The organism is Bradyrhizobium sp. 187 (genome assembly GCF_023101005.1).
GTDB lineage: Bacteria > Pseudomonadota > Alphaproteobacteria > Rhizobiales > Xanthobacteraceae > Bradyrhizobium > Bradyrhizobium canariense_D.
The window spans coordinates 5,101,830-5,217,172 of record NZ_CP064693.1; the positions used below are offsets into that span (position 1 = coordinate 5,101,830).

General features: G+C 62.8%; 97 protein-coding genes and 4 pseudogenes (1 of these 101 only partly in view). 52 read left to right on the forward strand and 49 right to left on the reverse strand.

The window, feature by feature from the left end; genetic code table 11:
* Positions 1-76: 76 nt before the first annotated feature.
* The 6 genes and pseudogenes from IVB19_RS24700 to IVB19_RS24725 form a co-directional block, all read right to left on the reverse strand.
* Positions 77-493, reverse strand: a complete 417-nt coding sequence (locus IVB19_RS24700; protein ID WP_247819917.1) for an SRPBCC family protein — start codon at positions 491-493, stop codon at positions 77-79.
* Positions 494-647: 154 nt separating this feature from the next.
* A complete protein-coding gene (gene murJ, locus IVB19_RS24705; RefSeq protein ID WP_247819918.1) occupies positions 648-2,174 on the reverse strand; it encodes a murein biosynthesis integral membrane protein MurJ in 1,527 nt (508 codons plus the stop codon).
* Between the two features lie 43 nt (positions 2,175-2,217).
* A complete protein-coding gene (locus IVB19_RS24710; RefSeq protein ID WP_247821698.1) occupies positions 2,218-3,369 on the reverse strand; it encodes a DegT/DnrJ/EryC1/StrS family aminotransferase in 1,152 nt (383 codons plus the stop codon).
* A 39-nt stretch (positions 3,370-3,408) separates the two neighbouring features.
* Entirely contained in the window at positions 3,409-4,413 is a 1,005-nt protein-coding gene (locus IVB19_RS24715) for a Gfo/Idh/MocA family protein (protein WP_247819919.1), read from the reverse strand.
* 184 nt (positions 4,414-4,597) lie between these two features.
* Entirely contained in the window at positions 4,598-6,010 is a 1,413-nt protein-coding gene (locus IVB19_RS24720) for a mannose-1-phosphate guanylyltransferase/mannose-6-phosphate isomerase (protein WP_247819920.1), read from the reverse strand.
* A 7-nt stretch (positions 6,011-6,017) separates the two neighbouring features.
* A pseudogene (locus tag IVB19_RS24725) lies at positions 6,018-6,290 on the reverse strand (UDP-glucuronate 5-epimerase); the annotation flags it as partial.
* A 219-nt stretch (positions 6,291-6,509) separates the two neighbouring features.
* On the opposite strand from IVB19_RS24725, the gene IVB19_RS24730 reads away from it, so the two are divergent.
* Both IVB19_RS24730 and IVB19_RS24735 read left to right on the forward strand, forming a co-directional pair.
* The gene (locus IVB19_RS24730) at positions 6,510-7,469 is read left to right on the forward strand and encodes a lysylphosphatidylglycerol synthase transmembrane domain-containing protein (RefSeq protein ID WP_247819921.1); all 960 of its coding nucleotides are present in this window, start codon (positions 6,510-6,512) and stop codon (positions 7,467-7,469) included.
* Positions 7,466-8,485, forward strand: a complete 1,020-nt coding sequence (locus tag IVB19_RS24735) for an MraY family glycosyltransferase (protein WP_247819922.1) — start codon at positions 7,466-7,468, stop codon at positions 8,483-8,485. Before IVB19_RS24730 ends, IVB19_RS24735 begins: the two co-directional genes overlap by 4 nt.
* On the opposite strand, the gene IVB19_RS24740 is transcribed toward IVB19_RS24735, so the two are convergent.
* From IVB19_RS24740 to rfaD, 6 genes are all read right to left on the reverse strand, one after another.
* Positions 8,473-9,420 carry an NAD-dependent epimerase/dehydratase family protein gene (locus IVB19_RS24740; RefSeq protein WP_247819923.1) on the reverse strand — a complete coding sequence of 316 codons (948 nt, stop codon included), beginning with the start codon at positions 9,418-9,420 and terminating at the stop codon, positions 8,473-8,475. The two genes, IVB19_RS24735 and IVB19_RS24740, sit on opposite strands and share 13 nt — an antisense overlap.
* Positions 9,417-10,637 (reverse strand): glycosyltransferase family 4 protein, encoded by a 1,221-nt coding sequence (locus IVB19_RS24745; protein ID WP_247819924.1) that lies wholly within the window; start codon positions 10,635-10,637, stop codon positions 9,417-9,419. Before IVB19_RS24745 ends, IVB19_RS24740 begins: the two co-directional genes overlap by 4 nt.
* 2 nt (positions 10,638-10,639) lie before the next feature.
* Positions 10,640-12,553 carry an SDR family NAD(P)-dependent oxidoreductase gene (locus IVB19_RS24750; RefSeq protein ID WP_247541671.1) on the reverse strand — a complete coding sequence of 638 codons (1,914 nt, stop codon included), beginning with the start codon at positions 12,551-12,553 and terminating at the stop codon, positions 10,640-10,642.
* A 109-nt stretch (positions 12,554-12,662) separates the two neighbouring features.
* On the reverse strand, positions 12,663-13,949 hold the full coding sequence (locus IVB19_RS24755) for an O-antigen ligase family protein (RefSeq protein ID WP_247819925.1): 1,287 nt from the start codon (positions 13,947-13,949) through the stop codon (positions 12,663-12,665).
* Complete coding sequence (rfaE1, locus tag IVB19_RS24760; RefSeq protein ID WP_247819926.1) at positions 13,946-15,430, reverse strand: D-glycero-beta-D-manno-heptose-7-phosphate kinase; 1,485 nt, start codon at positions 15,428-15,430, stop codon at positions 13,946-13,948. The genes IVB19_RS24755 and rfaE1 overlap by 4 nt, the downstream gene beginning before the upstream one ends.
* Positions 15,431-15,441: 11 nt before the next feature.
* Positions 15,442-16,422 (reverse strand): ADP-glyceromanno-heptose 6-epimerase, encoded by a 981-nt coding sequence (rfaD, locus tag IVB19_RS24765; protein ID WP_247819927.1) that lies wholly within the window; start codon positions 16,420-16,422, stop codon positions 15,442-15,444.
* Between the two features lie 172 nt (positions 16,423-16,594).
* On the opposite strand from rfaD, the gene waaF reads away from it, so the two are divergent.
* The gene (gene waaF / locus IVB19_RS24770) at positions 16,595-17,665 is read left to right on the forward strand and encodes a lipopolysaccharide heptosyltransferase II (protein WP_247819928.1); all 1,071 of its coding nucleotides are present in this window, start codon (positions 16,595-16,597) and stop codon (positions 17,663-17,665) included.
* 177 nt (positions 17,666-17,842) lie between these two features.
* Here the strand turns inward: waaF and IVB19_RS24775 are convergent, their stop codons facing one another.
* Positions 17,843-18,880: a glycosyltransferase family 4 protein gene (locus tag IVB19_RS24775; RefSeq protein WP_247819929.1), complete on the reverse strand. Its 1,038-nt coding sequence runs from the start codon at positions 18,878-18,880 to the stop codon at positions 17,843-17,845.
* 125 nt (positions 18,881-19,005) lie between these two features.
* Between IVB19_RS24775 and galE the strand changes: the two genes are divergently transcribed.
* The 3 genes from galE (at position 19,006) to IVB19_RS24790 (ending at position 22,676) form a co-directional block, all read left to right on the forward strand.
* Positions 19,006-20,019, forward strand: coding sequence for a UDP-glucose 4-epimerase GalE (galE, locus tag IVB19_RS24780; RefSeq protein ID WP_007612473.1), 1,014 nt, complete (start codon positions 19,006-19,008; stop codon positions 20,017-20,019).
* 117 nt (positions 20,020-20,136) lie between these two features.
* Positions 20,137-21,939 (forward strand): ABC transporter ATP-binding protein, encoded by a 1,803-nt coding sequence (locus IVB19_RS24785; protein ID WP_085348708.1) that lies wholly within the window; start codon positions 20,137-20,139, stop codon positions 21,937-21,939.
* Positions 21,940-21,974: 35 nt separating this feature from the next.
* Positions 21,975-22,676: a fumarylacetoacetate hydrolase family protein gene (locus IVB19_RS24790; RefSeq protein ID WP_018457304.1), complete on the forward strand. Its 702-nt coding sequence runs from the start codon at positions 21,975-21,977 to the stop codon at positions 22,674-22,676.
* Positions 22,677-22,740: 64 nt separating this feature from the next.
* On the opposite strand, the gene IVB19_RS24795 is transcribed toward IVB19_RS24790, so the two are convergent.
* Positions 22,741-24,081 carry an MFS transporter gene (locus IVB19_RS24795; protein ID WP_247819930.1) on the reverse strand — a complete coding sequence of 447 codons (1,341 nt, stop codon included), beginning with the start codon at positions 24,079-24,081 and terminating at the stop codon, positions 22,741-22,743.
* Between the two features lie 140 nt (positions 24,082-24,221).
* Positions 24,222-24,680: a YybH family protein gene (locus tag IVB19_RS24800; RefSeq protein WP_247821699.1), complete on the reverse strand. Its 459-nt coding sequence runs from the start codon at positions 24,678-24,680 to the stop codon at positions 24,222-24,224.
* A gap of 131 nt (positions 24,681-24,811) precedes the next feature.
* Between IVB19_RS24800 and IVB19_RS24805 the strand changes: the two genes are divergently transcribed.
* The gene (locus tag IVB19_RS24805; RefSeq protein ID WP_247819931.1) at positions 24,812-25,354 is read left to right on the forward strand and encodes a periplasmic heavy metal sensor; all 543 of its coding nucleotides are present in this window, start codon (positions 24,812-24,814) and stop codon (positions 25,352-25,354) included.
* A 6-nt stretch (positions 25,355-25,360) separates the two neighbouring features.
* On the opposite strand, the pseudogene IVB19_RS24810 reads toward IVB19_RS24805, so the two are convergent.
* From IVB19_RS24810 to IVB19_RS24820, 3 genes and pseudogenes are all read right to left on the reverse strand, one after another.
* A pseudogene (locus tag IVB19_RS24810) lies at positions 25,361-26,288 on the reverse strand (aspartyl/asparaginyl beta-hydroxylase domain-containing protein).
* Positions 26,289-26,422: 134 nt separating this feature from the next.
* Positions 26,423-26,578: a hypothetical protein gene (locus IVB19_RS24815; protein ID WP_007612486.1), complete on the reverse strand. Its 156-nt coding sequence runs from the start codon at positions 26,576-26,578 to the stop codon at positions 26,423-26,425.
* Positions 26,579-26,724: 146 nt separating this feature from the next.
* Entirely contained in the window at positions 26,725-27,648 is a 924-nt protein-coding gene (locus tag IVB19_RS24820) for a LysR family transcriptional regulator (RefSeq protein WP_247819932.1), read from the reverse strand.
* A 214-nt stretch (positions 27,649-27,862) separates the two neighbouring features.
* Between IVB19_RS24820 and IVB19_RS24825 the strand changes: the two genes are divergently transcribed.
* Positions 27,863-28,573: an SDR family NAD(P)-dependent oxidoreductase gene (locus IVB19_RS24825; protein WP_247409773.1), complete on the forward strand. Its 711-nt coding sequence runs from the start codon at positions 27,863-27,865 to the stop codon at positions 28,571-28,573.
* A 136-nt stretch (positions 28,574-28,709) separates the two neighbouring features.
* Positions 28,710-29,837 (forward strand): YbfB/YjiJ family MFS transporter, encoded by a 1,128-nt coding sequence (locus tag IVB19_RS24830; protein ID WP_247819933.1) that lies wholly within the window; start codon positions 28,710-28,712, stop codon positions 29,835-29,837.
* A gap of 19 nt (positions 29,838-29,856) precedes the next feature.
* Here the strand turns inward: IVB19_RS24830 and IVB19_RS24835 are convergent, their stop codons facing one another.
* The 4 genes from IVB19_RS24835 to IVB19_RS24850 form a co-directional block, all read right to left on the reverse strand.
* On the reverse strand, positions 29,857-31,317 hold the full coding sequence (locus IVB19_RS24835) for a flavin-containing monooxygenase (protein WP_247819934.1): 1,461 nt from the start codon (positions 31,315-31,317) through the stop codon (positions 29,857-29,859).
* A gap of 160 nt (positions 31,318-31,477) precedes the next feature.
* Positions 31,478-32,899: an adenosylhomocysteinase gene (gene ahcY, locus IVB19_RS24840; protein WP_247819935.1), complete on the reverse strand. Its 1,422-nt coding sequence runs from the start codon at positions 32,897-32,899 to the stop codon at positions 31,478-31,480.
* A gap of 127 nt (positions 32,900-33,026) precedes the next feature.
* A complete protein-coding gene (gene metK, locus IVB19_RS24845; protein ID WP_247819936.1) occupies positions 33,027-34,223 on the reverse strand; it encodes a methionine adenosyltransferase in 1,197 nt (398 codons plus the stop codon).
* 60 nt (positions 34,224-34,283) lie between these two features.
* Positions 34,284-35,639: a hypothetical protein gene (locus IVB19_RS24850; RefSeq protein ID WP_247821700.1), complete on the reverse strand. Its 1,356-nt coding sequence runs from the start codon at positions 35,637-35,639 to the stop codon at positions 34,284-34,286.
* A 175-nt stretch (positions 35,640-35,814) separates the two neighbouring features.
* On the opposite strand from IVB19_RS24850, the pseudogene IVB19_RS24855 reads away from it, so the two are divergent.
* Positions 35,815-36,634 (forward strand): annotated as a pseudogene (locus tag IVB19_RS24855) (tetratricopeptide repeat protein); the annotation flags it as partial.
* A 4-nt stretch (positions 36,635-36,638) separates the two neighbouring features.
* On the opposite strand, the gene IVB19_RS24860 reads toward IVB19_RS24855, so the two are convergent.
* The 6 genes from IVB19_RS24860 to IVB19_RS24885 all read right to left on the reverse strand — a co-directional run bounded on the left by IVB19_RS24860 (position 36,639) and on the right by IVB19_RS24885 (position 42,498).
* Positions 36,639-37,757 (reverse strand): cobalamin-independent methionine synthase II family protein, encoded by a 1,119-nt coding sequence (locus IVB19_RS24860; protein ID WP_247819937.1) that lies wholly within the window; start codon positions 37,755-37,757, stop codon positions 36,639-36,641.
* Positions 37,758-37,776: 19 nt separating this feature from the next.
* Entirely contained in the window at positions 37,777-38,493 is a 717-nt protein-coding gene (locus tag IVB19_RS24865) for an ABC transporter ATP-binding protein (protein ID WP_247819938.1), read from the reverse strand.
* Positions 38,486-39,241: an ABC transporter ATP-binding protein gene (locus tag IVB19_RS24870; RefSeq protein WP_247819939.1), complete on the reverse strand. Its 756-nt coding sequence runs from the start codon at positions 39,239-39,241 to the stop codon at positions 38,486-38,488. The genes IVB19_RS24865 and IVB19_RS24870 overlap by 8 nt, the downstream gene beginning before the upstream one ends.
* Positions 39,238-40,263 carry a branched-chain amino acid ABC transporter permease gene (locus tag IVB19_RS24875; RefSeq protein ID WP_247819940.1) on the reverse strand — a complete coding sequence of 342 codons (1,026 nt, stop codon included), beginning with the start codon at positions 40,261-40,263 and terminating at the stop codon, positions 39,238-39,240. Before IVB19_RS24875 ends, IVB19_RS24870 begins: the two co-directional genes overlap by 4 nt.
* Positions 40,264-40,271: 8 nt before the next feature.
* Positions 40,272-41,141 (reverse strand): branched-chain amino acid ABC transporter permease, encoded by an 870-nt coding sequence (locus IVB19_RS24880; RefSeq protein ID WP_007601971.1) that lies wholly within the window; start codon positions 41,139-41,141, stop codon positions 40,272-40,274.
* Between the two features lie 166 nt (positions 41,142-41,307).
* Complete coding sequence (locus IVB19_RS24885) at positions 41,308-42,498, reverse strand: ABC transporter substrate-binding protein (RefSeq protein ID WP_247819941.1); 1,191 nt, start codon at positions 42,496-42,498, stop codon at positions 41,308-41,310.
* A gap of 523 nt (positions 42,499-43,021) precedes the next feature.
* Between IVB19_RS24885 and IVB19_RS24890 the strand changes: the two genes are divergently transcribed.
* Positions 43,022-43,306, forward strand: a complete 285-nt coding sequence (locus IVB19_RS24890) for a hypothetical protein (protein ID WP_247819942.1) — start codon at positions 43,022-43,024, stop codon at positions 43,304-43,306.
* A gap of 40 nt (positions 43,307-43,346) precedes the next feature.
* On the opposite strand, the gene purU is transcribed toward IVB19_RS24890, so the two are convergent.
* Entirely contained in the window at positions 43,347-44,210 is an 864-nt protein-coding gene (purU, locus tag IVB19_RS24895; RefSeq protein ID WP_247819943.1) for a formyltetrahydrofolate deformylase, read from the reverse strand.
* Positions 44,211-44,351: 141 nt separating this feature from the next.
* On the opposite strand from purU, the gene IVB19_RS24900 reads away from it, so the two are divergent.
* On the forward strand, positions 44,352-45,191 hold the full coding sequence (locus tag IVB19_RS24900; RefSeq protein WP_247819944.1) for a uroporphyrinogen-III synthase: 840 nt from the start codon (positions 44,352-44,354) through the stop codon (positions 45,189-45,191).
* A gap of 16 nt (positions 45,192-45,207) precedes the next feature.
* Here the strand turns inward: IVB19_RS24900 and IVB19_RS24905 are convergent.
* From IVB19_RS24905 to IVB19_RS24915, 3 genes and pseudogenes are all read right to left on the reverse strand, one after another.
* Positions 45,208-45,886, reverse strand: a pseudogene (locus IVB19_RS24905) (redoxin domain-containing protein).
* Between the two features lie 21 nt (positions 45,887-45,907).
* Positions 45,908-49,231 (reverse strand): adenylate/guanylate cyclase domain-containing protein, encoded by a 3,324-nt coding sequence (locus IVB19_RS24910; protein WP_247819945.1) that lies wholly within the window; start codon positions 49,229-49,231, stop codon positions 45,908-45,910.
* A 144-nt stretch (positions 49,232-49,375) separates the two neighbouring features.
* Positions 49,376-50,053 (reverse strand): Crp/Fnr family transcriptional regulator, encoded by a 678-nt coding sequence (locus IVB19_RS24915; RefSeq protein WP_026233339.1) that lies wholly within the window; start codon positions 50,051-50,053, stop codon positions 49,376-49,378.
* 330 nt (positions 50,054-50,383) lie between these two features.
* On the opposite strand from IVB19_RS24915, the gene IVB19_RS24920 reads away from it, so the two are divergent.
* The 6 genes from IVB19_RS24920 (at position 50,384) to IVB19_RS24945 (ending at position 57,672) form a co-directional block, all read left to right on the forward strand.
* The gene (locus tag IVB19_RS24920) at positions 50,384-51,205 is read left to right on the forward strand and encodes an ABC transporter ATP-binding protein (protein WP_007601963.1); all 822 of its coding nucleotides are present in this window, start codon (positions 50,384-50,386) and stop codon (positions 51,203-51,205) included.
* Positions 51,202-53,133 carry a long-chain fatty acid--CoA ligase gene (locus tag IVB19_RS24925; protein WP_247819946.1) on the forward strand — a complete coding sequence of 644 codons (1,932 nt, stop codon included), beginning with the start codon at positions 51,202-51,204 and terminating at the stop codon, positions 53,131-53,133. Before IVB19_RS24920 ends, IVB19_RS24925 begins: the two co-directional genes overlap by 4 nt.
* A 220-nt stretch (positions 53,134-53,353) precedes the next feature.
* Positions 53,354-54,247 (forward strand): branched-chain amino acid ABC transporter permease, encoded by an 894-nt coding sequence (locus tag IVB19_RS24930; RefSeq protein ID WP_018457279.1) that lies wholly within the window; start codon positions 53,354-53,356, stop codon positions 54,245-54,247.
* A gap of 3 nt (positions 54,248-54,250) precedes the next feature.
* A complete protein-coding gene (locus IVB19_RS24935; RefSeq protein ID WP_247819947.1) occupies positions 54,251-55,324 on the forward strand; it encodes a branched-chain amino acid ABC transporter permease in 1,074 nt (357 codons plus the stop codon).
* Between the two features lie 46 nt (positions 55,325-55,370).
* A complete protein-coding gene (locus IVB19_RS24940) occupies positions 55,371-56,654 on the forward strand; it encodes an ABC transporter substrate-binding protein (RefSeq protein WP_247367523.1) in 1,284 nt (427 codons plus the stop codon).
* 178 nt (positions 56,655-56,832) lie between these two features.
* Entirely contained in the window at positions 56,833-57,672 is an 840-nt protein-coding gene (locus IVB19_RS24945) for an ABC transporter ATP-binding protein (RefSeq protein ID WP_247367521.1), read from the forward strand.
* Here IVB19_RS24945 and IVB19_RS24950 read toward each other — a convergent pair.
* Positions 57,669-58,823 carry an AGE family epimerase/isomerase gene (locus IVB19_RS24950; protein ID WP_247819948.1) on the reverse strand — a complete coding sequence of 385 codons (1,155 nt, stop codon included), beginning with the start codon at positions 58,821-58,823 and terminating at the stop codon, positions 57,669-57,671. The genes IVB19_RS24945 and IVB19_RS24950 overlap by 4 nt on opposite strands.
* An 86-nt stretch (positions 58,824-58,909) precedes the next feature.
* Here IVB19_RS24950 and IVB19_RS24955 point away from each other — a divergent pair, with 86 nt between their 5' ends.
* Positions 58,910-60,133 carry a phenylacetate--CoA ligase family protein gene (locus tag IVB19_RS24955; protein WP_247819949.1) on the forward strand — a complete coding sequence of 408 codons (1,224 nt, stop codon included), beginning with the start codon at positions 58,910-58,912 and terminating at the stop codon, positions 60,131-60,133.
* 917 nt (positions 60,134-61,050) lie between these two features.
* Positions 61,051-61,299 carry a hypothetical protein gene (locus IVB19_RS24960; RefSeq protein ID WP_247819950.1) on the forward strand — a complete coding sequence of 83 codons (249 nt, stop codon included), beginning with the start codon at positions 61,051-61,053 and terminating at the stop codon, positions 61,297-61,299.
* Between the two features lie 486 nt (positions 61,300-61,785).
* On the opposite strand, the gene IVB19_RS24965 is transcribed toward IVB19_RS24960, so the two are convergent.
* Positions 61,786-61,923: a hypothetical protein gene (locus IVB19_RS24965; protein WP_247819951.1), complete on the reverse strand. Its 138-nt coding sequence runs from the start codon at positions 61,921-61,923 to the stop codon at positions 61,786-61,788.
* A 598-nt stretch (positions 61,924-62,521) separates the two neighbouring features.
* Between IVB19_RS24965 and IVB19_RS24970 the strand changes: the two genes are divergently transcribed.
* Entirely contained in the window at positions 62,522-63,931 is a 1,410-nt protein-coding gene (locus tag IVB19_RS24970) for an MBOAT family O-acyltransferase (protein ID WP_247819952.1), read from the forward strand.
* 7 nt (positions 63,932-63,938) lie between these two features.
* Complete coding sequence (locus tag IVB19_RS24975; protein WP_247819953.1) at positions 63,939-64,913, forward strand: hypothetical protein; 975 nt, start codon at positions 63,939-63,941, stop codon at positions 64,911-64,913.
* Between the two features lie 821 nt (positions 64,914-65,734).
* Here IVB19_RS24975 and IVB19_RS24980 read toward each other — a convergent pair.
* Entirely contained in the window at positions 65,735-66,145 is a 411-nt protein-coding gene (locus IVB19_RS24980; protein WP_247819954.1) for a carbamoyltransferase C-terminal domain-containing protein, read from the reverse strand.
* A gap of 81 nt (positions 66,146-66,226) precedes the next feature.
* Positions 66,227-66,496, reverse strand: a complete 270-nt coding sequence (locus tag IVB19_RS24985) for a hypothetical protein (RefSeq protein WP_247819955.1) — start codon at positions 66,494-66,496, stop codon at positions 66,227-66,229.
* Positions 66,497-66,689: 193 nt separating this feature from the next.
* Here IVB19_RS24985 and IVB19_RS24990 point away from each other — a divergent pair, with 193 nt between their 5' ends.
* From IVB19_RS24990 to IVB19_RS25030, 9 genes are all read left to right on the forward strand, one after another.
* Complete coding sequence (locus IVB19_RS24990; RefSeq protein WP_247819956.1) at positions 66,690-68,066, forward strand: GHMP family kinase ATP-binding protein; 1,377 nt, start codon at positions 66,690-66,692, stop codon at positions 68,064-68,066.
* A gap of 15 nt (positions 68,067-68,081) precedes the next feature.
* Positions 68,082-70,007 carry an N-acetylneuraminate synthase family protein gene (locus tag IVB19_RS24995; RefSeq protein ID WP_247819957.1) on the forward strand — a complete coding sequence of 642 codons (1,926 nt, stop codon included), beginning with the start codon at positions 68,082-68,084 and terminating at the stop codon, positions 70,005-70,007.
* Positions 70,007-70,696 (forward strand): acylneuraminate cytidylyltransferase family protein, encoded by a 690-nt coding sequence (locus IVB19_RS25000; RefSeq protein ID WP_247819958.1) that lies wholly within the window; start codon positions 70,007-70,009, stop codon positions 70,694-70,696. Before IVB19_RS24995 ends, IVB19_RS25000 begins: the two co-directional genes overlap by 1 nt.
* Positions 70,689-71,453 (forward strand): SDR family oxidoreductase, encoded by a 765-nt coding sequence (locus tag IVB19_RS25005; protein ID WP_247819959.1) that lies wholly within the window; start codon positions 70,689-70,691, stop codon positions 71,451-71,453. Before IVB19_RS25000 ends, IVB19_RS25005 begins: the two co-directional genes overlap by 8 nt.
* On the forward strand, positions 71,450-72,298 hold the full coding sequence (locus IVB19_RS25010; RefSeq protein ID WP_247819960.1) for a sugar phosphate isomerase/epimerase family protein: 849 nt from the start codon (positions 71,450-71,452) through the stop codon (positions 72,296-72,298). The genes IVB19_RS25005 and IVB19_RS25010 overlap by 4 nt, the downstream gene beginning before the upstream one ends.
* A complete protein-coding gene (locus tag IVB19_RS25015; RefSeq protein ID WP_247819961.1) occupies positions 72,295-73,056 on the forward strand; it encodes an SDR family NAD(P)-dependent oxidoreductase in 762 nt (253 codons plus the stop codon). Before IVB19_RS25010 ends, IVB19_RS25015 begins: the two co-directional genes overlap by 4 nt.
* A gap of 13 nt (positions 73,057-73,069) precedes the next feature.
* Positions 73,070-73,909, forward strand: a complete 840-nt coding sequence (locus IVB19_RS25020) for an SDR family oxidoreductase (RefSeq protein ID WP_247819962.1) — start codon at positions 73,070-73,072, stop codon at positions 73,907-73,909.
* 43 nt (positions 73,910-73,952) lie between these two features.
* Positions 73,953-75,626: a hypothetical protein gene (locus IVB19_RS25025; RefSeq protein WP_247819963.1), complete on the forward strand. Its 1,674-nt coding sequence runs from the start codon at positions 73,953-73,955 to the stop codon at positions 75,624-75,626.
* Positions 75,627-75,711: 85 nt separating this feature from the next.
* Positions 75,712-77,064, forward strand: a complete 1,353-nt coding sequence (locus IVB19_RS25030) for a hypothetical protein (RefSeq protein ID WP_247819964.1) — start codon at positions 75,712-75,714, stop codon at positions 77,062-77,064.
* On the opposite strand, the gene IVB19_RS25035 is transcribed toward IVB19_RS25030, so the two are convergent.
* Genes IVB19_RS25035 through rfbF form a run of 4 tightly spaced genes read right to left on the reverse strand, consistent with a single transcriptional unit; the run spans position 77,061 to position 81,101 of the window.
* On the reverse strand, positions 77,061-77,993 hold the full coding sequence (locus IVB19_RS25035; protein WP_247819965.1) for a Gfo/Idh/MocA family oxidoreductase: 933 nt from the start codon (positions 77,991-77,993) through the stop codon (positions 77,061-77,063). The genes IVB19_RS25030 and IVB19_RS25035 overlap by 4 nt on opposite strands.
* The gene (locus IVB19_RS25040; protein WP_247819966.1) at positions 77,986-79,227 is read right to left on the reverse strand and encodes a class I SAM-dependent methyltransferase; all 1,242 of its coding nucleotides are present in this window, start codon (positions 79,225-79,227) and stop codon (positions 77,986-77,988) included. Before IVB19_RS25040 ends, IVB19_RS25035 begins: the two co-directional genes overlap by 8 nt.
* Before the next feature lie 45 nt (positions 79,228-79,272).
* Positions 79,273-80,334: a CDP-glucose 4,6-dehydratase gene (gene rfbG, locus IVB19_RS25045; protein ID WP_247819967.1), complete on the reverse strand. Its 1,062-nt coding sequence runs from the start codon at positions 80,332-80,334 to the stop codon at positions 79,273-79,275.
* Complete coding sequence (gene rfbF, locus IVB19_RS25050; protein ID WP_247819968.1) at positions 80,331-81,101, reverse strand: glucose-1-phosphate cytidylyltransferase; 771 nt, start codon at positions 81,099-81,101, stop codon at positions 80,331-80,333. Before rfbF ends, rfbG begins: the two co-directional genes overlap by 4 nt.
* A gap of 238 nt (positions 81,102-81,339) precedes the next feature.
* Between rfbF and IVB19_RS25055 the strand changes: the two genes are divergently transcribed.
* The 10 genes from IVB19_RS25055 (at position 81,340) to neuB (ending at position 93,897) form a co-directional block, all read left to right on the forward strand.
* On the forward strand, positions 81,340-82,278 hold the full coding sequence (locus IVB19_RS25055) for a glycosyltransferase family 2 protein (RefSeq protein WP_247819969.1): 939 nt from the start codon (positions 81,340-81,342) through the stop codon (positions 82,276-82,278).
* 39 nt (positions 82,279-82,317) lie between these two features.
* A complete protein-coding gene (locus IVB19_RS25060; RefSeq protein ID WP_247819970.1) occupies positions 82,318-84,084 on the forward strand; it encodes a hypothetical protein in 1,767 nt (588 codons plus the stop codon).
* Positions 84,077-85,531 (forward strand): hypothetical protein, encoded by a 1,455-nt coding sequence (locus IVB19_RS25065; RefSeq protein ID WP_247819971.1) that lies wholly within the window; start codon positions 84,077-84,079, stop codon positions 85,529-85,531. Before IVB19_RS25060 ends, IVB19_RS25065 begins: the two co-directional genes overlap by 8 nt.
* Before the next feature lie 107 nt (positions 85,532-85,638).
* Complete coding sequence (locus IVB19_RS25070; protein ID WP_247819972.1) at positions 85,639-86,577, forward strand: GumC domain-containing protein; 939 nt, start codon at positions 85,639-85,641, stop codon at positions 86,575-86,577.
* Positions 86,564-88,024: a DUF6418 domain-containing protein gene (locus IVB19_RS25075; RefSeq protein ID WP_247819973.1), complete on the forward strand. Its 1,461-nt coding sequence runs from the start codon at positions 86,564-86,566 to the stop codon at positions 88,022-88,024. Before IVB19_RS25070 ends, IVB19_RS25075 begins: the two co-directional genes overlap by 14 nt.
* Positions 88,025-88,100: 76 nt before the next feature.
* Entirely contained in the window at positions 88,101-89,303 is a 1,203-nt protein-coding gene (locus IVB19_RS25080) for an HAD-IIIA family hydrolase (protein ID WP_247819974.1), read from the forward strand.
* A gap of 132 nt (positions 89,304-89,435) precedes the next feature.
* On the forward strand, positions 89,436-90,455 hold the full coding sequence (locus IVB19_RS25085) for an NAD-dependent 4,6-dehydratase LegB (protein ID WP_247819975.1): 1,020 nt from the start codon (positions 89,436-89,438) through the stop codon (positions 90,453-90,455).
* Positions 90,456-90,459: 4 nt separating this feature from the next.
* Positions 90,460-91,659 carry a LegC family aminotransferase gene (locus IVB19_RS25090; protein WP_247819976.1) on the forward strand — a complete coding sequence of 400 codons (1,200 nt, stop codon included), beginning with the start codon at positions 90,460-90,462 and terminating at the stop codon, positions 91,657-91,659.
* Complete coding sequence (gene neuC / locus IVB19_RS25095) at positions 91,652-92,830, forward strand: UDP-N-acetylglucosamine 2-epimerase (protein ID WP_247819977.1); 1,179 nt, start codon at positions 91,652-91,654, stop codon at positions 92,828-92,830. Before IVB19_RS25090 ends, neuC begins: the two co-directional genes overlap by 8 nt.
* A complete protein-coding gene (gene neuB / locus IVB19_RS25100; RefSeq protein ID WP_247819978.1) occupies positions 92,827-93,897 on the forward strand; it encodes an N-acetylneuraminate synthase in 1,071 nt (356 codons plus the stop codon). Before neuC ends, neuB begins: the two co-directional genes overlap by 4 nt.
* Here neuB and IVB19_RS25105 read toward each other — a convergent pair.
* Positions 93,894-94,505 carry an acetyltransferase gene (locus tag IVB19_RS25105; protein WP_247819979.1) on the reverse strand — a complete coding sequence of 204 codons (612 nt, stop codon included), beginning with the start codon at positions 94,503-94,505 and terminating at the stop codon, positions 93,894-93,896. The genes neuB and IVB19_RS25105 overlap by 4 nt on opposite strands.
* 197 nt (positions 94,506-94,702) lie before the next feature.
* Between IVB19_RS25105 and IVB19_RS25110 the strand changes: the two genes are divergently transcribed.
* From IVB19_RS25110 to IVB19_RS25160, 11 genes are all read left to right on the forward strand, one after another.
* The gene (locus IVB19_RS25110) at positions 94,703-95,752 is read left to right on the forward strand and encodes a nucleotidyltransferase family protein (protein ID WP_247819980.1); all 1,050 of its coding nucleotides are present in this window, start codon (positions 94,703-94,705) and stop codon (positions 95,750-95,752) included.
* Positions 95,749-96,657, forward strand: a complete 909-nt coding sequence (locus tag IVB19_RS25115; RefSeq protein ID WP_247819981.1) for a Gfo/Idh/MocA family protein — start codon at positions 95,749-95,751, stop codon at positions 96,655-96,657. The genes IVB19_RS25110 and IVB19_RS25115 overlap by 4 nt, the downstream gene beginning before the upstream one ends.
* Complete coding sequence (locus tag IVB19_RS25120; protein ID WP_247819982.1) at positions 96,654-97,355, forward strand: acylneuraminate cytidylyltransferase family protein; 702 nt, start codon at positions 96,654-96,656, stop codon at positions 97,353-97,355. Before IVB19_RS25115 ends, IVB19_RS25120 begins: the two co-directional genes overlap by 4 nt.
* A 13-nt stretch (positions 97,356-97,368) precedes the next feature.
* Positions 97,369-98,190: an SDR family oxidoreductase gene (locus IVB19_RS25125; protein ID WP_247819983.1), complete on the forward strand. Its 822-nt coding sequence runs from the start codon at positions 97,369-97,371 to the stop codon at positions 98,188-98,190.
* A 13-nt stretch (positions 98,191-98,203) separates the two neighbouring features.
* Positions 98,204-99,739: a lipopolysaccharide biosynthesis protein gene (locus tag IVB19_RS25130; protein WP_247819984.1), complete on the forward strand. Its 1,536-nt coding sequence runs from the start codon at positions 98,204-98,206 to the stop codon at positions 99,737-99,739.
* A 62-nt stretch (positions 99,740-99,801) separates the two neighbouring features.
* The gene (locus tag IVB19_RS25135; protein ID WP_247819985.1) at positions 99,802-100,728 is read left to right on the forward strand and encodes a phytanoyl-CoA dioxygenase family protein; all 927 of its coding nucleotides are present in this window, start codon (positions 99,802-99,804) and stop codon (positions 100,726-100,728) included.
* Positions 100,729-100,753: 25 nt separating this feature from the next.
* Positions 100,754-102,148, forward strand: coding sequence for a surface carbohydrate biosynthesis protein (locus tag IVB19_RS25140; protein ID WP_247819986.1), 1,395 nt, complete (start codon positions 100,754-100,756; stop codon positions 102,146-102,148).
* On the forward strand, positions 102,145-103,548 hold the full coding sequence (locus tag IVB19_RS25145) for a capsular polysaccharide export protein, LipB/KpsS family (protein WP_247819987.1): 1,404 nt from the start codon (positions 102,145-102,147) through the stop codon (positions 103,546-103,548). Before IVB19_RS25140 ends, IVB19_RS25145 begins: the two co-directional genes overlap by 4 nt.
* Positions 103,549-103,556: 8 nt before the next feature.
* Positions 103,557-104,309 (forward strand): glycosyltransferase family 2 protein, encoded by a 753-nt coding sequence (locus IVB19_RS25150; protein ID WP_276017442.1) that lies wholly within the window; start codon positions 103,557-103,559, stop codon positions 104,307-104,309.
* Between the two features lie 145 nt (positions 104,310-104,454).
* A complete protein-coding gene (locus IVB19_RS25155) occupies positions 104,455-105,417 on the forward strand; it encodes a UDP-glucuronic acid decarboxylase family protein (RefSeq protein WP_247819988.1) in 963 nt (320 codons plus the stop codon).
* Between the two features lie 42 nt (positions 105,418-105,459).
* The gene (locus tag IVB19_RS25160; RefSeq protein WP_247819989.1) at positions 105,460-106,788 is read left to right on the forward strand and encodes a hypothetical protein; all 1,329 of its coding nucleotides are present in this window, start codon (positions 105,460-105,462) and stop codon (positions 106,786-106,788) included.
* Positions 106,789-106,808: 20 nt separating this feature from the next.
* On the opposite strand, the gene IVB19_RS25165 is transcribed toward IVB19_RS25160, so the two are convergent.
* The 8 genes from IVB19_RS25165 to asnB form a co-directional block, all read right to left on the reverse strand.
* Positions 106,809-107,912, reverse strand: a complete 1,104-nt coding sequence (locus IVB19_RS25165; RefSeq protein ID WP_256474561.1) for a DegT/DnrJ/EryC1/StrS family aminotransferase — start codon at positions 107,910-107,912, stop codon at positions 106,809-106,811.
* Positions 107,913-107,920: 8 nt separating this feature from the next.
* Positions 107,921-108,382 (reverse strand): acyltransferase, encoded by a 462-nt coding sequence (locus IVB19_RS25170; protein WP_027566756.1) that lies wholly within the window; start codon positions 108,380-108,382, stop codon positions 107,921-107,923.
* Complete coding sequence (locus tag IVB19_RS25175; protein WP_247819991.1) at positions 108,379-109,440, reverse strand: Gfo/Idh/MocA family protein; 1,062 nt, start codon at positions 109,438-109,440, stop codon at positions 108,379-108,381. The genes IVB19_RS25170 and IVB19_RS25175 overlap by 4 nt, the downstream gene beginning before the upstream one ends.
* A 144-nt stretch (positions 109,441-109,584) precedes the next feature.
* Entirely contained in the window at positions 109,585-110,781 is a 1,197-nt protein-coding gene (locus IVB19_RS25180) for a glycosyltransferase family 4 protein (protein ID WP_247819992.1), read from the reverse strand.
* Positions 110,774-111,706, reverse strand: a complete 933-nt coding sequence (locus IVB19_RS25185) for an NAD-dependent epimerase/dehydratase family protein (RefSeq protein WP_247819993.1) — start codon at positions 111,704-111,706, stop codon at positions 110,774-110,776. Before IVB19_RS25185 ends, IVB19_RS25180 begins: the two co-directional genes overlap by 8 nt.
* 77 nt (positions 111,707-111,783) lie before the next feature.
* On the reverse strand, positions 111,784-112,404 hold the full coding sequence (locus IVB19_RS25190; RefSeq protein ID WP_027566752.1) for an acyltransferase: 621 nt from the start codon (positions 112,402-112,404) through the stop codon (positions 111,784-111,786).
* 111 nt (positions 112,405-112,515) lie between these two features.
* Positions 112,516-113,604 (reverse strand): glycosyltransferase family protein, encoded by a 1,089-nt coding sequence (locus IVB19_RS25195; protein WP_247819994.1) that lies wholly within the window; start codon positions 113,602-113,604, stop codon positions 112,516-112,518.
* A gap of 3 nt (positions 113,605-113,607) precedes the next feature.
* A protein-coding gene (gene asnB / locus IVB19_RS25200; protein WP_247819995.1) for an asparagine synthase (glutamine-hydrolyzing) crosses the window boundary here: on the reverse strand, positions 113,608-115,343 show its 3' portion. Its footprint extends 103 nt past the window's final position; 1,736 of the gene's 1,839 nt are visible here — the last part of the coding sequence; its start codon lies beyond the right edge, outside the window; its stop codon occupies positions 113,608-113,610.

Genomic DNA, 115,343 nt, shown 5'->3' on the forward strand with positions numbered 1-115,343 from the left:
GGTTCGCTGCATCCTGGAGGCGAGTCCCTACCTGAGGGTGCCGGGCGCCGAAGCCGACGACGCCCGTCAACGCCCTTCACGACTTCGTCTGCTTCGCTTCCACGTATCGTGCGAAATTGTCGAGGATTGCCTGCCAACCGCCTTGCTGCTGCTCGACCGAGTGCGTCGATTCGCCATCGAAGACAACCCGGACCAGAACGCCCTTCGGGTCGGGCACAAACTCGACTTCGGCTTTTCGCTCGCCGAACGCGTATTCGATCCGCTTGTGCTCGATGATTTTCGTGTAGGTACCGGCGAAGTCAAAGCCCATGCTGCCGTCCTTGGCCTCCATGCGCGAGGAGAAGACACCGCCTTCTCGCAGGTCGACGGTCGCCTTGGTCGTATGCCAGTCGTCGGACGCGGCGTTCCACTTCATGATGTCGGCCGGCGTCGTATAAGCGCGCCAGACCTGATCGATGGGGGCTGCTACGTTGGTTTCGACGGTGATCCTCATAAACAGTGCTCCTGGTTCGAATTTTGGCGGCTCAAGGTGACGGCATCACGTCAATTGTGCGGGGTCCATCCGCCGCACTTCGAGATGTGTCCATCCAAGGAAGATCGAGACTGGCCCGTGCCGACAAGGTCGAGCCGTCAAAAATATGAAAAAGTTAACCCCGCACCAGTGAGACCAGCCAGCGGCGCCCGAACAGCGCAAGGGTGGCGAGCGCATAGACGATCGTGCCTCCGACGGCCAGCAGAAGCAGCGTCAATTCGTCCCGGAAGTGCATCAAGCCCAACGAAGGACTGCTGAAGCGCGCGATGAGCCAGAAGGCGGCGGCCAGGATAATCCCGGTCAGCAGGAATTTGACGAGCGACAACAGCCAGGCGCGGTCCAGCACGAGAAAGCCTCGCCGCACCGCGAAGAACAGCACCAGCAGCAGGTTGGTCCACACGCCGACGGCAGTAGCCAGCGCAAGCCCGATCTGGGCCAGCGATCCCATCAAGGCAATTTTCAAGGCGACGTTGACCGCGATGCCGGTCAGCGACGCCCGCACCGGCGTCGCCGTGTCCTTGCGCGCGTAGAAGGTCGCGACCGCGCTGCGGATCAGTACGAAAGGAATGAGGCCGATGGCATAGGCCGCGAGCGTGGCGCCGGCAGCGGCGGCATCGGCTTTCGAGAACGCACCGCGGGCGAACAGCGCGCGCATGATCGCGTCGGGCACGGTGAGGAAGGCGGCGACGAACGGCACCGAGAACAGCAGCGTGAAATCGAAGGCGCGGCGCTGCGCCTTCATCGCGCCGTCATGATCGTTAGCCGTGATCCGCCGCGACATCTCCGGCAGCAGCACCGTGCCGATGGCAATGCCGATCACGCCGATCGGGAGCTGGTTGAGACGGTCGGCATAATACAGCGCCGACAGAGCGCCCGCCGGCAGGAAAGTCGCGATGATGGTGTCGGCAAACAGCGCGAGCTGCGTGCCCATCGAGCCCAGCGTCGCCGGCCCGAGTGCCCTAAAGAATGCGCGGACGTCTTCGTCGAGCTTGAGCGGCGCAAAGCGCGGCAGGCCGCCATGGCGGGCGAGATCGCCGGCGAGCAGGACATATTGCAGGAAGCCGGAGATGAGGACGCCCCAGGCGGCGGCGTGGCCCGCGCTGGGAAACCAGGCGGCAAGCGCCAGCGTCATCATCATCGAGATGTTGAGGAAGATCGACGCGGCCGCGGCGCTCGCGAAGCGCTGCATCACGTTGAGCATGCCGCCATAGAGCGTCACCAGCGTGATCAGCAGCAGATAGGGAAAGGTGATACGTGTGAGCTCGATCGCGAGCTTGCGTTGCTCGGCGTCCTCGGAGAAGCCGGGCGCCAGAATGCTCATGGCTTGCGGCATGAACAGCCAGGCGACGATCAGCAGCACCACCTGCGAGGCCAGCAGCAGCGTGAAGATGCGGTCGGCGAACAATCTTGCCGCCCCCTCCCCGCGCTCGCCATGGACGTGCGCATAGGCCGGCACCCAGGCGGCGTTGAAGGCCCCCTCGGCGAAGATCGCACGGAAATGGTTGGGCAGCCGCAGCGCCACGAAAAAGGCGTCGGCCACGGGGCCGGCGCCGAGAATCGCCGCAAGCATGATGTCGCGGGCAAATCCCGTCAGCCGCGAGAGCAGCGTGTAGCCACCAACCGTGAAGATACGTCCGAGCATCGTTCCCTTCTAAAGGAAGAGCTCGCGCAGCAAAACGGGGAAATCAGGCTGAAAGCGCGCCGCGCACGGCCGCGATGATTCGCTCCTGATCGGCTTCGGTCAAATAGGCATGCATCGGCAGGCTGATGACGTCCTGCGACAGGCTCTCGCAGCCCGGCAGGCCGCCCTCGGCGACCGGGTACTGCTTGTAGGCCGTCTGCTGATGCATCGACTTGCCGTAGTAGATCGCCGTCGGCACGCCCTGGGCCTTCAGCGCGGCGGCAAAGCCGTCGCGGTCGGTACCCTCAGGGAGGCGGATCGTGTACTGCGCCCAGACCGACGTATTGCCGCGCGCCACGCGCGGCACCGTGACCACATTGCTGAGACCGCGTGCGTAGCGCTCCACGACCTTGTTGCGGGCGGCGATCTCGTCGTCGAAGATCTTCAGCTTCTCGATCAGGATGGCGGCCTGCATGGTATCGAGCCGGCCGGTCAGGCCGAGGCGGACGTTGTCGTATTTGTCGACGCCCTGCCCGTGCACGCGGATGCTGCGCAGCGTCGCCGCGAGCTCGTCGTCATCGGTGAAGATCGCGCCGCCGTCGCCGAAGCAGCCGAGCGGCTTCGCGGGAAAGAAGCTGGTCGCGGTGGCGAGCCCAAAGGTGCCGAGCTTGCGGCCCTTGTAGCTCGCGCCAAAACCCTGCGCAGCGTCATCGAGCACGAACAGGCCTTCGGCCTTGGCGATCTCCGCGATAGCGTCGTGATCGGCCGGCTGGCCGAACAAATCGACCGGAATCACCGCGACCGGCTTGAGGCCGGCCTTGCGGGCGGTCGCGATGCCGCGCTTGAGCGATTCCGGGCTCATGTTGAAGGTCGCTTCGTCGACGTCGACATAAACCGGCGTCGCGCCGGTCCGGGCCACGGGCGAAGCCGTCGCGATGAAGGTGAAGGACGGACACAGCACGCCGTCGCCCGGCCCGACATTCTTCGCCATCATCACCATCAGGATCGCATCGGTGCCGCTGGCGCAACCGATGACATGCTTGGCGCCGCAATAGGCTGCAAGCTGCTTCTCGAGCTCGGCGACTTCAGGGCCGTTGACAAACTGACAATGATCGAGAACGCGCTTCACGGCGGCATCGAGCGAGTCGCCGAGCCGGCGGCGCTGCGAGGCGACGTCGATGAAGGGAATGGGTTCGGAACGCAGATGCTGGTTCATGGCGCCTTGCGGGTTTTGATCGGTCAACATGGAATGGGATCAGCCGGCGACGCGGCGCGGGCCCTTGAGGGCGGACGACTTGGCGGCGGGCCGCGACGGCGTTTCCAGGCACTGCGTCGCGATCTCGAGGCTGGCGACGCCTTCGTCGCCGGTGACCGCCGGCGTCTCGCCGTTGCGCACGGCCTTGAGGAACGCGATCAGTTCGGCGCGGAGCGGCTCGTCATGGCCGACCGGAAGATGCCGCATCGAATAGCTGCCGTCAGGCTTGAAGCCGAAACATTCGGTGACCTGGCGCGTCAGGAGATCGCCCATCACGTATTTGCCGCGGGTCGCGACCGTGACGCTGCGCGCCTTGAACGGGGTCAGCCAGTTGGTGTTGATGTGCGCGAGCACGCCGTTGGCGGTGCGGAACTGCAAGAGCGCGATGTCCTCGCGCTCGGCGACCGCACTCGACAATTGCGGCTGCACCTCGACGATGTCGGACTCGGTGAACCAGCGGATCAGATCGATGTCGTGCACGGCAAGATCGATGACGACGCCGACATTGGACATGCGCGGCGGAAATGGGCCGACGCGCGTGATCGCGATCGACAGAATATCCTCGCCCGCGATCGCCTGCTTGACGGCGGCAACGGCTGGATTGAAGCGCTCGACATGACCGACCATCAGCGTCACGCCGGCCTTTTGCGCAGCCGTGACGATCTCGCGGCCTTCCGCGACCGTGGACGCAATCGGCTTCTCGACCATCACGTGAATGTTCCTGGCGATGCAGGCGAGCGAGACCTCGTGATGCAGATGAGTGGGCGCCGCAATGGTGACGGCATCGACGCCTTCGGCCAGCAGCTGGTCGAGCGTCTCAAAGCTCGCGCAATTGGCAAGCTCCATCGCCCGCGTGCGATGTGCCGGCGAAGGATCGACGACGCCGACGAGGCTGACGCCGGGAAGACCCGCGAGCACGCGCGCGTGGTTGCTGCCCATCACGCCGGCGCCAATGACGCCGACGCGCAAGCCGGCCTTTGCCGGTGCAGATCCTGTGGAACTCATTTGAGCAAACCCCGATTCAACGCAAATCCCCGGGGCGCTTCTAGCACGGACGCCACATTTGTGGCGAATGCGGAGCTAGCGGTCCGGACACGATTTGATTCAAACAGTTACACGTTCCCCGGGCCTTAAGCCTCTGGAAGAGACCACTCTTTTGGCCCGGGTCGCGTGATTCGGAGTGTGGTGGTTACGACCTTTGATAGTCGTCTTCAATCCGGATGATGTCGTCTTCGCCGAGATAGCTTCCCGTCTGGACCTCGATCAGCTCCAGCATGATTTTACCGGGATTCTCCATCCGGTGTACCGCGCCCATCGGGATGTAGATCGACTCGTTCTCGTGCACGCTTTTGACGGTCTCGTTGACGGTGACGCGGGCGGTGCCGCGGACCACGATCCAGTGCTCGGCGCGATGATGGTGCTTCTGCAGCGACAGACGTCCGCCCGGCTTCACCACGATGCGCTTGACCTGGTGGCGCTCGCCATTGTCGACCGACTGATAGCTACCCCAGGGCCGATGCACCTTGAGGTGCTCCTCGGTGACCTTCGGCGCGACCGCCTTGAGTTTCGTGACCAGCCGCTTGAGCCCGTTGGCATCCTTCTGGCGCGAGACCAGCACTGCGTCCGCGGTCGCCACCACGATAAGATCGTCGACCCCTTCGAGCGCGACCAGCGCAGCATCGGTGGTGACGTTGCAGTTGCGGGAATCCTCGAACACCGCACTGCCATGCGAAGCATTGCCTTGGGCGTCCTTGTCCGACAATTCCCACACCGCGTGCCAGGAGCCGACGTCGGACCAGCCGCAGGACACCGGCACGACCGCGGCGCGCGCGGTCTTCTCCATCACCGCATAGTCGATCGAGATCGCCTTGGCCGCGCCGAACGCCTCGGGCTCCAGCGTCACGAAGCCGAGATCGCGACCGGCATTGGTCACGGCATTGGAGATGGTCTCCACGCTCGCCGCATCGACCTTGCGGTATTCGTCCAGCAGGACGCTGGCTGGAAACATGAAGTTGCCGCTGTTCCAGAGATAGCCGGAATTTAGGTAGTCGGCCGCCTTCACCGCATCCGGCTTTTCGACGAAGCGCGCGACCGCGTGCACCTCGCCGGAAATGACCTCGCCCGGGCTGATATAGCCGTATTCGGTCGCAGGCCGTTCCGGCTTGACGCCGAAGGTGACGATGCGCCCGGCGCTCGCGGCGGTGAGGCCCTGGCGGCACGCCGCGACGAAGGCGGCATTGTCCTGCACCACGTGGTCGGCGGCGAGCGCGAGCACGATCGCCTCACTGGCGCGGTTCTGCGCGAACACCGCGCCGGCGGCGATCGCAGGACCGGAATCGCGCCGCATCGGCTCGAGGATCACGTCGGCCTCGATGCCGATGTCGGCGAGCTGCTCCAGCACCATGAAGCGGTAGGAAGCATTGGTGATGACGATCGGGCGATCGAACAGCGAGGCCTCCGAGACGCGCAACAGCGTGTCCTGGAAGGTCGAGCGCGTGCCGAACAGCGGCAGGAACTGCTTCGGCCGCACCTCGCGCGAAGCAGGCCACAGCCGCGTTCCAGCACCGCCGCACATGATCAGGGGAATAATGCGTTTGTCCATCGTCATTTCAAACCTTGAGGTCGTTCCGATACCAGGTGACAAAATTACGAATTCCGTGCGCGATCGGCGTTGACGGTGCAAAGCCGGTATCGCGCATCAGATCCTCGACATCCGCGGACGTTTCCAAAAGGTCTCTCGGCAGCAATTCTTTGATCGCCGTCCGACCCAGCTCCGGCTCCAGAACTCCGACGACGTGCATCAGCTCTTCCGGGTGGTGGTTGCCGACATTGTAGACCTTAGACGGCGCATTTGCGGCAGCCGGACGATCTGCGGTGACCCTCATCCTGTTCCCAAGGACCGCTTCGCCCGATCCGTCGCTCGATCTTTCGCCCGCGGCGCCTCTTTAGCCTCCGCATCGACGGGGCCGCAATAGCCCCGCCGCCCTGCATGCGGGCTCCTGATCACCGCTATTGCAAGATCGGCGCCAAAACCATACCAAAGCGGCCGAATTCGGCGCCTTGCGTCGGGTTGCTTCAAAACCCTTGTTCATGCGGGCGAAATGCGCCGAATCCTGCTGTCGACGGCCAAGATCCTGATTTCCGGAGCGCTGCTATACCTGGCGCTGCGCAAGGTCGATCTGTCCGAACTGTTTTCGCGCTTCACCGTGACCAGCCTGTTCTGGATCGGCTTGGCGATCGCCGTCACGTTCCTGCAAATCTTCGTCGGCGTGTTGCGTTGGCGCGAGATCAGCGCCGCATGCGGCGCCCCGCTCGAGCTCGGCCGGGCCATGCGCTACAACGTGATCGGATCGTTCTTCAACCAGACCCTGCCCTCGGCGATCGGCGGCGATGCGGTCCGGCTGTGGCTCGTCGCGCGCGCCGGCGCCGGCTGGCGCGCTGCGACCTACTCGATCTTCGTCGACCGCGCGATCGGTTTGATCGCGCTCGCGATCATGATCGTCGCGAGCCTGCCCTGGAGCTACGGCCTCATCGCTGATCCGCACGGGCGCTCGGCGCTGCTGCTCGTCGACCTCGCGGCGCTCGCGGGTGGCCTCGGCTTCCTGGTCTTCGGCGCGCTGAAATGGCACTGGCTGAAAACCTGGTGGGCCACGCATCACATCCACGCCTGTGCCGTGATCGCCAACCGCGTGATCTTCAGCCGCTCGCGCGGACCGGCCGTCGTGATCCTGTCGCTCGCCGTGCATGTGCTGGCCGTCGTGGTCGCCTGGTGCGTCGTGCAGTCGATCGCCGCGCCGGTCGGATTCAGCGACGTCTTTATGCTGGTGCCACCGGTGATGCTGATCACGATGATGCCGATCTCGATCGCCGGCTGGGGCGTGCGGGAAGCCACCATGGGCCTCGCGTTCGGCTTCGCGGGCCTGGCCGCAAACGAGGGCGTCAACGTCTCGCTGCTGTTCGGCGCCGTGTACTTCATCGTCGGCGCGATCGGCGGTCTGGTCTGGATCCTCAGCGCTGAGAAAGCCGCGCAGGGATCGGCGCCGCTCGGAGTGCCGGAGTGAGCGCGGCCATCGATGCGCTCGGCGCCGTCCCCTCGCTGCTTGCCGTTGCGATTGCCGCGCTGGTGTCGGGCGTCATCACCTGGGCCAGCCGCCCCCTGCTCCAGCGTTACGCATTGGCGCGGCCCAACGCGCGGTCCTCTCATCGCATCCCGACCCCGCAGGGTGCGGGCATTGCCGTGATATCAGCGACGCTGCTGGTCGCATCAGCCTGGGCAGTCTGGGCGAACGTCGCGATTCCGCCGGCGCTGATCGCTGCGACGGTCTTGATCGCCGTGGTCGGATTTGCCGACGACATCAAGTCGCTGCCGGTGCTGGTACGGCTCGTGCTGCAGGCCGCAGCCGTCGGCGCCGTCGTGTTCACCACGCCCGAGACCGCGCGCATCGTGCCGGCGCTGCCGCTCGCCCTGGAGCGCGGACTGATCCTGCTGGCGGGCGTGTGGTTCGTGAACCTCGTCAACTTCATGGACGGGCTCGACCTGATGACGGTGGCGGAAGTGGTGCCGGTCACCGCGGCGCTGCTGCTGCTGGGACTGCTCGGCGATCTGTCGTGGCCGGCCGCGCTGATCGCCGCGGCGCTGTGCGGCGCCATGCTCGGCTTTGCGCCGTTCAACAAGCCGGTCGCAAAAGTCTTCCTGGGCGATGTTGGCAGCCTGCCGATCGGCCTTTTGCTCGGCTGGTGCCTGCTCGAGCTCGCTTGGCGCGGGCAGCCCGCCGCGGCGCTGTTGCTGCCGGCCTATTACCTCGTGGATTCCACCATCACGCTGTTCCGGCGCATCGCCAGGCGCGAGCAATTCTGGTCGGCGCATCGCTCGCATTTCTACCAGCGCGCCACCGACCGCGGCTTCACGGTCTCCCGCGTGATCGGCGAGGTGTTCGCGCTCAATCTCGTGCTCGCGGGGCTTGCCATCGCCACCGCTCGCGCGGGCTCGGTGACGATCACGTTGATCGCGCTGCTGGCGGGCGCTATCGCGATCGGCGTTGTGCTGCGGCGGTTCTCCCGTCCTCAGGCGTCCTGAGCCGCCAGCGCCAGCCGCAGCCCCTCGTCGAGAGACACCGGCGGCTGCCACCCGGTCGCAATCGCCTTGGACAGGTTGAGCTCGAGCGAACCGATCAGGCTGTCATGCGTATCCTGCCGGCCCATCACTCTCAGCAGCGTCCCGAGCAGGTCGGGCGGCATGCCGAACAGCCGCGAGTTCTTGCCGGCAGCCTTGGCCAGACGCGCGATGAACTCGGGCGTGGAGACCTGCTCCCTGTCGGCCACCAGGAAGATCTCGAAATTGCTCGCGGGGTCTGGCTGAGAGAGCCGGCGCAGGATGAACGACGACAGGTTCTGCACGGCAAGGAAGGCGCGGTGATTGCGGATCGTGGCAAAGGGCAGCGGCAGCCCGAGGCTCACTGCACGCGTCAGCAGCGCGAAATTGCCCTTGGCGCCCGCACCATAGACCAGCGGCGGCCTGATCACCGAGATCTTCATGGCGCTGTCGCGCGCCAACGTCTTCAAGCCCGCTTCGGCCGCGGCCTTGGACATGCCGTAGAGACCGCGCGGCGTCAGGACATCGTCCTCGCTGAACGGCGCGCGGCCGTCATTGGTGCGACCGTGCACGAGAACGGTGCTGATGAAGATGAACTGGCGCACCCCGGCCGTCGCCGCGCTACCCGCCAGGTGCAGCGTGCCGGCAATGTTGACGTTGCGATAGAGCTGGACCGCATGCTCCTCGTGCTTGTGATGCACCCGCGCGGCGAGATGAACGACGGCGTCGACGCCTTCAAGCGCGGCCTGCCAGTCGGTTTCGGGGCCGATCGTTTCGATCACGACCTCGTCGTCGATGCCTTCCGGCCTGCGCACCGCGCGGCGGACCGACCACCCCTCGCGCGCCAGCGCGGGCACGACATGACGGCCGACGAAACCGCTCGCACCCGTCACCAGCACGACTGGCTTGTGCTCGTTCATCGCTGTTCCACCAGTTCGGGGTTGCGCAACAATTCGTCGATCAGGGCGGCATAGGCGTTCATCGCGGTAACGCGATCGAACTTCGCCGCCGCCTTCACCGCGCGCTCCGCAATGGTGACACCGTCGGAGCAAGACGCCGCGCGGATCGCCTCGGCCAGCTGATCGGCATGGCCTGGCGTCACGACCCAGCCCAGCCCGTTCTCCACCACCGTCAACGCGGCCTCGGCCTCCGGTTCGGAGACCAGCACCACGGGACGGCCGACGGCCAGCAGATTGTAGAAACGGCTCGGCACCGACACCCCCGCAACGTCCTTCCGGTACGGAATGATCCACAGATTGGCCGCCGCCAGGAAGGCCTCGAGCTCGGCATCCTCGACCCGCCCCACGAAGGAGACATTGGGCAAGTTCGCTTCGGCCTGCAACTGCTTCAACCGCTCGAAGCCGATGCCCCAGCCGGAGAGCAGGAAATGGATGCCAGGCTCGGCCCTCAAAAGGCGCGCCGCCTCGAACACGATCTCCGGATCATGGGTGAAGCCGAGATTCCCCGACAGGCCGACAACGAAATCCGCCGAGAGCGCTTTGCGGAACGGATTATCCGCCGTCACCGGCCGGGGTGCGGCCACGAGCGTCGCCCAGTTCGGGATGAAGCGGATCTTGTTTGGTGTCATGCCGGAATAGCTCAGCAGCGGCCGTTTTGCATCGCGGCCGATGGTGATGACGGCATTGAGCGCGCGGAACATCAGACTGTTGGCGGCGCGCATCGTCATGGCCACGATTGAACCGGGCTTCAGCAGGCCCGCCATCACCAGCACGTCGGGGAAGAGGTCGTGCATGATCAGCGCCGAGCGCGCGCGCTTCAGCCTTGCCGCCGCCGCGACCGCGTAAGGCAGCATGAACGGCGCGGTGACGGTGAGCACGACGTCACCTCCCCTCAGCTCCCGTGTCAACGCCAGGAACGTGCGCGCCGCGAACAGCAGTTCGGAGGCGCCGCGCCGCACCAGCGCCGCCTTGCCCGCCATCCGGTTCTTGACGAAGACGACCCGCGGCTTGCCCGGGCCGGTCTGCGAGGCCGGCAACGCGCCCGGTGAGCCCGACAGCACCACGACCTCGTGATCCCCGGCGATGCGGCAGGCGATCTCGGCCATGATCGTCGCCGTCGTGCTCGGATCAGGCGGGTAATGCTGGCTCGCCACGACGATCTTGCCTCGAGGCTGCATGATCAGGCCGCGGTCGACCCGAATTCCGGAATCGCGTCCTTCAGGATGGTCCTGATGGTGGCCCGATCGTCGCGCGCGATCGCCTGCTCCAGCGCCGCAATCCATTTGCGCAGCGTCTGCATCGGCGGCTCGTTCGGCTGCGCGGCCATGATGCCGGCGACGCCGATCTCGCGGGTAGGCTCTTCGGAGGCGAACAGGATTTCGTGCAGGCGTTCGCCGGGCCGCATGCCCGTGAACACGATTTCGATGTCGTAGCCGGGTTGCAGGCCCGAGAGACGGATCATGCGCTCGGCGAGATCGACGATCTTCACCGGCTGGCCCATGTTGAGCACGTAGACGGACACGTCCGAGCGCTGCGTTCCGAGCGCATGCGTTGCCGCCGTGATGACGAGATCGCAGGCCTCGCGGATGGTCATGAAGTAGCGGACCATGTCGGGATGCGTGACCGTCACGGGACCGCCGGCATCGATCTGGGCCTTGAACTTCGGCACCACCGAGCCGTTCGACGCTAGCACGTTACCGAACCGGACCGAGATCAGCCGCATCGACCGCCTGGCGCCGCCGTGACCCGCCGCAAGATCATGATCGAGCGCCTGGCAATACATCTCGGCGAAGCGCTTGGTCAGGCCGAGCATCGACACCGGCTCGATCGCCTTGTCGGTCGAGATCATCACCATGGCTTCGGCGCCGGCGCTGTGCGCGGCATCGGCAACGTTGATCGAGCCGAAGATGTTGGTCTTGACGCCCTCGCTCCAGTCGCGCTCGAGGATCGGCACGTGCTTGAGCGCGGCGGCATGGAACACGATGTCCGGCTTGAACTCGGCCATCAGGCGCATGATGCGCTCCCGGTCGCGGATGTCGGCGATCCGCCCTTCGATCGAAGCAGCAGTGCCGAGCGCAGCGAGCGTTTCCGTGATCGCGTAGAGCGCCGGCTCGGAATTTTCCACGATCAGAAGGCGCGCGGCGCCGAACGCGACGACACGCTCGCAGATCTCGGAACCGATCGAGCCGCCTCCGCCGGTGACGATCACCGCCTTGCCCTCGATCAGGGCCTCGAGCCGCGCATAGTCGATCTTTTCGCTCGGCCGCAGCAGCAGGTCCTCGACGGCGACGGCCGTGAGCCGTGGCGTATCGCCGCTCTCGAGCGAGGGCATGCGGCTCACGATCACGCCGAGCTTGCGCGCCCGCATCAGGATCGATTCGGGATGGGCCTCCGGCTCGAATGCCGTCGGCGTCATCACGACGCGCGCGATCCCCTTGCCGCGCTTGGTGAAGTCGGCGATGACATCCTCGATGTCGTCGACGCCGCCCAGAACCGGGACGTTGCGGATGAACTGGCCGCGATCGGAACTCGACGGCGACAGCACGCCGACCGGCCAGATGCGCTTGATCGCCCCGCTCTCGATTCCGCGCAACAGCACCTCGGCATCCGCGGCGCGGCCGATCAGCAGCGTCGGCGCGGCATCTCCGGTGCGGGCGTGACGCCGAACCCGCGTATAGCGGAAATAGCGGTAGGCCATGCGCAACGCGCTGAGGAAGGAGATCTCGAGGAACCAGTAGAGGACGATGGTCACCTTGCCGAGGAAGAAGGCGCCACGGACGTTGGGGGCGACGAAGATGTAGTCGAGCGCCAGGAGCGCAACCGTCAGCACGGTGGCGACGCGAATGATGTTCAGCGCGTCGGGCAGCGAGATGAAGCGCCATTTCGTCGTGGTCAAGTTGAAGACGAAGAACACGACCACGCTGAAGGCGAGAAAATAGGGCAGGATCTGAATCAGCAGCGGCAGGCGGTCGAAGAAGCCGTCGCCGCCCTCGAAGCGCAGATAGAAGGCGGCGAACAGCGCCGCCGTGGTCGCCAGCAGGTCGTGGAGCGCGATCATGAAATTGCGCAAGGTGAGATGCGAAAGACGCGTCATCCGCTGACCGAAAATCCAGTTAGATGCAACCTGATCGCGCTGATAACCCATCTCGGCCGGACATGCCAGTCAAGGCTTGTCAGTCAAGGTTTGCCATCCGGCCGGCCGTTCAGGGACCGGCTTCCGCCGCTTTCGCCCCGGCCTGCTGGGCCCGGATCACCATGCCGCCGGCAACGCCGACACCGATGACGTACATCCAGCCCTCGTGGAAGTCGAACAGATGGGAGTTGAACAGTGAGGTGAAGACGTTCTGGACCACGACCAGGAGGCCGACCCAGTTTGCGAGCCCGTCGCCGCGAAACAACAGCAGATGCAGGATCCAGATGGCGTAGAGAGCGGCGACCCCGATCATGCCCCATTGCACGGCCACGTTCAGCGTCTGGTTATGCGGGTTGCCGATCACCTCGGCGGACGCCAGGTTCTGATCGCCGGGCGTCGCGGCCCGCTCGAACAATCCACGCGTCGAGCCGGTGCCGTGCCCCTTGACCGGCGCCTCCGCGAAGAAGCCGAGGGATTTTCGCCAGAATTCGAGCCGCAACCCGGCCGAGGTCGCCGCGCCTTTTTCGACATAGCGTGTGTAGTCGCTAGCAAAGCTTTCGGCGGTCTTGCGCAATTGCGGCGAGGCCTGCCAGGCGAGAACCGCGCCCGCGAGCAGGGCGGCGGAGATGATCCCGATGCTGCGCCATCTCAGATGAAGCAACGCAAACACACCGAACAGGATCGGAATGGTGAGGAGCGCGGTGCGCGACACCACCACGAACGCCATGTTGACGAAGAAGGCGAGCGCAAGCGCCGTAAGCAGCGCGGCGATCCAGTAGCGCTTCTGGCGCAGCAACTGCACGATCGGATAGGCGAGCGCGACCGCGCAGAGCGTGAACTCCTGGCTCTGGTCGATGTAGTTCTTGACGAAGATGCCGCGCTCGACGCGGTCGGATTTGAGCGCGAGGTCTGGGTAGAAGGCGACGAGCCAGGACATCACCGACAACAGCGCGCAGGACATTAGGAAGGCGACGAACACCCAATGTCCGCGCGGCGAGCGCGCAAAATGATAGAGCAGGACCGGCAGCACCAGCAGCTTGACGGTCGGATTGACCGCGTAGAAGCGCGCGCCCCAGGCGACATCCGACCACAGCGTTCCCACAAGCGCGAGCAGGAACAGCGCGATCGGCGCTGCTGAGATCGGGCGCTTCAGCGACTGCAGGAATGCCCCGACATCGAGGAACGGCACCATGCAGAGCAGCATCAGGACATTGAAGATCGCCGCAAGCGACGTCGACCATGGCAGCGAGGCCGCAGTCAGGATCGCAAACAGATCGACCGTCTCGGACCAGGCCGCCGGACTGCGCAGACGCCGCCACAGCACCTGGCCGGTTGTCTCCCCGGCGAGCGTCGTCACTTGCCCTCTCCCCGCGCGCGATGAACCAGCGCGGTCGTGCTGAAACCCTGGAGGATGTCGACCAGCACCACCGTCCCGCCCGCGGCCTCGACGACCTCATGGCCGACCACCTGCTCGCGGGTGTAATCGCCCCCTTTGATCAGCGCGCTCGGCTTGATGCGGGTGATCAGGTCGATCGGCGTATCCTCATCGAAAATAACGACGAGATCGACGGCTTCGAGCGCCGCCAGCACTTCCGCACGCGCTCGCTCGTCCTGAACGGGGCGGTCGGCGCCCTTCAGCCGCCGCACCGAGGCGTCGCTGTTGAGCCCCACGATCAGGCGGTCGCAGGCGGAGCGCGCCGCTGTCAGCACCTTGACGTGGCCGGGATGCAGGATGTCGAAGCAGCCATTGGTGAAGCCGACGCGCTGCCCTTGCTTCTTCCATTCCGCGAGCTGCGCCTCGAGCGCGCCGGGCTCGAGCACGATCTTCTCTTCGGCCGCGAGAGAGGCATGCGGCAATATCTTTCGCTTCAGCTCGGCCACACTCACGCTGGCGGTGCCCTGCTTGCCGACGGCAACGGCGGCCGCGGCACTCGCCATGCGCAGCGCCGTGTCCCAGTCCGCGCCCGTGGCGAGAGATACCGCGAGCGCCGCGGCGACGGTGTCGCCGGCGCCGGAGACGTCGCGCACTTTGACCGGAAACGCCGGAACGTGAACGGCGTCGCCGTTGCGCGGCACCAGCGTCATGCCGTGCTCGCCTTGGGTGACCAGGATCGAGTCGCAATCGGCGAGCCGCATCACGTCCTCGCTGGCATCGACGATGCTCTGCGGCGTGTCGGCCCGGCTTCGGGTCGCCTCCGAAAATTCCTTGCGATTGGGCGTGAGCAGCGTCGCGCCGCGATAGATCGCCCAGTTCAGGCTTTTGGGATCGACGATCACGGGCTTGCCGAGTTTTCGCGTGGCGTCGATGGTGTGGCGGATGACGCGGGCGGTCAGCACGCCCTTGGCGTAGTCGGACAGCAGCACGATGTCGGCGCGCGCGATCTGCGGCAGGATCGCTTCGATCAGCTTGGTCTCGATCGTATCGGAAGCAGGCTGTGCCTGCTCCCAATCCGCACGCAGCATGTGCGTGGAAAAATGCTCGGAGACGAAACGCACTTTTCGCGTGGTCGGACGCGAGGGATCGCACACCAGCACGCTTTCGATGGCGCCCTGCTCCGCAAGCGTCGAGGCGAGCTGCCTGCCCGCCTCGTCCTCGCCGACGAGGCCGACGAAGATGCAGCGCGCGCCGAGCGCGGCGACGTTGCGCGCCACATTGCCGGCGCCGCCGATATGGATCTCGCTGCGCTGGGCCGCGATGACAGGCGCCGGCGCCTCCGGCGATATCCGCGACACCTCGCCATAGACGAACTCGTCCAGCATGATGTCGCCGATGCACAGCACCGTGCAGCCTGAGATGGCTTGCGCGAGGGCATCGAAATCGAGAATGGGCGTCGGCATGGTGATGGACCTCAGCGGAAGCGGTCGGGCCGGTCGAGATAATCCCCGACATAGGCCTTCACCGCGTCCTCGAGCGTCGTGAAGCCGCCATTGTAGCCGGCACGGTGGAGGCGATCGACCTCGCTCTGGGTGAAGTACTGGTAGCTACCGCGGATCTGCTCGGGCATGTCGATGTATTCGATGTTGGGGCTGGCGCCGAGCGCAGCATAAGCCGCCAGCATCAGGTCCCTGAAGCTGCGTGCCTTGCCGGTGCCGACATTGAACAGCCCGGACACCGAGGGCGTTGCCAGCAGCCACATGATCACGCGCACGACGTCGTCGACATAGATGAAATCGCGGCGCTGATCGCCGTCCGCGATGCCCTCGCGATGCGACTTGAACAATTGCACGACGCGGCCCGCTTTGACGTCGTCGAAGCGGCGCGCCAGCACGCTCATCATCGAGCCCTTGTGGTATTCGTTGGGGCCGAACACGTTGAAGAATTTCAGTCCGGCCCATTGCGGCGGCAGCTTCTCGCCGTTCGCGGCGCGCTCGGCGACGGCGAGATCGAACAGGTGCTTGCTCCAGCCGTAGAGGTTCATCGGCCGCAATTTCTTCAGCGCAGATACAGAGCTGTCGTCGTCAAATCCTGCCTCGCCGTCGCCATAGGTCGCCGCCGAGGAGGCGTAGATCAACGGCACCGCATTCGCCGTGCACCAGTCCAAGAGCCGCATCGACAGGCGGAAGTTGGTCTCGAACACGAGGTCGCCGTCGGTCGCGGTGGTCGCGGAAATCGCCCCGAGATGGATCGCGGCATCGAGCTTGCGGCCCTGCATCCAGTCCGGCAGCTCAGCCGGCGGCACGATATCCAAAAGCTGCCGCTTGGCGAGGTTGCGCCATTTGCCCTCGTTGCCAAGGAAATCGCAGACAACCACGTCGCTGCGGCCGGCCTCGTTCAGCGCGGCGACGACATTCGATCCGATAAAACCGGCCCCGCCGGTCACCAGCAACATTCCAACTTCCCTGCCAGATTCCGCCTGCCCGAAGTTTTGCGGCCCGGTTCTGCCCTAGCGCATGATCCGCCAAAGTGTAAGCGGTTTTGGGATTGCACTCAGCCGGCTTTACCTGCCGGCCCGGAGCGGCTAACCGAACCGCCACATCAGCGCACCCCGGCCTTTTTAACGAATGAACCAAGATTCGCAATTTAGTGGGGAGGCAGATCGGGGCGACACGCGCCCGATCCTGATCGTCCCCTACATGTGGATCGGCGATTTCGTCCGGAATCACACCGTCGTGCGGGTCCTGAATGAGCGCTGGCCGAACCGGCCGGTCGATCTGCTCACGACCTCCCTATGCGCGCCCCTGGTCGATTACATGCCGGGCGTGCGCGAAGCGATCGTCTGGGACCTGCCGCGCGGCCGGCTCGCCGTGGGTCGCCAGCTCGGCCTGGCGAAGCTCCTGCGCGATCGAAACTACGGCACCGCCCTGGTGCTGCCCCGGACCTGGAAGGCCGCCATTGCGCCCGCTTTGGCCGGCATTCCGGAAAGGGTCGGCTTCGTCGGCGAGTTCCGATTCGGCCTGCTCAATCGCTGGCGCTGGGGCGAAAAGAAGCTGCCCCGCTTCATCGACAAGAACGCCGCGCTCGCCCAGCCGGATGGCGCCCCGCTGCCTCCGGAATGGCCGGTGCCGCAGTTGCGGGTTCAGGCCGAGGACATCGTCCGCTGGCGGCAGGCCAACGGCCTCAGCGCCGGCGCCGCGGTGGCCTTGGCTCCCGGCTCGGTCGGCGCTTCAAAACGCTGGACCTACTATCCCGAGGCCGCCCGCTTGCTCGCCGAGCGCGGCCTTGAGGTCTGGGTGGTCGGCGGCCCCGGGGAAAAGGGCGTGGCCCAGGAGATCGTCGCGGCGGGCGGCGCTCGGGTCCGGGACCTCACGGGCAATGATCTGCGCAACGGCGTGCTGGCCATGGCTGCGGCCGGCGTCGCGATCTCCAACGATTCCGGCCTGATGCACATCGCAGCCGCCCTGGGCACGCCGACCATGGGCATCTTCGGCCCGACCAGCCCCTATCTCTGGGCTCCCCTCAACGGCCTCGCCGCGACCGTGGTGCAGGACAAGAGCGTGCTCTCCTGCCAACCCTGCCAGAGCACGATCTGCAAGATGAACGACCACCGCTGCATGCGAGATATCGCGGCGAGCGAGGTGGTGGAGATTGCGCAGCGGGTGCTGGGTGAGGTGGAGACAAGGGCTTCGACCTGAGGGCCGTCGAAGCTACGCCGATGATGACATCATACCGGTGTTTTGCCCGACGAGTCAAATCGACTTCGTAAAATCCGCAGCGTCGGGATGCCCGGCCAAGCCATTGATTTCGTTGGCCCGGGCTACTGTGCAGGGGGTTGTTTTCGCGTTTTTTGTTTGCTGCCCTGAAGGCCATGCTCAAAGCAGCGGCCGATAGACGTCCCCGATCCGTGAGGCCTCCGCATCGAGGCTGAATTGCGCAAGCACCCGTGCCCGCCCGCGCTCGCCCATAGCCATCGCGGCGGCCACGTCACGCATCAGCGGTTCGACCGCTGCAGCCAGCGCGTCCGCATCACCGGTCGGGATCAGTACGCCGGTCACGCCATTCTCGACCACGAGTTCGGCCGCGCCGGCGCGCGCGGCGACCAGCGCGCTGCCGGTCGCCATCGCCTCGATCAAGGTCAGGCCAAAACCTTCGATGCGCGAGGTGAAGGCGTAGATCGTCAGCCGCTGATACCAGCGTTGCACATCTTCGATCGGCAGCTCGCCGGTGATGACGATGCGCGATTGCAGGCTGGCGGCCTCGATCCGCTTCCTCAGGTCGTTTGCAAAAACGGCTTGCTCGGGTGTGACCTGGCCGACGATGACAGCGGTGAAATCCGGATAGCGCGGCAGCAAGCGGCACATCGCATCGACGAACACGTCGGTGCCCTTCTGCGCGCGTACGCGGCCGAAGCAGCCGATCGCGTAGCGGCCAGGCAACGCGGTTTCCGCGAAGGCAGCAGTGCGGTCGAGCGGCGGCGCATAGATCTCGGTGTCGACGCCGTGTGGAATCACCGTCGCCTTCACCTTCAGGAACGAGGCCGAAAGATCTGATGTCGCGATGATCGCGTCCATGCGCCGGATCAGCCAGCGCGTGATCCAGCTATGATGGCGCTGTGCCGCCGAGGTGAAGACGAGCTTGAGCGGCCAACCGAGCGCGCGCAACAGCACACCCGCGATCATCTCGTTGTTGCGGCGCGCGTGCCAGATCAGCGGCGCCCTGCGGCGCCACAATCTCATGAGACCGGCACCGTTCAGGCGCGCGATCCCCTCCGGCGCGTCGGAGCCGAACCACGCGGCGCGAAACAGCTTTGCCAGCCGCGGCGCCACCATCCGGTTGGTCGCGGTGACCCCGGAATAGCGCCTGTGCAGATTTGGCACGATCACTTCGAGATCGCCTGGGGAATTCGCCACGCCACGCTCCGTTTCGAAAGTCCCTATACGCAACATTAAGCATAGTGACCAGTTCAGCCGCGCCGATACCCACTCTTCACCACATAAACGTTAGCTTGGAGCGTTGATCGAAGACGGGTGAGATCATGACTGTGCTTGTCACCGGCGGTGCCGGCTACATCGGAAGCCACACGGTTCTGGCGCTGGCGGAAGCCGGCGAGGACGTCGTCGTGATCGACGATCTCTCCACCGGTTTCTCGGCCTATCTGCCCGAAGGCGTGCCGCTGTTCATTGGAGACGCCGGCGACGAAAACCTGCTCGAAGGCGTGATAGCCCAGCACAACATCGAGAGCATCATCCATTTCGCGGGCTCGGTCGTCGTGCCGGATTCGATGCGTGATCCGCTCGGCTATTACCGCAACAATTTCACGACCGCGCGCAACCTGCTCAATGTCGCGGTCAAGCGCGGCATCGACCGCTTCATCTTCTCCTCGACCGCGGCGGTCTACGGCGATCCGGACCAGGTGCCGGTGCCCGAGCATGCGCCGACACGGCCGCTGTCGCCCTACGGTTCGTCGAAGCTGATGACCGAGATCATGCTGCACGACGTCGCCGCCGCCTACGGCATGCAGTACGTCACCCTGCGCTATTTCAACGTCGCCGGCGCCGATCCGCAGGCGCGCATTGGATTGGCCACCGTCGGCGCCACGCACCTGCTCAAGATCGCGGTGGAAGCCGCCACCGGCCAGCGCGCCAAGATCGACGTGTTCGGCACCGACTATCCGACCCAGGATGGCAGCTGCATCCGCGATTTCATCCATGTCACGGACCTGTCGCAGGCGCATCGCTCGGCGCTCGCTTATTTGCGCAACGGCGGCGCCTCGACGACACTCAATTGCGGCTATGGCCGCGGCTACTCGGTGCTGGAGACCATCGACGCGGTGCGCCGTGTCTCGGGCCGCAGCTTCGCCGTGCAATACGCCCCGCGCCGGCCCGGCGACATCATGACCATGGTCGCCGATACCAGTCGTATCCGCGGTCTGCTCGACTGGAAGCCGCAATACGACGACCTCGAGACCATCGCGGCGCACGCGCTAGCGTGGGAGGACAAGCTGTTCCGCGAGCGTCACGGCGAGCTCCGCCACGCCGCCTCGGCCTAGATTCCATTCCAGCGCAAGCCCTAATTGGGCTTGAAAAGCGCTGGCTTAGCGGGCACAGAGGCCGTTCGATCCCTGACGCGCGGGCAGGCTTATTCCTGTGCCGTCAATGGACTGCGGATGGCTCAGTTTCCAAAGAAAATCACCGACGATCCCTATGCGGCAGCGGTGCTGATTCGCCGCCTGGTCACGGAACAGGGGATCATCTACTGGCGGCGCTACCTCGTCGCCTTCGCGCTCATGGCGCTTGCCGCCGGATCGACCGCGGGCGCGACCTACGTGCTCGGCCAGGTCATCAACCAGGCCTATGTCGACAAGAACATCCCGGGCATCGCGATGTTCTCGGGCATCACCGTGATCCTGCTCTTCATCAAGGGCGTGGCGACCTACGGTCACATGGTGATCCTGACCAAGATCTCCAACGCCATCCTTGCCACCAACCAACGCCAGCTGTTCGCCAAGTTGATGCGCGAGAGCGTCGGATTCTTCTCCGAGCGGCATTCGTCGGAATTCCTGGCGCGGCTGACGGCCGGCGCCAAGTCCATCACCGACGTCCTCAACATGCTGGTCAATGCGGTCGGGCGCGACCTCATGATGCTGCTCGCCATGATCGGCGTGATGGTGTGGCAGGATCCGGTGATGTCGTTCATCGGCCTCGTCGCCGTGCCGCCGGCGATGCTGGTGCTGCGCAAGCTGGTCAAGCGCATCAAGGGCCTCGCCTACAACCAGTTCACCGGCACCGCCGACATCCTGGAGACGATGCAGGAATCGCTGCAGGGCATCCGCACGGTGAAAGCATTCACGCTCGAAGACACCATGCAGACCCGCATCGACGAGAACATCGCGATCGTCGAGCGCAACGCCAACAAGATGGCCCGCGTCGCCAACCGCTCCAATCCGCTGATGGAGATGCTCGGCGGCTTCGCGGTCGCCGGCTGTTTGCTTTACGGCGGCTATAGCGTAGTCGCCCTCAACGCCACGCCTGGCGCGTTCTTTTCCTTCATGACCGCGTTCCTGATGGCGACCGAGCCGGCCAAGCGGCTGGCGCGGCTCAACATCGACCTCAACAGCCAGCTCGTTGGCGCCCGCATGCTGCTGGAAGTCGTCGACAGCCCCGCGAGCGAGCATTCCGACGACGACAAGCCGGCGCTGAAACTGTCGACTGCGCGCATCGAGCTGCGCGACGTCAGCTTTTCCTATCGCAACGGTGAGACCGTCCTCAATCGCATGAGCTTTGTTGCCGAGCCCGGCAAGGTCACTGCGCTGGTCGGCCCCTCCGGCGGCGGCAAATCGACCGTGCTGGGGTTGCTGCTGCGCTTCTACGAGGTGACGCAAGGCGACATCGTGATCGACGGCCAGTCGATCGGCGCGGTCTCGCGAAAATCGCTGCGGGCCCAGACCGCCTATGTCGGTCAGGACGTCTACCTGTTCCGCGACACCATCCGCAGCAACATCGCGTTCGGCCGCGCGGGCGCGACCGAAGACCAGATCATCGACGCCGCGAAAGCGGCCTGCGCGCATGATTTCATCATGGGCTTCCCGCTCGGCTACGACACGCCCGTCGGCGAGCACGGCACGCAGCTGTCCGGCGGCCAGCGCCAGCGCATCGCGGTTGCGCGCGCGCTGATCAAGAACGCGCCGATCATCCTGCTTGACGAAGCCACCGCCGCGCTCGATTCCGAGTCCGAGCGGCAGGTGCAGGAGGCGATCGAGCATCTCTGCCAGAACCGCACCACCATCGTGATCGCGCACCGCCTGCACACCATCATGCACGCCGATGCGATCCTGGTGGTCGAGGGCGGCGAGATCGTCGAGCAGGGCCGGCATGACGAGCTGCTCCGCCGCGGCGGCCGCTACGCCTCGTTCTTCCGCCTGCAGCATCACGACGCCGGTGCTCTGGCGCCGATCAGCGCAACCGCATAGAGTTCCCTTCACCTCAAGAGCAGCGAGATCGCACCATGAACGCCGCCTCCTACGTCATCCCGCTTCCGACCCAGGCTTCGCTTCCCGTCGTCGGGGAAAGCGGCCGTTATCCCGTGCGCCGCATCTGGTGCGTCGGCCGCAACTATCTCGAGCACATCCGCGAGATGGGCAATGACGAGCGCGCCCCGCCGTTCTTCTTCGCCAAGCACGCCGACATGCTGGTGCCCGACGGCGCCACCATTCCCTATCCGCCGCTGACCAAGGATCTTCATCACGAGGTCGAGTTGATCGTCGCGATGAAGAGCGGCGGCCTCAACATTCCCGCCGAGAAAGCGCTCGACCATGTCTACGGCTATGCCGTCGGCATCGACCTGACCCGGCGCGACCTGCAGATCGCCTCGCGCAAGAAGGAGCGTCCGTGGGAGGTCGGCAAGTCGTTCGACTATTCGGCGCCTTGCTCCGCGGTGCAGCCGGCATCGAAGATCGGCCACCCCGCCAAGGGCAAGATCTGGCTCACGGTCAACGGCAAGGAAGCGCAGAAGGGCGACCTCACCGAGCTGATCTGGAACGTGCCCGAGATCATCTGGCAGCTCTCGCAGCAGGTGAAGCTCGCCGCCGGCGACATCATCATGACGGGCACGCCGGCCGGCGTGTCGCAGCTCCAGCCCGGCGACAAGCTCGAATGCGGCGTCGACGGCGTCGCCACGCTGAAGGTGAGCATCGGTCAGCCGGAATAAGGCTGAGCTCGAGATCACGGGACAGCAAAGCCCCGGGCATCGCGTCCGGGGCTTTTTTGCGGATTCAAGTTCGCCGCTCGTACGCCCCCGCCGCGTTGATGTCCTTTCCCGTGTAATCGGTCATCATCGCGGTCGCCACCAGCGTCACGACCGCGCAAATCGCGATGTAGATCGCGATCGCGGTCGCCGAGTGGAACGTGCCGTACAGCCAGGTAGCGATCAGCGGCGCGGGGCCGCCGGCGATCACGGATGCGAGCTGATAGCCTAGCGAGGAGCCGCTGTAGCGCAGGCGTCCGGTGAAGCTCTCGGCGATCAAGGCGGCTTGCGGTCCATACTGCATGTCGTGCGGAATCAGCGACAGGATGACTGCGAGGAAGATGATGGTCAGCGACCCCGTATTGAGCATGGCGAAATAGACGAAGCCGAAGATACCCGTCACGGCAGCGCCGAGCATATACATGTTCTTGCGGCCGATCTGATCGGAGATATGTCCGCACAGCGGGATCGACACGAACGACAGCACGGAGGCCGAGAGCACCGCGGTCAGCAGGAAGTCGCGCGATACGTGCAGGGTGCCGATGCCATAGGAGAACACGAAGGCCGTGAAGATGTAGAACGGCGCCTGCTCCGACATGCGCGCAAAGGCAGACAGTAGGATCTCCTTCGGGTATTCCAGGATCACCGTGAGCATCGGCGTGCGATCGACCCGGCGTTCGGCCACGAGCTTGGAGAACACCGGGGTTTCGAGAATGCCGAGCCTGATATAGAGGCCCACGCCGACCAGGATGATGCTGAGCGCGAAGGGAATACGCCAGCCCCATGCCAGGAACTGATCACCCGCCATCTGGCTGAACACCAGCACGGCAAGATTGGCGAGGAAAAGCCCGCAGGGCACACCGAACTGCGGCCATGATGCGATCAATCCACGGGATCGGTCGTTGCGCGCCCATTCCATCGACATCAGTACCGAGCCGCCCCACTCACCGCCGACGCCGACGCCCTGAATGAACCGCAGCACGGTCAGGATCACGGCCCCCCAAATACCGATGCTGGCATAGGTCGGCACCACGGCCACCGCAGCGGTCGCCAGTCCCATCAAGAGCAGCGTCGCGATCAGCGTGGATTTACGTCCGATGCGGTCGCCATAATGGCCAAAGATTGCCGCGCCGACGGGCCGCGCGGCGAATCCGACCGCGTAGATCGCAAACGCCTCCAGCGTGCCGACCCAGGGATCGGAGTGAGGAAAGAAGAGCTTTGCGAAAACTAGCCCCGTGACGGTGCTGTAAAGAAAGAAGTCATACCACTCGATCGCGGTCCCGATTGTGGAGGCGATCACGGCGCGGCGAAGCTGGCGCTGATGCTCGGGGGCGGTAAGTCGCGTGGCGTCGAGATCAAGGGTTGCCATGGGAGCGCATCCTCAGATAGGCCCCGCTTGCGTGGTTTCACCTGTTCTTGTTGCCGAAAAAAACGACGGTGGGTTCCAAGGGTTCCAACCGACCTGGAATGAGAGGGTAAAACTTTAGTCGACCGATAAGCCCGGCGGCACTACCAAGCCTTCACCGGCCGATCGGCGTGGCTTGCCTGTGGCACACCGCGATTGAGCGACATGTGGGAATGCACGCACAGCCAGCCATCGCCATATCTTGAAAACACCATCGTGGCCCGGCCGGGACGCGGAAACGCGCTGCCGTCGGGATGATAGCCGGTGCTCGTCCACGGCACGACCACGGTCGCTATCGTGCCATCGGACGATGCCAGGACCGAGGCCTGGTTGATGACGAAACGGAAGTCGGACGTCTTCGGCCACACGTTGTCCCATTGCGTGGTGACCCATTGGTCGAGGCCGGGAATGACGTCATTGTGCGTGCCAAAGGCCAGCACTTCCGGATGGAAAAGCGGCCGCGCCGAAGCATAGTCGACGTCGCGGACATAGCCCGCGAAGGTGTCCAGCCAGTGGCGAAAGAACTGCGTGATCTCGGTATTCGCGGTCGGCAAGGAGGCCATCGTCTGCTCCATGTTCGGCAACTCAATCGCGGCAATCTTTGTTGCCATGAGGCGAACCGTCCAGCAAGATATGTGGAGAGCACCGGTGGAGATCGATCGACCAGCCGGGCCGATTTCATGGAGCCAGACTCATGAGACGCCTTCTCCTGCTTGCAGCCACGCTTATCGTCTCGTGCAACGTTGCCAGCGCGCAGTCCGTTCAGCCCTATGCCGGTCTTGAGCATCGCCCCATCAAGGCGCTGTCGCCGCAGCAGATCGACGATCTGCGAGTCGGACGTGGCATGGGCCTGGCACTTGCCGCCGAGCTCAATGGATATCCCGGTCCGAGCCATGTTCTCGAGCTCGGTGATCGGCTTGATTTGACTGCGGATCAGCGCATCCGGGTTCAGCGCCTCTTCGATGCCATGAAGCAAGAGGCGGTCCCGCTAGGTAACAAGCTGGTCGAGCAGGAAACGGAGTTGGACCGCCTCTTCTCCGCCCGCGTCGTGACATCGGACTCACTCAAGGCAGCCCTCGTTGCCATTTCGGAAACCCAGGCACTGCTCCGCGAAAGCCACCTCAAATACCATCTATCGACAACCGCCCTGCTCGATCAGAGCCAAATGCAGCGATACGCGGAGCTGCGCGGTTACCAACGCCCTGATGGCTCCGAAGAACACAAGCACCGTCACTAAAGGCGATCACCGCAATGCCGACAGCACGATGAGACCGAGGATCAGCGCCGTCAGCGAATATTTGAGCGTGTAGTAGACGTTGCGATTCCATTCCTTGACCTTGCGGCTCGCAAGATGGATCTCGTAGAGCTTGCCGAACACCTTGTTGAGCAGGCCGACGCTCTCGCCGTCGACGTTCTGGGTTGCAGAGGCCTTGACGATGTGGTGGCTGACCCAACCGTTGATCGCGGTCATGAAGCCGTATTTCATCGGGCGCTCGACGTCGCAGAACAGAATGATGCGGTTGACGTCGGTGGCATTCTCCGCACTGTGGATGAAGGTCTCGTCGAACATAAAGGCCTCGCCGTCGCTCCAGACGCATTCGACGCCGTCGACCAGGATGCGGCACTTGTTCGAGTTCGGCGTGACAAGACCGAGGTGGTAGCGCAGCGAACCGGCGAAGGGATCGCGGTGGGCGCCGAGCTTGCCGCCCGGCGGCAGCATCGCAAACATCGCACCATGCACGCTCGGAATAGAGTTGAGCAGCTCCACCGTCTTCGGGCACAGCGTGCGCGCCGAAGGCAGGAAGTCATCGTACCATTTCAGGTAAAAGCGTTTCCAACCGCTCTTGAACAACGAATAGAAGCCCCAATCGTTGTTCTTCGCCGCTGCGCGAATGAAGCCTTCGTCGAACAGGCGAACGGCCTCGTCGCGAATGGTCTCCCAATTTTCGCTGAGGGCTTTCAGCTCCGGAAACTGCTCCACCGGGATCACCGGCTTGTTCGGCACCGCCGAGGCCGCATACATCAGCACATTGTAGGGCGCGAGATAGGTGGAGTGGTCGCCGAGTTGGCGCGCGAAGCGCAGCCGCTGCTTTCCGCGGAAATGAACGTAGATCGTCGATGCCGCCAGCATAGAGAATGACCAGTTGCGGCGCAAAAAGCTGTTTTAACATCTCCCCCGTTCCCCGGTGATTCAACCGGGGACGTGATCTATCCCGACGCGGCCCGAGCGGCAGGATATTCGCCGGTGGGTTGCAATCACGCTCCGGAGATCAGGGCTGGGAACTTGAGGCCGAACCGAGCCGAATCAGGCCCGTGACAGGGCCTGGAGGCCCTTGAAGGTCAGGCGCTTGGGGTCGGTGACGCCGGCGAGATACAGGCGGCGGATGAACGCGATGACGGCGTCGCGGTCGCAATCGGTCAACGCGACGACGGCGTCGACCGCGATTCTCTGGGCTTCCATTGGGCTCACCTCGGCCTTGCAAGTAACCCCGGCCGAGTCAGGCTAGGACTCCGCGGTTAATCCGACGTTAACCGTTCGGGCAGCATGGCCGATTCAGCCGAGCGGCCGTATACGCAAAACAACGCATTGCCCGTGCGTCGAGCGGCTCACCGTGCAGTGATGCCGTTCTTGAGCTGAGCGAACTGTTTCTTCAGCCGCGGCACCGCAAAGTCCGTGAAGGTCCGCACCTTCGGTACCGAGAGCCGGCCCTGCGGACAGATCAAATGCGCGGGCATCTCGGGATCCTCGTGGCCGGCCAGGACGATCTCGAGTTCGCCGCGCGCAACCTGCTCACCTACCTGGTACGAATACATTCGCGCCACACCGCGGCCGGCGACGGCCGAGGCCACCGCCGCATAGGTGCTGTTGACGACGAGCCGCGGCGTGAACTGCACCGTGCGGGCGGCCGACGACCCGGCCTGCGGTGCAAAGGTCCAGGAATTGGGAAGGTGCGCCATCGCGACGATCTGGTGCTTGGCGAGGTCGCCGGGCTCGGTAATGCGCGGATGCTGCTTCAGATAGCGCGGTGATGCTACCACGACGCGGCTGATCTCACCGACCCGCATCGCGACCATTGCCGAATCCGCGAGATGACCGATGCGAAGCGCGACGTCGACCCCCTCCTCGATCAGATTGACCGCGCGATCGAACAGCAGGAGTTTTGCCGAGACGGTCGGATAGGCGTCGAGAAACGCATCGAGGATCGGCCGCAGCACCATCTCACCCGACACCACAGGCGCAGTGATCGTGAGCAGGCCGCGGGGGGCCGTGCGCGGCCCGGCCGCGATGTCGTCGGCCTCCTCCAACTCGGTGAGCACGCGGCGACAGACCGCGACATAGCGCTCGCCCTCCTCGCTCAGCTTGATGGAGCGTGTGGTCCGGTGCAGCAGCTCGGCACCGACCCGCTGCTCCAGGAAAGCAATGGCGCGGCTGACCGCCGCCGGCGAACGGCCGAGCTTGCGGCCCGCGGCCGCGAGGCTGCCCTCGTCCACCGCAAGGACAAACACCTTCATCGCGTCCAGACGATCCATACGTTTCCCGCCAGCCCATCGAGGTCAGACTGGAAGCTAGGCGTTCGCTCCTGCCGCGACAACCACCGCCGGGAGCCCGCCCGGCATTCGTTCGCGCCGCGAAAGAGTGTCTGCCGGACAGCGCGTATTCGCAGCCGGCCCGCTGCGGCGTACCTCATAGGCTAAGCCAGCCGCTGCTGGCGCAGGTTCTGAAAGCCAACAACAGGAGCCCATCATGGGTATCGAACAGAAGGTTGCCATCATCACCGGTGCTTCGCAGGGTATTGGCGCCGCCCTGGTCCGGGGTTTTCGCGATCGCAACTATCGCGTCGTCGCGACGGCGCGCTCCATCAAGCCGTCGGGCGACGAAGACGTCCTCGCCATTGCCGGCGACATCGCCGACCGGAGCACCGCCGAACGCGTGGTCTCGCAAGCCGTCGCCCGCTTCGGCCGCGTCGACACGCTGGTCAACAACGCCGGTATCTTCGTCGCAAAGCCGTTCACGCAGTATACGGCGGAGGACTATGCAGCGGTGATGGGCACCAACGTCGCTGGTTTCTTCCACGTCACGCAGCTTGGCATCGCCGAGATGGAAAAGCAGGGGTCCGGCCACGTCGTCCAGATCACGACGACGCTGGTCGACCAGGCCAATTCGAACGTGCCCTCTGTGCTGGCCTCGCTGAGCAAGGGTGGGTTGAGCGCCGCGACGAAGTCACTGGCGATCGAATATGCCAAGCGTGGTATCCGCGTGAACGCGGTGTCGCCCGGCATCATCAAGTCGCCGATGCATCCCGTCGCGACGCACGCCCAGCTCGATGCGCTGCATCCCGTCGGCCATATGGGCGAGATGTCCGACATCGTCGATGCCGTGCTCTATCTCGAGGGCGCCTCCTTCGTCACCGGCGAAATCCTGCATGTCGACGGCGGCCAGAGCGCCGGCCACTGAACGCTAGCGCCTTCGCGCACGAGGACGACATGACAGACGCAGATGCCAAGCAGCAAGTCCACCCCCATCGCATCAGCGGTCGGGTTCGACATCACAGACTTCCTCACAGCAAACCTGGCGATATGCGGTAGCAGGATTGTCCGCATCGCTGGTCGGGCTTGGCCTCGCGCGCTTTTCCTACACGCCGCTGATCCCGGCCCTGATCGCCGCAAAATGGTTCGACCCGTCCGACGTCGTCTATCTCGGTGCAGCGAACCTGGCCGGCTATCTTGCCGGCGCGCTCGCGGCGCGGACCGTGGCCGCGCGCATCGGCGCCGTTCGCGCCTTGCGGGCGATGATGTTGCTCGCGACCCTCTCCTTTTTTGCCAGCTCGACCCCGGTGTCGTTCACCTGGTTCTTCGCCTGGCGCTTCCTGTCGGGGCTCACCGGCGGAATCATCATGGTACTGGCTGCCTCCGTCATTCTGCCGCATATCTCGGCGGCGAGGCGCGGCATCGTCGGCGGCGTGATCTTTGCGGGCGTCGGGCTCGGTGTCGCCGCATCCGGCACGCTGGTGCCGCTGTTGCTGCAGCAAGGCTTGCAACAGAGTTGGTATGGTCTTGGCGTGCTCGCGGGCACGCTCACGCTGGTAAGCTGGTGGAACTGGCCCGCTGAGGCCAAGGCCGATACCGTGTCATCGCAGCGGGCGAAGCACGCTTCGCCCGCTGCTCGCGGCTTGCTCGTCCAATACGGCCTCAACGCGGTGGCGCTGGTACCGCACATGGTCTTCATCGTCGATTTCGTCGCGCGCGGCCTCGGCCAGGGTATTGTTGCGGGATCGCACTACTGGGTGCTCTATGGCCTTGGCGCAATCGTCGGCCCGCTGGTCACCGGTCATCTCGGGGACCGCGCTGGGTTTGGACCGGCGCTGCGCGCCGCCTTCCTGATCGAAGCGGCCGCCGTGTTGCTCCCGACCGTCAGTACCGCGCCTCTCCCGCTAATCGTATCGAGCGTGGTGGTCGGCGGCTTCACACCTGGCATCGTACCGCTCGTGCTCGGACGCATCCATGAGCTGGTCCCACATTCTGCCGAGCAGCAGCGCACGACATGGAGCCATGCCACGACCAGCTTTGCGCTGTTCCAGGCGGCCGCGGCCTACGGCTTCTCCTGGATCTACGCACAGACCGGCGGCGATTATCTCGTCTTGTTCGCGCTGGGCGGCGGCGCCGTGGTGCTCGCACTCGCGATTGATCTTGCCCTGCCACTTGCCACGCGCAAGGCTTAGAACGCCGCGGTCGTCGCGATCAGGAATATTGCATCACGCCGTCGTCGATCCGGCCGAACCGCAAGGAGACGATGTCGAGCGCGTAGTTCTGGTAGAGCCGCCACGGCTGCTTCGAGCCTTGCTTCGGCATCTTTGCGACCGAGCGCTGCACATAACCCGAGGTGAAATCGAGCGACGGCTGCGCGGTAATCGTGGGATCGTCATTATGCGGCATGCACTGCCGGAAATTGTGCCGGTCCATGTAGTTGATGAGCCGACAGACATACTCGCAGGTGAGGTCGCATTTCAGCGTCCATGATGCGTTGGTGTAGCCGAAGGCGGAGGCCATGTTAGGCACGTCCGCATACATCATGCCTTTGTAGGTCAGCGTGTTGGCAAAATCGACGGCGCGGCCGTCGACGCTCACCTCCAACCCGCCGACGACCTGGAGCACCAGTCCCGTCGCGGTCACGACGATGTCCGCCGCAAGCTCGCTGCCGTCCTTCAGGCGGATGCCGTCGTGCGTAAACGTGTCGATCTCTTTGGTGACCACCGAAGCGCGCTGCTCACGGATCGCCTTGAACAGATCGCCATCCGGCACGAGGCAGAGCCGCTGGTCCCAGGGATTGTAGCGCGGCGTGAAATGGGTTGCGACGTCGTAGTCGGGACCGAGCGCCATCTGCACGCCCTTGAGAACCAGCTCCTTGACCTTCGCAGGGCGGCGCCGACTGAGCTGGAAGAAGAACATCCCCCACATCACGTTGCGCCAGCGGATCAGGTGATAGGCAAGGCGCGTCGACAGATTGCGCCGCAATTTGTTGGCGACGGGATCCTGCGCCGGGCGCGAGACCACATAGGTCGGCGAGCGCTGGAGCATGGTGACCTGCGCCGCCGACTTGGCGAGCTCCGGCACAAGCGTCACCGCGGTCGCGCCCGAGCCGATCACGACGACGCGCTTGCCGGCGCAGTCGATGTCGCCGGTCCATTTCTGCGGATGCACGATGCGGCCGGCGAAATCCGCCGCACCCTTGAACTCCGGCGTGTAGCCCGCCTCGTACTTGTAATAGCCCGAGCACATGAACAGGAAATCGCAGGTGAAGCGCACGGTTTCGGTCGCGCCCTCGCCGGTTTTGCGCTCGGCCTCGATGGTCCAGCGCGCGTCCGACGTCGACCACGCGGCACGCTTGACGTGATGGCGGAAGCGGATGTGCTTCTCGATGCCGTTCTCGGCTGCGGTTTCGCGAACGTAGCTGAGAATTTGCGTGCCGTCGGCGATCGCCTTCGGATCGGTCCACGGCTTGAAGGAATAGCCGAGCGTGAACATGTCACTGTCGGAGCGGACGCCGGGATAGCGAAACAGGTCCCAGGTGCCGCCGATGCAGTCGCGCCCCTCGAGGATGACGTAGCTCTTGCCCGGGCATTTGGTCTGAAGATGATAGCCCGCGCCGATGCCGGACAAGCCGGCACCGACGATCAGCACGTCGAAATGGTCTTGAGCCATTGTTTCCTCCGCCGCCAGGGATTGTCTGACCGGGATCAGAGCTCGTCAACTGGCAATCGGCGCCTGACACAACCGCGAAGAGACACGTGTATCGCGCTCAAGACAACTAAGCCCCGGATCGCTCCGGGGCTTTGCGTCGAAAATCGATACGATCAGCGGCTCAGTAGCGGTAGTGATCCGACTTGAACGGGCCTTCCTGCTTGACGCCGATGTAATCGGCCTGGTCCTTGCGCAGCTCGGTGAGCTTGACGCCGATCTTGGCGAGGTGCAGGCGCGCGACCTTTTCGTCGAGCGACTTCGGCAGCACGTAGACTTCCTTCTTGTACTTGCCGTCCTTGTTGTTGGCAAAAAGCTCGATCTGCGCCAGCGTCTGGTTGGTGAAGGAGGCCGACATCACGAAGGACGGATGGCCCATCGCATTGCCGAGGTTCACGAGGCGGCCTTCCGACAGCAGGATGATGCGGTGCTTATCGGGGAATTCGATCTCGTCGACCTGCGGCTTGACGTTAGTCCATTTTAGGTTGCGCAGACCCGCGATCTGGATCTCATTGTCGAAGTGACCGATGTTGCAGACGATGGCACGATCCTTCATCGCGCGCATGTGCTCGATCGTGATGATGTCCTTGTTGCCGGTCGCGGTGACGAAGATGTCGGCGCGGGGCGCGGCGTCTTCCATGGTTACGACTTCGTAGCCTTCCATCGCCGCCTGCAATGCGCAGATCGGATCAACTTCGGAGACCATGACGCGGCAGCCGGCCTGGCGCAGCGAGGCGGCCGAACCCTTGCCGACGTCGCCGAAGCCCGCGACCATCGCGACCTTGCCAGACATCATCACGTCGGTGCCGCGGCGGATGCCGTCAACCAGCGATTCACGGCAGCCATAGAGGTTGTCGAACTTCGACTTGGTGACGCTGTCGTTGACGTTAATGGCCGGCCATAGCAGCGTGCCGGTCTTCTGCATGTCATAGAGACGATGTACGCCCGTGGTGGTTTCCTCGGAAACGCCCTTGATGCTCTTGGCGATCTCGGCGAAGTAGCCCTTCGGCTTCTCCTTGAGCTGCTTCTTCAGAAGCGCGAAGAAAACTTCCTCTTCTTCCGAACCCGGCTTGTCCAGGAACTTGGTGTCGCCGTTCTCGGCCCGCAGACCGAGATGGACGTACATGGTGGCGTCGCCGCCGTCGTCGAGGATCATGTTCGGGTGACCGCCGCCGTGCCAGTCGAACAGCTTGGCGGTGTAGTCCCAGTATTCGGTCAGGCTCTCACCCTTGACGGCGAATACCGGAATGCCGGCGGCTGCGATCGCCGCCGCGGCGTGGTCCTGCGTCGAATAGATGTTGCAGGAGACCCAGCGGATGTCGGCGCCGAGCGCTGCCAGCGTCTCGATCAGCACGCCGGTCTGGATCGTCATGTGCAGCGAGCCGGCGATGCGCGCGCCCTTCAGCGGCTGCTTCGGGCCGTACTCTTCGCGCGTGGCCATCAGGCCGGGCATCTCGGTCTCGGCGAGCGAGAGCTCCTTGCGGCCGAAATCGGCGAGCGAAATGTCCTTGACGATGTAATCGGTGAAGCCGGGCTTCGCGTTCATTGCGGGCGTCCTGTTGTTGAATTGGTCATTCCGGGTCGCCCTGGAGGGGCGAGCCCGGAAGCTCGATACGATGGATCAGAATTCCGGGTTCGCCGCTGTGGCGGCGTCCCGGGAATGACGTCGGTGATCAGACCGCGCGCTTGAGCGCTTCGACGAGATCGGTCTTCTCCCAGGAGAAGCCGCCCTCGTTGTCGGGCGTACGGCCGAAATGGCCATAGGCGGAGGTGCGCGCGTAGATCGGGCGGTTGAGATCGAGATGGCTGCGGATGCCACGCGGGGTGAGATCCATCGCCTTGGCGGCGGCCTTCTCGAGCTCAGCCTCCGACACCTTACCGGTGCCGTGGGTGTCGATGTAGATCGACAGCGGACGCGCCACGCCGATGGCGTAGGCGAGTTGCAGCGTGCAGCGGTCGGCAAGTCCGGCCGCGACGATGTTCTTGGCGACGTAGCGCGCCGCATAGGCGGCCGAGCGGTCGACCTTGGTCGGATCTTTGCCGGAGAACGCGCCGCCGCCGTGCGGGGCCGCGCCACCATAGGTGTCGACGATGATCTTGCGGCCGGTCAGGCCGGTGTCGCCATCAGGACCGCCAATGTAGAACTTGCCGGTCGGGTTAATGTGCCAGATCGTCTTCGGCGTGATCCAGTCCTTCGGCAGCGCCTCGCGCACATAGGGCTCGACGATGTCGCGAATCTGCTTGGACGAGATGTCCTCGACCAGATGCTGGTGCGACACCACGATCTCTCGCACGGCGACGGGCTTGCCGTTCTCGTACTGCACGGTGACCTGGCTCTTCGAGTCCGGGCCCAACACCTTCTCGCGGCCGGAGTGGCGCGCTTCCGAGATAAGCCGCAGGATCTTGTGGGCGTAGAAGATCGGCGCCGGCATCAGATCGGGCGTCTCGTTGGTGGCGTAGCCGAACATGATGCCCTGGTCGCCCGCGCCCTCTTCCTTGACTTCGCCCGGCTGCAGCGCATCGACGCCCTGGGCGATGTCAGCGGACTGCGGATGCAGCAGGATCTCGATATCGGCCTTCTCCCAGTGGAAACCCTCCTGCTCGTAGCCGATGTCCTTGATCGCGGCGCGCACGACGCCTTCGATCTGCTCGTTGGTGACGGACGCGGGACCGCGGGTCTCACCAGCGATCACGACCTTGTTGGTGGTCGCGAGCGTTTCGCAGGCGGCGCGAATTTGCCAGGGATCGATGCCTGCTTTCGGTCCTTCACGGTAGAACAGATCGACGATCTCGTCGGAGATCCGGTCGCACACCTTGTCCGGATGGCCTTCGGACACGGACTCGCTGGTGAAGAGATAGGACGCGCGCATCAGTAACCCCTTGTTCCGCCGCTAGCTGGCGGGCGTTGCGATATTTAGCTTTGAATGATGTCAATCACGCCGGCGCGAGATGACGTAGGATTCGTCGAGAAACCAGAGCCCATTGTACTTTCGCAGCACGTCCCTGGCGGCCTCCAGAGTGCGGCCGTTTTGAGTCATTTCCGTCAACCGGTCGTCCTCAATCTGAGCCACATACACCGCCGCATTCCAGGCTGCAAAGGCCGTCGAGGTTCCGATAGTGCCCGTCACCTCGTTGGGCAGCGCTTCCATATCATACCTGAAGATCGAGCGGTTATCTGCGTATGCATTAAAATTTAAGTCGCGGCCCACCGAGCCGAGCTCGTACTTCACCGCGCGCAATAGCTCATGACGGCTCACCGAGAAAGGATTTTCTCCCGGCCAGATCGCCTGGATCATCTCCATGCCCGGATCCTGGCCGTGGGAGTGAATACCGATCAGGCGGCCGCCTGCCCGCAAGGCCCGCGCCAGGGGCGCAATGATCCGTTTTGCCCTGAAATTGACCGAGGACAGCGCGCGGTATGGCTGGGATGCGATAACGAGGTCGAAATTGGCCTCGGCCTGGCCCGGCCGCGGAATGGTCGAATCGAGCAGAAACCGCTGGTCGTCACGGTAGAGCACCAGCACGACAGGTCGCTCATAGAGCGGCATCCCTGTGCGCGGACTGACCGCCGCGCGCCAGTTTTGCTCCAAAAACGGCTTCAACTCCGTGATTTGCGTCTCGAACTCGCCCGAGGAAGCTCCCCGCAGCGGAACCTCATGCCAGACGGTCGCAGCGGCCGCCGCGGGCGATGCCGGCGTGAGCCAGGGCGCCTCCGCGTACAACATGTTGGTAAAAACGAACACCGAAGCCGGATGCTCGAAAATGCGATCCGGCACCTTGTCCAGCGTCAGGCGGAGGTCCTCGAGACTGAGCTCCTTGCCGGCGACATAGAAGGGCATGTGCGGAAAGCGCTGATGCATCGAGCGCAGCACGCGCGCCAGCACCGTGCCGTCGCCAACGCCGGCATCGAACACGCGCAGCGCCGGGGGCCGGGGATGGATGCTGGCAAGCTCCAGCGCCACGCGCTCGGCGACTACCCGCTTCTCACTGCAAGTGTGCACGAACAGCAGGTATTTCTGGCGGTTCTCGAAAAAGCGGAAATTGCCGCGCGGATCGCGCTTTTCGGGCGGCACCTGAAGCCCCCGTGGCGGCGGCACACCGCCGGCCATGGATGCCGCCATGTAGGCCTGGATCCGGTCCAGCGTGTCGATCGTGATGCGCTTGCCCTCGCGCAAGCGGTGCACGAGCTTCCCATCGTTCACCGCGCGCCGGCCGAACGTCGATTCCGCCATGTCCGCCTTGCGGCAGAACTCGGTGATTTGGCTCAGGATTTCGTCATTCTTCATGGAGTGGGACGCGGTGGGCAGAAGGATTGGGTAGCGCCTCCTAGCAAAATCTGCCCACTCAGGGAATAGGGATAGCGACACCCCGCGTTTGCTGTGTGCACAACAGCGAGGCCGTGAACCCCCTTCGCCTGCCGGGCAACAAACAGACGCCTCGCCTCTACGGGACCACCGCCAAATGCGTCGCCTGCTCGTCGCGCCCTGCCTGCTCGCTGCAACCCTGTGGTCGGCGCCCGCCTTTGCGCAGGCGCGCAGCCAGCTTGGGCCGCTCTGCACCACCGACACCACGCCGGCGACCAGATGATCGCCGCCTGCACCATGATCATTGCGCTGAAGGTGTTCAAAGGCGAGCAGCTCGCGACGGTCTACTTCTGGCGCGCGGTGGGCTGGAATAAGAAGGGCGATTACGCCAAGGTCATCACCGACGCCACGGAAGCGATCCGGCTCCAGCTGAGCCAGGCGGCCTATAATCTCAGGGGATCGGCCTATTACGACACAGGCTAGTACGAGATCGCGATCGCCGATTTCGACGACGCGCTGAAGCTAGGTCCGCCGAGCGGTACCATTTCCCACAATCGCGGCAATGCCTGGCGCGGCAAGGGCGACTACGTCAAAGCCATTGCCGATTACGATATGTCGATCAAGGCCGATCCCAAATCGGCCTCTCGTTCCAGAACCGCGGCATCTCCAAGGAGGCGCTCGGCGATCTCGACGGCGCGCTGGCCGACATCAACCAGGCGATCCGGCTCGACCCGACGCTGCCACAGCCGCTGAGCAACCGGACTGCGATCTGGCGTGTCAGAGGCGATTACGATCGCGCGATTGCCGACGGCAGCGAGGCGATCCGGCTCGCGAAGGAGAAGCCGCCCGTCAACATCATGACGCCGCCGAACAGCGTGCTGATCTCGGGCTACACCCATCGCGCGCTGGCCTATTAGGCGAAAGGCGATTACGCGCTCGCGAGGGACGACTACAAGGCGACGCTGGCGATCGCGGCTGGCGTCAATTGCCCCACACTTCCTTCGCGATCTCCACGGCGAGGCTGAGCTTGGCCCACTGCTCTTCTTCGGAGAGGACGTTGCCCTCCTCGGTCGAGGCAAAACCGCATTGCGGGGAAAGTGCGAGCTGCTCCAGCGGGGCGAACTTGGCGGCCTCTTCCAGACGGCGCTTGATGTCATCCCTGTTCTCGAGCTCACCGAACTTCGAGGTGATGACGCCGACCACGACGACCTTGTTGCCCTTCGGCAGGAAGCGCAGCGGCTCGAAGCCACCGGCGCGGTCGCTGTCGTATTCGAGGAAATAGCCGTCGTAATTGGTGCCGGCGAGCATGGTCTCGGCAACCGGCTCGTAGCCGCCTGACGAAATCCAGGTCGAACGGAAATTGCCGCGGCAGACATGCGTCGTCACCACCATGTCGGCAGGCTTCTCGGCCAGCGCGTAATTGATGACGCGCGCATAGATCTGCTGGAGACCCTCGGGATTGTCGCCCCGCTCGCGCGCCTTCTGCAATTCGTCCGGCGAGCAGAGATAGGCCCACACGGTGTCGTCGAACTGGAGATAGCGGCAGCCGGCGTCATAGAACGCCTTCACGGCCTTGCGGTAGGTCTTGCCGAGGTCTTCGTAGAAGGCGTCGAGATCGGGATAGACGTCCTTGGAGATCGCCTTGCGGCCGCCGCGGAAATGCAGCACCGCCGGCGACGGGATCGTCATCTTGGCGGTGACGTGGGCCTGGTCGGCGACCTTTTTCAGGAAGCGGAAGTGATCCAGCATCGGATGGTCGTCTGGAAAATCGAGCTTGCCGATCACCCGCACCGCGTCATGCCGCGTCTCGACGCCCGCGAATTGGATGCCGGTATCGGGATGGTACAGTTCGCAGCCGGTGAGCTTGGCCAGGAAGTCGAAATGCCACCAGGAGCGGCGGAATTCGCCGTCGGTTGCGAGCTTCAGGCCGATCGAGGCCTGCTTGTGCACGACCTTCTCGATCTCCATGTTCTCGATCTTGCGCAGATCGTCAGCCGAGATCTCGCCCTTCTCCAGCCTGGCACGGGCTTCCTTGATCTTGGCGGGACGCAGGAGGCTGCCGACCTCGTCGGCGCGGAAGGGGGCGTTGGTTCGTTGCATTCTAAACTCCCGCAATTTTTTAGTGGGCCGCCGCCCCTGCGACGCCGAGATGGCGCTCGAGGACCGACGGGTCGGCCTTCAGCGCGGCGCTCGGGGCGTCGTGGACGATCGTTCCGCGCTCCAATATCACAACGCGGTCGGCCAGCCCCAGAATCTTTTGGGCATTTTGCTCGACGATGATCGAGCAGATGCCGCCCGCCCGCGTGATGGTCCCGATCGCCTTCAAGAGCTCCTCGACGATGATGGGGGCGAGGCCCTCGGTCGGCTCGTCCAGGAGAAGCACTTTCGGATTGAGGGTCAGCGCGCGGCCGATTGCCAGCATCTGCTGCTCGCCGCCGGAGAGCTGGTTGCCAAAATTGCTCCGCCGCTCCTTCAGCCGCGGGAACATCTCATAGACCCTCTCGACGTTCCAGGGACCGGCCTGGGCAACTGCGGACATGTTCTCTTCCACCGTGAGCGAGCGGAAGATGTTGCGCTCCTGCGGCACCCAGCCGATCCCGGAGCGCGCCCGTTGGTCGGGCCGCAAGGTCGTGACGTCGGTACCGGCGAGCCTGACAGTTCCGGAGAAGCGACGGGTGACGCCGACGATCGAGTTGATCAGCGTGGTCTTGCCGGTACCGTTGCGCCCCAACAGCGCCAGCACCTGGCCTTCGGCGAGACGCAGGGACATGTTCGGCAGCACCACGGCCTCGCCGTAACCGGCGCGAAGCGAGTCGAGCGCGAGCAGGTCAGACATTGACCGCCTCCTCGCCGAGATAGACCGCCTTGACCTGCGGGTCGCGTGCGACCTGTTCGGGCGGGCCTTCGGTGAGCAGCGCGCCGGAGACCAGGACAGAGATGCGGTCGGCGAAGGAGAACACGAGGTCCATGTCGTGCTCGATCAGCAGCACGGTGACGTCGCGCGGCAGGCTGCCGACGACGGCGAGAATGTCGTGGCGCTCGCTCTCGGGCACGCCGGCGGCGGGCTCGTCCAGCAGCAGCACGCGCGGCTTGGCGGCGATCGCGACCGCGATCTCGAGCAGGCGCTGCTTGCCGTAAGGCAGCGTCACCGTCTGTTCGTTCATGACGTCGAGCAGGTGGAAGCGCGTCAGGAGGTCGGCGATCTCGCCGTTGACGTCGCTGCGCGTGCCCATCCGCCGCCACCAGTCGCCGCCATGGCCGAGGCGCTCGGAGACAGCGAGACCGATGGTCTCGAGCGGAGTCAGGTCGGGATAGAGCTGGTTGATCTGGAAGGTGCGCGACAGGCCGCGCAACACGCGCTTGTGCACGGGCAGATCCGTGACGTCCTGCCCTTCGAGCAGGATGCGGCCCGAGTTCGGCTTGAGCACGCCGGTGAGCTGGTTGATCACCGTGGTCTTGCCGGCGCCGTTGGGGCCGATCAGCGCGTGGCGGGCGCCTTGTTCGATTTTTAGCGACAAGTCGCGGGTGACGCGCAGACCGCCGAACTGCTTTTCGAGATTCTGGGTTTCGAGCGCGATGGTCATGCGTCGCTCTCCGGAATGGCCACGGCCTTGCGCCCGGCTATCTGCTTAATGACCAGATTGGGCACATACAGCATCCAGCGATGCAGGCGCTGCCGGCCGACGAGGACGATCACGACCAGCACGAGGCCGATCCAGAACTGCCAGTATTGCGGGGTGATGGTGGAGAACAATTCCTGGAGCATGCGGAACAGCACCGCGCCGATCAGCCCGCCATAGAGATAGCCGGTGCCCCCGATCACGAGCACCAGCATCAGGTCCGCCGAGCGCTCGAAGGCGAACACATCGAGCGAGGCGATCGCGGTGGTCTGGGTGAACAGCGCGCCTGCGATGCCGGCATAGAACGCCGCGAGCGTGTAGATCGCGATCAAGCGGCGGTTGACGGGGATGCCAATAGCGGCCGCGCGCAGCGGATTGTTCTTGATCGCGCGCAATGACAGCCCGAACGGCGAATGCACGACGCGGCGGGCGAACAGGAACAGCAGAAACAGAATGGCGAGCGAATAGAAGAAGCCGGTCTTGCCGAACATATCGAACGGGATCTCACCGAAGATCGGCTGCATCTCGATACCCTGCAGGCCGTCGGTTCCACCGGTGATGGTGGAGAAGCGTTCGGCCAATGCCTCAAGCAGCAACGCGATGCCGAGCGTCACCATCAGCCGCGTCAGATCGACGCCGCGAATCACCAGGAAACTGGTGGCGAAGCCGAGCACCATCGCGACAACGCCGGCGACGACAAGCGCAAGCACGGGCTCGTTGATGATCCCGTGCAGCGCAAGAAGCCCCGCCGCGTAGGCGCCGACGCCGAAGAAGGCGGCATGGCCGAGCGAGACGATGCCGGCGTAGCCGAGGATCAGATCGAGCGACATCGCAAACAGCGCGAGCCGCAGGATATCCGTCATGATCAAGTAGCGCGAGGGAAATACGAAGCCGCAGGCCAGCACGATCAGCCAGAAAGCGGCCTCGCCATAGTGCCAGCGTGCCTGGCGCTGGGCGTGATAGCCGACGTCGGAGGAGGCGCTCATCGGCGAACTCAACGCGCGGCCGTGCGGCCGAACAGACCGTTCGGGCGCCAGATCAGGATCACGATCATCATGGTGTAGATCACGAAAGGCCCCATCTTCGGGACGTAATATTTGCCGGCGACGTCGCCGATGCCGAGCAGCAGCGAGGCCAGAAACGGGCCGGTGATCGAGGACGAGCCGCCGACGGTGACCACGATCAGGAAGTAGATCATGAACTTCAGCGGAAAGTACGGGTCGAGGCCGAGGATCTCGGCGCTCAGCGCGCCGCCGAGACCGGCCAGGCCGCAGCCAAAAGCAAACGTGAAGGCGAACACCTGCGGCACGTTGATGCCGAGGCCGCTCGCGGCGCGGGGATCGTCGACCGCGGCGCGCAGGCGGCTGCCGAACCGCGTCTTGGCCAGCACCATCTGGAGACCGATGGTGAGCAGCCCGCAGATCACGATGATCATCAGCCGGTAGCGGCCGATGCCAACGCCGAACAGGTCGAACTGACCCTGGAGCGCCGCCGGCAGGTTGATGAAGACCCGCGACGAGCCCTGGATGTAGTCGACGGCGGCGACCGACATGAACGTGAGGCCGATCGTGAATAGCACCTGGTCGAGATGGCTGCGCGCATAGAGGTGTCGGTACAGCGTGCGCTCGAGCACGATGCCGATCGCAGCGGAGGAGACGAAGGCTAGCGGCAACGCAGCGAAGAATGGCCAGCCCATCCGGTTGACCAGCACCATGCAGACATAGCCGCCGGCCATGGCGAAAGCGCCATGGGCGAGGTTGACGAAGTTCATCAAGCCGAGCGTGACCGCGAGCCCGCAAGCCAGCACGAACAGCAGCATGCCGTAGGCAACGCCATCGAACAGGTTGGTGAGGATAGAGGTCATCGTCTCAGCTTGGAGTTGGGCGTCATGGCCGGGCTTGTCCCGGTCATCCACGTTCTTGGTTCGGCTCTCGCGTGGATGCCGGGGTCCAGCCCGGGCATGACGAGAGTGGAGGGCGAGATCCCCGATGCGCGCTAATGCGCGCGCCGAGATGACGCACTTTCGTGCGTCACTTCTTGGTCTTGCCGAGATCCTTGACGGCTTCGAAGGTCGCGAACTCGACGTTGTAGAGCTCGCCGTCGACCTTCTCGACCTTCCGGATGTAGATGTTCTGCACGATGTCGCGGGTCTCGGGGTCGATCGAGATCGGGCCGCGCGGGCTCTCCCACTTCTGGCCCTTCATCGCTTCGACCAGCTTGGTGCCGTCGGTGTCGCCATTGGTCTTCTTCAGCGCTTCGTAGATCAGGTGAATGCCGTCATAGCCACTCACCGCCATGAAGCCCGGCCGGTTTCCGTAGGCCTTCTTGTAGGCCGCGACGAAATCCTTGTTCATCTGCGAGGGATGCGCCGCGGAATAGAGGTGAGCGGTGACCGTGCCCAGCACGGCGTCGCCCATGTTGTTGAGGAGATCATCGTCGGTCACGTCGCCCGGTCCGATCACCTTGATGCCGGCCTTGTCGAGCCCGCGTTCGGCATACTGCTTCATGAAGTTACCGCCCTGGCCGGCCGGCACGAACACGAAGATCGCGTCAGGCTTGGCATCCTTCATACGCTGGAGGAACGGTGCGAAATCAGGATTTGCAAGCGGCGTTTTGACCTCTTCGACCACTTCGCCGCCACCGGCGGTGAAGTTCTGCTTGAAGAAGTTGAGCGCGTCATTACCCGGCGCGTAGTCCGAGGTCAGCGTCGCCACCTTCTTGATGCCGTTTTTCACCGCCCAGTCGGCGATGATGGTGGAGGACTGCGCCAGCGTGAAGCTGGTGCGCACGATATAGGGCGAGCGCTCGGTGATGATGGAGGTGCCCGCCGCCATCACGACCTCCGGGATCTTGGCTTGCGTGGCCAGCGGCGCCGCCGCGAGCGCGGCCGGCGTCACACCGAAGCCGGCGATGAAATGGACCTTGTCGTTGACGATCAGCTCCTGCGCGGCGGTCTTGGTCTTGTCGGGAATCGCAGCATCGTCCTTGAGGATGATCTCGATTTTCTTGCCGGCGACGCTGTCGCCCTTCTGCTGCATGTAGAGCTTGATCGCGTTCTCGATCTGCTTGCCGGTCGAGGCCTGGCCGCCGGTCATCGGCAGGATCAGGCCGACCTTGACGCTGTCCTCGGCCTTGGCCGGAGCGATGGTCGCAAGGCCCGCGATGGCGGTAGCTGCTGCGGCCCAAACAGTCCTACGAGACAGTTGTTTGCGTTCGAACATCGGATGTCCCTCCCCTTCATTCCTGATCTCTTGTGCGCCGGACCGAGTGCCCGATCCTTGCCTTTAGTTTAGCTCACGCACGCGTGATGTCGCGCGCAACATGGCGTCTTTCGCGCCCTTATTGTCAATCGGACGTTTGGCGACCATTCGGCCCAAGCCGAGCGTTCCGATTGCCGATGGCCGAAGCGATATCGGGTCACATCTGGGCAACCCCGGCACCGTGACTGCGATCGCTATGTTTTGTACGATTGTACAAATGAAATGGACCTGTCAACGAGAAATCCCCCTCTCCGACCAAGCCACTTTGTCGCGAGCCCCTTGCCGCAGTCTAGAAACGCTGCCAGTCGCGTAGATGGAGGATTTCGTCTTTTGTTTGCAGAATTTGAACATGGCAAGGCTTGGCGCCGGCACAAGCCGGTATCCCATTACCTACCTCGAATAAGTCTCTTTTACCTTGTTGAAGACTACTCTCCGGGCGAAAGCCTGACCTGGCGTCCAACACGACTGACCTCGCCTCCATACAATGCCCAGATTCTCTTGTTCCCTCCTGATCCTCCTCGCGCTCTCCGCGGGCCTGTCCGGCTGCGGCACAGTCAACGAAAAGCTCTCGTCCGGCATGGGCGACTACGTCCCGCAATGGGCCGGCGGCTTGCCGGCGGACGCCCCGCCGCGGGCGGGCACGCCGCAATACGATGCCTACATGAAGGAGCGCGAGCGCAAGCGACTGATGCCGGCAGCGGATCGCGAAAAGGAAGAGCAGGCGCAGAAGGGCGCAACGGGCTCGGCGTCCGGCACCGCGGTGCGGTAGGACGCGCCCCTCGCCGCTTGCGGCGAGAGTTGGGACAAATTCAATCCACGAACACCACGGTCTTGCGGCCATTGAGGATGACGCGGTCGTTGAGATGGTAGCGGATCGCGCGCGCCAGCACGCGGCGCTCGATGTCGCGGCCCTTTCGGACGAGATCCTCAGGCGTGTCGCGATGGCTGATGCGCTCGACGTCCTGGTCGATGATCGGGCCCTCGTCGAGGTCGCGCGTGACGTAGTGCGCGGTGGCGCCAATCAGCTTGACGCCACGCTCATGGGCCTGGTGATAGGGTTTGGCGCCCTTGAAACCCGGCAGGAACGAGTGGTGGATGTTGATGCAGCGTCCCGACAGATTTGCCGAGAGATCGTCGGACAATATCTGCATGTAGCGGGCGAGCACGACGAGATCCGTCCCGGTCCTGGCGACGAGATCGAGGATCTGCGCTTCCTGCTCGCGCTTGGTCTCTTTCGTAACAGGCAGATAGTGGAACGGAACCCCGCCGAAATCGAGCCCGTCATAGACCTCGCGCGGATGATTGGAGACGATTGCGGCCAAAGTCATCGGCAGCTCGCCGGTGCGCCAGCGATAGAGGATGTCGACCAGGCAGTGATCGGACTTCGACACCAGCAGCATCACCTTGCGATGCGCAGCCCGATCGCGCATCTGCCATTCCATGCCGAAGCGCTCGGCGATCGCGGCAAAGCCAGTCTGGAGCGCCGACAGCTCCACGGCGAGATCGGCAGCGGTGAACACCACCCGCATGAAGAACTTGTTGGTCTCGATGTCGTCGAATTGTTGGGCGTCGAGGATGTTCTGTCCGGAATTCGCCAGGAAGGTCGACACCGCCGAGACGATGCCGGGACGATCCGGACAGGACAGGGTCAGGACATATTGATGATCTGGCATGGGCCTTGATGAAGGTTTGGGCAGCGGCTGCGGAACGACCCGCGATTTGCGCCCTGCTCTATCACCGCCCCCACCTTGCGCCAATCCCGACCGTGGAGTCAGGATGAACGCACGATTGCTTTGACTGACCGGAGTAGGCTCATGGCCGACCGCTTGAACGGCACCCGCATCCTGATCCTGGAAACGCGCGAGGAGGCGCAGTTTTCGAAGCTGCTGGCCGAGCAAGGCGCCGAGGTCGTGCAATGCCCGATGTTCACCATCCAGGATGCACCGGACCCCGCCCCGGTCGAGGCCTGGATCCGCCGCGCCATCGCCAGGCCCTTCGACGATCTCGTGCTGATGACCGGCGAAGGGCTGCGGCGGATCATGAAGCTCGCCGTCGCACGGGGGCTCGATCAGGCTCTTGTGGCGGCGCTTGCGAGATCACGAAAATTCACCCGCGGCCCGAAGCCCGGCAAGGCGCTACGCGAGATCGGGCTCGAGCAGCAGCAGATGACCGAGAAGCCGACCACCGAGGGTATGATCGAGATGCTGAGCAAGCTCGACCTGAACGGACGTCGCCTCGGCCTCCAGCTCTATCCCGACAAGGACCATAGCGCGCTGACCGGCGCGCTCGCCGCGCAAGGTGCCGAGCTCGATACCGTGTTGCCTTACGTCTACGATCCAAAGGCTGCGGACGCCAGCATCGTCAACGCAATCGACGACATGGCGGAAGGGCGGATCGACGCCATCGCACTGACCAATCTCGGCCAGGTCCGCCGTCTCCTCGAAGCTGCGAGGGCGCATGGCAGCGAGGCGCGCCTGCGCGCAGGATTCGAGCGGACCCTGATCGCGTCAGTGGGGCCGGCCGTCTCCGGCGAGCTCGTAGCGCACGGCTTGCGCACGGACATCTCGCCGGTGGAAGACCACTATTTCATGCGCCCGCTGATCTCGGCGATGGCGGCAGCATTGGTGGACAAGCGGCCGAAGGTGGCGGAATGATCGCCAGACGCGGTGCCTAGCTTGCCATCTGCGAGGCGGCCGACATCAGCTCCTGCGGGCTCGGCGGCAAACATGCGATGGCCGCCTTCAGGCACCTCGGTAAAGCTCCAGCGCACAACCCCCTCGCGGTCGAGCAGAAACTGCCCGAAGAGCTGGCCTTGGCCGGTTGCCGCCATGCGCTGATCGGCTTCCGTTATCTCATAGCCGTCCTTGTTATTGAGGTACTCCGCGGCCGCGGGCCGGTTCATCGGGCCGGGCAATTCGCCGGGCATGTCGACTTGCATGCTCATGACCACGTTCATGCCGACCTTGTGCGGCCACTCGGTCTCGTTCTCCGTGAACTCGAGATTGGGCAGGCCGAACGCGCGGTGCGAGATCCGCTCGGGATCGGACGCAGCGAGCAGGTTGGGCAATGGATGGTAACGGAAATAGAGTCGCGCGCGTTCGATCGGCGTGTTCACCACCGTGAGACTTTCGACGCCTTTCTCGTGCAAGGCGGCATCAAGTTGCGCCTGTGCCGCGATATGGCGGCGGCAGAACGGGCAATGCAGCCCCCGATACAGGCCCACCAATATCGGGCTTTGTCCGCGAAAGTCTTCGAGCGCGATCTTTCCGTCGCGTGTGATCGCGTCCAGCACGACGTTCGGTGCACGATCGCCCGGTTGAAGTGGTCCCTCGACGTGACGTTCAGACATGATGGCACTCCTTCACATGATCTAGTCAAGAAACGGCAGTACGATCAGCCCTGCGGGATCAAGCCCGTGCCGCGTGCAGACGTCCTGTGCCAGCGCGAAATATCGCTCGGCCTCGGGCATGTCGCCTCGATCAAGGTTCAGCGTCGCAAGACCATCATAGCATGGAAACAGCTGCTGCGGCTCGCCGGTTTCGCTCGCCACCTCGATTGCCTCATTGTAGCAACGAGCAGCCAGATCGGGCCGGAAATGGCATTGATGGATTTGCCCGAGCACGATCAACGGCACGGAGAGATGCTCGCGCTGATCAAGCGCTCGGTCGATTTGGATCGCCTTTTCGGCGGCCGGCACCCCCTCCTCAGTACATTTGTCCGTGAAGGTGCAACAGGCAACGGCAAAAATGGCAAGAAGGCGCGCCTGGAACCCGAGATCGCCGATCCGACGCGCGACATCGAGTCCGCGCCGGCAAACCTCCACGGCTTTCGCCGGGTCGACAATCGTGTAGAGCACACCGAGATTGGTGTAACCGCGGCAGGCCACGTTGAGGAGACCGGCGGCCTCGGCTGCTGCGACACTTTGCTCCACCTCGCGCACCGCCTCCTGGTGTCGGCCAAGCCGCGCCAGTGCCACCCCCTTGGTGTTGAGCGACTCTGCAATGGCGCGCGCCGCCTCGAATCCGACTTGCCTGTCGGCGTCCGCCGGTATGCTTCGGGCGTAGCCAAGCGCCTCGTCCGCCCATCTCGCGGCGGCCACGTGATCGCCCGTGCGAAACGAAAGACGGCCGCGCTCTTGCAGGAGATGCGCCCACTCGATGGGCGCGTCGGTCCCTCCCAGCCGTTCGGCCGCCTCGGCATAATGCGCCTCTGCCTTGATCCGCTTGCCGGCGTCCCACAACAATCGGCCAAGCTTGCGGAGAATTCGCGCTTCGCCGATGCGGTCCTCCGCATTGCGATGACCTTCCAGCGCATTCTGGTAGTGCTCCTCAGCCGTGATCCTCCGGCCGGCCGCGGCACACAGCTCCCCGATCCGCTCGCAGAGGATCAGGCGTTCGGGCTCGCGTTCCCCGCCGGCCAACAACACGGCGAGGGCCTGTTGGTAGAAGCGGATGGCATCGTCATTGGCGTAGGTCGCGCGGGCGCGATCGCCGGCCGCGCGCAGATAGCGCGCACCTTTCGGCTTGCTCGCGCTCAGGCTGAAATGATGTCCGAGCAGTATGAGGTCCTCGAGGCGCTCGGGCTCATTGCCATAGAGCCGCTCCAGCGCGGCACCAATCCGTCCATGGAGCTCGATCCGACGCTGCAAGAGTAGGTTTTGATAGATCACGTCCTGAAGCATGGTTTGCGTAAAGCGATAAGATCGCAGCGAGATCGAGTTCGCGCCCGCGAGCTCCTCGACAATCTCGGCATCGCACAGAAGTTCGAGCCCCGCTTCCACCTTCGTCTGCTGCGATGCCATCGCACCGAGAAGAGCCGCATCAAAACGGGGGCCGATCACCGCGGCCTCCTGGGCCAAGCGGCGCACCTCATGCGGCAGCCGGTCCAGGCGCCCCAGTAACAGGGCCTGAATGCTTGCCGGTATACCGGCGGCGGCTTCATCTGACTTGATCCGCCACCGTGAGCCGTCACGCTCCAAGGCGCCAGCTTCGATGAGACCGCGGATGATTTCCTCAAAGAAGAGTGGATTGCCGCCCGCGCGCTCGAGGATTCGGCTGAACAGATTTCCCGGCGGTTCACTCCAGCCGTGGCTGAAGTAGGCCGCGAGCAGCTTTTGTCCGTCTGCATCACCAAGCGGAAGCAATCGAAGGGTTGTATGGCTGATCCGTCCCGAGCCGAACTGATCCAGTTCCAACATGGGCCGATGCGTAAACAACAGCATCAGCCGCGTACGCTCCAGCCGGTCCATCAGGAATCGCAGCGCTTCAAGCGATACTGCATCGGCCCAGTGCAGATCCTCGACAATGATCAGGAGCGGCGACAGGACCAGGCGCCGTTCGAACACGGTACGAATCGCAAAGAATATCTGCCGCCGAAGCTGCTCGGGCTCGACGTGCTGCAGCGCGGCGTCCGGATCGCCGAGGCCGAGAACGTGGAAATAAAGGGGCATCAGGCGATCGGCCTCTTCGACCGCAAGGCCGAGCTCCGACAGTGCCGTCGCCAGCTTGGCCTGGGCCTCCGCCACGGTCGCCTTCTGCGCGATGCCGTAGGCGCTGCGCAGCACAGCGGCAAGGGTGCCATAGGACTGTTCGCCCAGCGGCGAGCAGACAGCGCGCCGGATCGCCACGCCGGCGAAACGGTCCTCATCGCGGACGTGGGCAACGAATTCGTCCACCAGACGCGTTTTGCCGATGCCGGCTTCACCGACCAGCCGCACCAGCTGCGCCGCGCCGCCACACGCGAGATCAAGATTGTCGACTAGACGGGCGAGCTCGGCGTCGCGCCCAATCACCGGCGCACTCAGGCCCAGCGTATCGAGGCCGCGTGCCGCACGGGGCGTGTCGAGCGGTCCGTTCAAGCGATGGACCAGGACGCTGCCCATCTTGCCCTTCAGCGAGACCTCGCCAAGCGATTCATATGAGAATGCATGCCGCGTAAGACGGTAGGTCAGCGGCCCGACCAGCACCTCGCCCGTGGAAGCCATCGACTGCAATCGTTGAGCCGTATTCACCGTATCGCCCGTGACCGAGTAGGATTTGGCAACTCCAACACCCAGTCCGCCAGCAACCACGTGCCCGGTGTTGATGCCGACATGAAGCAGGAGCGGTGACTCGGCATACGCCTTTGCACGTTCGCTGAGTTGCGCCGTTCGGCCGATCATGTCGAGCGCGGCGCGGACGGCCCGCTCGGGGTCGTCTTCGTGCGCGGCCGGCGCTCCGAATAGCGCAAGCAGCGCGTCGCCGATGAATTTGTCCACGAAGCCGCCAAAGCTTTGCACCGCCGCCGTTAGCTCCTCGAACAATTCGTTCTGAAGCGCCTGCATGACTTCAGGATCGAGTCGCTCGCTCATCGTGGTGAAGCCGCTAAGGTCGGCAAACAGCACGGTAATGGTGCGGCGGTTGGCTTCGCTGTCGATCTTGTCCGGCTGCGATCGAAACCCGTATAGGGCGTAGTCCGTCGGCGCCAGCGGTAGCGAGGACGCCCTGGTCGGAACTGTCACGCGGCTGGCCTGCATTGATGCCTGCCCGCCGGCCTTGGAGGCTTCACTGACGAGGGCGCCGCATTTCGGGCAGTACGCGAAATCCGGTGCGCACGCATGCCCGCAGCCGGGGCAGGCGTTCGGCTGCTTCGTGCCGCATTTCGGGCAGAAGGCAAAGCCGCTCTGAACCTCGGAACCGCAACAGGAGCAGTTCATGGGTCGAGACCCCGCGGGCGCCGCGATGGCGCAGTCTGCTGGACCCGGTCAGATGGGCCCAGGATCTCGGCAAGGATGGGCGCGTCGTGCCGGAAGAGCAAGCGGTGGGTTGCGGCGCTCGCAGTTGCGGCCGCGAACGCGGCTTCACTCCTCCCCGTACCCCCTTAGCCGTTCGATATCCAGAATAGTCACGCCACCGTACTCCAGCCGCAGCAGCCCCTCCTTCTCCAGCCGGTTCAGCGCGCGGTTGGCATTCTGGCGGGACATGCCGGAAAGCGCGCCGATCTCTTCCTGGGTGATCTCCAGATGCGCGGTGGATTCCGGATAGAGGATCGGATTGAACAGCGAAGCAATGCTGCGGGCAAGCCGCGCAGTGGCATCCAACGTGCGGTTGACCTCGAGCATGCCGATGAACTGGCCGAGCCGCTCGTTGAGCTGGCGTACCAGGAAGCGGTTGAAGCCGACGCTGTTCTCGAACAGCCACATGAAGGCGCTGCGTTCCATCAGCGCGACGCGGCTGTTGCGCAGCGCGACCACGTCATAGCGGCGCGGCTCGTTCTTGAGCACACTGCCCTCGCCGAACCAGGCCCCTGCCGTCAGCCCGGCAAGACTCGTCTCCTTGCCGTCGCGCGAGACCCCTCCCATCCGGGCAAGGCCGAAGACCATGCCGGCCCAATAGTCGAACGTATCGCCGCGCATGAAGACGGTCTCGCCAGTGCCGTAGGACCGCTCCGTGATCCCCGTACGAGCGACCTCGATCTCCGCTTGCGTGAGCTCGCGCGACCAGGCAGCGACGCGCTTCAGCTGATCCTCTGAAATCATGATCCCGAAGCCAGCCGCACCGTTCGTCACTCCTGTTGCTGCAACGCAGCATGACCCTTTCGACCACCATCCGACGAAAGATGGATGATCCCCCATCCAAAAAACTTTGTCGCAGAATTGTCAGGCGGGAGACATTTCAAAATAGCGCTTTCCCCTATTGAGGACCACCTCGGGCGATGCGGCTTTTGATCCCAAACGGGAACGAGAGCGGCGCGGCTCTGGTCGAGACCATCTGCTGCATGGCCTCACCGGCACGGTCGTACTAGGATCACCCGATAGAACGGACGAAGAGCGCCACTGAAAGCGCCATGACCGGGAGGGATCTGTTTGGTGGCTACCAGTCTTGAAGTGCGCGGCGTGTCCTTGCGATTCGGCGGCGTTCGTGCGCTGACCGATGTCGGCTTCGCCATCAGGGAAGGCGAGCTGTTCTCGATCATCGGCCCCAACGGCGCCGGCAAGACCTCGATCGTGAACTGTATTTCCGGCCGCTACAAGCCGACCGAAGGCCAGCTGTTCTACCAGGGCCGCGACATCACCGGCCTGACGCCCAACGCGCGCGCGTCGCTCGGCATCGGCCGCACCTTCCAGAACCTGGCGCTGTTCCACCACATGAGCGTGCTCGACAACATCATGGTCGGACGCCATCACCTCCTGAAGAACAATTTCCTCACGGGCTCGCTGTACTGGCTCACCGGCGCGCGCAAGGAAGAGCTCGAGCACCGCCGCAAGGTGGAAGAAATCATCGATTTCCTCGACCTCCAGTCGGTGCGAAAAGCGCCAGCCGGCACCCTCTCCTACGGCTTGCGCAAGCGCGTCGAACTCGCCCGCGCCATGGCACTGGAGCCACGCCTCATTCTCCTCGACGAGCCGATGGCCGGCATGAACTTCGAGGAGAAGGAGGACATGGCCCGCTATATCGTCGATCTCAACGAGGAGTTCGGCATGACCGTGGTGATGATCGAGCACGACATGGGCGTGGTGATGGACATCTCCCACCGCGTCATGGTGCTGGATTTCGGCCGCAAGATCGCCGAGGGCGATCCGGCCGCCGTGCTCGCCGATCCGCACGTCAGGCGGGCCTATCTCGGCGAAGAGGACGAGGTGCTGGTCGACCCTGACGATGCTCCGCCGGCGCAGGAGAGCGCGGCATGATGGATTACGCAGGCCGCGTCGCGCAGGCCAACACCTATCCCAAAATGCTTCGGCTGAATGCGAAGGAGTCCGGCGACGAGATCGCGCTCCGAGAAAAAGATCTCGGGCTATGGCGCCCGTTCACCTGGAACGACTACCAGGCACGGGTGCGCGACTTCGCGCTCGGCCTCGTCGAACTGGGCCTTGGACGCCAGGATGTCATCGGCATCATCGGCGACAACCGGCCGGACTGGGTCGCGGCGGAAATCGCCACTCATGCGGTTGGAGGCTTGAGCCTCGGGCTCTACCGCGACGTGCTCGACGAAGAAGCTTCGTATCTCCTCAATTATGGCGAGGCGCAGCTCGTTTTCGCTGAGGACGAGGAGCAGGTCGACAAGCTGCTCACCCTCGCCGACCGCGTCCCAAAGCTGAAGCACATCATCTATTCCGATCCGCGCGGCATGCGGAAATACGATGATCCGCGCTTGATGTCGGCGGAGACGTTTGCCGAACTCGGCCGGGCGCGGGCTACGCGCGAACCGGATCTTTACGATCGGCTGGTGGACGCGACCAAGGGCGAGGACGTCGCGATCCTCTGCACGACATCAGGTACAACGTCGCATCCAAAGCTCGCGATGCTCGCCGCCGGCCGCGTGCTCGGCCATTGCGCCACGTATCTCGCTTTCGACCCGAAAGGGCCGGACGACGAATACGTGTCGGTGCTGCCGCTGCCTTGGATCATGGAACAGGTCTATGTACTCGGCAAAGGCCTCTTGTGCCGGATGAAGATCAACTTCGTCGAAGAGCCCGAGACCATGATGAACGATCTGCGCGAGATCGCGCCGACGTTTATCCTGTTTGCACCGCGCGTTTGGGAATCGATCGCCGCCGATGTCCGCGCCAGGGTGATGGACGCAACCCCGTTCAAGCAGCGCCTGTTCGACATCGGCATGAAGAGCGGGCTTGCCGCGCTCGAACAGGGCGAGCGTTCCGGCTTTGCCGACGCGATCCTGTTCCGTGCATTGCGCGACCGCCTCGGCTTCACCCGCCTGCGTTCAGCCGCAACCGGCGGCGCGGCACTCGGGCCCGAGACCTTCAAGTTCTTCCAGGCCATGGGCGTGCCGCTGCGCACGCTCTATGGCCAGACCGAGCTGCTGGGGGCCTACACGCTGCATCCCGCGGGCAAGGTCGATCCCGACACGACGGGCGTGCCGATGGCCGACAGCGTCGAGATCCGCATCGACAATGCCGACGTCCACGGCGTCGGCGAGATCGTGGTGCGGCATCCCAACATGTTCCTCGGCTACTACAAGAACCCGGAGGCGAGCATAGCCGACATCAAGGACGGCTGGATGCTGTCCGGTGACGCCGGCTATTTCAACGCGAACCGTCAGCTCGTGGTGATCGACCGCATCAAGGATCTCGCCGAGACCTCGCGCGGCGAGCGCTTCTCGCCGCAATTCATCGAGAACAAGCTGAAGTTCTCCCCCTATATCGCGGAAGCCGTGGTGCTGGGCTCGGGCCGCGACGCGCTCGCCGCAATGATCTGCATCCGCTACTCCATCATCTCGAAATGGGCGGAGAAGAACCGGCTCTCGTTTACGACCTACAGCGACCTGGCCTCGCGGCCCGAGGTTTATGCGCTACTCAAGAAGGAAGTCGAGACCGTCAACGCGACTCTGCCGCCGGCACAGCGCATCTCCCGTTTCCTGCTGCTCTACAAGGAGCTCGACGCCGACGACGGCGAACTCACCCGCACGCGGAAAGTGCGCCGCAGCGTCATCAACGAAAAGTACGAAGGCATCATCGACGCGATCTACCGCGGCCAGGCCGACATCCCCGTGGACACCGTGATCCGCTTCCAGGACGGCAGCACGCAGCGCGTACGTACAACGCTGAGGGTCGTGGACCTGGGCGGACCCGGGCACATGGCGGAGGCCGCGGAGTGAGCCTACTTCGAACCGAGAGCGCGATGCGGGTCGATGCGCCCTCTCCCCTTGGGGGAGAGGGCATCTCCGCTATTAGCCAAGACCCCACTCGGGTGAGGGGTCCTCTCTCCCCGCCCTTACTGCTGAGGCAACCCCTCACCCGTCTTCGCTTCGCCAAGCCACCCTCTCCCATAAGGGAAGAGGGAAAGAGCGCGCCGGATTTGTCAGCGAGCACCACTTCATGAACACCGCCTTCCTCATCCAGCTCCTGGTCAACGGCCTCGTGGTCGGCACGCTCTATGGCGTGGTCGCGATGTCCTTTGTGCTGATCTACAAGGCTAGCCAGGTCGTCAATTTCGCGCAGGGCGAGCTCTTGCTTGTCGGCGCCTGGGTGTGCTGGACCTTGCTCGCGAAATACCAGGTGCCGTTCTGGATCGGCATGCCGATGACGCTGGTGTTCATGTTCGTGTTCGGCATCGCGGTGCAGGTCCTGATCCTGCGACCGATGATCGGCGAACCCATCATCTCGGTCATCATGGTGACGATCGGCCTCTCCACCGTGCTGCAGGCGACGCTGAAATGGATGTTCGGTGTCAATCCACAGCCGTTCCCGCGTGTGTTCGAGAGCCAGTCCGTCAGCCTGCTCGGGCTCCAGATCCAAACCGTCTATGTCATGAGCCTCGTCGTCTCGGTCGCGATGATGATCGGCATGGCCTGGTTCTTCCGCGCCTCGAAGTACGGACTTGCGATGCGCGCCACCGCGTTCAACCAGCAGGTGGCGCAGTCGCTCGGCATCTCCGTGAAAAGCGTGTTCGCGATGGCGTGGGCGATCTCAGCGACGGTTTCCGCGGTCGCGGGCGTCGTCGTTGCCGTGGTGAACGGCGTCTCGTCCGGGTTGGCCGGCTACGGCATTAAGGTGTTTCCGGCGGCGATCCTCGGCGGACTCGATTCCGTCGGCGGCGCCGTGCTCGGCGGCATCATCATCGGCCTGCTCGAGAACATCGCGCAATATGTCGACAGCGAATACCTTCACTGGGGCAATCTCTACGAGATCGCGCCGTTCTACGTTCTCATCATCGTGCTGATGATCAAGCCCTACGGCCTGTTCGGCACCCACGACATCGAGCGGATCTGATCCATGGCCGGCCCTGTCCTCATCCCTGCTGGTGACTTCCGCACCTCCTATGCGGCCGACGCCACGATCTTTCCGACCACGACCAGCCGCAATTTTGCGATCGTCGGCGTGCTGCTGCTGTGCTTCGCGCCCCAGTTCTTCAGCGGTTACTGGCTCAGTATCCTGATCCAGATCGGCATCTTCTCGATCGCGGCGCTGGGGCTGAACATCCTGGTCGGCTTCACCGGCCAGATCTCGATCGGCCATGCCGCCTTCTTCCTGCTCGGCGCTTTCACCTCGGCCTACATCTCCAACAACACGCCGATCCCGGTCTTCTTCGCGATCCCGCTTGCCGGCATCATCACGGCGCTGATCGGGCTGATCTTCGGCATCCCGGCGGCGCGCCTGAAGGGGCTCTACCTAGTGATCGCGACACTGGCCGCGCAATACATCCTGCTCGACTTCTTCTCCCGCGCCGAGTGGTTCACCGGCGGCTCGGTGCCGGCGAGCGCAAGTCCGTTCTCGATCTTCGGATACACGCTGCGCGGCGACAGGCAGTATTTCTATGTTGTGCTGGCCTATGTGCTGGCGAGCTACATCCTCGTCACCAACCTGATGCGTACCCGCGATGGCCGTGCGCTGGTGGCAATCCGCGACCATTATCTCTCCGCGGAGATCATGGGCATCAATCTCACAAAGTATCGCACGCTGTCGTTCGGCCTTGCCGCGTTCTTCGCCGGCATCGCCGGCGCGCTCTATGCGCACTACCAACTCGTGGTATCGCAAGAGGGTTTCGGCATCGAACGTTCGATCCTGTTCCTCGCCATGATCATCATCGGCGGCACCGGTTCGATCATGGGCACGCTGATGGGCACCGCGTTCGTGGTGCTGCTGCCCGAGACGATGGAGTTCCTCAGCGTCGCGCTGAAGGGCGGCGCGATCGACAAGGCGCTGTCGCTCAACAACAACATCACCTTCCTGCGCGAGATCGCAATCGGGGTGATCATCATCGCGTTCCTGATGTTCGAGCCCGACGGGCTCGCCCATCGCTGGCGACAGATCAAGGCGTACTGGAAACTCTACCCGTTCTCGCATTGAGCGCGGGCAACTCGCTAACCAACAAATAAACAGGAGGAGGCAACCCATGAAGACAAAATCCCTTTTGAGCACCGCGTCGCTGGCGCTGGCGATCGCCGCATTCTCGGCAAGCGCGCAGGCGCAGATCGCGATCGGGCACCTCGCCGATTATTCCGGCGGCACCTCCGACGTCGGCACACCCTATGGCCAGGCCGTCGCCGACACCTTCACCTGGGTCAACAAGAACGGCGGCGTCGGCGGCAAGCAGCTCAATGTCGACACCAACGATTACGGCTACCAGGTGCCGCGCGCGATCGCGCTCTACAAGAAGTGGTCGGCGCCCGACTCCAAGGTCGCGGCCATCATGGGCTGGGGCACGGCAGACACCGAGGCGCTGACCGGCTTCCTCGCCCAGGACAAGATCCCCGACATGTCCGGCTCCTATGCCGCCGCGCTCACCGACCCCGAAGGTATCAGCGGCAAGGCAAAGCCCGCGCCGTACAATTTCTTCTACGGCCCGAGCTATTCGGACTCGCTCCGCGCCATGCTGATGTGGGCGGCCGAGGACTGGAAGGCCAAGGGCAAGTCCGGCAAGCCGAAATTCGTCCACATGGGCGCCAACCACCCCTATCCGAACGCACCGAAGGCCGCCGGCGAAGCCATGGCGCAGGAGCTCGGTTTCGAGGTGCTACCGCCGCTGGTGTTCGCGCTCGCGCCGGGTGACTACAGCGCGCAGTGCCTGAGCCTGAAATCCTCGGGCGCCAACTACGCCTATCTCGGCAACACCGCCGCGTCCAACATCTCGGTGATGAAGGCCTGCAAGACCGCCGGAGTCGACATCCAGTTCATGGGCAATGTCTGGGGCATGGACGAGAACGCCGCCAAGACCGCCGGCGATGCCGCCGACGGCGTGATCTTCCCGCTGCGCACCGCTGTGAGCTGGGGCGGCGATGCGCCCGGCATGAAGACCGTGATGGAGATCTCGAAGATGTCCGACCCGACCGGCAAGGTCTATCGGCCCGTGCACTACATCGCGGCGGTGTGCTCGGCGCTCTACATGAAGGAGGCGATCGATTGGGCCGCCAAGAATGGCGGCGCCACCGGCGAGAACGTCGCCAAGGGCTTCTACCAGAAGAAGGACTGGGTGCCGTCAGGCATGGAGGGCGTCTGCAATCCTTCGACCTGGACCGACAAGGACCACCGCGGCACGCTGAAGGTCGATCTCTACCGCACCAAGATTGCGGGCGCGACCGACGGCGACCTCAACGACCTCATGGCCAAGGGCGCGATCAAGCTCGAGAAGGTCAAGACGGTCGAGCTCCCGCGCAAGCCGGAATTGCTGGGCTGGTGAGCCTCCTTTCGCCCTCCGCACAACTATCATCCCCCGCCTTGTGCGCAGCGCGCACTGGAGCGGGGGATCCAGTCCGCCGCGGCTTCCCGGTGAATCTCCGGCGTCTCTGGAATACTGGCTCACCCGCCCCAGTGCGATTGCGCACAAGGCGGGTGACACATCGAGAGAGTAACTGATCATGAGTGAAGCGGCTCACATCGAGCGCCCCTCCCCCGGCGTTGTACCCGCGCCGCCCCTCCTTGCCGTGCGCAACATCGAGGTCGTCTATGACGACGTCATCCTGGTGCTGCGCGGTCTCAGCCTCGACGTGCCCAAGGGCGCGATCGTGGCGCTGCTCGGCGCCAATGGCGCCGGCAAGTCGACGACGCTGAAGGCGATCTCCGGGCTGCTCAAGACCGAGGACGGCGAAGTCACGCGCGGCGAGATCCTGTTCGAGGGCGAGCGCATCAACGGCATCGATCCCGACAAGATCGTCCGCCGCGGCATCTTCCAGGTGATGGAGGGCCGGCGCATCGTTGCCGACATGACCTCGCTGGAAAACCTCAAGCTCGGCGCATTCACCCGCAGGGACCGCGAGGTCGGCGCCGATCTCGACATGGTCTTCGACTATTTCCCGCGCCTGAAGGAGCGCACCGGACTGGCTGGTTATCTTTCCGGCGGCGAGCAGCAGATGCTCGCGATCGGCCGCGCGCTGATGGCGCGCCCGAAGATGATCCTGATGGACGAGCCCTCGATGGGTCTGTCGCCGCTGCTGGTGAAAGAGGTGTTCTCGATCATCCACAAGATCAATCGTGACCTCGGCGTCACCATTCTCCTGGTCGAGCAGAACGCCCGCGCTGCGCTGTCGGTGGCAAGCCACGGCTACATCATGGAGCAGGGCAAGGTCGTGCTCGACGGCACCGCGGACGAATTGCGCGACAACGAAGACGTCAAGGAATTCTACCTCGGCGGCGCCGGCGACCAGCGCAAGAGCTTCAAGAACCTCAAGAGCTTCAAGCGGCGCAAGCGCTGGCTTTAACCTTCCAATACCTGTTCCGCTTCCGTGACTGCGCAGAGAACATGATAGAACGACGACGCAGGAATGGTGTCGATCAGCGATTTGCCGTCGCGCTCGAACTGGTCGTACCAGCCGCCCCGCACGGGATGGCTGAGATAATGGCGTTCGAGCCGCGCCAGCGCCATGCGCGCCTCGTCCGCCGCGCCCGCCTCGCCGGATTCGGCCTGCGCGATCCACGCCTTCGCAATCTCGGTCTGCGGCCACAGCCGGCGCGTAGTGCGGCGCATATTGCCAGCGTCGTCCCCCTCGTCGATCAGGCAGCCGGTGGCCTCGTCGCGATAGCGCAGCGCGGTTTCCAGCAGCTCGGCGCGCCGCTGTCCGGTCGGGCAGCCCGTGATGCGTTCGAACCCCTTCAGCAACCAGACCCATTCCGCCTGGTGGCCGGGCTCGACGCTGACCGGCGCGATCTTCGACCAGTCCTCTTCGAAATATTCGCCGAGCGCGCATGTCCGCTTGTCGTAGAGATTGGCGAGGAACAGCGCGAAGAACTCGCCGGCGCGGTTCTGGAACGACAAATCGTGGGTCGCGTCGAAGCACGCGATCATCGCCTCGAACAGATGCATGTGCGGGTTCTGCCGGCGCGGCAGCGAGACCGGAAGGCCTTCGTGGACGCCGCCGTGCGGCGAGCGCAGATGGCCGTCGAGGAAGGCGAGCAGCGCGTCGATCTCGGCGCGAATTTGCGCGTCCTGGTCGAGCGCATAGACGGCCGCGAGCGCAAACAGGATGAAGGCGTGGTCGTAGGCGTCGCGCCGGCCGTCCAGCACCGCGCCCTCCGGCGTCAGCCGGTGCACGTAGCCGGGCCGGCCGTCGGGCGCCTTTGCTTTGGCGAGCAGATGCTCGAGCCCCTTCAGTGCGATGGCGCGCCCCTCAGGGTACCAGCCCATCTGCGCAGCCTTGGCGTAGCACCAGATCTGGCGGGCCTGCACGAACACCCGGCGCGGCGCGGCGCTGTCCGCCGTGCCGTTGCGGTGCAGCCGATCGATGAAACCACCCGCGCCATGGTCCCAGCCGACCGTCGACCACAGCGGCAGCGCCTCGTCGATCATGCGGCGCTTCAGGCGCCCGACGACGTCCGCCGCCTCATCCACCGCACTGATTCCCTCGTCCGCCATCGCGTCCTCTTCAAACCTCGCCAATGGCCGTCTGATACCCATGCCGGCGGCGGCGCGCAACGGATGCCAACCCGGAAAGATCAGCCATGACCGCCCATTACGACGCCCTCGAGACGCGCGACCAAGCCGCGCGCGAGGCCGATCTGTTCTCCCGCCTGCCAGGCGTGCTGCGCTCTGCGATGAGCGCGCCCGCCTATGCCGATCGGCTGAAAGGCGTCGATCCGGCTACCGTGACCTCCAGGGCGGCATTGGCGGGCCTGCCGGTGCTGCGCAAGTCAGAACTGCCGGCCCTGCACAAGGCCTCCACGCCCTTCGGAGGGTTCGTCGCGGCGGCGCCCGGCTCGTTCGCCCGCCTCTTCACCTCCCCCGGGCCGATTTTCGAGCCGGAGGGGCGGCAGCCTGACCCCTGGCGCGGCGCACGGGCGCTGTTCGCGGCCGGGTTCCGGCCCGACGACATCGTGCTCAACACCTTCAGCTACCATCTCACCCCCGGCGGCTTCATCTTCGATGCCTCGGCCCGCGCGCTGGGTTGCGCCGTGATCCCGGCTGGTCCAGGGAATACCGAGCAGCAATTCGAGCTGATCGAGGCCTACCGTCCCGTCGGCTACAGCGGCACGCCGGACTTCCTGAAGATCTTGCTCGATGCTGCCGCAAGCTCGGGCCACGACGTCTCCTCGATCAAGCGCGCGCTGGTCTCGGGCGCGGCCTTCCCGCCCTCGCTCCAGGCCGAGATCAAGGCACGCGGCATCGACGCTTACCAGGCCTTCGGCACCGCCGATCTCGGCCTCATCGCCTTCGAAACTAGCGCGCGCGACGGCATGGTCGTGAACGAGGATCTGATCATGGAGATCGTCAAGCCCGGGACCGGCGATCCCGTGGCGCCCGGCGACGTCGGCGAGATCGTCGTGACCTCATTCGACCCGCACCATCCCTGGATCCGGCTCGCTCTCGGCGACCTCACCGCGGCACTGCCGGGGACCAGTCCCTGCGGGCGCACCAACATGCGCATCAAGGGCTGGATGGGTCGCGCCGACCAGACCACCAAGGTCAAGGGCATGTTCGTCCGCCCCGAGCAGGTCGCCGAGATCGGCAAGCGCCATTCCGCCCTCGGAAGATTACGCCTCGTCGTCACGCGCCGAGGCGAGGCCGATGCAATGACGCTGAAAGCGGAGACGGCGACCGCGAACGATGCGTTGCGCGAGGAGATTGCAGGCACCTTGCGCGCAGTGACGAAACTCGGAGGCGAGGTTGAACTGGTGAGGCCCGGTGCGCTGCCGAACGACGGTAAGGTGATCGCGGACGAGCGGTAGTCTTCATTCGAATGTTGCCGACCGAGCCAAACTCAACTCAAAAACCAAAATAGAGGGGCGACCAAACCTTCTTTTTCCCTATGTGCATAAGATCCTCAAAGTTTCGTCCCCCGAGCTCCTTCGCGCGCGGGCGGTAAAGCCAAGCCATAACGTCGAAACTGAGGGCGGCAAATGTTCGGTATTGAGAGACCACAGCGATCATCTTCTCTGACGTGGCCACCGCCGTCTGCCGCCTCAACATGCAATGTTTACTTGAGCGAGTTCAGTAATCGCTTCCATCCTCGTCGATATTTGCAAGCGCAGGTGCATGGCCGCAGCCCTCTTGAAACCGCCGGATCACTTTCATCGTTCGAGCCATATTTGCCACCGGGTAACGACGGCGGATCGCCTAATTACTCGCCCCGGCAGCCCGAACGTCATCTAAGCGTATTCTGGCCCTCGAGGGCGCCTTAATTACGACACTTGCGGCCGAAAAAAAATAGGCTGCGAGATAGGCATTCCCATGCGCGAGCCACGTCAGCCCGGACCAAGAGAGGTCAAGCAACCAACGCAATTTAAGGCTGGCCGAGTGAAAACCGGTGGTAGAAAACTGGGCTGCCCCCGCGTGACGATCTCACCAGTGCTGTCTATTGCGTCCTACGCGAAGGGGGCTACGAGGACTTGGTCAACTATTTCGCGCGCGAAAGCCGGCGAGCTCCCCGACAATTTGTTAGCATGCTCTTGAAAGTAATGCCGTCTGGCGATGAAGAACTCGCCGCCGAGATCAAACGGCTAGGACGGCTGTTATCCCGGCTTTGAGCTCAGCTATGCCGAAATCTCGCGCGACTAATCCAAGCCAAGCCGAACTTAGCAACCGCTTTCAGAAGGGTAGGACTAAGACTGGCGGGCGCCAAAAAGGTACGCTGAATCGAGAGGCGATGGCCCTTGAACTGGTCTCAGCCATGTTCGATGGAATGGAGGTCAGCGGGGGTGAGGAAGGCACCGTCGGCTATTTGCGTTGGCTGTGCCGCGGTCATCCCAGGCTCGTCCTAGCCTTGATGCGGAAGATATTACCAACGCGCGGAGACTACGATCTCAGGGTGCAGCAACTTGAAGAGCGCCTAGGTGAACGCAGGAAGGAAATCGGAGAACTGATCTCGAAATCCAACCGGGGCGCAGGTCAATAAAAATGGCAGCCTGAGGCAGAGTCCAGCCGACAGCGGCGCATAGCGGAACGACCGCCGACCTTCGCGGGGAAAGGGGGACTAAAAAGTATTGGCCGACGTGTCCGCCCGCTTCGTCTTTGAGCTCAATGCTACCAAGGCTTTGCACTGACTTTAGGTCAGTCTCGGGTAGCTTGATCCGCACATGGGTCTCTGTGATCACGGGCGGCTCCGCCCGGCCTAAGGACGTTAGCGGCCTCAACTAGCGTGTCTAGCAGATCAGCGCTTCGCCGCGTTACCAGCCAATTCCATCGCTAGATCCAGAGCTGCAACTCCGATTTGATCCGTCGGCAAGAGTAGCATCATCACTATGGCAAGCGCTCGTCTCATCTCTTCCTCGACCGAAAACGGCTACTTCCAAGGAGGCTCTATCTGTTGCTTTGCCCGACGGCGCAAGCTCAGTTTCGGTTTTTCGCGCCTGCGTTGCGAATAGACGCTTCTACGGGATCCCTATCTCAGGCTCGAATCCGGCCAGTGAGGAACCTCATCCGCGCGGCGGGATCGACGCAAGTTCTGCCGCACCATCGCGTAGAGCACAAACAGGCAGATGGTGATCGCGACAGCCAGCAGCGGGAAAATGTAGTTCATGCAGCCTCCAAGACTTTGTAATACTAGCAGGCCGTCCACTCGGCGCGACGCTCTCTTGCCTAAGACCTACACTGCCAAATGGTCCTGCCAGCTTGTGTTTCTCACCGGAATTCCGCTTCACATGCGAGCTCCCACGCCGTTGTCGCGAGAGGGCAGCCTTCTCATACTGTTCCAAGCTCGAGAAATATCCTATTTGCTTTCGTTCCGCGCCCTCAATCACCGCCAGATCACAACTAACCTAAGAGCCCGCACGCGATCCTGGCGACACCTAGCTCGAGGCAGATCTAGAAGCGCGACTTCCCAGTTCGTACCATTTTCTCGGGGGAAGGGCGAGTGATCCGACGGGTGGATGTTAACGAGGCAAGGGCCGCTGGCGGATCGATGAGAAAGGGCGGTCTCCGCATCGCGCAGACCGGCGCTCGCGCGCACGCCCGTGCTGCGCAAATAGAACTGCCGCCCTGCAAAAGGCCTCGGTGCCCATTGGGGCCTTCCCGGCGACCGCGCGGCATCGTTCAGCGGCCTCTCACCTCCCCGGCGTCGCTCAGTTGATCTTCCTTCGCGCGTCCCGTACTTTGCAGCGCGAAACGAGCGAAGGTCGATGCTGTTCAACTCAACGAAGTTTCTTTTTGTCTTCTTCCCAATCGTCTTCTTAGTCTTCTTCGTACTCGGGAGAATTGGACTGCGCACCATGGCGTCAACCTGGTTATTCACGGTCTCGCTCGTCTTTTATGGCTGGGACGATCCGAAATTCCTGATACCGCTAATCTCCGCCTCAATCGTCTTCAACTACCTGATGGGCCGCGCGATTTCTTCAACCCATAGCAAAGCGGTTCTGGGCGCCGGGATTGCCATCGATCTCGGCCTGCTGGCCTACTTCAAATACGCCAACTTCCTCGCCGAGAACCTCGCTTCCCTTGGCGCGCCTGCGCTGCATGTGGCGTTACCGATCGGCATCTCGTTCTTCACTTTCACGCAGATCGCGTTTCTCGTGGATTGCTATCGCGACGAGGCAAGCGAGTATAATCCTGTTCATTACGGATTGTTCGTATCGTATTTTCCCCATTTGATCGCCGGCCCGATCCTGCACCACAAAGAAATGATGCCTCAGTTTGCGCGGCCAGAAACCTACACGCTCAACACAGCCGCACTCGTGACCGGCCTCTGCTGGTTCGCGGCCGGGCTGTTCAAAAAGGTCGTTCTCGCCGACGGCATCGAGCCTTTCGCAAGCGCGGTCTTCGGCGCCGCCGATCACGGGCAGATCCCCGGCTTCGGCCTGGCGTGGCAGGCGGCGCTGGCCTACACGCTCCAGCTCTATTTCGACTTTTCGGGCTACTCCGACATGGCAATCGGACTCGCGCTGATGTTTGGGATTGTGTTCCCCGCCAATTTCAACAGTCCCTACAAAGCGACTTCGCTGATCGACTTCTGGCGCCGCTGGCACATGACCCTTTCGCGCTTCCTGCGCGACTACCTTTACATATCGTTGGGCGGCAATCGACACGGCCCGCTTCGACGCTATCTCAACCTGTTTGTCACAATGCTGCTCGGCGGCCTCTGGCACGGCGCCGCCTGGACCTTCGTCGTCTGGGGTACGCTGCACGGCCTCGGCCTGCTGTTCAACCACGCTTGGCGCTCGACGGGCTTGCGGGTTCCCGCACTCATCTCGTGGACGCTCGTGCTGATCTTCGTCATTTTCGCGTGGGTACCGTTCCGCGCCACGACCCTCGCTTCTGCCGCCGAACTCTGGACATCCATGCTAGGCTTCAACGGTGGCGGTACGGCAACCAGCATGCTCGGTTGGACTTGGATTGCTGCGCTTGCGGTGATCGCGCTTATGGCTCCCAACACCAGCGAAATCTTCACCCGAAGGGGAGATCTCGTTCCCGACATAGGAGAGATCTCGAGGCCGTCGCTCGGATGGGCTGCACTCGGCGGTGTCGCCTTCGGCGCGAGCCTGGCCGCCATTCTCGGCGGGCAGCCGACGGCATTTCTGTATTTCCGTTTCTGACGCCGTGATGCGCAATCTCGGTCTCATCATCGTCTTTGTCCTGGCGGCAGGCATGTCCACCGCGATTTTCCCGCTCGTCTACTGGCTGCCCAAGGCGCTGGCGTGCCGGACCAACGCCGACCCGACCGCCTTCCTCACTTATTGCAACAGCGACGATTACGGTGATTACGAACACGGCGCTTTCTACTGGAATCTCGAGCCGGAGGCGACGAAGGCCCTACGCTCGGCGCGCATCCTCTTTCTCGGCAACAGCCGCCTGCAATTCGGTTTCTCAACCGAGGCAACTCGGCACTATTTTCAAGAGAAGAATATGCCGTATTATCTCGCGGGTTTCACCTATTTCGAGAACATGGTGTTCATTGGGCGCTTGATTGATCAATACGATCTCAATCCCGACGTCATTGTCATCAATGCAGACGGAACTTTCTTCAGCGAGCAATTGCTGTCAACGCCTGCTGCCATGTTCATCGCGAAGCAAAACTCGCTCTACTGGAGAACGCTCTACGGTTACCTGCTCAAGGCCGCCTTCACGCGCATCGTAAGACCGATTTGCGAAACCTTTCCCTTCGCATGCAGTCAAAAGCTCCAGACCTTGTGGCGCCGGCGCGAGACCGGTGACTGGCTCTGGCAAGGCACCTTTGCCGAACTGAACAGGTCCATTCCAATCGATCCGGCAACCCGTCCGCCGACGCCCGATGAAGAGACAATGCGAGAGTTTGAAAAGGCCGCGGATAGCTTTCTGCGAACCCTTCGCATTCGCCGCCAATGCATCATCCTCACCGCCGTGCCTAACAGCGTGCTGACGGACGAACCGATTGCCGATCGCCTCGGAGAACGATTCCAACTCCCGGTGATCGTGCCTCATCTCGACGCTCTCGCAACGCTGGATGAAAGTCATTTGAATGCCGAGAGCGCGGAGCGCTGGTCAGAGGCCTTCCTACGCGCGGCGGCACCGATGCTCGATCGGTGCCTCCGAAAATGACTATCCCTGCCGGCGCAACCCGCCCGGCAGATTGGTCGACCGGCCACTGAAAACCTCTTTCGCTGCTTCACCGGGCGTCCGACAACTAGCAACGAGCTGGCCCCCGTTCTGAGCCCGGCTTTCTCAAATCTGCTTTGACAGCCGACACCTGCCGAGATACAGGCACGTCAAGCCTCAAGAAAGAATTGGTATGAAGCGCCTCGAGCCGCGCGTGCTCATGATGTTGAGGCTGGTGCAGCGTTTTACCGAACAATCGAACGATCACGGCTACTCCCGTGATTACACGATCTGGGCGCCGTTACTTCAATTCGGACTTACCGAAATATCTGGCGATACACTCCATGTTCACTATTACGTCTGCGCTAGAAAGATAGACGGCTTCCACTCGGGGAATACGATCTGATCGGGGATGCAAACAGCAGTTTGTGGCGCGCAATCGATTCCCGCCGATTCGGATGAAGGCTTTTTGCCTCCGAATGAAGGACACGGTACGTGTTGCTCATGACAAGATATGCTGCGGCAGAGCGCTCGAAGAGAGTGACCGTGGCGTACGGTACCGGCAGTCGCCGACAAATATTTTGCCTATATGCGCGAACCAACAGCGAAACCGTAAGCCCCGAGGTGAAGAGAAGCACGCGGTCACTCACCCACAGAAGCTCCGGATCGAAAAAAGATACGGCATTACCTCGCGAGCAGTGAATGGCCGATTGAAACTGTGGTCAAGACCGGTCGCACCGGCCATCAAGGAAATTGTCAGAGACTATCGTGACAGCGAGGCCGGACGGCTGCCTGGGTCAAACCTTGTTAGCCGCCCGCTTTGGTCAGCCGATAGTTGCCGAGATACAACACGTCCAGACCGTGCAGAAATACGTATGAAGCGCCTCCAGGGGCGCATTCATGGTCGACTGCTCGTTAATGTTGAGGCTCGTGTTGATCAGGACGGGCAGCAACGTGGCTTCCGCGAACTCGCCGATTAATCGGTCGTAGAGAGGATTGCTGTCCGCATGGACGCTCTGGATTCGCGCGGTGTTGTCGACATGAACCCCCGCAGGCATCGTGTCGGCGACTTTCTGGTTGACCGGAAACGTCACTACCAGGAAGGGCGCGTGGAAGGTGTTTTCAGAATATTCGGCCTGGCGCTCGCACAACACCGACGGGCAGAACGGGCGAAACTCCTCGCAGCGCGACAAGGGATCGTCGAGCAACTCGAACCGCGCGCCGATCTTGTCCACCGTCTCGCGAATCGTGTCGCTGGAATATTTCGGGCCCCAATAAGGGTGGGTCAGCGGCGCGATGGGATGGCCTGCCTCGGCTCATTTGTCCATCGCGGCGCCCAGCGCCACGCCCGCGTCGCGCGGCACCGCGGAACGTAGAGACGCCTCACGGACGGTTCGGCCGCGGTCTCCATGTTCATCTTGCAGTTCAGCCCCACGCCGCCGGCGATGCAGTCGTCGCCGCAGCCCGTCTTGGCGTCGCGAAGCGCTCCTTTCGACGGCCGCGATCAACTCGCCGTTGCGCAACAGCACCGCCGCGCCATCGTGGTGGCCGTGCTTGATCCCCGAACTGATTCCGATCACATGCATGTCGTGTAGCCCTTCCGCGAGCCTTCTACAGAAACCGCGGCCAATGTAAATCGGCAACGGCACGGCGGAGGCCTGGCGGCAGCTATTTTGGGGCAATGCCTCGGGCCCAGGAACCTTGCATCGACCCTGTGGCTCCCGTATTACCAACCCTGCTACGATATGGCCTGGAGTAGGCCCTTCCTGGACCCCAAACGTGCTCGAACGAACTCTCGTCACCATCGCCGAGACCGAGACCATTGAGGAAGCCTTCCGGCGCCTGAATGCGAACATGCTCGGTATCCTGTTTGCGCAGGACACAACCGGGCGAATCGTCGGCGCGGTGACCGACGGTGACATCCGCAGGCGCATGCTGACCGGCACCACGATTCAGCACCAGGTGGCAACGTGCATCAATCGCAACTTCGTCTGGGCGCGCAGCGGCGGGCCGCGCGAGCAAATCCTCAAGCTGCTCGACCAGCGGGTGCACGTGGTGCCGATCCTCGATGGCGAGGGACGGCTGGTCGACGTATTCAGCCGCGAGCTGTTCAACCTGTCGGAAGAGAGCGAAGTGTTCGCGCGCGCGCGCTCGCCGGTGCGGATCAGCTTCTCCGGCGGCGGCACCGACCTGACGCATTATTTCGTGGCAAATGACGGCGGCGCTGTCATCAACGCCACGATCAAGATGTACGCTCACGCAACGCTGCGGCGACGGAGCGATCCCAGCATCAGGATCTATTCGCACGATTTCCGCTGTACGGTCGAGGTCGGCGATCTCGCAGAACTTGGCTCGGGCGGCGATCTCGCGCTCATCAAGTCGGTCGTGCGCCTGATCAAGCCGACTTACGGCTTCGAGCTCGAAGTGTCCGCCGACTTCCCGGTCGGCTCCGGACTCGGTGGCTCGGCAGTGGTCTCGTCCGCCATCATCGGCTGCTTCAACGAATTTCGCGGCGACCAATGGGACCGTCACGAGGTCGCCGAGATGGCGTTCCAGGCCGAGCGGCTGATGCTTAACATTCCCGGCGGCTGGCAAGATCAGTATGCCACCGTGTTCGGCGGCTTCAATCACATGGAGTTCTTCGCCGACCAGAACACCATCGTGCCGCTTCGTCTCGATCCCAACATCATCGCCGAGCTCGAGGAAAGCCTAGTACTCTGCTACACCGGCTCCGGCCGCGATTCCGGCGCCATCCACCGCGACCAGAAGGCCCAGCACGAGACCAACGACGCCGTCGCCGCGGCCGCCAAGCAGAAGGAAGTGACGCGCGACATCCGGCGGCATCTGCTGCGCGGCCAGTTGCTGGAATGCGGCCGGCTGATCGACGACGCCTGGCACGCCAAGCGGAAGCTTAGCTCGAAGATCTCATCGGACGCGATCGATGCGATCTACGATTTCGCCAAACAGCACGGCGCGGTCGGCGGCAAGCTACTGGGCGCCGGTGGCGGCGGTTACTTCATGTTCTTCGTGCGTCCGTTCGAGCGCTATCAGCTCATTGCCGCACTGGAACAGCAGGGGCACAGCTGTTCGCGCATCATGTTCGAAGAGAACGGGCTGCGGACGTGGAAGTCGCGCTTTCCCGCGCGATTCGCCTGACGATATGAGACGAGAATGTTGATGACATCGCCCAACCAGCCTGCCTCCGTCCGCATCGGCAATCGTCCTCTGGGCGATGGCGAGCCCTGCTACGTCATCGCCGAGATCGGCAACAACCACAATGGCGACTTTGATCGCGCCATTGCGCTGGTCGATGCCGCGGTGGCGGCCGGTGCCGATTGCGCCAAATTCCAGATGCGCAAGCTCGACGAGGTCTATCGCGCGTCTAGCCTGTCCGGGAAGGACGACGACCTCGCCGTCGAATATACGCTCGATCTCCTGCGCCGCTTCGAACTCCCGATCGTGCAGCAGAAGAAGATCGCCGAGTACTGCGTAGCAAAGGGCATCCAGTATCTCTGCACGCCCTGGGACGCAAAGAGCGTCGCCGTGCTGGAAGGGTTCGGCGTGCAGGCCTACAAGGTCGCTTCCGCCGATCTCACCAATCTGCCACTGCTGGCGTGCCTTGCCGGCACCGGCAAGACGTTGATCGTCTCCACGGGCATGAGCACGACGGACGAAATCAAGACCGCGGCGAAATTCCTCGACGACCGCGATGCGAGTTACGTGCTGCTGCACTGCCAGAGCACCTATCCGGCCGCGCTCCACAACATCCATCTGCGTTTCATGGAAACGCTGCGCGAGATCCATCCGCTCGTCGGCTATTCGGGCCATGAGCGCGGCGTCGCCGTTTCGACGGCCGCGGTGGCACTTGGCGCCGTCGTTATCGAACGCCACATCACGCTCGACCGCGGGATGGAAGGTCCGGACCACGCCGCGAGCCTGGAGCCGGAAGAATTCAAGACGCTGGTCTCGGGCATCCGCGAAGTGGAGGCGGCGCGCGGCGAGCAACTGGCAGAGCGCGCGCTGAGCCAGGGTGAGCTGATCAACCGTGAAAACCTTGCCAAGAGCCTGGTGGCCGCGCGCGACCTTCCGGCCGGCACCGTGATCTCCGACAGCGACATCGCCGTGAAGAGCCCGGGTCAAGGCCTGTCGCCGCTGAAGATGCCGGCCCTGCTCGGCCGCAAGCTGACGCGGACGATGGCGGCCGATGACTATTTCTTCCAGAGCGACCTCGACGAAGGCATCGCGAAAGCGCGGCGCTACCGCTTCGACCGGCCCTGGGGCGTGCCGGTGCGCTATCACGACACCGCGCGCTTCCTGGAGATCTGCGAGCCAGATATCATCGAGTTCCATCTCAGCTACAGCGACATGGAGCGCGACCCCGCGACGTATCTCTCCGGCACCTATGATCTCGGCTTCGTCGTGCATGCGCCGGAGCTGTTTGCCGGCTCCAAGCTGATGGACCTTGCAACCCCCGACGAGGCGCTGCGGCGATATTCGCTGGAGCAGACCCAGGCGGTGATCGACATCACCCGCGGCCTCAAGAAATTCTTTCCCAAGACGAAGCGCCCGCCCATCGTCGCCAACATCGGCGGCTTCACCATGGACGAGCCATTGCCGCCGGAGGAGAAGGCCGAGCGCTACCGCATCTTCGCCCAGAGCCTGAAGGAACTCGACATGGACGGCGTCGAGCTGACGCCGCAAACGATGGCGCCGTTCCCCTGGCATTTCGGCGGCCAGCGCCACCAGAACATCTTTATCTTCCCGGAGGAATCCGCCGCGTTTTGCGCCAAGCATGATCTGCGGATGTGCGTTGACATCTCCCACACCAAGCTCGCCGCCAACCATTTCGGCTTCGACTTCGCACAAGGCTTGGCGGAGCTCGGGCCCCACACTGCGCATTTGCATTTCGGGGACGCCAAGGGACTCGACGGCGAAGGGCTCCAGGTCGGCGAAGGCGAGATCGATTTCGACGAAATCGGACGGGTGTTGCGCAAGCATGCGCCGACCGCGTCCTTCATTCCCGAAATCTGGCAGGGCCACAAGAATATGGGTGAAGGCTTCTGGATCGCGCTCGAGCGGCTCGAGGGGCATATCTGATGGCGCGCAAGACGCTGGCCGTGATCGCTGCGCGCGGCGGCTCGAAGGGCATTCCGCACAAGAACCTGCTCGATCTCTGCGGCAAGCCGTTGATCGCGTGGACGGTCGAGCAGGCACGCGCGGCGCGCGGCGTCGACGTCGTGGCAGTCTCTTCCGACAGCGACAATATCCTTGCCGCGGCCGAAGCTGCCGGCGCCGTCGGCGTGCGGCGCCCCGAAGACATCTCGGGTGACCTCGCCTCCTCCGAATCCGCCTGGCTGCACGCGCTCAACGCGATCGACGAGCGGATGGGGCGATTCGAGCGGATCGTCGCGCTCCAGGCGACGTCGCCGATCCGCGAGTCCAGCGACATCGAGAACGCGCTTGCGACCTTCGATCGCGACCATCTCGACAGCCTGCTCTCGGTCTGCGAGGTCGAGGATTATTTCAACTGGCGTATCGGCGCGAGCGGGCCGGAGCCGATCAACTACGACTATCACAATCGGCGCATGCGGCAGCAGATCGAGAAGCGCTACCTGGAGAACGGCTCGTTCTACGTCCTAATCCCATCACTCCTGCGCGAGCAGAACAATCGTCTCGGCGGCAAGATCGGTTTTCACGTGATGGATCGTCACAAGATGTTCCAGATCGATCGTCCCGAGGACGTCAAGCTTTGCGCCGCCATCATGCGTAGTTACGGATATGCCTGACCTCAGCGCCTTCTCTCTCGCCGGCAAGATCGCGGTCGTCACCGGCGCCTCCCGCGGTATTGGCGCTGCGATCGCGACCGGCCTGCAGGATGCGGGCGCTACGGTGTTCGGCCTCAGCCGTTCCGGAACCGCACCACGGGGCGTGAGCGCGGTTGCCTGCGATCTCTCTGATGACGAGGCCATCGAGAGCGCATTCCGCACCGTGGCCGCACAAGGCGGACGCATCGACGCGCTGGTCAACGCCGCCGGTATCAGCCTGCCGGCCCAAAGCGCCGGGAGCGAGCTCGCGCGCTTCCGTGCCACGGTCGCAACCGACCTCACCGGCGTCTACGCGACCATCCTTGCCGCCCATCCGCTTCTGAAGAACGCGGGCTCTGCTGCGATCATCAATGTTACCAGCATCAATTCGGTCCGCGGCTTTCCCGGAAATCCCGGCTACGTGGCGGCGAAGGCCGGTCTTGCCGGGCTGACGCGTGCGCTCGCCACCGACTATGCGCCCGACGGCATCCGCGTCAACGCGCTGGCGCCCGGCTATGTCGCGACCCAGATGACCGCGAAGAGTTTTGCCGATCCCGACATGCACGAGGCGAGGCGTCGCCACACGATGCTCGGCCGTTGGGGACAGCCCGCCGACATGGTGGGAGCCGCCGTCTTCCTGGCGTCGGAAGCCTCCGCCTATGTGACCGGACAGGAACTCTTCATCGACGGCGGTTGGACCACAAAGGGCCTCGCCATCAACTCGGACAAGCAACCGTGACCGCAACGCTCGAACGCATCGGCTTCATGCAAGGCAGGCTTTCGGGTCTCGTCGACGGCAAGATCCAGGCATTCCCCTGGGACGAGTGGCGCGAGGAATTCTCGCGTGCGAAGGCGCTCGGCCTGACGTGGATGGAATGGACCATCGATCAGGAACGACTGCGCGAGAACCCGCTGACGACCGAGCCGGGCCAACAGGCCATTCTCGCGCTGTCACGCGAGCATGGGGTGCGAATTCCGAGCCTGACCGGCGACTGCTTCATGCAGGCGCCGTTCTGGAGGGTCGATGCCGTCGTGCGCGACGCGCTCGTCGCCGACCTCGATCTGCTGATCGCCTCCTGTAGCCGCATCGGCATCGAATTCATCGTGATCCCGCTGGTCGACAACGGCAAGATCGAGCGCGAGAGCGACAGCGATACGTTGAAGCGCGTGTTGCTCGCTCGCTCCGAGCAGCTTGCAAGACGGAACGTCAAGATCGTGTTCGAATCCGATCTGCCGCCGCGCGAGCTCGCCCGGTTCCTGGAGGCGTATCCAGCCGACGTCTTCGGCATCAACTACGACAGCGGCAACAGCGCCTCGCTCGGTTATGACAGCGACGAGGAGATCGGCGCCTACGCGCCGCGCATCCTCAATGTGCACGTGAAAGACCGCGTTCGCGGCGGCACGACCGTGCCGCTCGGCACCGGGAACGCGGACCTTGCCAAGACGATCCGGCTGATCGAGCGATCCGGCTATAAGGGCCAGTACATCCTGCAAACCGCGCGTGCCGCCGACGGCGACCACGCCGGCGCGCTGGCAAAGTACCGCGACATGACGGTTCGCTGGATAGAGAACGCGGCGCGATGAAGCTCGAGCTGGACGATCGCATTGCTCTCGTCACCGGCGCCAGCCGCGGGATCGGGCTTGCAATCGCGACAACGCTCGCGGCAGAAGGCGCCAAGGTCGCGCTTGCGGCGCGCGGCGCCGATGCGCTGAACGCCGCCCGCACGGACGTCGGCGGGCGCGGCTCGATTCACGTTGCCGACGTCACCGATCCCGCCGCCGCCGCCACCCTTGTTCAGGATGTCGAAAAGCAGTGGGGACGGCTCGACATCCTCGTTTGCAACGTCGGCAGCGGCGCTTCCGTGCCTCCGGGGAAGGAAACCGCGGCGGAGTGGTCGCGGGTGATGGACATCAATCTCTTCGCCGCCACCAACATGATCGAGGCGGCCCGGCCGCTAATGGCGCGTGGCAGCGGCGACCGCGCGATCGTCTGCATCTCCTCGATCGCAGGCATGGCCGCGCTCGGCGCGCCGGTCACCTACTATGCCGCCAAAGCGGCGCTGAATGCGACCGTGCGCGGTCTGGCGCGGCCGCTGGCGCTGGAAGGCATCCGCATCAATGCAGTCGCGCCCGGAAACATCTTGAGCCCGGACGGTACCTGGGCGCGCAAGATCGCCGAAAACAAGCAGGCGGTCGACGACATGCTCCAGCGCGAGGTGGCGCTAGGCCGGCTCGGCTCTCCCGGGGAGATCGCCGACGTCGTCGCCTTCCTTGCTTCGCCGCGTGGCGGCTTTATCACCGGCAGCGTGATCGTGGCCGACGGCGGCCAGCTCAGAAGCTGAACAGGAGCCTTCGATGGCAACCCCCTCCTCCCGCTACGACTTGACCGGACGGACCGCGCTCGTGACCGGCGCTGGCGGCCTGTTGGGCAAGCAGCATGTTGCGGCGCTCAGCGAAGCCGGCGCGCGCGTGGTCGTCACCGATGTTGGCTTGACGCAGGCCGAGGCCGCCGTCGCCGCGCTGAAGCAGAACGACGCTGCAGCCGATCTGATCGCGCTTGCGATCGACGTCACCTCGCTCGACTCGGTGCGTGCTGCCAACGAGCAGCTCGCAGGCCGCGGCATCACCATCGACATCCTCGTCAACAACGCCGCCATCGACCCGAAGGTGACATCGACTCCGGGTGTCATGCACTCCTCGCGCTTCGAGGCGTTCCCGGTGCCGCAATGGCAGACCGAGATCGCCGTCGGCCTGACCGGCGCGATGCTGTGCGCGCAGGTGTTCGGCGGCGACATGGCCAAACACGGGCGCGGCGTGATCCTCAACATCGCCTCCGATCTCGGCGTGATCGCGCCGGATCAGCGGCTCTATCGCCAGCCGCAAATGACGCGCGAAGAAGAACAGCCGGTGAAACCCGTGACCTACTCGGTCATCAAGCACGGCTTGATCGGGCTGACGAAATATCTGGCGACCTACTGGGCCGATCACGGCGTGCGCGTCAACGCGATCTCGCCAGGCGGTGTTTTCAATAACCAGGACCCCGCCTTCGTCGATCGGCTGACCCGCCTGATCCCCATGGGGCGCATGGCCGAGGTCCACGAATACCGCTCCGCTGTGCAGTTCCTCTGCTCGGACGCATCGAGCTACATGACTGGTCAGAACTTGATCATGGATGGCGGCAGAAGCGTGTGGTGAGGTGTCGCTGTCCCCTCATTAGGCAATCCGTGCGATCAACTAGATGAACATCGGAACTCAAGGCGTGCGCGACTTCAAATACCAAGTGTTACTGGTCATGGCAGCAATTGCCGCCTGGGGACCGGTGATCTTGATCAATCAGGCACTTTGGGACGATTGGGTTCTCCTCTCCTACTCTGAAACTGGAGCGTTTTGGGAGTTTTTCAAGCAGATGGGACGGCGCGAGCAATACTTCTTGGCGGCTCCCTTTGCCGCGCTCGGCGAGCCGCGCGTTTGGACGACCGCGGCGCTGGTCTTATCCTGTTCGGTGCCGCCCATGGTCTACACCATCATCCGGCGAACTACGCAGTGGGCGGCAGCCGATGCGTTCTGGGCGGCACTCCTAACAGGACTGGTGCCGCTTAACCAGGCCCGTTTCATCCTGTCGACCATCCCTTACGCCTTCTCAAGCTTCTTTTTCTTGCTCGCGTTACTTCTCCTACAGCTGGATCTTAGTCGCTCCTTCGTTCTACGGCGCCTAGCGATCATCATCCTCCTGGTGATGGCGTTCTCGACCAATTCGTTCTTGGTACTGGCATGGGTCGCTCCGGCGATTGTCGCGCTGGACGGATGGCGGAGGAGCAGCGACAAGAGACGTGCTAGCGCAACAGTGCGTGCTGTGATGGCGCGTAGCGAGTTGCTCCTGCTGCCCTTCATCTACTGGCCGGCAAAACAAATGTTTGAGCCGAGCTACGGGCTTTATGCGAACTACAACAAGTTCAGGATGAGCGTCCCGGCCGGTCTCAAGCAAGTTGTCCTCACGTTCATCGATCAGCTCCGGGATGCGGGTAAGCTCGTCCCAAACGAGGCCGACCTGCCGGACCTAATTATCGCCGCCGCGATCACGATCGCAATCTTTACCATTATGGCCAGGCTTCTTCGTCTGTCGCTGGCGTCCGCAGACGATCAGCCGAATAGCCAATCGCGACTTGCCGCAGCCCTGACACTGGGCGCCGCGGCAGCGCTCGGGGTGTGTGCCCTGTTTCCGTATGTGATGGTCGGTCAGCCACCGCGCTTCAGCGGGTTGTGGGAAACGCGCCACCAGACGACGTTAATGCTGACAAGCGGCTTCGCTATTGTCGCTCTGCTGCGCCTAATTGCCCCAGGCCGCTTCTTGTGGCGGGCCGCCAGCGTAATCGGCGCGGCGTTCCTGCTGCTCGACATGTCCTTCGCTCAGGGCCTCATCCGAGATGCGCGGGAGACCAGTGCACTACTCGAGGCCTTCAAGCAGCATCCCTCCGTAGCGGGAACAATGATGCTGGTCTTGGAGGACGATCGCGAATACCGCGCGCTTGGCCGATTTTTTCCTTTCTATGAATTGTCCTTTCTCGTGAACGGGGGGAAAAGCGGGCCCAACCTTGCAATCTCGAATCGGGAGGTCCTCGATCCCGCGACCGACAACTTTGCTGCTTCCGTTGTTCCGGCCGTGGTCTCGGCGCTTACGAGTCTTTGCGAGAGCCACCGTTCCCAACCGCAATATGGTTTCGGAGGTTTCGTCGCAAACGGATCCATCGAGACGGTGAGGCTTCTGGCCAATCGCCGCCCCCCGACACTTTTTGAAGCCGTCCGACAGTCGTTTGGTTCTGCCGCAACACCAACTGATTCACTGATACGAATGGAAAAAAGCGCCTCGCTGCTGACAGGTGGCTGCTTCGGGCCCTGTTGCATCCCAGGCTAATTCGGAACACTCCGAGAACAGCAATCGACTCGGCCGAGAACCTTTACTAAAGATCCGGATTGCGTTCCTACGAAGGGTTGTGAGGATGACCGAGAAGGCCGTGGGTGGTAGAATTGATGTGGTAAGGCCGCAGTTGCCTAGCTTCCCAGAGCAAATAAATCTTCGCTCGGTGCTGCTTGCCATCATGGCCGTCGGTACCATCGGACTCACCTGGCTGTTGCTCAATACCATGATGAAGCAGCCTTTCGAGCCCAACGATGACCTCATCTGGTTCACCAAGCTGAGGCATCAAAGCTTTTTAGAACTGCCTTTGTCGGCGGCGTGGATGCTATCAAGCCCATTCTACCGGCCAGTCGCCGAAATATTCCTAAAGAGCCTCTACGCAATTTTCGGCATGGAGCGCGCCGGCTATCGGGCCGTGCAATTCGGATGCTTTCTGCTTCTGATGTGGCTCGGCTATCTTAGCTTCCGAAAACTGCGCTTACCGTGGGAGGCTTCGCTGCTGCTGGTTAGCTTCAGCCTCGGCTCCCCTTTTCTTACGGGCTCCATCGTCTGGATTAGCGAGCTGCCTCACGTCATCGTAGTCATTAGTTTTGCCGCCAGCTTGACCGTGGTCCTGTCCGAGAGGTCACACAGCGTCAAGCTAACGCTTTGCGCAATGGCTTTTGCGGTGGCGTTGCTGTCGAAAGAGAATGGCCTGGCTCTCGGAGCGTTCTATCTTTATTTTCTGCGAAGCTTGCCCATGCGCGCGACAGTGGTCTTTGGTGGTATTATAGCCGTTTATCTGCTGTTCCGCGCGCTTGTGCTGGGGCCGTCGATCGGAGCTGGCGGCGTCAACGAGTCGGTCGGCTACCTCTTCGATTACCTCTCGCAAGCAGAGAGGCAGGCGACGTTTCCGGGGAATGCCGTCTACAATCTCTACGTCTACAACGTGGCTGCGCAACTGGGGGCCTTGCTATTCCGTGCGACGCAGTGGGGCATAATCATTTCTCACGTGACTTATCACGCTCTTCTACATACGGCCTCAACCATCTTGATTGTCATTGGTCTAGTCGTCTGGAAGCGACAGCGAAATCTTCCAATTTGGCTAGTGGTAATCCTGATAATGATTCTGGGAGGCACCGTTTTTTCATATTCCTACGCGCGCGACCGCCATCTTGCGCTGCCAGCGTATGCTTACGGAACGCTGTTGGTCATTTGCGCTTGTGAGATTGGGCGCTCGACGCGATCGCGCCTGGCCGCAACCTCCATCATCTTCTCTCTCTGGTTGAGCTGGAGCTACGAGGCCTACCGGACACTAATCCTGATGCCTGGCTCTGCGCTGGAAGTGGTGGAAAAATCCTATGCTCCATATCCCGATGTGCAAAACCATCAGGTCGACGCCGATATTTGGGAGCTTGCTCGTCAAGATGCTTTGAAAATCCAGCAAGCCCGCTAACGGCGCTCCGATTTCTTCTCAACGCCCGCCCAGAGGCCGATGATTGCCTGCTGACGCTTTGCGTTGGGCATATCCGCCTCATCGAACGAGTGGCACAGCCGGCCGAGAACATCGACGCGCGGATCTCGACCATTCGAGATGCTTGGTCGGATTGATGAGAATGGATCCGACTGTTCTACAATACACTCGTCTTCTCGATCCCGCCGCCGGACGGTGATCGTGAACGAGGGTTCGCTGGCGCGCGTGTCAATTTTCAATCCGAAGGGACACAAAGCCTCTCCGCCAAAGGTTGCTTCCCACTCCGCTGTTTCCGCGTCTGAAGGCCCCGACGCCGCCGAGGTCAAGACGTCGCCGTAGCCAAGTTCGGCAAGCAACGCAATTAGGTGGATGCCGTAGAAGCGCAGCGCCCCGCCTCCACTAACATCGAAGCGCTTCCAGTTTTGCAGATTGGCGCGATAGTGATGCGCCAAAAAGCTCCAGTTCACTGAGACCCTTTCAGGTCTTTCTGCGAGCGCCGAACGCAGAAGCTTGGCCCAGGGTAGAAAGCGGAATGTATAGCCTACGCGGTAACGCTTGCCGAAGCGATCAAGAACCTCCAGGAGCTCGGCCGCCATTTGCGGTGAGGGCGCGACCGGCTTTTCCAGGATGAGGTCGCGGAGATTGGGCATGCGGGCAAGGCGCGGAATCCACGCGGCCTGATCGGCCGGGCGAAGCGCGACGACGGCTCCGTATGCTTGTTCCAGGGCCCCGTCCATGCTTTCGCACCAGATGATTTGCGGCATGTACTGGGACAGCTCGCTGCGTTCTGCGACGACCGTTCGATAACGCTCGGGCAGTGCCACTCTCATGCCGCACTCGATCAGCGCAGGCAGATATCCGTACATTCCGAAACCCGATCCGAGGATCGTGAAGACGGGTGCCTCAAGCATGGAAATCGTCGGCGCCGAGCACGTCAATCACCTGCCCCTTGTAGCCGTTGTCGGACAGATACTGGCGGATCTCTCGCGAGATGTGCCAGGCGAGATTGAGCAGCGGCTTGCCCTGGTCACCATGCGCGAACAATTCGTCGTCGGACACGATCGGAATGCGGGTGCCCGGCACATAATGCCCAATCTTGATCGAACCGGGTTTCTCGTGGACGGCGATGATCTCCTTTTCCGTCAAGCGGAGCAGCTTGACCAGGATGGCCGCGCGGCCCGGAAACGCCTTGGCTCTGATAGGGCCGTGCGTCGCGATGATCTTCCTCAACTCTTCGCCCTTGCGCGCCGTCCAGAGCTCGACGTCGCGCGCGAGCTTGCCGAACTCGGCCACGAAATTGTTCTCGCGCGCAATGACGTCGGCCGCCACGGCATCGCTATTTGCTGAGTGTCCGAGGATGACGCGGATGTTGCCGCCATAGCGCGCGGGAAACTCGACATTGACGATGTCGAGGCCGAGTGACTTCGCGATGAAGCTGAACGACTTGTACGAATAGGTGCGTGGGTGCTCATGATAGAAAGTGTCGAACTGATGCCGATCGAGCACCGCGCCGAGATAATGATTCTCGATCACGATCACCGTATTCGGGCCGAGCAGCGTCTTCAGCGCCGCGAGCACGCCGTTCAGATTTTCGATATGGGCGAACACGTTGGTGAACGTGATAATGTCGGGCGTGCCGACGCCGCGACGGATCTCGGCCGCGGTCTCGGCGCCGAGATAGTTCTGCACCACGAAATGGCCTTTCGCAGCGGCGTCCCGGGCAGCACCGGTCGGCTCGATGCCGGCCGTCTTCGCGCCGGCCTCGCGGAAGAAGTCGAGCAGGCTGCCGTCATTGCAGCCGATGTCGAGGACCGCCTTGCCCGTCAATGCCCCCATTCGCTCCGCGCAGGTCGCCACCAGGCTCTTCATCCCGGAGAGTACGTCGGCGGTGAAGCGCGAGCGATAGTGATAGTCTTTCGGGAACAAATCCTCTTTCGGGACCTGGAAGCGCTGGTGGCCGGTGGCGCAGATCGGACAGAAATCGATCAGAATCGGATATTCGCGGCACTGGCGCGAATCACCGACCGTCACCAGATCGTCGCACAGCGGGTGCAGGCCGAGGTCGAGCACCGGCACCAGCTTGTCGTTGCCGCAGACTTCGCAGCCTTTGATCTCGGTGAGCGGTCTCGTCGACGTGGTCGCCATGATATTGGATCCGGTTTGCGGCCCGCTCGGGCCGGAGAAATTCAGCTAGTCGCGTTGTGTGTTCATGAAAGCATCGATCTGGTCAACCATCACCGGCCTGACCGCTATGCCTTGCTCGAAAGCCTTGTACCATTCCACCACGGCGGAGGCGGCACGATCGAGGCCCCACCGCGGCGCCCAGCCGAGCAGGGCCCGCGCCTTGGAACTGTCGAGCGACAACAGCCGCGCCTCATGCGGATGCTGGCCCGGCTGCGGCATCTGCTGAGGCGGAACACCCCACAGCACGGCCAGGCGGTCGACCAGCCAGCGCACGGTGCGCACACTGTCGGCGTCGGGACCGAAATTCCATTCACTGGAGAAGGCGGCCGGGTCCCGCCACAGATGCTCGGCGAGCAAGAGATAGCCCGACAACGGCTCGAGCACGTGCTGCCACGGCCGTACCGCCTCGGGATTCCGGACCGGCACCGGCTGCTGGCTGCGAATCGCCGCAATTACGTCGGGGATGAGGCGGTCCTGAGCCCAGTCGCCGCCGCCGATGACGTTGCCAGCGCGGGCGCTAGCAAACCCGATCCGGCTTGGTCCACTGAAAAACGACGACCGGTAAGCCGCCGTAACCAGTTCCGCACAGGCCTTGCTGCTGGAGTAAGGATCCTTGCCGCCGAGCGGATCCGTTTCGCGGTAGCCCCAGACCCATTCCCTGTTGTCGTAGCATTTGTCGCTCGTGACGTTGACCAGCACGCGCACGCCGGAACTCCGCACCGCCTCGAACACATGCACGGTGCCCATCACGTTGGTCGCGTAAGTACCAACCGGGTCCTCATAGGACGCACGCACGATGGCCTGCGCCGCCATATGGAACACGATTTCGGGCTGGAACCGCTCGAACGCCGCCTTGACAGCAGCGGGATCGCGGATGTCGGCGAAAATCGACACGATGTCTTGCCTGGTCTGCGCCAGTTCGTACAGATTGGGCGTCGTCGCCGGCGGCAGCGCAAGGCCTGCGACCTCGGCGCCGAGATGGCGCAGCCACGCGACCAGCCAGCCGCCCTTGAAGCCGGTATGGCCGGTGACGAGAACGCGCTTGCCTGTCCAGAAACCGGCGTTCATGGCCAACGCTTCCAGGGCGCCCGCCCGCTGTCCCAGAGTTGCTCCAGATGCAGCTTGTCCCGTAGCGTGTCCATCGCCTCCCAGAAACCGGCGTGGCGGTAGGCGGCAAGCTGGCCGTCCTGCGATAAGCGCTTGAGCGGCTCCTGCTCCCAGATCGTCGCATCGTCGCCGAGATAGTCGAAGATCGCCGGCTCCAGAACGAAGAAGCCGCCGTTGATCCAGCGGCCGTCCCCGCGCGGCTTTTCCTCGAAATGCTGAACGACGTCGTCGTCGATGTCGAGCGCACCGAATCGCGCCGGCGGCTGAATGGCGGTGACCGTCGCGTGACGCCCGTGGGCGCAATGGAACGCCCGGAGCGCGCCGATATCGACGTCCGCGAGGCCATCGCCATAGGTCATGCAGAAGGTCTCGTTGCCGACATAGTCCTTGATGCGCCTGAGCCGTCCGCCGGTCATGGTGTTGAGGCCGGTATCGACCAGCGTCACCTTCCAGTGCTCGGCGAACTTGTTGTGAACTTCCATCGAATTGTTGGCGAGGTCGAACGTCACATCGGCCATATGCAGGAAGTAGTTCGCAAAATACTCCTTGATGACGTACGATTTGTAGCCGCAGCAGATGATGAACTCGTCGATGCCGTGGGACGAGAAGATCTTCATGATGTGCCACAGGACCGGCTTGCCGCCGATCTCGATCATGGGTTTCGGCTTGACGTGGCTCTCTTCGGTGATGCGAGTGCCGAACCCGCCCGCCAAAATCACTGCCTTCATGCTCACACCCGTCCAGCAGGAAACGTCACATCAGAACGATTAGCCCAGTCTTGTCAACAGGATCAGGCATCTATGACCCCGCTTTAGCAGCGGTTGAAGTTGTCAGCCTACCTGCTAAAGAAACGCTTCAGAGATGGCAACCCCACCTTCGGAGCGCCAACCGCCTCGGGCGGCGGCCATCCGCCTGATTTAGACCCGCGGGTGACTGATCTCCCTCGATGGACGTCCTGGAGGATTGATGCCGAAGAAGATCAGCCTTGTGACCCCCTGCTACAACGAGGAGGCGGGGATCCGTGAGTGCTACGCGGCGGTCAAGGACATCTTCGATCGGGAACTGCCGGGCTATGAGCGCGAGCACATCTTCTGCGACAACGCCTCGTCCGACCGGACCGTGGAGATCCTGAAGGAGATCGCGGCCCAGGACCCCTCGGTCAAGGTCATCGTGAACTCCCGAAATTTCGGCGTGTTGAGGAACACCTACAACGGCGTGCTGGCCTCGACCGGCGACGCCACGGTGCTGTTCATGCCGGCCGATTTGCAGGACCCGCCGGCGCTGATCCCGACATTCGTCAAGCATTGGGAGCAAGGCTACGAGATCGTGTTCGGCATCCGCGCGCGGCGCGAGGAGCCGTTCCTGAGCCGCACGGCGCGACATCTCTACTACAAGATGATCAGCCGCATGTCCTATGTCGACTATCCGGCCGACGTCGGCGACTACCAGCTGGTTGACCGCAAGGTGCTCGACGCCATGAAGCAGTTCGAGGACGTACAGCCCTTCATGCGGATGATGCCTTTCGAATGCGGCTTCCGCTCGATCGGTGTGCCCTACACCTGGCTGGCTCGAAAGCACGGCATATCGCGCAACCGGCTGTCGAGCCTGATCGACCAAGGCCTACTCGGTGCCATCAGCTTCTCGACTGTACCGCTGCGCTCGGCGTTCTTCTTCGGGCTGATCATTGCGTCGCTGAGCTTCGCCTATGCGTTCGTCGTATTCCTGCTCAAGATCGCGGGCTTCGACATCGGCCCGCGCGGAATTCCCACGATCGTCATCGGCCTGTTCTTCTTCGGCGGCGTGCAACTCTTCTTCCTCGGCGTACTCGGTGAATACATCGTTGCGATCTTCAACCAGGTCCGGCGGCGACCCATCGTCGTCGAGCGCGAGCGGGTCAATTTTTGACAGACAGTCCATTCACATGTGCTCTTGGCGCGATCTCTGATGGACTCCGAATTGACACCGACCACATCCGCCCACGCCACCGCGCTTAATTGCACGGACGCACGTTCGGATCCGAGATATTCGCTCCTCTTGGTATGCTCTCTACTGATCGCGCACGCTCCCCTCGCGTTCAACAACGGTCTGTACGGCGACGATTGGCTGATTTTCAAGATCAAGCCTGACTATCAGACGATGATTTCGTTTCTGCTTCACGGGGCAGGCCATCCAATCACCTATCTTTACTGCGCTTTGGGCAACCTGAGCGGTAATCCAACGGCCTTTCTAAATGTGCTAGCGCTCGCAGGCATCGCGATCGGCGCATTGAATCTGCGTTCATTCCTCACACGATTGGGCATCCTGTCCGAATTCGAGACGTTGATCACCGTTTTCCTCGTCTGGAGCTATGCTGGCTTTCGCGACTGGGCAACCAAGATCACCGCACCTTACTTGTTTAGCTTCGCCCTGCTTTGTGTCGGACTTAATCTGTTTGCCATCGTCGCGACCTCGCCTCGCCCGCGCATTGGCTTGCGTATAGCAAGCTTGGCCGCAATCTTCTGCAGCTTCGCCATCAATTCGATGATCGTTGTCTTCTTGGTTGGCCTGCTGGTAAGTTTCTGTTTGCTTGCGCCGGCGGCCGTGGACGATCAGCCGCTTACTAGCCGCTTGGCTCGTTTGGCGCTGAGGTTTGCGGACTATCTTGCACTACCCATCGTCTATTTGGTCTCGATCAATCATTTCTTTCCAAAAATCGGTCCTTACCGCGACTACTATCTCATCCGGTTTCCCGACTTCGGCAGCGCGCTGTCCCTGCTCCAGCAGTTCCTTCGCTGGAGTACATACGAACCTGCGCTTGACGGACTGCACGTTGCGGTGCAATCGAACTGGCTAATTGGCTTGTCGCTCCTTGTCGGCCTCTCGATGGTGGCTATCCCGGCACTGCACGGGATCGCCGACGTGCCCCGGGATCAGAAAAAACTGCTCGATCTGGCATGGCCTGCAGTTGCAGGCGCCGCGTTATTTATCCTTTGCGCGCTGCCTTACATCAGCGTCGGCATTGCACCGACCGGGCATTTCTACGAATCCAGACATCTCCTTTTATTCGGCCTTCCTCTGGGGCTGGTCGTCATCTCCGCCCTTCGCCTCGTTCAGTCCGCATCCAACAGAATTGCAGGTTATCTATTCTGCTTAGGGGTGCTCTCGATCAACATTTGCTCGCTATGGAATAGCTATTTTTTCCAGCAAGCCCGCTGGATTCGGCAATCGGCGATGATCCAGCAGCTCGAGCGGGATTATCGCAATCCGCCTGCGGCGGTATTCAACTTGATTGACGGTTTTCTGGACTATCCGGGCCACACGTACTACGGGATCACGGAAATAACGGGAGGCCTGCATCTAGCTTGGGACAGTCGCCCCCTTTTCGGATTCACCGGTCGTAACGAGCGTGCGACCATTCTCCAGGAGATCGACGCCGCCATGCAAATGGACGGCGCCGCGTTTCGCAACATGGATCTGCGGGGCCCCCAAGCGACGATTCAGGTTCGTCCGCAGTTGCCGGTGCTCAACAACTTTGAATTGTCGCTCAGCTACTATCGGTGCCTCATCCATTTTTGCGATTGGCAAACGTTTGCTGACGGGGTCGCCAGCACGAATATCCTTGTCGGTCCAATCCCCAATCTCGTCCCGATCGAGCAGAAAGCCGCCCTTGAACTTACCGGTAAAGATCGCTTCAACCGAGACACAACACGGAACGTCCGTCGCAATGAATGAAAAAGCCAGCAAGCCGCTCACTGGTCTGATTCGGTTCGGATACGCCTTGCTGTGCTGCTTGCCATTATGGCTTCTGTTGCCATTTGCGTCAGCGGCGCTTTACAGCAGTCCATCGACTGACGACTTCTGCCTAGCTTCGCAAAACCTCGGTCAGGCAGCCGCGGCGGTCCACCAATACTACGTATCAGTCACGGGGCGACTGCCTGCCCTAATCATCATCACTCTACCCTCCCTGGTAGCGAGCGCCACCCACCTTGACCTCTTTGTTGTCTACCCCCTCTTCAACTTTTTGGCCTTTCTCTCATTCATCGCCAGCCTGATCGCGTCCGCAACATTGCTCCTTCGAACCAACAATTACTTGCTCAACGGATTGTTCGGGCTCCTTCTCGGCTCTGCGATTCTCAGCATCGTCCCGAATATCAGCGAATTCGTTTACTGGGTGACCGGCGAGGCGTGCTACCTGACCGCGGCGATCGGCGCATCGCTTTTTGTGACGTGGACAACCAACGTTTCACTAAACCGCGCTCGCATCAGCGCGATTTCATTCCTGTTGGCGGGTCTGCTCTGCGCCTTCACCGCGATGCTCAATGAATTCACCGGATTCATTCTGCTCGGCGCAGCCGTTCTGTCCCTTCTGTTCAGGCTGATGACGCTCGGGCGCGAGGCTCAGGTGGCCCGGTACCTCGTTTTCATCGGCATCATCCTTCTGAGCTACAGCGTCGTCTTGCTCTCCCCAAGCAACGTCATCCGCCTCGGCGCCTATCATCGCAGCGGCGACATCTCCGCATCGCTCGACAATGCGATGATCTATCTTGCGGACTATTGCTACACAATGGGCAGGTCCAGGGGCATCGAATCCTTTGGGATCCTGGTTGCCTGCTTCGGCATCGCCACTGCGCGACGACTGGAACCGAAAATTGCCGGACAGAACATCCTGTTTGCCGTGGGGCTGCTTTGCTTCGGCGCGCTTTGGGCCTTCGCGTCCTATTTCATCGGCGCATACTCAACCGGCGAGGTGCTCGCGCTGAGGGCACGAAACGAGGTGGTGGCCGTGGAGATCGTGCTGCTGTCGGCCTGCGGTGTCATTATCGTGCAGGCGATCCTCGGCTTCTTGCTTCACTTTCAAAGATTCAATTTGCCGCAAGCGGCCAGCATGCTCGCCTTCGTGGCAGCGGCGTACGGTACATGGCATATCTTACCTATCAGGACCGCACCGACCTATGTGCAAGTCTTGGACGAGTGGCCGCAACTCGTTGTCTACTGGCGGGAAAGCCAAGCACGGAACGCGCTCCTTTCGGCGCCGGGCGACCGGGACGTTGTCGTTCCCCGCCGGACAGCGTCACCGCGCACATTGGCGGGGGACGAACTCAAGGAAACCGCAACGCAATTGCCGAACGACTGTATCGCGCGTTTCTATAACAAATCGACGGTTGTACTCGCCCATTAGACCAATTAGGCTCAACAGACTTCGACGTTGCTCATTCCTCCGGTTAATCCTGCTAGGCCAGGGCGAGGTTGTTGCTGTAGGCTTGCCACTTTGCAGGGCACCATTCTATGATCATTGGTGGTGCATGCTCGTGGGGAATTTTTGTGGACCGTCACTCTCTTGGCTCGGCGCCGGACTTAAGGGCAACCCTAAAGTTCAGCGCAGAGCACATCTGGAGATCAAAGTGGCTTGTTGCGGGCGCAACGATTGCCGCAGTCGTGCTGACGCTTGTGTTTTACCACCCCAAGCCGCCGGACGCGTGGATCGGCCAAACAACGATCACAATCGGCGAAGCGCCGCCAGTCAGCTTTATTGTGCAGTTGTCCGGCCCTGCTTTAGCGCCACTGGAACCGCCACGGGCTTTGGTCGCCCGAATCTCTGACCAGAGGTTCAAGGAGAGAGTAGCAGATCGGACTTCCTTCGATCCAGATACCGCTGCGTTTTCGAAGCGAATGCTCACTGCCAGCCTTCGGGGCGTCGCCTTGGACGGCGATCGGATGGTCCGCGTCGAGCTTTCGGCGGGCTCACCCGCCGACGTGCGAAGTGCGCTTAAAGCTGTGGCCGAGGAAACAAGCAGCATCCACGCAGCACTGCTTGACCGCAGTCTGGCGCCGCTGCGAGCCAGAATCGACGACTCGAAGGCCCGTGTTGCGGCGATCGAGAAAGCTAACGACGATTTGAACGCGCGCATCTTAAACATGGATGCCGGTGGGAGCCCTCGTCCATCACCAACCATTTTGTCCCTCGCAGCGACTGCCGCTCTTCCCGCCTGGAACACGCTCAAAGATCGTATCCAGATCGACGAGAATCTGGCAGCTTCAAGCGAAGCTACCGTGGCTCAGCCCGCACTGGAGATTTCTCCTGTAGCTTCACGAGCACTCGGAACCCTGACCGCTTCGATCATCGCGGGACTAGTGATGCTTTTAGCAATATGTCTCCTCGCGGCGGCCATAGGTCCTTGGCCCCGATTGGCTGATCGTACAACAGAGATCGATGCTCGCCCTTGATCAAATCGCGGTTATTTTGCCGGCAAGCGCATTCTGGCTTTTTGTGCTGTACTTGGCCGCCTATCGGCCGGTGATTTTTCTCGGGTTCTTTTTCATTCTGTTCACAATGCTCTGGCGGACTGGGTCAACGGCCTTTATCGACCTTGCCGGACCTGTCTGGTCTTCACAGACCGTTCGCTATGTTGGCCCCGGCCTTGCCACTCCGTTGCACGTGCTGGCCTACTTCGTGACTCTCGTTCCGTTTGTTCTCGTACTGCAATCGAAAGCGGTCAAAGTGTGGGTGCACCAGTGTGATCGCCGGTGTGCGCCGGCCGAGGTTTTCACCATTGCCGACTTAACTTTCGCGTTGTCATCGCTGTTTCTAGCCTATCTGCTTGTGGACATGGCGCGCCGTGGCTCAATTCCGCTGTTCGTGCACACCGAACGGCATGAGTACACATCGAGCACGGCCGGGGAGGCTCACCGCTGGGTCGTCAGATACGGCAGCTTCCTCGCATTCTGGTGGGGACTTATGGTCGCGTCAGGACGGTTACGAAACCGCAGTATCGACTTTCGCTACGTGGGTCTGCTCGCAACCTTGCTCGTTTACATGTTTCTCAGCGGTAATCGTTTTTCGGCGTTCTATAGTTTGCTGAGCTTTTTCCTGATTCCACTTTCAGCGGTCGCTGCGCAGGCTGAGATTCGGAAATCAGCGGTACCCTTTCATTGGATTGGACGCGAGTTCCGAGCACGCGATATTGCGATGATGGCAGCCAGCCTTGCGCTTGTGATTGCGCTGGCCGCGGCGGCGATCTTCAACAATCTGGTGTCGGTCCGTGGCTATCACGGCTCCGAAGTGATGTCTGAATTCTGGGAGCGCTCGTTGATCCAGCCCAGTGAAATGGGCTGGATTTCCTATGAGCGGATTTTCGTTCTCAATCAGTGGCAGCCCGACAAAGTTTACAATTTCCTTTTTGAACATCCGCTAGATCCTGGCAAGAACACCACTCCGCAGTACTTGATGCTCGAAACAATCGGCGAACCTCGAACGTCGGAACATATTTTGGCAGGTTTCCAATTTGCGGGCGGATTTCCGGAAATTTTCTTCGAGTTGTTTGGCCCGATCTATTCCTGGACATTTCTTCTCGGGTGGGGCGCCATCGCTGCCTTGTTGACCGCACTGATCGTAAAAGGCACCCTCCAGGGGCGGTATGCGTCGGCGTTCATGGCTCTTTATGTGTTGTATGGATTCTTCGTGTCCTATATCGGCGGCATGTTGAATTTTGTCACGGTGGAGAGCTACTGGATCAAGATCGCGGCACTCGCGGTTAGCCTGATCTTGGAATCGCGCCTCGCGGCCGAGGGCCTATCCCTGCTGCCCTGGGCGGTCACAACGATCAATGGTCCTGCACTTACAAGAGCCGTGAGGTTCATTCGGCCGAGACGACAGTTGCGGGTGTCTAAGTAGTTTCGATGACCAGTTCAGTCCATGAAATTGACGGCCGGGCGGGAACCGCAATCCTCCATCATGAATGGTTTTCGCCATGCTGAGACAGGCCGTGATCCTCATCGGCGGCCTCGGCACGCGCCTCGGCGAGCGTACCAAGCTGACGCCGAAACCGATGCTCGAGATTGGCGGCCGTCCGTTTCTCGACATGTTGATCGGTGAACTCGCTCGCTACGACATTTTCGAGGAAATCTTGCTACTGGCCGGCCACAAGGCCGAAATCGTCGAAACACACTATGCCGGGGCGAGCCGTGGTCGCGCGCGCATCGTCGTATCGCGCGAGACCGAACCGCTCGGCACGGCCGGCGCGCTGGTGCACGCAAGCGGACATCTACAAGATCGCTTCCTGCTGCTCAACGGCGACTCGCTATTCGACTTCAACCTGCTCGATCTCGTCGCGCGCGCGCAACGTGGGCACGTTCACATGGCACTGCGCGACGGGGTCCTCGGGGATCGCTATGGGCGCGTCGTGCTCGACGGTGACGTGGTGCGTGACTTCATCGCTCCGGGTGCCGGCGCGACGGGGCCGGTCAATGCCGGGATCTACGTCGTGGATAAGTCCGTTCTCGCCGGCATCACGACGCTTCCTGCCTGGCTCGAGCAGGACGTGTTCCCCGGCCTTGTCAAGTCCGGCGCGCTGCGCGGCACGGCCTATCGCGGCTACTTCATCGACATCGGCATTCCCGATGATTTCGCCCGCGCCGATCGGGAATTAAGGGAGAAGCTGCGGCGGCCGGCCGTGTTCTTCGACCGGGACGGCGTGCTCAACCACGATTCAGGATACACTTTCGAGACGCACAAGCTCGAATGGATCGAAGGCGCACGCGAGGCCGTGAAGGCCGTCAACGACGCCGGCTACTTCGCCTTCGTCATCACCAACCAATCCGGCGTCGCACGCGGCTTCTACGAGGAGCATCACGTCGTCGCCCTGCACCGCTGGATGGCGGACCAGATGGCGCTGGTCGGCGCCCACATCGACGCGTTCGAATATTGCCCCGATCACCCCGACGGCACCGTCGCGCATTATTGCCGCACGAGCGACCGGCGCAAGCCGGCGCCCGGCATGATCCACGACCTCGCGCAGCGTTTCCCAATCGACATGACGCGCAGCATGGTGATCGGAGACAAGAACAGCGACATGGAGGCAGCGCAGGCCGCAGGCCTTGCGGGCCATCTGTTTTCCGGCGGGGATCTGGAAGCGTTCGTGAAGCAGCGCCTGGTATCTGCCGGGAACGCCTAGGGCGGCGCCCAAAAGCGCTGCGTCCCCGGGCATTTGGCGGATATCGAACGGTGCTCTGTTGCACGCGACGGCCAATGTGCTATAGCGCCATCTTGTTGCGAACACTGGCTTAATCGCCCTTTGGGGTCCGGCATGGCAGATCTGAGGGACGCCCGCGTCCTCGTTACCGGCAGCGACGGCTTTATCGGTTCGCATGTCGTCGAGGAGCTGGTGAAAGCCGGTGCCCGCGTCAAGGCGATCGTCTATTACAATTCCTTCAATTCCTGGGGCTGGCTCGACACGGTGCCGGCCGACATCATGACGTCGGTGGAGGTCGTGGCCGGCGACATCCGCGATCCCCACTTCATGATCGCGGCCGCGAACGGCTGCACCGACGTGCTGCATCTGGCGGCGTTGATCGCGATCCCGTTCTCTTACGTCGCGCCCGACTCCTATGTCGAAACCAACGTGCGCGGCACCGTGAACGTGCTCCAGGCCGCGCGCATGGCCGGCGTGCGCCGCTTCGTGCAGACTTCGACCAGCGAGGTCTACGGCACGGCGCAGACCGTTCCGATCAAAGAGAGCCATCCGCTGGTCGGACAGTCGCCCTACTCCGCCTCGAAGATCGCCTCCGACCAGATGGCGTTGTCGTTCCAGGCCTCGTTCGACATGCCCGTCGTGGTGATCCGGCCGTTCAACACCTTTGGACCGCGACAATCGGCGCGCGCGGTGATCCCGACGATCATCAGCCAGATTGCGACCGGCAAGCGGAGTATCCGCCTCGGTGCCGTCAGCCCGACGCGCGATTTCTCGTTCGTCACCGACACTGCGCGCGGCCTGATCGCGGGCCTTACGGCGCCTGCGGAACAAGTCGTCGGCCAGACCATCAATCTCGGCAGCGGTTTTGAGATCGCCGTTGGCGCGACCGCGCAGATGATCGCCGATGTCATGGGGACGACCATCGAAATCCAGACCGACGAGGCGCGCCTGCGTCCCGCCAACAGCGAGGTCGAACGGCTGTGGGCCGACAATTCCAAGGCACGCCAGCAACTTGGCTGGAGCCCTGAATTCGGCGGTGTCGACGGCATGCGCCGCGGGATGATCAAGACGGTCGACTGGTTCACCAATCCTGCAAACCTCAGCCGCTACAAGGCTGACGTCTACAACGTTTGAGGCGATGGTGGACACACCCGCAACCAGGTCAGACTTCGAACCCAAGACCATCGTCGATGCCGTACGGCGCGCTGTGGGAACACCCAACGGAATTCTCGGCCTGCACGAGCCGGTGTTCGCGGGAAACGAGATCGCCTATCTCGAAGAGTGCATCAAGAGCACCTTCGTCTCCTCCGTCGGGCCGTTCGTCGATCGGTTCGAACGCATGCTGGAGGAGGTCACCGGCGCCAAGCGCGCGGTGGCCGTCGTCAACGGCACTGCCGCGCTGCATGCCTGCTTCCGCCTCGCCGGCGTCGAGCCTGGCGACGAGGTCATTTCGCCAGCGCTAACTTTCATCGCGACGACCAATGCGATCGCCTATTGCGGCGCAACGCCGCATTTCGTCGACAGCTCGCTCGTCACGCTCGGCATGGATGCTCGCGCACTCGCCACGCGGCTCGACGAGATCGCCGAGCGCACCGCCAAGGGGACGGTCAATCGCGAGACCGGGCGCCGCATCGCCGCGATCGCGCCGATGCACACGTTCGGGCATCCGGTCGAGCTCGACGAGATTGCCGCGACCGCCCGCGAGTGGGGCGTTGCGCTGGTGGAGGACGCCGCAGAATCGCTGGGCTCGACCTACAAGGGGCACGCAGTCGGATCGCAGACGCGGCTCGCGGCGCTGAGCTTCAACGGCAACAAGATCGTCACCACCGGCGGCGGCGGCGCTATCCTCACCAATGACGAGGAACTGGGGCGCCGTGCCAAGCATCTCACCACCACCGCGAAGCTGCCGCACAAATGGGCGTTCGTGCACGACGAGATCGGCTTCAACTACCGCCTGCCCAATTTGAATGCCGCTCTCGGCTGCGCCCAGCTCGAGCAGCTCGACGGTTTTTTGTCGAGCAAGCGCAAGCTTGCCTTGGCCTATGAACGCGCCTTCGCGGATATTCCCGGAATCCGCTTCTCGCGCGAGCCAAAGGACACCACGAGCAATTACTGGCTGAACGCGATCCTGCTCGACGAGAACAATGCCGATCGGCGCGACGATCTGCTCGCCGCGCTCAACGACGCCGGCTTCGGCGCGCGTCCGGCCTGGACCTTGATGCACAAGCTGCCGATGTTCGCACAGAACCCGCGCGGCGATCTCTCGGCCGCCGAGTCGATCGAACGCCGGTTGATCAACCTGCCGAGCAGCGCCAGCATTAGGGTCCGCGATGAATAGTGTCGCGCGAAAAATCTGCTTCGTTACCGGTAGCCGTGCTGATTTCGGGCTGCTGGTCTGGCCGATGCGCGCAATCCGCGAGACGCCCGGCTTGACGCTTCAGCTCGTCGCCACCGGCATGCACCTCGCGCCGGAGTTCGGCTATACCTTCAATGCTATCCGCGACGAGGGGTTCGAGGTCGACGAGCGTATCGAGACGCTGCTCAGCAGCGACACCGGGGCCGGCGTCGCGAAATCGGTCGGCCTCGGCGTCATCGGCTTTGCCGATGCCTTCACGCGGCTAGGACCGGATCTCGTGGTCGCCCTCGGCGACCGCTTCGAGATGTTCGCGGCCGCGCAGGCGGCGATGTTCATGCGGCTGCCGATGGCGCATTTGTTCGGCGGCGATGTCACTGAGGGCGCAGTGGACGAGTCCATCCGTCACGCCATCAGCAAGATGTCGCATCTGCATTTCACCAGCAACCCGGGCTCGACGCGGCGGCTGATACAGCTCGGCGAGCATCCGTCGCGCATTCACACCATCGGCTCGGTTGGCATCGATGCCATCAAGCATCTCGCCCTCATGGACCGCGACGACATCGGCCGCGCGATCGGGATGCCGCTCGGTGCGCGCAACGCGCTCATCACGTTCCACCCCGTCACGGTCGAGACCGGGCGCTCGGTGGCCGAACTGGACGAGCTGTTCGCGGCATTGTCGGCGCTCGATCCCGGCTTTCGTTTCGTGTTCACCCTCGCCAACGCCGATGCCGAGGGCCGCGCGTTGAACGCACGGATCGAAGCTTTTGCGGCGGGCCGGCCGAACACGATCGCGGTCGCCTCGCTCGGACAGCTCCGCTACCTCAGCCTGATGAGCCAGGTGGACCTGGTGATCGGCAATTCCTCGAGCGGCGTGCTCGAAGCGCCTTCCTTCGGCGTTCCCACGGTCGATATCGGCGATCGTCAGAAGGGACGTGAACGAGCGGCATCGGTATTTCACGCAGCGCCCAAGCGCGATTCGATAGAAGCCGCCATCTCGGCGGCTCTCCAGCGCGGCCGTCAAGCCACCGTCAACCCTTACGGGGACGGTGAATCCAGTCGCCGATTTGCCGACATCGTCGCCGGCATCCCCGATTTCAGGCAGCTTCTGGCGAAGGGCTTTTATGACCTTCCGGCAAGTGGAGCGCGGCCATGACGACGCACACACTGATCATCGCGGAAGCCGGCGTCAATCATGATGGCAGCCTGGAGAAAGCGCTGGCGCTGGTGGACGCGGCCGCCGACGCCGGCGCCGACATCGTCAAGTTCCAGACCTTCAATGCGAAGGCATTGGCGGACGGTGCGGCGAAGAAGGCTGAGTATCAGCAGCGCACGACAAACGCGGCTGAGAGCCAGCTTGCCATGCTGGAACGGCTCGAACTGCCACAAGCCGCGCACCACACGCTGATCGCGCGCGCCAGGGAGCGCGGCATCGAGTTCCTGTCGACGCCTTTCGACGACGCCTCGCTTGCCTTTCTTGTGTCGCTGAAACTGCCGCGCATCAAGATCGGATCAGGCGATCTCACCAATGCGCCGCTGCTGCATGCGGCCGCGAAGGCTGGCGCGACGCTGATCCTGTCGACCGGCATGGCAACGCTCGGCGAGATCGAGGACGCGCTCGGCGTACTGGCTCATGGCTACGGCGAGCGCAACGATCCGCCCGGCATTGCCTCCTTCCGCGCGGCGTGGCGCGATCCGGCGGCACGCACAGCGCTTGCGCGGCACGTCAGCCTGCTCCACTGCACGACCGAATATCCCTGCCCCATAGCGGATGTGAACCTTGCCGCAATGGCGACAATGCGCTCCGCGTTCCAGCTCCCGGTCGGATATTCCGATCACACCGATGGCTTCGAGGTTTCAGTGGCCGCGGTCGCGCTCGGCGCCACAACAATCGAAAAGCACCTGACGCTGGATCGTAACGCCACAGGCCCCGACCACGCGGCCTCGCTGGAGCCGGACGACTTCAAGCAAATGGTTGCGGCCATCCGCAACGTGGAGCGTGCGCTCGGCGACGGCGTGAAGGCTCCGAAAGAGTCCGAGATCAGGAACGTGCCGGTGGCGCGCAAGAGCATCGTGGCGGCGCGTGCGCTGAAGGCCGGCGAAACCATCGGCCCCGCCGATATCACGACCAAGCGGCCCGGTGCGGGCCGGCCGCCGATCGAGTACTGGTCGCTGATCGGGACGGCAGTGCCGCGCGCGCTCGATCCGGACGATCCGGTCTAGCCTTGCGGCTTTGCCGGAATGCCGCGAAGGACAGATCCTGGCGGGCATGGGGCCGTGACCACCGATCCCATCGCAATCAGCGTGTCGTTGCCGATCGCGATGTGGTCCCTGATCCGGCTGCCGAGACCGACGAAGCAGTTCTCGCCGATCTCTGCGCCGCCGCCGACCACGGTTCCCGGTGAAAGATGCGTACAGTCGCCGATCCGTACGTCATGCTCGACGACGACAGCGGAATTGATGATGCAGTGATTGCCAATCCGGCTTCGTGCATTGACGATCGCGCCAGGCATGATGACAGTGCCTGCACCAATCCCGGCTGAGGGCGAGACGATCGCGCGCGGATGAATCACCGTCGCCCAGCGCTTGACCTGCATGCGGCCGATCATCTGCCGGCGTGCGGGTCCCGCCTGCATCGTTCCGATACCGATCACGAAGGCCGCGTCCGGATAGTTCGGCGCAGCATCGTCGGTTCCGAGATAGCTGACGTCGCCCAGTGTCGCGGGCTGGCGATCGAGGAACCCGACTACCTTGAATCGACCGGACAACAGCGCCGCCTCGTAGACCATAAAGGCGTGTTCGCCGCCGCCCACGATGATGAGATCGTCCATGCCGATTCCCCTGCGCTGCACAACCTTAGCGGCCGGACGGCGGGCCTACAAACCGTTGATTCGAACCGCGAAAAGCTGAGGTTAACGGGCCCCCCGAGGAAACGCGGTTGGGGTTGACGTCGCGTCTCGCAGCCGCGATATAGCAGACCTAAGCCGCGGGCGGCCCCGAAATCCGGCGTATACGAGGCAGAATTGCCATGAAATCCTGGCGTAAGGCCGTCGTTGGAACGCAGGCGACCGTGGGCGAGGCCATTGCCGCCATCGAGAGCGGAAGCATCCAGATTGCGCTCGTGCTCGACGACCAGAATCGCCTTCTGGGCGTGGTCACCGACGGTGACGTGAGGCGTGGCCTATTGCGCGGCATCCCTCTCGCCGGACTTGCGACCGACATCATGAGCCGTGCGCCAGTGTCGGCTCCTGCGGCGCTGCCGCGGGAGGACCGCCTGCAACTGATGCGGCAGAAATCGATCAAGCAGCTCCCGCTCGTCGACGAAGGCGGGCATCTGGTCTTGGTTGAGACCCTCGATGAATTGCTCGAACCGCGCCACTATCCCAATCCGGTGCTGATTATGGCGGGCGGCCTCGGCGAACGCCTGGGCGCGCTGACCCGCGAGGTGCCGAAGCCGATGCTCAACGTCGGCGGCCGGCCGCTGCTCGAGACGATCGTTCGCAACGTCGTGCAGCAGGGTTTTGGCAACATTTTCATCTCGGTCAACTACAAGGCCGAGACAATCAAAGATTACTTTGCCGACGGCACCGCCTTCGGCGCCAATATCCAGTACATACACGAAACGGAACGCCTGGGAACCGCAGGCGCGCTCGGACTCTTCCCGACGCCACCGGCTCTGCCGATGATCGTCACCAACGGCGATATTCTCACCACGATAGACTACCGGGCTCTTCTCGAGTTCCACAACGGAACGCCGGCGGAAGCGACGATGGCCGTCCGCGAGCACAAGGTGCACGTACCGTATGGCGTGGTTTCCACGTCGGAGGGCTTTCTCGATGCCATCCGCGAGAAGCCGACCGAGAGCTGGTTCGTCAGTGCTGGCATCTATGTGATCGGCAGCTCCGTCTTTCGCCATGTCGCACCGGGCGTCAGCGTCGATATGCCGACCGTGCTGGAGCGCGTGATCGCCGGCGAGGGACGCGTCGCGGTCTATCCGATCCGCGAATATTGGCTCGACATCGGTCGTCTGGAGGATTTCGAGCAGGCGCATGCGGAATTTCACGAGGTCTTCCCGTGACATCGACAACCGCCGTCGTGGTCGGCCTCGGCTCGATTGGCACAAGGCATGCGCGCGTCCTGCGAGAGATGGGGCTTCGTGTCGTGACTGTCAGCCGCCGCGAAGGCGGCGACTACGGGGCCATTGCGCAGGCCATCGCCGGCGCAAATCCCGACTATGCGGTGATCGCCACCGAGACTGCGCGCCATGCAGACGACCTGCAAGAGCTCGCGCAGGCCGGTTTCCATGGCAAAGTCCTTGTCGAAAAACCGTTATTCCCAGCGCCGGCGCCGCCGCCGAAATATCCGTTTTCCCATGTCAGCGTCGGGTACAATCTGCGCTTTCACCCCGTGATGACCGCGCTCGCCGAAAGCTTGCGCGGGCGCGAAGTCATCACGGTCGCCGCCTATGTCGGCCAGGACATCAGGGACTGGCGGCCCGGCCGCGATCATCGTGCGACCGCTTCCGCCACGGCTGAGGCCGGAGGCGGCGTGCTGCGGGATCTCAGCCACGAACTGGACTATCTCTTGTGGCTGTTCGGGCCGTGGCATCGCGTCGCGGCGCTCGGCGGCGCGTCCGGCGCGCGCGATATCGACGTTGACGACCACCTCGACCTGCTGCTCGATATGCAGCGGGCACCATCTGTCCACGTCCACATGGACTATCTCGACCGTCAGGGCGTTCGCCGCATTCGCGTCAATGTCGACGACGACACCATCGAGGCCGATCTCGTCGGCAGCCGACTTGTTGTCAATGGTAAGGGGACGGAGATACGCAGCGAGCGCGATCAAACCTATCGCGACATGCATGTCGCGGCGATGCATGGCGCGAGGCCCGCCTGCTCGCTGCCCGAGGCGCTCGGCGTCGTACATCTTATCGACGCCAGCGAGCGTGCTCTGCGCACCAAGTCCTGGATATCGCCATGACTCTGCTCTGCACGATCTGCGCGCGGGGTGGCTCGAAAGGAGTCGTCGGCAAGAATGCTCGCGAACTCGTGGGCAAGCCCGTGCTCGCGTGGAGCATCGAGCAGGCGCGCGAGACCGGCCTGTTCGACGCGATCGCCTTCAGCAGTGATTCTGAAGCTCTGCTCGAGGCCGCGCTGAAGGCAGGCGCCGACATCGCGGTGAAGCGTCCGGATGAGATGGCGACCGATACCGCGCCGAAGCTGCCGGCGATCCGCCATTGTCTCGAGCAGGCCATCGCACAAACGGGCAAGATGCCCGAGATTTTCGTCGATCTCGACGTCACCTCGCCGCTCAGGCTCGCCTCCGACATCGCCGGTGCGGTTGCACTGCTGCGCGAGAGCGACGCCCGCAATGTTATCACCGGCGCGCCTGCACGCCGCTCGCCCTATTTCAACCTGGTCGAGCAGCGCACCGATGGCAGCGTTGGCCTCTCCAAATCCGCCAATCCTCCAATCACGCGCCGGCAGGATGCGCCGCGCTGCTTCGACATGAACGCATCGATCTACGTTTGGCGCGTCGAGGCCTTCCTGGCGCAGCCCGCCGTCTTCTATCCGGACACACGCCTGTTCGAGATGCCGGAAGAGCGCTCGATCGACATCGATTCCGATCTCGACTTTGCGCTGGTGGACCTGTTGCTGCGCCAGCGACTGCCGGCCTGAGGGGGCTTAAGCGATGACCACGAGCTTCAAGGCTCTGTTCGATCTCACCGGCCGCACTGCCGTCGTCACCGGCGGCTGCGGCATCCTCGGCCGTCGCTTCGCCGAGGGCCTCGCCGAGTTCGGTGCCAATGTCGCGATTGTCGATCTCGACCAGGCCGCGACCGATGCGGCGGCAGCCGACGTCACGTCGCGCCACGCCGTCCGCACCAGAGGTTATGGCTGCGACATCACCCAGCCCGACGCCGTGCGCAACACGGCCGATGCGATCGAAGCCGACCTCGGACCGGTCTCTATCCTGCTCAACAATGCCGCGAGCAAGACCCGCGACGTCGACGCATTCTTCGCACCCGTCGAGAAGTTTTCGTTGGAGACCTGGCGTGAGATCATGGCGGTCAATCTCGACGGCATGTTCAACGTCGCCCAGGCCTTCGGCGGTCGAATGGCCGAACGCGGCTACGGGGCTATCGTGCAGACCGCCTCGATCTACGGTCTGATGGCGCCCGACCAGCGCATCTACGAAGGCTCCGAATATCTCGGTCGCGCCATCAATACGCCCGCGGTGTACACGGCGTCCAAGGCCGGCGTCATCGGACTGACCAAGCATCTGGCGACCTATTGGGCGGCGAAAGGCGTTCGCGTCAACACGCTCACCCCGGGCGGCGTGGAGAGCGGGCAAAACGAAACTTTCAAGGCACGCTACGGGGCCCGCATTCCGCTCGGCCGGATGGCCCGCGCGGACGAGATGGTGGGCGCAATGCTTTTCCTGGTGTCCGACGCGGCATCCTATGTCACCGGACAGAACATCGCCGTCGACGGCGGCCTGACCGCGTGGTGAGACGAGCTATGCGATGCTGAGGCGCCTCATCCAGAATACGCTCGTATCGGCGATCGTCTTCGGTCTTGTCGCAATCCTCGGCATTGTGGTCATCCCGATTATTATTCGCACCTGGGGCGTTGCAGAGTTCGGCCTGATCGTTCTCACCCGCCTTTTCTTGCCGTCTGGCCTGATTGGCGTCATCGATTTCGGTCTGCCAGAGGTAACGACGCAGGTCGTGGCACGCGCCAGGGAGCACCGGGACTGGCGTCTGGCCGGCAGCCAAATTCTTTTGTTAGCAGCGGTCTCCATTCTTCTCGCAATCGTCGTTAGCCTCGCGATGTGGTTGGCAGCCCCCCTGATCGTCGCCCAGTTCAAGGTCGAGTCGGCCCACACCGCAAGTTTTACTAACATGTTGCTAGCGACGGCCGCGAGCAACATCTTGCTCTTTCCGGCCCTCGTCTGGGAAGGCATCGTCAAGGGCTTCGAACGTTACGGGTTGTTGCGACTTTGCGAATTTTTGACAACCTCGCTCTACGTAGGCGCTACCATTTACGCGGCGAAATCTGACCAACCCTACGAAGTGGTGACGTACTGTTTCCTTGGGAGTGCTCTGCTGCGCGCAGTGATCCTTCTCATCGCCGCGATCGCTGCTCTCGGACGCACGCGAATCAAGTTGTCACCGCTTGGAAGGGAAGCCAACCGGGAACTCATGACGCGTTGTATATTGGTAATGCAGGGTAAGTTGATCGGCGGAATCATAGCTCCGATCCAGCCATTCCTGATCGGTGTATATCTCGGGCCGCAGAGCGTTGGCATCTACGATACCTTGGTCAGAATACCGCGGCTGGCAAAAGTCGTCGCGAGTTTACTAATCTCGGCAATGCTGCCGGTCGTAAGCCGGCTCGATCAGCGTAACAACCACGGGCAGTTCAACAAATTTGGTGAAGCCGGAATCATGATGCTGCCCATCGTGACCGTGCCCCCCTTTGTCGCTGCGGCGGTGATATCGCCCGCCATCATGCAGCTGTGGATCGGACCACAGATCGTTCCTTACGCCTACTGGATGGGCATTATGTTCGTGGTCACGATGTCGTTCCAGTACATCATTTTCGGCAATACTCTGTTCATGACGCGGACCAAGGTTCAGCGTCAATTGAACATGTTGATGATGATTCATCTGGTGATTTGGGCGGTGGTAACACTCGCGACGGTCCATCTCCTCGCAGAGCGGGCGTTCATTCTCGGTCAGACCATTGGAACCGCTGCGATTGTGCCCTGGCAACTTATGATCTTTGTCAGAGAACTTGAGATAGATTCGAAGGCCTTCTGGCTGGCGATCGTCGCCCATTGGTCCATACTCATCGTCGGCGGACTTTCCCTCGCTGCCATCCTTTTGGTCGTGCCTAACCAAGACATGCTCACCCTTACAGGGCTTATGGTTGCATTTTGCGCTGCCACATGGGTTGCTCAGTATTTTATGGTCTTGAGTGCGAAGCAACGCGCGATGATTGGCGCACTGGGACGGAGCTATTTCAGTCGAAAGGGCACCTCCCCGGCGGCACTTTAGGGTAGCAAAAGCGGGGGCCCGAGGTTAAAGAAACCTGCTTTACTGGGATCGGACAACCTCATATGACGACCATCGATGCAGGTGTCAAAACACCGAAGAAGCCGAAGATCAGCCAATTTCGCCGCCTTCTTTGGCACGTTAATCGGACCGATCTTGGATGGGTGCTCAAAGCCGGTCTGACGAGTCTGCAACTGCCGGCACGAGCGAAGCGAATCGCCCTGCTCAAGCAGCTTCCGGTCAAGCCGGAATGGGCCGAAGCAAGCCGCAAGCTCAACGAAGACGGCTACGTCGACGTGTCCACAATCGTCGAATGCGGCCTGGCCGAGGCGGTCGCCGCCGTCGCCGACGCCAAAATGAGCCGGCTCAACGAACTCTCCGGCAAGCAGCAGCTTGGACACAAATCGTTCTGGGTTAGCCTCCTTGATGAGGATCTCGTCGACGGCGCGTTCGCGACCGACCATCCCTTTGTGCGTTATGCGCTACAACCCGCGGCGCTTCGCATCATTGGCGATTTCATGCACGATTTGCCGCAGCTCTCCGACGTGCTGCTGACCTTGTCGCAGCCGACACCAAGCAAGACCCTGAGCTATTCGCAGCTCTGGCACCTCGATCACGACGACAAGCGCGTCTGCAAGCTTTTCATCTATCTGACGGATGTCCGCGACACCGCCGACGGCCCGTTCACCTTCATTCCGGCAGGCCCCTCCAAACCGTTCCGCAACACGCTGAAGAGCCACATGACCGACCAACAGGTGTTCGCCAAGACCGGGCCCGATGCGGTGAAGGAGATGGTGGCGCCGCGCCTGTCGTCGTTCATCGTCAATACGGCCCGCTGCCTGCATATGGGCAGCCGGATTCAGTCCGATCGCAACCGCCTGCTGTATACCGCAACCTATATACAACAGCCGCGCATCTACCCCGAACCGGCTCCGCGCTTCCGGGCAGCCGGGCAGCTCACGGATATCGATCGCGCCGTGATGCGCCTCTGAATCGGGTCTGCCGGGAGCCACGATCTTGCGCATAGGCCTGGTGGTCGATCACCCCAAGCGTGACCTGCCGGGGGCAGTCATGCTCGGTTATCAACTCGCGCGGCGCGGCGCCTCCGTCGTGTTGGTGCCGATGTACGAGCAGGCGGTCGATGTGCCGCGGCTCGGGCTCGACGCCCTGGTCGTCAACTACGCGCGCCCGGCCACTCTCGACCTGATGCGCAGCTTTGCCAAAGCCGGCCTCGCGCTGTACGTGCTCGACACCGAAGGCGGCGTGCTCGCGGAAAAGGGCGGCAACTCGCCGCCCGCGATGGCCATGCACATCAAGGACAGTGGCTACGCCGACATCTTGGCGGGCTATTTCTTCTGGGGCAGCCGGCTGCGTGACGCGTTCCTCGCGGCCGGGACCATGCTGCCGGAGCAGCTTCACCTCACCGGCTGCCCGCGCTTCGATTTTGCAGCCTCACGCTGGCGTGCGCTGCTCGACGGTGAACCGCGCGGCTATCTGCTCGTCAACGCCAACTTCCCGCTGGTCAACTCGCGCTTCACCGGCAAGCCGGGTGGGGAGCGCGAGGCGATGGTACGAGCCGGTTGGGACGGTGCCTATGTCGATCGCTTCATCGCGGATTTGAAGCAGGTGTTCACGAACTATCTCGCCGAGATCGGGCGGCTCGCCGCAGCGCGGCCTGACCGCAAAATTCTGGTACGTCCGCATCCCTTCGAGAGCGAGGAGGTCTATCGCAACGCGCTCTCGCGCCATGCCAACGTCGTGATCGACGGCACCGGCAGCGTGCTAGACCGCATCCGCAACGCGGCCGCGATCATTCATCTCAACTGCGGGACGGCCGTCGAATCGGTATTGCTCGGAAAGCTGCCGCTTCAGCTCCAATATCTGAGCACACCGACCACCGCGGGTCATGCCGGGCTGCCCGCGCGCGTGAGCCGGCAGGTGGCCTCCTTCGACGAGCTGCTTGGCGCGATCGACCACGTCGAGCGCGAAACCGGGACCTTCGATTTCGCCGGCGTCCACGCCGCCGACATCGAGCCTTTCTTCCATCTCAACGACGGACAGGCGGCCGATCGTGTCGCAGATGTCCTGATTGGCGCCCAAGGCTCGCGGAGACCTTACGTGTCTCTGCTTGCGACCGTGAAGGGCACGCGCGCCAGGCCGAGCCTCGGTCAGATTGTCAAGGGCGCCGCGAGCGCCGCGCTCGGCTCGGCCGTCACCGAGCGGCTGCGCAGCCGGTTCAATCCAGCCCGGCGCGACAAGCGGATCGAGCCCGTCTTCGTCAAAACCCTGCTTCAGCGGATCGCAACTCATGATCGCGCGAGCCCGTTGCAATTTAGAGCGCGACGCGCGCATTGCGTGACGACGGGTTTGCCGCTCGCGAGCGTTGCGATCGACCAGGTCTTAGAGCAATGACCACATCTGCAAAGACCGTACTCATCACCACGCTCGCCGAATACCAGACCAGGTTCTGGATTCCGGTCGCGCAGCTGCTGCGCGCGGCAGGCCATGATGTCGAATTGCTCGCCTTCGACGATCGCAGCGCGGAGATTTCGGCCGCTGCAGGCGTGCCGGTCACGAACATGTATCGCGAGGGACGCAGGGCCGGCCCCCCACCCGACGACCGCGAGGCGTTCGACGCGCGCGTTGCTGCCTATGGGCTCTACGGGACCAATTTCCTGTTCAGCCACGAGCGTTTCACTTTCGGCATCCGCGACACGGCCGCACTGCGTCGGCGCTTCATGATCTATGCCAACGCCATGGAGGCGCTGCTCGACCGGCTGGAGGCGCAAGGCACGCGCGCCGAGCTGGTGCAGGAGCTCGGCGGCTTTCTCTCGGTCATCGCGAGCTTCTACGCCGCAAGGCGCCGCAATATCCGCAACTGGTTCATCGAACCGTCGTTCTTCCGCGGCCGCATGTATTTTACGCCCGATAGTCTCGCGGCGCCCGACGTGATGGCGACGCCGGCAGATACGGTGTCATCAGAGGTGCGCGCCTATCTGGACGACACGCTGACGCAGCGTGCCATCGTCATCCCCAAGAAGGATCAGCACCATTATTCGGCGGCCTTCAAGAAGGTCGTGAACCTGCGCAATGCCCACCGTCTTGTCGAAAAACTCTGGGACCAGTTTGCGCTCGGCAAGCACCAGGAGTTCGGGCACAATCTGCGCCACGCGCGTGTTCATGCGGCAATGGCGCTCAACGCAACGCGACTGCGCAAGCTCTATCGTCCGCTTCCTGAAACGCCCTTCGTCTACTACCCTTTCCACGTCCCGGCCGACATGGCGCTGACGTTGCGCTCGCCGGATTATCTCGACCAGGTCGCCACCGTCGACTTCCTACTGCGCACGATTCCGGATTCGCATGTGCTCGTGGTCAAGGAACACCCTGCCCAGATCGGCGCGATCGCAGCTTCGCGCCTCTTCGAGCTCGCGCGCCGGTTCGACAATTTCGTGCTGCTGCCGCCGCAGACCAACAACTACACCGTGCTCAATCGCGCCGACGCCGTCATCTCCGTCAACAGCAAGTCGGGCGCCGAAGCACTGCTGCTCGGCAAGCCGGTCGTGGTGATGGGCGATGCGTTCTATCGCTCCTGCCCGCTGGTGTACGCGGTCGACCGCTTGGCCGATGTGCCAGCACGGCTGCGCGAAGCGCTCTCCGCCGGGCCATTCGATCCGGCCAGGGGGGCGCCCTATTTCGAGACTGCCTGGCGCCGGTCTTATCCGGGCGAGCTTTATATCGACGATCCGAAGCTGCTCGACACGTTTGCGGCCTCCTTGCGCGCGGCAATCGCCGCGCCGGCCCGCGTGAACTGAACGGATCCATGATGCCGCTCGTCTCGATCATCACCCCCTCCTGGAACGTCGAAGGCCTGATCGAGGAAACGATTCGCTCGGTGCAGGACCAGACGTTCGCCGATTGGGAGCTCTTGATTGCCGACGACTGCTCGACCGACCGGACGCCAGCGATCATCGCAGCGATCGGCGAGCGCGATCCCCGCGTCAAGCTGATCCGGCAGGCCCGAAATGGCGGCCCGGCGCTCGCCCGCCAAGCCTCGATCGACGCCGCGCAGGGCCGCTATCTCGCCTTCCTCGACAGCGACGATTTGTGGCTGCCGGCGAAGCTCGAACGCCAGCTCGCGTTCGCTCGCGAGAAGCAGGCTGCCCTCAGCTACACCGCGTTCCGCCGCATCGACGAGACCAACACGGTCACCGGCCGCCTGATCGAGGTGCCGGCCTCGCTCACCTATGACCAGCTCCTGAAGAACACCGCGATCGCGACGCTGACAGCGCTGGTCGACCGCGAAATCGCCGGTCCCGTGGTGATGAAGAACGAGGGCTACGACGATTTCTGCTTGTGGCTCTCGATCCTGAAGCGCGGCCATACCGCCTACGGCCTGAACGAGGACCTTGCACGCTACCGCGTCAGGGGCTCTTCGGTCTCCAGCCGCCCGGCGCGTTCCGCCAAATGGGTCTGGCAGATCTACCGCAATGTCGAGCAGCTCTCCCCGATCAGATCGGCCTGGTGCTTTGCCCATTGGAGTGCGCGCGCCTGGCTGAAGCGGCGGGAGTTCTAGCAAAGCCCCCCAAAAAATAGCGAAAACAACCCCATGCACAGTACCGGTATTTAAATACCTGCAACCAGGCCATTTGGCTATTGGCGAGTCCGGCCGTTGCCGATACCACTCAGCGCGCTCCGACGCGGACAATCTGGAATCGATCATGCCGTTTGAAAGCTACAAGAACAGCCGCATCCTCGTGACCGGAGGCGCCGGCTTTATCGGATCCCACCTCTGCGAGCGGTTGCTCGAGACGGGGGCCGAGGTGGTGTCCGTCGACAATTACTTCACCGGCAGCCGGCGCAATATCTCCCATCTGATCGCAAATCCGCTGTTCGAAGCGGTCCGGCACGACGTCACCTTCCCGCTCTACATCGAGGTCGACGCGATCTTCAACCTGGCCTGCCCGGCCTCGCCGATCCACTATCAGCGCGATCCCGTGCAGACCACCAAGACCTCGGTGCACGGCGCCATCAACATGCTCGGTCTCGCCAAGCGGCTCAAGGCGCGCATCTTCCAGGCCTCCACCAGCGAGGTCTACGGCGATCCGCTGATCCATCCCCAGACCGAGGACTATTGGGGCAACGTCAACCCGATCGGCATCCGCTCCTGCTACGACGAAGGCAAGCGCTGCGCCGAAACCCTGTTCTTCGACTATTGGCGTCAGCACGGCCTGCCGATCAAGGTCGCGCGCATTTTCAACACCTACGGCCCGCGCATGCAGCCCAATGACGGGCGCGTGGTGTCGTCCTTCATCGTCCAGGCGCTCAAGGGCGAGCCGATCACAGTGTTCGGCGACGGCGGGCAGACCCGCTCGTTCTGCTATGTCGACGATCTCGTCGAAGCCATCATGCGGCTGATGGCGACCGGCGAGAACACCACCGGACCGATCAACATCGGCAACAATTCGGAGTTCACCATCCGCGAGCTCGCCGAGAAGGTGATCAAGCTCACCGGCTCGCGCTCGCAACTGATCTTCCAGCCGCTGCCGCAGGACGATCCGCGCCAGCGCCAGCCCGACCTCACCAAGGCAAAGGCGGCGCTGGACTGGGAGCCGAAGGTCGCGCTCGAGGACGGGCTGAAGGAGACGATCGCCTATTTCAAGCGAACGCTTGAAATTGCCTGATCCGGTTCCCAACTCCCCTCGCCCGCAGCGAGCCTGTTCATCATGAACGCATCGTCCGTCATCGGAGATCTGCGAGCCCGACTGGATTCGAAAACCGCGCTGGCGGTCCTGGTGCTGCTGCACAGCGCCGTCACCTGTCTGTCGCTGATCAAGGTCGCGGACCATCAATCCTATATCCACTTCAGCCCCGAGCGCATCTGGTTCGCTGTCCTCGTCGCGATATCTTTCTCCATCATCTCGCTGCTGTTCGTCTTCGCCCGCTTCAGTTTCGGCTATTTTGTAGGCTTCTACTTCTATGCGATGATCTTGGGGTTTCTGTGGATCGACGTGTTCTCGGAATACAACTACCCGCATCTGTTCGCAGGCGTCTCGGCGGCGCTGTCGCTCGTACTCCTTTTGGTGCCCGTGCTGTTCGTGAGGGCGCCGTTCCAACCGCCCTTCGTCCTGTCGAAGCCCCATTTCGAGCACCTGCTCACGCTGATCATGGTGATCTCGGCCGGTACCATTGCCGTGGCCTCGGCATATAATTTCCGACTCGTCTCGATCGAGCGCATCTACGACTACCGTAACCTGATCGAGTTCCCGGGAGCGGTGCGATATCTCATGGGCTGGATCTCCAGCACGTTGCTGCCGTTTGCCTTCGCCTGCTACTGGCTGCTTGGATATCGCTCGCGAGCGGCATTCGTTATTGTCCTGCTGCTGCTTTTCTATCCCATCACCCTGACGAAATCGGCCTTTTTCACGCCGATCTGGCTCGCCACGCTGGCCGCAATTTCCAGCATCTGCAAAGCGAGAACATCCGCAATCCTTTCTCTTCTCATTCCAACGCTGGCGGGCGTCATCCTGATAATGATCAGCATCAGTTCCATCGGGCACACGGCCATTTATGCGATCATGGACGTCGCACGCATCCGGCTGTTCGATCTTGTCAACATCCGGATGATGGCGACGCCATCGAGCGCACTCGACATCTACAACCATTTCTTCGCGAGTCACCCCGCGACCTGGTTTTGCCAGATATCGGGGCTCAAGCCGTTGATGCATTGTCCTTACCAGGAACAGCTGGCGATCGTAATGGAGAAGGCCTACGGCTTCGGCAACCTGAATGCCTCGTTGTTTGCGACCGAAGGCGTCGCCTCCGTCGGCCTCTTATTTGCGCCGCTGACCGCCTTTGCGTCGGGTGTCGTGCTTGCGTTCGGCAATCGAACGTCTGCGGGGCTACCGTCCCGTTTCGTGCTGATCTCCGCCGGAGCGGTGCCTCATATTCTGCTCAACGTACCGCTCACGGTCGCCATGGTGACGCACGGCACCGCGCTCCTCTTCCTACTCTGGTATGTGACGCCCCGGAGCATTTTCGAAGAGAAGTCGTAGATTGCGCGTGGCCGAAACAGTCAGGCCGAGAACTCACGCACCGCACGCACCACCTCCTGCTGCTGCAAAGTGGTGATTTCGGCGAACATTGGTAACGACAGGATGCTCTGCTGGTCACCATAGGCATTCGGAAACTGCGCCGGACTGTGCTCCAAGCGTTGATAGGCTGGAAGCAGCGGCAGCGCCGTCGGGTAGTTGATCGCGGTCTGGATCCCCCTGAGGTTCAGATGCGCGGCAAGCTTGTCTCGTTTGGCATGCTTGATTGTATAGAGGTGATAGACGTGGCTTCGCCCGGGCGCCAATTGAGGGACCTGCACACCCTCGATCTGGTTCAGGGCGGCATCATAGAACCTCGCGGCTTCCTGGCGCGCCCGCGTCCAGCCCGTCAGATGCCGCAACTTGGCCGACAGGATCGCGGCTTGCATGCCATCCAGGCGGCTGTTGATACCCTCGATCTGGTGCTGGTGCTTCACGATTCCCCCATGACGGGCTAGCATCGCGATATGCTCGGCAAAGGCCGCATCGCTGGTGACGACGGCCCCGGCATCGCCCATCGCACCGAGATTCTTGCCCGGGTAGAAGGAATAGGTGGCGGCGTCTCCAAACGTTCCGACCATCCGGCCCTTGTAATCCGCCAGATGCGCCTGCGCGCAATCCTCAATCACCCACAACCCGTGCTTCTTCGCGATCGACATGATCGCGTCCATGTCCGCGGGCTGCCCGTAAAGGTGCACCGGAATGATACCAACGGTGCGGGGGGTGATCGCTGCCTCGACTGCCGCGGGATCGATGGTGAAGGTCGACCCGTCGGTGTCGCAGAACTTCACGGCTGCGCCAGCATGCGTAATCATCGCGGAAGTGGAAATCCAGGAATGTGCCGTCGTGATCACCTCATCACCCGACTTCACTTTCAGCGCGCTCATCGCGAGATACAGCGCATCGGTTCCGTTGGCGCATGAGACGCAATGCTCCACGGACGCAGCTTTGGCGAACTCCCGCTCGAACCTCTCGACGTAGGGGCCGCGGATGAAGGCGTTGTCGCGAATCACAGCGGCGATCGCGGCATCGATTTCGCCTTTGATGTTCTGATACTGGAGCTGAAGATCAGCGAAGGGAACCGCCATGTGCGCCTCTACATCCGAAGCCGACGCGCGGGACTTCCGGCGTACACGCCGGCAACAGTGATATCCTTGGTCACCACTGCACCTGCACCGATTACGACGTCGTCGACAATTTGCACCGGCATGATGGTCGCATTCGAGCCGATGGATACCCGATTGCCGATCCTGGTCTCACACCACAACTCCTTGCGGCCACGTGCCGGACCGCCGCTCGCAAACGTATCGTTGATGAACATCACGCCATGGCCGATGAAACAATCCTCACCTACCGTGACGAGCTCGCAGATGAAACTGTGCGATTGCACGCGCGTGCGAGCGCCGATAACGACTCCCTTTTGGATCTCGTTGAACGGCCCGATGAAGCAGCCGTCGCCAATCGTGCAGCCATAGAGGTTGCAGGGCTCAACGACCTTCACGCCAGCGCCAAAGGCGACATCGCGGATTCCGACCTGACGCAGCTCCGGCCGGTTCACGAAGCGACACCCAGCCGGCTACGACGCGGCACGAAGTGGAGCGACACCTCCTGCCCGGTCTCGATCGATTCGTAGAGCGCCGAGATCAACTCCAGGCTCTTGCGACCCTGCAATCCGTCGACCAGCGCTGCGCCGCGATCCGCAAGGCAATCGACGACGTGCTGATAATAGGCCTGATGGCCGAAGCCGTACACGTTCGGCGGGTTGACCGAAAATTTCTCGATCACCTCCTTGTCCGACGGCAGCGCGTCGACGAAAAGCCAGTGCCGGATGTGGTTCATGGCGAAACCGCCGACCTCCACCGTCCCCTTCTCGCCCAGTATCGACAGCGAGCCTTCGAGATCGGCGGGACGCGTGGCCGTCGTCGCCTCGATGATACCCAGCGCACCGCTGCGAAACTTCAGCGTCGCCACCGCCGTATCCTCAGTCTCGATCTTCACGAGCGCGGTAGTGCTACGCGCATGGACGCTGACGACGTCGCCGAAAAACCACTCCAGCATGTCGATGTGGTGACTGGCCTGGTTGGTGAGTACGCCGCCATCATAACCCCACGTACCGCGCCAGGAGTCCTGATCGTAATAGCTCTGGTCGCGGCACCAGCGCACGCGAACGGTGCCGAGGACGAGCTTGCCGAACCGGCCGGCATCGAGCGCCTCCCGCGCCTTCACGATCGGAACGTTGAAACGGTTCTGCTTGACGACGAAGAGTTTTACACCCGCCTCGTCGCAGGCGCGGATCATGTCGTCTGCGTCCTGGAGACGTAGCGCCATCGGCTTTTCGACCACGACATGCTTGCCGGCGCGCGCGCAGGCGATCGCATGCTGAGGATGCAGCCCGCTCGGAGTGAGCACCGCGACGGCGTCGATGTCATCGCGCGACAGCAACTCGTCGATGTCGTCATGCGCGGCGACGGCGAATTTGCTCGCGATCGCATCGGCGCGTGCTCGATCGGAATCGCAGACGGCAACGAGCTTGGCCCCCACGATGTGGTTACCGCCCAACAAGTCGGAATGACGCTTCGCAATGCGCCCGCAGCCGAGCAGGCCGAATCTGATCATCAAGACTTCCCGCCGTCGTCAGAGCGAATGCTCTGGAGGGCTTGAAAGCCCCAAAATACGCATTTTCCGGTGAACCCGAACCTGTTTCTATCCGAACAACACGACAAATCAAGGCACAAGAGGGGTCCTTTTGGCCGGCTGAGACTAGCTCGTTTCTGCGCCGCGGGCCACTTCGGTGGCGAGGTGGACGAAATCCGCGACGAACGCACGAACCCGATCATCGAGATCCGGCTGCAACTGCCGAACGACTGCGTCCGGCGCGCTCTCTGCAGCATCCCGGATGTGATCGGCCAGCGCTTGGACATCGTCAACGTCGAAATATCGCGCTTTACCACCGGTCTGCTCGCGATGAACATCGAGACCAGACAGAAGCATCGGGACACCGAATGACTTTGCTTCTTCGACCGTCGTACTCCACCCTTCGCAGCGCGACGGATTGATGAGGGCCGTCGACGCGCGCAGGAGGGCGTAGACGTGATCCAGCGGGATCATTCCAAGATGCTTGAAGTTCATCTCGAGACCGCGCGACCTGACCTCACTCATGGTCCGCTCGAAAAGTCCGGATTCACGGAAGTCCTGCGTACTGCCGGATGCCGCGACGACGACGTCCAGCCCCCGACATTTCAGCAGATCAAGCGCATCGACCACGATCTGATGATTTTTGTGCCGCCAGAACTGGTTTGGCAGATAGAAATACCGTGGCGGAAGACCATAATGCGCAATCACGTCGGACGGCTGCGTGGCGAGCAGACTGGCGGGCGGCTCGGTCGCAAACCGGACGACCGACACGCCGTTCGAATTGCCCGGATAGAACTTCTTGAGATCGCCGAGCGCCGTGGCGCTGCTCAACATGATGTGCCGGCCCGATGCGATCTGAACCCGAAAGCCGAGATCACGCCGCCAATACGCACTCCTGGAGAACAGATGCGGGAGCAGTCGATGCTGGAAGTCCGGGAACCATGCGACCGCCGGAAATGGCAGGCGCCAGCCAAAGAAGCGCGCGGATTCGAACACCATGTCGATCTTGCTGGCCGTGAACGCGGCCGCGGCAGGTGCGTCCAAACCAAAGACGATCGCGCGGGCAAGGTCCGTCGCGCGGGCAAGACCGGTCGCGGCGTGATCGAACACCGGCGAGCGCACGACCTCAACGTCGGGAATGCCGGCCAGCACCGCGATCTCATCGGGATCGTCCGCCGTTCCGGCAAATAGCACGGGGACCACCGTCCCCGGAGAATGCCGGTTGAGCACCTCGAACAGATTGCGTTGATAGTTGTAGCCACCCGCCCAAAGTCGACGTGGGATGTTGGTGAATGCAATCCGCAGCGGCGCGCGCTCAGGCACGAGCCTGGCTCCTGAACCATCCGACGTAGTCGGCCAGCCCGCGCTCCAGCGGGATACGCCAATCGAAATTCATGTCGAGCACGCGCCCGTTGTCCGCCAGCAAGCTGGTCGGATCCCCTGGCCGCGCGACGCCGGAAAAGCGTGCGACCGTTTTGCTGCCCCAATGCCTGATCAGTCCTTCGGCAATATCGGCGACGCTCACGCCGCGCCCCGAACCGCCATTGATCACGCCAAAATCGTCCTGCCACTCCGTCTCAGCGACGCGCGCCAGCAAGCGAACGACGTCGCGAACGTCGGTCCAATCCCTTATCTCGGCCCCCGTCCCTCCGAGATTCAGCGTTTCCACGTCGCTCCGCAGCCGAGAGCAGATATCCCAGAGCAGTTGCTTGCGAAGGTCGGGACCGTAGACCGAGAACAGTCGCACGACCATGCAGTGAATGCCGAAGCTCTGGACGTAGCTTTGGCACAGCTGCTCCATCACCAGCTTGTGGTGTCCGTAGGGCGACATCGGCAGAAGCGCCGCGCTCTCGGGGATCGGACCAGTGTGATCGGCGCCGTAGACCGCGGCGCTCGACACCACGATCAGCCGGCTGCTGGGCGCAAAACTTCGGAGCCATTCGAGCAGACGCGCCGTGCTCGTCACGGTCCGCGAAAAATCCTCGAACGGGCGCGCGATCGACAGCCCGACCGACGATCCGCCAGCCAGATGGAAGACTCGCGACGGCAGCCCGTGCAAGGCCGCGAGCGCGCTCAGATTGGCCGCGTCAACTTCGCCATTGATCCAGGTCTGCAAACCGAGGGTCTGTGCCTCGGCCGGATCGAGCGCACCGTGACCGACGCCATGGACCGCATGCCCGGCGCTCGCCAACTCGCGAACGAGATGACGTCCGATGAATCCGTTTGCACCCGTGACCCAGATGGACATCGAACTTTCTTATGCTCAACTAGCTGCATTCCGATCGTAAGCCGGATCGGTAGCGATCTGACGCCTCACTGATTGCCTCATCGCTCATCCGAAGACAACTCCCTGACGAGGGTTGCTGGATTTCCAGCAACAATCGCGTAGGCCGGAACGTCCTTGGTGACGACCGCTCCCGCCGCTACGATGCCGCCCTCCCCAATCGTCACGCCGCGCATGACCATCGCGCCGGCGCCGATCCAAGCGTCATCACCTATTTTAATCGGACGGTCATCAAGAAATACCTTTCTGGGGTGACCCGTCGAAAAAATCTGCCTAGCCTGCTCGTGCCGCTCGGCGGCTTTGATCGGATGCGAGAGATTGTCGAATATATTCACGGCGTGCGAGATCAGGACCCGGTTGCCGATTTGAATTGACGCGCCCGACCAAATCCGCGTCCCTACGCCCACGTAACACCATTCTCCAATTGAAATCCGGCCGCCGTGACCGAGGACCATCAATTCACCCCTGATATGCGAATAGGGACCGATAACGATCTGATCGCTATCGCCAAGCGCGTTTCGGATCCTTGCGCAGTGAGCCAGAAAAGCACGCTCTTGCAGGCGGCAGGTGGCACGCCCGATGAGCCGCTGGGCGAGCAAATGGAGATTAATCCCGTCTATGAATCTTGCGCCGTGGCGCGCAAGGCCGCCGAGGCTGGACATCTACGTTTCCTCCTATACGGCGCCGACACGTGCGCGCGAAAGTGCACAGAATTGCCCCAAAAAATACGCTCGATCTCCAGTGGACGACGTTCGGCATGATGCGTCAAATGGCTAAAGACTCGCTACGATTGCTTGAAAGAGGCTCCACTGACGTGCCTTGGTATGGATCTCATCAACTCGAATTCGCCCGTTCATTGCTATTTGCCTCACGGCGCTCCAGTCAGAGATAGCTCGCTCGATCTGTTCAAGGCAACTTTTCTCATTGCGATAGGCCAGCATCGTATCTTCAGCGATCATTCCCTCGGGATAGTTGCCAGCGTCCGAAACCAGCAGCGCGCCACACCCCATCGCTTCGAAGCAACGCATGTTACCCCGATCCTGACCTGCCATATCGATCGCGCCGTTGAGGACGATCTTGGATCGCCCGATCAACTCGTAGAGCTCTCTCCCAAAGACCGGCGGTTTGGCGATTGCCGCAACTATCCTCGGGCGCCGATATTTCTGTAGCGGCAGCAAGTAGCCGATTGAGCTCTCCGCGATCCTTGTCAACCGCGACGAGTCGAGACAATAGACGATCTTTCGGCTTCCCGCGAGGGCAGCAACCTTTTCGAGCGTTCTTGCACGCGCCGAATGATGCCGCGAGTAGCCGCCAACAAACAGCACGTCGATGGGGCGCTCGTCCTGCACGTAATCGCTCATTACAGGATCAATCGCGGGAGAAAACCATTCCGCCCGGCACCCCTTGTCGCGCCAGGAATCCAGAATTGACGGAAAATTTCCGAGCACAGCTCCATAGGCAGTCAAGTCAGCGTTGCCCGACGGCGCCGCGCGCCAACATAGTGTCTTCCTCACACAGCCGGGCAGCCTGCGAACGAAGGAACTTGGAAAGGCGACTGGATCGAGGTTGTAGAGCACTTCGGTTCGGTGATGCTCGATCTGTGCGAGCAGAATGTCTTCCGGCGTAGCTCCCCGGCGGACGCCATGCTCGCATGCCCAGCGGCCTTGCAGACGACCATCGTTGGCGCAGGTCAGGAACGCACTCGCATCGCCTGCGAGCACAGGTTGCAGAAGGTGAAGTGCGCCGAAACGATCATCCAGAAACGTGTTACGCCGTTCCTGAAAACTTAGGCCCTCCGGTGCAAGGCGATCCAGGCGCGCGAGGTAGGACGGAGTGAGACCGCAGTTCTGAAAAACCCGCATATTCTAGACGTACCCTGCCAGAGTCCACTTCATATTAAGATAGGGCCAGATCCGCCCGACCGACTCCCAATCCCAGGACTTCGACGCCGTCAAACGGCTGACCGCCGCGCGCAGACCCGCTTCATCCACCAGTTCCGCGAACGCCGGGACGTTCCTGTCCAGCAGGTCACCCGTCCAGCCGGCCAGCGGCCCGTTCAACCATTCCGGCATTGGCGAATTGAAGCCGACCTTGCGGCGCGCGGTGCGAATGGACTCCGGCATCAAATTGGCCATCGCCCGCCGGGCAACAGCCTTGGTATAGCCGTCTGCCGACTTGCTGCTGTCGGGAAGCGCCATCGTATAGGTCACCAGCCGCCAGTCCATGAAGGGCATGCGAACTTCGACGCCGTGCGCCATCGAAAGCCGGTCGAAGTTGCGCAGGATGGTGGGCAGCACCGTGCTGTGAAACATCCGATAGAGGCGCTTGTTCAAGCCACCCCATTCACGCGGCAGCACATCGTCCTCCGCTAGCAGCGGGAGCGGGGCGGGAAGTTTGCGCAGGCCACCGCGCAGAAAATACACGCCCTTCCGCTTGAGGGCCAACGCTCGCAGGACATCCACACAACGCCGTGCCAGTTTCGAACGCGACGCGAGGTCCTCTGCCGCGTTCCGTATTCGGAATGCGCCCACTCGTCCTTCCTGCAAATAGGCGCCCATCAGCTCGTCGGCCCCGTGACCGTCGAGTGACACCGTCACGCTGTTTCGCGTCAACTGCCGATAGAGCAACCAAACGGCGCTGGGCAACGCGATGTAGACGTCGTCGAGATCGTCGAGAATCTGATCGATATCCGTCAGCGCATCGGTCTGTCCGATTTCAAGAAAAGTAGGCGCGACATTGGCCCAGGCGGCGGCCTCCTCGGCCATCGGCCTCTCGTCGTTCAAGGCGCCGGGGAACGTCGCAACAAAGGCGTGACGCCATGCCATGCTGTCGCGCGGCCCCATGCCTTCCTTCTCGTGCGCGGCCATGGCGCAAATCACGGCCGACGAATCGAAGCCACCGGACAGGCATGTTCCGATCGGGACATCGCTGCGCATGCGCAGGGCCACGGCATCCTGGAACAGCTCGCGGAAGCGCGCGACACGCTCGGCTTCGGTGGCCGGCACCGTAGGCAGATGATCCACGGTCCGCCACCAACGCTTGACACTGACCTTGCCCTGGCGAAGCCACATGCAGTGACCGCCCTGAAGGCGGCGAACCTGGCGAAACAAGGTTCGCTCGCTTCCTTCGATCCCAAAGGCATCGAGCAGCAGCCGGCGTGCAACCTCCATGTCGACGGACGTATCGATCAGTCCGCTCCGCACCAGCGCCCGTTGCTCGGAGGCGAAGATGAATCGTTCCGGCGACGCGGCATAGAGCAGCGGCTTGATGCCGAAGCGGTCGCGCGCAAGAAACAGCTCGCGGGTGCTGGTGTTGAAGATCGCCAAGGCCCACATGCCGTTGAACCGGGGCAGCATGTCTTCCCGCCAGGCCTGCCAGGCGGCCAAGATCACTTCGGTATCGGATTGGCTGCGGAACACCGCGCCCTGCGCCTCGAGCTCGCGGCGAAGCTCGAGGAAGTTGTAGATCTCGCCGTTGAACACGATCACATGACGGCCGTCCGCAGACAGCATAGGCTGATAGCCGCCCTCGCCGGGATCGATGATCGCCAGGCGGCGATGGCCGAAGGCGAGGCTTCGATCTGCGCTGAACCAGGTCCCCT

Coding starts and splice junctions, on each gene's coding strand:
- rfbF (WP_247819968.1), bottom strand. CDS start 81,101: ATGAAGGCAGTGATTTTGGCGGGCGGGTTCGGCACTCGCATCACCGAA.
- IVB19_RS25090 (WP_247819976.1), top strand. CDS start 90,460: ATGGTGGACACACCCGCAACCAGGTCAGACTTCGAACCCAAGACCATC.
- IVB19_RS24875 (WP_247819940.1), bottom strand. CDS start 40,263: ATGAGCGCCTCCTCCGACGTCGGCTATCACGCCCAGCGCCAGGCACGC.
- IVB19_RS24730 (WP_247819921.1), top strand. CDS start 6,510: ATGCGCCGAATCCTGCTGTCGACGGCCAAGATCCTGATTTCCGGAGCG.
- IVB19_RS24805 (WP_247819931.1), top strand. CDS start 24,812: ATGAGACGCCTTCTCCTGCTTGCAGCCACGCTTATCGTCTCGTGCAAC.
- IVB19_RS25120 (WP_247819982.1), top strand. CDS start 96,654: ATGACTCTGCTCTGCACGATCTGCGCGCGGGGTGGCTCGAAAGGAGTC.
- IVB19_RS25160 (WP_247819989.1), top strand. CDS start 105,460: ATGAACGCATCGTCCGTCATCGGAGATCTGCGAGCCCGACTGGATTCG.
- purU (WP_247819943.1), bottom strand. CDS start 44,210: ATGCCAGATCATCAATATGTCCTGACCCTGTCCTGTCCGGATCGTCCC.
- IVB19_RS24935 (WP_247819947.1), top strand. CDS start 54,251: ATGGCCGGCCCTGTCCTCATCCCTGCTGGTGACTTCCGCACCTCCTAT.
- IVB19_RS24710 (WP_247821698.1), bottom strand. CDS start 3,369: ATGAACCAGCATCTGCGTTCCGAACCCATTCCCTTCATCGACGTCGCC.
- IVB19_RS24945 (WP_247367521.1), top strand. CDS start 56,833: ATGAGTGAAGCGGCTCACATCGAGCGCCCCTCCCCCGGCGTTGTACCC.
- IVB19_RS24870 (WP_247819939.1), bottom strand. CDS start 39,241: ATGACCATCGCGCTCGAAACCCAGAATCTCGAAAAGCAGTTCGGCGGT.
- IVB19_RS25040 (WP_247819966.1), bottom strand. CDS start 79,227: ATGGCGACCACGTCGACGAGACCGCTCACCGAGATCAAAGGCTGCGAA.
- IVB19_RS24925 (WP_247819946.1), top strand. CDS start 51,202: ATGATGGATTACGCAGGCCGCGTCGCGCAGGCCAACACCTATCCCAAA.
- IVB19_RS24960 (WP_247819950.1), top strand. CDS start 61,051: ATGGCCCTTGAACTGGTCTCAGCCATGTTCGATGGAATGGAGGTCAGC.
- galE (WP_007612473.1), top strand. CDS start 19,006: ATGACTGTGCTTGTCACCGGCGGTGCCGGCTACATCGGAAGCCACACG.
- IVB19_RS25190 (WP_027566752.1), bottom strand. CDS start 112,404: ATGTCCAGCCTCGGCGGCCTTGCGCGCCACGGCGCAAGATTCATAGAC.
- IVB19_RS24910 (WP_247819945.1), bottom strand. CDS start 49,231: ATGAACTGCTCCTGTTGCGGTTCCGAGGTTCAGAGCGGCTTTGCCTTC.
- IVB19_RS25070 (WP_247819972.1), top strand. CDS start 85,639: ATGATCATTGGTGGTGCATGCTCGTGGGGAATTTTTGTGGACCGTCAC.
- IVB19_RS25080 (WP_247819974.1), top strand. CDS start 88,101: ATGCTGAGACAGGCCGTGATCCTCATCGGCGGCCTCGGCACGCGCCTC.
- IVB19_RS25085 (WP_247819975.1), top strand. CDS start 89,436: ATGGCAGATCTGAGGGACGCCCGCGTCCTCGTTACCGGCAGCGACGGC.
- IVB19_RS25175 (WP_247819991.1), bottom strand. CDS start 109,440: ATGATCAGATTCGGCCTGCTCGGCTGCGGGCGCATTGCGAAGCGTCAT.
- IVB19_RS25005 (WP_247819959.1), top strand. CDS start 70,689: ATGCCTGACCTCAGCGCCTTCTCTCTCGCCGGCAAGATCGCGGTCGTC.
- IVB19_RS24700 (WP_247819917.1), bottom strand. CDS start 493: ATGAGGATCACCGTCGAAACCAACGTAGCAGCCCCCATCGATCAGGTC.
- IVB19_RS25065 (WP_247819971.1), top strand. CDS start 84,077: ATGAATGAAAAAGCCAGCAAGCCGCTCACTGGTCTGATTCGGTTCGGA.
- IVB19_RS25135 (WP_247819985.1), top strand. CDS start 99,802: ATGACGACCATCGATGCAGGTGTCAAAACACCGAAGAAGCCGAAGATC.
- IVB19_RS24825 (WP_247409773.1), top strand. CDS start 27,863: ATGGGTATCGAACAGAAGGTTGCCATCATCACCGGTGCTTCGCAGGGT.
- IVB19_RS25125 (WP_247819983.1), top strand. CDS start 97,369: ATGACCACGAGCTTCAAGGCTCTGTTCGATCTCACCGGCCGCACTGCC.
- neuB (WP_247819978.1), top strand. CDS start 92,827: ATGACGACGCACACACTGATCATCGCGGAAGCCGGCGTCAATCATGAT.
- IVB19_RS24745 (WP_247819924.1), bottom strand. CDS start 10,637: ATGCAGCCTCGAGGCAAGATCGTCGTGGCGAGCCAGCATTACCCGCCT.
- IVB19_RS25145 (WP_247819987.1), top strand. CDS start 102,145: ATGACCACATCTGCAAAGACCGTACTCATCACCACGCTCGCCGAATAC.
- IVB19_RS24835 (WP_247819934.1), bottom strand. CDS start 31,317: ATGGCTCAAGACCATTTCGACGTGCTGATCGTCGGTGCCGGCTTGTCC.
- IVB19_RS24800 (WP_247821699.1), bottom strand. CDS start 24,680: ATGGCCTCCTTGCCGACCGCGAATACCGAGATCACGCAGTTCTTTCGC.
- IVB19_RS24860 (WP_247819937.1), bottom strand. CDS start 37,757: ATGCAACGAACCAACGCCCCCTTCCGCGCCGACGAGGTCGGCAGCCTC.
- IVB19_RS25025 (WP_247819963.1), top strand. CDS start 73,953: ATGAACATCGGAACTCAAGGCGTGCGCGACTTCAAATACCAAGTGTTA.
- IVB19_RS24815 (WP_007612486.1), bottom strand. CDS start 26,578: ATGGAAGCCCAGAGAATCGCGGTCGACGCCGTCGTCGCGTTGACCGAT.
- IVB19_RS25015 (WP_247819961.1), top strand. CDS start 72,295: ATGAAGCTCGAGCTGGACGATCGCATTGCTCTCGTCACCGGCGCCAGC.
- rfaD (WP_247819927.1), bottom strand. CDS start 16,422: ATGTTGCTGGTGACCGGCGGGGCCGGTTTTATCGGATCGAATGTCGTC.
- IVB19_RS25030 (WP_247819964.1), top strand. CDS start 75,712: ATGACCGAGAAGGCCGTGGGTGGTAGAATTGATGTGGTAAGGCCGCAG.
- IVB19_RS24790 (WP_018457304.1), top strand. CDS start 21,975: ATGAACGCCGCCTCCTACGTCATCCCGCTTCCGACCCAGGCTTCGCTT.
- IVB19_RS24795 (WP_247819930.1), bottom strand. CDS start 24,081: ATGGCAACCCTTGATCTCGACGCCACGCGACTTACCGCCCCCGAGCAT.
- IVB19_RS24955 (WP_247819949.1), top strand. CDS start 58,910: ATGACCGCCCATTACGACGCCCTCGAGACGCGCGACCAAGCCGCGCGC.
- IVB19_RS24930 (WP_018457279.1), top strand. CDS start 53,354: ATGAACACCGCCTTCCTCATCCAGCTCCTGGTCAACGGCCTCGTGGTC.
- IVB19_RS25155 (WP_247819988.1), top strand. CDS start 104,455: ATGCCGTTTGAAAGCTACAAGAACAGCCGCATCCTCGTGACCGGAGGC.
- IVB19_RS24885 (WP_247819941.1), bottom strand. CDS start 42,498: ATGTTCGAACGCAAACAACTGTCTCGTAGGACTGTTTGGGCCGCAGCA.
- IVB19_RS25000 (WP_247819958.1), top strand. CDS start 70,007: ATGGCGCGCAAGACGCTGGCCGTGATCGCTGCGCGCGGCGGCTCGAAG.
- IVB19_RS24865 (WP_247819938.1), bottom strand. CDS start 38,493: ATGTCTGACCTGCTCGCGCTCGACTCGCTTCGCGCCGGTTACGGCGAG.
- IVB19_RS24740 (WP_247819923.1), bottom strand. CDS start 9,420: ATGAACGAGCACAAGCCAGTCGTGCTGGTGACGGGTGCGAGCGGTTTC.
- IVB19_RS24820 (WP_247819932.1), bottom strand. CDS start 27,648: ATGGATCGTCTGGACGCGATGAAGGTGTTTGTCCTTGCGGTGGACGAG.
- IVB19_RS24975 (WP_247819953.1), top strand. CDS start 63,939: ATGCGCAATCTCGGTCTCATCATCGTCTTTGTCCTGGCGGCAGGCATG.
- IVB19_RS25020 (WP_247819962.1), top strand. CDS start 73,070: ATGGCAACCCCCTCCTCCCGCTACGACTTGACCGGACGGACCGCGCTC.
- IVB19_RS25195 (WP_247819994.1), bottom strand. CDS start 113,604: ATGCGGGTTTTTCAGAACTGCGGTCTCACTCCGTCCTACCTCGCGCGC.
- IVB19_RS25150 (WP_276017442.1), top strand. CDS start 103,557: ATGATGCCGCTCGTCTCGATCATCACCCCCTCCTGGAACGTCGAAGGC.
- IVB19_RS24850 (WP_247821700.1), bottom strand. CDS start 35,639: ATGAAGAATGACGAAATCCTGAGCCAAATCACCGAGTTCTGCCGCAAG.
- IVB19_RS24715 (WP_247819919.1), bottom strand. CDS start 4,413: ATGAGTTCCACAGGATCTGCACCGGCAAAGGCCGGCTTGCGCGTCGGC.
- IVB19_RS25035 (WP_247819965.1), bottom strand. CDS start 77,993: ATGCTTGAGGCACCCGTCTTCACGATCCTCGGATCGGGTTTCGGAATG.
- ahcY (WP_247819935.1), bottom strand. CDS start 32,899: ATGAACGCGAAGCCCGGCTTCACCGATTACATCGTCAAGGACATTTCG.
- neuC (WP_247819977.1), top strand. CDS start 91,652: ATGAATAGTGTCGCGCGAAAAATCTGCTTCGTTACCGGTAGCCGTGCT.
- metK (WP_247819936.1), bottom strand. CDS start 34,223: ATGCGCGCGTCCTATCTCTTCACCAGCGAGTCCGTGTCCGAAGGCCAT.
- IVB19_RS25165 (WP_256474561.1), bottom strand. CDS start 107,912: ATGGCGGTTCCCTTCGCTGATCTTCAGCTCCAGTATCAGAACATCAAA.
- IVB19_RS24970 (WP_247819952.1), top strand. CDS start 62,522: ATGCTGTTCAACTCAACGAAGTTTCTTTTTGTCTTCTTCCCAATCGTC.
- IVB19_RS25055 (WP_247819969.1), top strand. CDS start 81,340: ATGCCGAAGAAGATCAGCCTTGTGACCCCCTGCTACAACGAGGAGGCG.
- IVB19_RS25075 (WP_247819973.1), top strand. CDS start 86,564: ATGCTCGCCCTTGATCAAATCGCGGTTATTTTGCCGGCAAGCGCATTC.
- IVB19_RS24785 (WP_085348708.1), top strand. CDS start 20,137: ATGGCTCAGTTTCCAAAGAAAATCACCGACGATCCCTATGCGGCAGCG.
- IVB19_RS25105 (WP_247819979.1), bottom strand. CDS start 94,505: ATGGACGATCTCATCATCGTGGGCGGCGGCGAACACGCCTTTATGGTC.
- IVB19_RS24915 (WP_026233339.1), bottom strand. CDS start 50,053: ATGATTTCAGAGGATCAGCTGAAGCGCGTCGCTGCCTGGTCGCGCGAG.
- rfbG (WP_247819967.1), bottom strand. CDS start 80,334: ATGAACGCCGGTTTCTGGACAGGCAAGCGCGTTCTCGTCACCGGCCAT.
- IVB19_RS24890 (WP_247819942.1), top strand. CDS start 43,022: ATGCCCAGATTCTCTTGTTCCCTCCTGATCCTCCTCGCGCTCTCCGCG.
- IVB19_RS24750 (WP_247541671.1), bottom strand. CDS start 12,553: ATGACGCGTCTTTCGCATCTCACCTTGCGCAATTTCATGATCGCGCTC.
- IVB19_RS25185 (WP_247819993.1), bottom strand. CDS start 111,706: ATGTCCATCTGGGTCACGGGTGCAAACGGATTCATCGGACGTCATCTC.
- rfaE1 (WP_247819926.1), bottom strand. CDS start 15,430: ATGCCGACGCCCATTCTCGATTTCGATGCCCTCGCGCAAGCCATCTCA.
- IVB19_RS25060 (WP_247819970.1), top strand. CDS start 82,318: ATGGACTCCGAATTGACACCGACCACATCCGCCCACGCCACCGCGCTT.
- IVB19_RS25110 (WP_247819980.1), top strand. CDS start 94,703: ATGAAATCCTGGCGTAAGGCCGTCGTTGGAACGCAGGCGACCGTGGGC.
- IVB19_RS24950 (WP_247819948.1), bottom strand. CDS start 58,823: ATGGCGGACGAGGGAATCAGTGCGGTGGATGAGGCGGCGGACGTCGTC.
- IVB19_RS24985 (WP_247819955.1), bottom strand. CDS start 66,496: ATGCATGTGATCGGAATCAGTTCGGGGATCAAGCACGGCCACCACGAT.
- IVB19_RS24720 (WP_247819920.1), bottom strand. CDS start 6,010: ATGGACAAACGCATTATTCCCCTGATCATGTGCGGCGGTGCTGGAACG.
- IVB19_RS24940 (WP_247367523.1), top strand. CDS start 55,371: ATGAAGACAAAATCCCTTTTGAGCACCGCGTCGCTGGCGCTGGCGATC.
- IVB19_RS24900 (WP_247819944.1), top strand. CDS start 44,352: ATGGCCGACCGCTTGAACGGCACCCGCATCCTGATCCTGGAAACGCGC.
- IVB19_RS24880 (WP_007601971.1), bottom strand. CDS start 41,141: ATGACCTCTATCCTCACCAACCTGTTCGATGGCGTTGCCTACGGCATG.
- waaF (WP_247819928.1), top strand. CDS start 16,595: ATGAACCAAGATTCGCAATTTAGTGGGGAGGCAGATCGGGGCGACACG.
- IVB19_RS25130 (WP_247819984.1), top strand. CDS start 98,204: ATGCTGAGGCGCCTCATCCAGAATACGCTCGTATCGGCGATCGTCTTC.
- IVB19_RS24995 (WP_247819957.1), top strand. CDS start 68,082: ATGTTGATGACATCGCCCAACCAGCCTGCCTCCGTCCGCATCGGCAAT.
- murJ (WP_247819918.1), bottom strand. CDS start 2,174: ATGCTCGGACGTATCTTCACGGTTGGTGGCTACACGCTGCTCTCGCGG.
- IVB19_RS24965 (WP_247819951.1), bottom strand. CDS start 61,923: ATGAACTACATTTTCCCGCTGCTGGCTGTCGCGATCACCATCTGCCTG.